This window comes from Pseudomonas sp. IT-P294, assembly GCF_949767865.1.
GTDB lineage: Bacteria > Pseudomonadota > Gammaproteobacteria > Pseudomonadales > Pseudomonadaceae > Aquipseudomonas.
The window spans coordinates 115344-227138 of record NZ_CATKQW010000056.1; the positions used below are offsets into that span (position 1 = coordinate 115344).

At 59.7% G+C, this 111795-nt stretch carries 109 protein-coding genes and 1 pseudogene (1 of these 110 cut by a window edge); 49 read left to right on the top strand and 61 right to left on the bottom strand.

The genetic code is table 11. The features are described from left to right. Positions 1-67 precede the first annotated feature (67 nt). From ACM6I0_RS26580 to ACM6I0_RS26595, 4 genes are all read left to right on the top strand, one after another. Positions 68-634 (top strand): hypothetical protein, encoded by a 567-nt coding sequence (locus ACM6I0_RS26580; RefSeq protein ID WP_285432534.1) that lies wholly within the window; start codon positions 68-70, stop codon positions 632-634. Between the two features lie 357 nt (positions 635-991). Next, positions 992-2305, top strand: coding sequence for a C4-dicarboxylate transporter DctA (locus ACM6I0_RS26585; protein WP_285432533.1), 1314 nt, complete (start codon positions 992-994; stop codon positions 2303-2305). Positions 2306-2372: 67 nt separating this feature from the next. Next, the gene (locus tag ACM6I0_RS26590) at positions 2373-3077 is read left to right on the top strand and encodes a FadR/GntR family transcriptional regulator (protein WP_090179689.1); all 705 of its coding nucleotides are present in this window, start codon (positions 2373-2375) and stop codon (positions 3075-3077) included. Between the two features lie 25 nt (positions 3078-3102). Beyond that, complete coding sequence (locus ACM6I0_RS26595; protein ID WP_414923655.1) at positions 3103-3786, top strand: GntR family transcriptional regulator; 684 nt, start codon at positions 3103-3105, stop codon at positions 3784-3786. A gap of 86 nt (positions 3787-3872) precedes the next feature. On the opposite strand, the gene yjiA is transcribed toward ACM6I0_RS26595, so the two are convergent. From yjiA to ACM6I0_RS26610, 3 genes are all read right to left on the bottom strand, one after another. Beyond that, complete coding sequence (gene yjiA / locus ACM6I0_RS26600; protein ID WP_285432531.1) at positions 3873-4844, bottom strand: GTPase; 972 nt, start codon at positions 4842-4844, stop codon at positions 3873-3875. A 170-nt stretch (positions 4845-5014) separates the two neighbouring features. After that, complete coding sequence (locus ACM6I0_RS26605; protein ID WP_007895266.1) at positions 5015-5212, bottom strand: YbdD/YjiX family protein; 198 nt, start codon at positions 5210-5212, stop codon at positions 5015-5017. A 15-nt stretch (positions 5213-5227) separates the two neighbouring features. After that, positions 5228-7294, bottom strand: coding sequence for a carbon starvation CstA family protein (locus tag ACM6I0_RS26610; protein ID WP_285432530.1), 2067 nt, complete (start codon positions 7292-7294; stop codon positions 5228-5230). 158 nt (positions 7295-7452) lie between these two features. Here ACM6I0_RS26610 and ACM6I0_RS26615 point away from each other — a divergent pair, with 158 nt between their 5' ends. Continuing rightward, complete coding sequence (locus ACM6I0_RS26615) at positions 7453-7821, top strand: PilZ domain-containing protein (protein WP_414923656.1); 369 nt, start codon at positions 7453-7455, stop codon at positions 7819-7821. A 131-nt stretch (positions 7822-7952) separates the two neighbouring features. Here the strand turns inward: ACM6I0_RS26615 and radA are convergent, their stop codons facing one another. After that, a complete protein-coding gene (gene radA / locus ACM6I0_RS26620; RefSeq protein ID WP_010467488.1) occupies positions 7953-9320 on the bottom strand; it encodes a DNA repair protein RadA in 1368 nt (455 codons plus the stop codon). A gap of 589 nt (positions 9321-9909) precedes the next feature. Here radA and mscL point away from each other — a divergent pair. Beyond that, on the top strand, positions 9910-10323 hold the full coding sequence (gene mscL, locus ACM6I0_RS26625) for a large-conductance mechanosensitive channel protein MscL (RefSeq protein ID WP_285432528.1): 414 nt from the start codon (positions 9910-9912) through the stop codon (positions 10321-10323). 44 nt (positions 10324-10367) lie between these two features. On the opposite strand, the gene ACM6I0_RS26630 is transcribed toward mscL, so the two are convergent. After that, a complete protein-coding gene (locus ACM6I0_RS26630) occupies positions 10368-11144 on the bottom strand; it encodes a ferredoxin--NADP reductase (RefSeq protein ID WP_414923657.1) in 777 nt (258 codons plus the stop codon). Positions 11145-11492: 348 nt separating this feature from the next. Between ACM6I0_RS26630 and ACM6I0_RS26635 the strand changes: the two genes are divergently transcribed. Together ACM6I0_RS26635 and ACM6I0_RS26640 are read left to right on the top strand one after the other, a co-directional pair. Continuing rightward, positions 11493-12203, top strand: coding sequence for a LuxR family transcriptional regulator (locus tag ACM6I0_RS26635; RefSeq protein ID WP_285432526.1), 711 nt, complete (start codon positions 11493-11495; stop codon positions 12201-12203). Positions 12204-12391: 188 nt separating this feature from the next. Further along, positions 12392-13516 (top strand): methyltransferase, encoded by a 1125-nt coding sequence (locus tag ACM6I0_RS26640; RefSeq protein WP_414923658.1) that lies wholly within the window; start codon positions 12392-12394, stop codon positions 13514-13516. A 78-nt stretch (positions 13517-13594) separates the two neighbouring features. On the opposite strand, the gene ACM6I0_RS26645 is transcribed toward ACM6I0_RS26640, so the two are convergent. Genes ACM6I0_RS26645 through ACM6I0_RS26655 form a run of 3 tightly spaced genes read right to left on the bottom strand, consistent with a single transcriptional unit; the run spans position 13595 to position 16270 of the window. Next, positions 13595-13762 (bottom strand): DUF2474 domain-containing protein, encoded by a 168-nt coding sequence (locus tag ACM6I0_RS26645; protein WP_222590291.1) that lies wholly within the window; start codon positions 13760-13762, stop codon positions 13595-13597. A gap of 57 nt (positions 13763-13819) precedes the next feature. Further along, the gene (gene cydB, locus ACM6I0_RS26650; RefSeq protein ID WP_285432524.1) at positions 13820-14827 is read right to left on the bottom strand and encodes a cytochrome d ubiquinol oxidase subunit II; all 1008 of its coding nucleotides are present in this window, start codon (positions 14825-14827) and stop codon (positions 13820-13822) included. A 3-nt stretch (positions 14828-14830) separates the two neighbouring features. After that, entirely contained in the window at positions 14831-16270 is a 1440-nt protein-coding gene (locus ACM6I0_RS26655) for a cytochrome ubiquinol oxidase subunit I (protein ID WP_285432523.1), read from the bottom strand. A gap of 485 nt (positions 16271-16755) precedes the next feature. On the opposite strand from ACM6I0_RS26655, the gene ACM6I0_RS26660 reads away from it, so the two are divergent. After that, on the top strand, positions 16756-17994 hold the full coding sequence (locus ACM6I0_RS26660) for an MFS transporter (protein WP_285432522.1): 1239 nt from the start codon (positions 16756-16758) through the stop codon (positions 17992-17994). Here ACM6I0_RS26660 and ACM6I0_RS26665 read toward each other — a convergent pair. Genes ACM6I0_RS26665 through ACM6I0_RS26675 form a run of 3 tightly spaced genes read right to left on the bottom strand, consistent with a single transcriptional unit; the run spans position 17991 to position 21705 of the window. Further along, positions 17991-20192, bottom strand: a complete 2202-nt coding sequence (locus ACM6I0_RS26665) for a xanthine dehydrogenase family protein molybdopterin-binding subunit (protein ID WP_414923659.1) — start codon at positions 20190-20192, stop codon at positions 17991-17993. The genes ACM6I0_RS26660 and ACM6I0_RS26665 overlap by 4 nt on opposite strands. After that, positions 20189-21178, bottom strand: coding sequence for an FAD binding domain-containing protein (locus tag ACM6I0_RS26670; protein ID WP_414923660.1), 990 nt, complete (start codon positions 21176-21178; stop codon positions 20189-20191). The genes ACM6I0_RS26665 and ACM6I0_RS26670 overlap by 4 nt, the downstream gene beginning before the upstream one ends. After that, a complete protein-coding gene (locus tag ACM6I0_RS26675) occupies positions 21175-21705 on the bottom strand; it encodes a (2Fe-2S)-binding protein (RefSeq protein ID WP_414923661.1) in 531 nt (176 codons plus the stop codon). The genes ACM6I0_RS26670 and ACM6I0_RS26675 overlap by 4 nt, the downstream gene beginning before the upstream one ends. 224 nt (positions 21706-21929) lie before the next feature. Between ACM6I0_RS26675 and ACM6I0_RS26680 the strand changes: the two genes are divergently transcribed. Continuing rightward, entirely contained in the window at positions 21930-22217 is a 288-nt protein-coding gene (locus ACM6I0_RS26680) for a HigA family addiction module antitoxin (RefSeq protein WP_414923662.1), read from the top strand. A gap of 6 nt (positions 22218-22223) precedes the next feature. Here ACM6I0_RS26680 and ACM6I0_RS26685 read toward each other — a convergent pair whose 3' ends face one another. After that, entirely contained in the window at positions 22224-22775 is a 552-nt protein-coding gene (locus ACM6I0_RS26685) for a DJ-1 family glyoxalase III (RefSeq protein ID WP_414923663.1), read from the bottom strand. A 67-nt stretch (positions 22776-22842) separates the two neighbouring features. Further along, positions 22843-23301, bottom strand: coding sequence for a DUF4879 domain-containing protein (locus ACM6I0_RS26690; RefSeq protein WP_414923664.1), 459 nt, complete (start codon positions 23299-23301; stop codon positions 22843-22845). Positions 23302-23507: 206 nt separating this feature from the next. On the opposite strand from ACM6I0_RS26690, the gene ACM6I0_RS26695 reads away from it, so the two are divergent. Together ACM6I0_RS26695 and trmA are read left to right on the top strand one after the other, a co-directional pair. Then, positions 23508-24803 carry an NCS2 family permease gene (locus ACM6I0_RS26695; protein WP_222588552.1) on the top strand — a complete coding sequence of 432 codons (1296 nt, stop codon included), beginning with the start codon at positions 23508-23510 and terminating at the stop codon, positions 24801-24803. Next, positions 24800-25879 (top strand): tRNA (uridine(54)-C5)-methyltransferase TrmA, encoded by a 1080-nt coding sequence (gene trmA, locus ACM6I0_RS26700; protein WP_414923665.1) that lies wholly within the window; start codon positions 24800-24802, stop codon positions 25877-25879. The genes ACM6I0_RS26695 and trmA overlap by 4 nt, the downstream gene beginning before the upstream one ends. Before the next feature lie 54 nt (positions 25880-25933). On the opposite strand, the gene ACM6I0_RS26705 is transcribed toward trmA, so the two are convergent. From ACM6I0_RS26705 to ACM6I0_RS26715, 3 genes are all read right to left on the bottom strand, one after another. After that, positions 25934-26380, bottom strand: a complete 447-nt coding sequence (locus ACM6I0_RS26705) for a DUF2442 domain-containing protein (protein WP_414923666.1) — start codon at positions 26378-26380, stop codon at positions 25934-25936. Continuing rightward, positions 26377-26805, bottom strand: coding sequence for a DUF4160 domain-containing protein (locus tag ACM6I0_RS26710; RefSeq protein ID WP_414923667.1), 429 nt, complete (start codon positions 26803-26805; stop codon positions 26377-26379). Before ACM6I0_RS26710 ends, ACM6I0_RS26705 begins: the two co-directional genes overlap by 4 nt. Before the next feature lie 212 nt (positions 26806-27017). After that, complete coding sequence (locus ACM6I0_RS26715; protein WP_414923668.1) at positions 27018-27224, bottom strand: tautomerase family protein; 207 nt, start codon at positions 27222-27224, stop codon at positions 27018-27020. A 116-nt stretch (positions 27225-27340) separates the two neighbouring features. Between ACM6I0_RS26715 and ACM6I0_RS26720 the strand changes: the two genes are divergently transcribed. From ACM6I0_RS26720 to ACM6I0_RS26730, 3 genes are all read left to right on the top strand, one after another. After that, positions 27341-28252: a LysR family transcriptional regulator gene (locus ACM6I0_RS26720; RefSeq protein ID WP_414923669.1), complete on the top strand. Its 912-nt coding sequence runs from the start codon at positions 27341-27343 to the stop codon at positions 28250-28252. Between the two features lie 139 nt (positions 28253-28391). Then, complete coding sequence (gene aroQ / locus ACM6I0_RS26725; RefSeq protein ID WP_414923670.1) at positions 28392-28832, top strand: type II 3-dehydroquinate dehydratase; 441 nt, start codon at positions 28392-28394, stop codon at positions 28830-28832. A 5-nt stretch (positions 28833-28837) separates the two neighbouring features. Then, positions 28838-29692, top strand: coding sequence for a shikimate dehydrogenase (locus ACM6I0_RS26730; RefSeq protein ID WP_414923671.1), 855 nt, complete (start codon positions 28838-28840; stop codon positions 29690-29692). Between the two features lie 37 nt (positions 29693-29729). Here the strand turns inward: ACM6I0_RS26730 and ACM6I0_RS26735 are convergent, their stop codons facing one another. After that, entirely contained in the window at positions 29730-30407 is a 678-nt protein-coding gene (locus tag ACM6I0_RS26735) for a TetR/AcrR family transcriptional regulator (protein WP_414923672.1), read from the bottom strand. Positions 30408-30509: 102 nt separating this feature from the next. Beyond that, positions 30510-32411 (bottom strand): 3-dehydroshikimate dehydratase QuiC, encoded by a 1902-nt coding sequence (quiC, locus tag ACM6I0_RS26740; protein ID WP_414923673.1) that lies wholly within the window; start codon positions 32409-32411, stop codon positions 30510-30512. 306 nt (positions 32412-32717) lie between these two features. On the opposite strand from quiC, the gene ACM6I0_RS26745 reads away from it, so the two are divergent. Continuing rightward, positions 32718-34019 carry an MFS transporter gene (locus ACM6I0_RS26745; protein ID WP_414923674.1) on the top strand — a complete coding sequence of 434 codons (1302 nt, stop codon included), beginning with the start codon at positions 32718-32720 and terminating at the stop codon, positions 34017-34019. Positions 34020-34072: 53 nt separating this feature from the next. Here ACM6I0_RS26745 and ACM6I0_RS26750 read toward each other — a convergent pair whose 3' ends face one another. From ACM6I0_RS26750 to ACM6I0_RS26765, 4 genes and pseudogenes are all read right to left on the bottom strand, one after another. After that, on the bottom strand, positions 34073-34951 hold the full coding sequence (locus ACM6I0_RS26750) for a DMT family transporter (RefSeq protein ID WP_208671350.1): 879 nt from the start codon (positions 34949-34951) through the stop codon (positions 34073-34075). A gap of 9 nt (positions 34952-34960) precedes the next feature. Further along, positions 34961-35803 carry a sugar phosphate isomerase/epimerase family protein gene (locus ACM6I0_RS26755; protein WP_414923675.1) on the bottom strand — a complete coding sequence of 281 codons (843 nt, stop codon included), beginning with the start codon at positions 35801-35803 and terminating at the stop codon, positions 34961-34963. A 40-nt stretch (positions 35804-35843) separates the two neighbouring features. Beyond that, positions 35844-35954, bottom strand: a pseudogene (locus ACM6I0_RS26760) (gfo/Idh/MocA family oxidoreductase); the annotation flags it as partial. 114 nt (positions 35955-36068) lie between these two features. Then, positions 36069-36845 carry an IclR family transcriptional regulator gene (locus tag ACM6I0_RS26765; protein WP_414923676.1) on the bottom strand — a complete coding sequence of 259 codons (777 nt, stop codon included), beginning with the start codon at positions 36843-36845 and terminating at the stop codon, positions 36069-36071. A gap of 178 nt (positions 36846-37023) precedes the next feature. On the opposite strand from ACM6I0_RS26765, the gene ACM6I0_RS26770 reads away from it, so the two are divergent. The 4 genes from ACM6I0_RS26770 (at position 37024) to ACM6I0_RS26785 (ending at position 41656) form a co-directional block, all read left to right on the top strand. Beyond that, complete coding sequence (locus ACM6I0_RS26770) at positions 37024-38772, top strand: FAD-dependent oxidoreductase (RefSeq protein ID WP_414923677.1); 1749 nt, start codon at positions 37024-37026, stop codon at positions 38770-38772. Next, a complete protein-coding gene (locus tag ACM6I0_RS26775; protein WP_414923678.1) occupies positions 38756-39589 on the top strand; it encodes an aldo/keto reductase in 834 nt (277 codons plus the stop codon). Before ACM6I0_RS26770 ends, ACM6I0_RS26775 begins: the two co-directional genes overlap by 17 nt. A gap of 213 nt (positions 39590-39802) precedes the next feature. Next, positions 39803-40696, top strand: a complete 894-nt coding sequence (locus ACM6I0_RS26780) for a neutral zinc metallopeptidase (RefSeq protein ID WP_414923679.1) — start codon at positions 39803-39805, stop codon at positions 40694-40696. Continuing rightward, positions 40697-41656 carry an alpha/beta hydrolase gene (locus ACM6I0_RS26785; RefSeq protein WP_414923680.1) on the top strand — a complete coding sequence of 320 codons (960 nt, stop codon included), beginning with the start codon at positions 40697-40699 and terminating at the stop codon, positions 41654-41656. A gap of 139 nt (positions 41657-41795) precedes the next feature. Here the strand turns inward: ACM6I0_RS26785 and ACM6I0_RS26790 are convergent, their stop codons facing one another. The 3 genes from ACM6I0_RS26790 to ACM6I0_RS26800 form a co-directional block, all read right to left on the bottom strand. Beyond that, positions 41796-42389 carry an HAD family hydrolase gene (locus tag ACM6I0_RS26790; protein ID WP_414923681.1) on the bottom strand — a complete coding sequence of 198 codons (594 nt, stop codon included), beginning with the start codon at positions 42387-42389 and terminating at the stop codon, positions 41796-41798. After that, entirely contained in the window at positions 42386-43255 is an 870-nt protein-coding gene (gene tesB / locus ACM6I0_RS26795) for an acyl-CoA thioesterase II (protein WP_090179593.1), read from the bottom strand. The genes ACM6I0_RS26790 and tesB overlap by 4 nt, the downstream gene beginning before the upstream one ends. Before the next feature lie 105 nt (positions 43256-43360). Next, complete coding sequence (locus tag ACM6I0_RS26800; RefSeq protein ID WP_285432580.1) at positions 43361-43930, bottom strand: GNAT family N-acetyltransferase; 570 nt, start codon at positions 43928-43930, stop codon at positions 43361-43363. 88 nt (positions 43931-44018) lie between these two features. Between ACM6I0_RS26800 and ACM6I0_RS26805 the strand changes: the two genes are divergently transcribed. Together ACM6I0_RS26805 and ACM6I0_RS26810 are read left to right on the top strand one after the other, a co-directional pair. Further along, complete coding sequence (locus ACM6I0_RS26805) at positions 44019-44939, top strand: histone deacetylase (RefSeq protein WP_414923682.1); 921 nt, start codon at positions 44019-44021, stop codon at positions 44937-44939. A 284-nt stretch (positions 44940-45223) separates the two neighbouring features. Beyond that, positions 45224-46465 carry a TIGR03862 family flavoprotein gene (locus tag ACM6I0_RS26810; protein ID WP_414923750.1) on the top strand — a complete coding sequence of 414 codons (1242 nt, stop codon included), beginning with the start codon at positions 45224-45226 and terminating at the stop codon, positions 46463-46465. A gap of 125 nt (positions 46466-46590) precedes the next feature. On the opposite strand, the gene ACM6I0_RS26815 is transcribed toward ACM6I0_RS26810, so the two are convergent. Next, positions 46591-47925, bottom strand: coding sequence for a DEAD/DEAH box helicase (locus ACM6I0_RS26815; protein WP_414923683.1), 1335 nt, complete (start codon positions 47923-47925; stop codon positions 46591-46593). 78 nt (positions 47926-48003) lie between these two features. Beyond that, positions 48004-48930, bottom strand: coding sequence for a drug/metabolite exporter YedA (yedA, locus tag ACM6I0_RS26820; RefSeq protein WP_414923684.1), 927 nt, complete (start codon positions 48928-48930; stop codon positions 48004-48006). A 162-nt stretch (positions 48931-49092) separates the two neighbouring features. Here yedA and ACM6I0_RS26825 point away from each other — a divergent pair, with 162 nt between their 5' ends. Next, complete coding sequence (locus ACM6I0_RS26825) at positions 49093-49548, top strand: Lrp/AsnC family transcriptional regulator (RefSeq protein ID WP_222588574.1); 456 nt, start codon at positions 49093-49095, stop codon at positions 49546-49548. Between the two features lie 203 nt (positions 49549-49751). Here ACM6I0_RS26825 and ACM6I0_RS26830 read toward each other — a convergent pair whose 3' ends face one another. From ACM6I0_RS26830 to ACM6I0_RS26845, 4 genes are all read right to left on the bottom strand, one after another. After that, complete coding sequence (locus ACM6I0_RS26830) at positions 49752-50267, bottom strand: Bro-N domain-containing protein (protein WP_285432498.1); 516 nt, start codon at positions 50265-50267, stop codon at positions 49752-49754. Positions 50268-50730: 463 nt separating this feature from the next. Further along, positions 50731-51342 (bottom strand): PolC-type DNA polymerase III, encoded by a 612-nt coding sequence (locus ACM6I0_RS26835; RefSeq protein ID WP_414923685.1) that lies wholly within the window; start codon positions 51340-51342, stop codon positions 50731-50733. Positions 51343-51364: 22 nt separating this feature from the next. Continuing rightward, positions 51365-51844 (bottom strand): NYN domain-containing protein, encoded by a 480-nt coding sequence (locus ACM6I0_RS26840; RefSeq protein WP_090179562.1) that lies wholly within the window; start codon positions 51842-51844, stop codon positions 51365-51367. Positions 51845-51981: 137 nt separating this feature from the next. Next, complete coding sequence (locus tag ACM6I0_RS26845; protein ID WP_285432496.1) at positions 51982-52737, bottom strand: DUF2076 domain-containing protein; 756 nt, start codon at positions 52735-52737, stop codon at positions 51982-51984. 179 nt (positions 52738-52916) lie between these two features. Here ACM6I0_RS26845 and ACM6I0_RS26850 point away from each other — a divergent pair, with 179 nt between their 5' ends. Beyond that, positions 52917-53591, top strand: coding sequence for a YciC family protein (locus ACM6I0_RS26850; RefSeq protein WP_285432495.1), 675 nt, complete (start codon positions 52917-52919; stop codon positions 53589-53591). 66 nt (positions 53592-53657) lie between these two features. Then, entirely contained in the window at positions 53658-54737 is a 1080-nt protein-coding gene (locus ACM6I0_RS26855; RefSeq protein WP_414923686.1) for an endonuclease/exonuclease/phosphatase family protein, read from the top strand. 7 nt (positions 54738-54744) lie between these two features. Here the strand turns inward: ACM6I0_RS26855 and ACM6I0_RS26860 are convergent, their stop codons facing one another. From ACM6I0_RS26860 to ACM6I0_RS26880, 5 genes are all read right to left on the bottom strand, one after another. After that, complete coding sequence (locus ACM6I0_RS26860; RefSeq protein ID WP_414923687.1) at positions 54745-55581, bottom strand: ABC transporter ATP-binding protein; 837 nt, start codon at positions 55579-55581, stop codon at positions 54745-54747. Beyond that, entirely contained in the window at positions 55569-56372 is an 804-nt protein-coding gene (locus tag ACM6I0_RS26865) for an ABC transporter permease (RefSeq protein ID WP_208671336.1), read from the bottom strand. The genes ACM6I0_RS26860 and ACM6I0_RS26865 overlap by 13 nt, the downstream gene beginning before the upstream one ends. A 9-nt stretch (positions 56373-56381) precedes the next feature. Next, positions 56382-57368, bottom strand: a complete 987-nt coding sequence (locus ACM6I0_RS26870; RefSeq protein WP_414923688.1) for an ABC transporter substrate-binding protein — start codon at positions 57366-57368, stop codon at positions 56382-56384. Between the two features lie 397 nt (positions 57369-57765). Next, entirely contained in the window at positions 57766-59136 is a 1371-nt protein-coding gene (locus ACM6I0_RS26875) for an aspartate aminotransferase family protein (protein ID WP_414923689.1), read from the bottom strand. A gap of 36 nt (positions 59137-59172) precedes the next feature. After that, the gene (locus ACM6I0_RS26880) at positions 59173-60663 is read right to left on the bottom strand and encodes an aldehyde dehydrogenase (RefSeq protein ID WP_414923751.1); all 1491 of its coding nucleotides are present in this window, start codon (positions 60661-60663) and stop codon (positions 59173-59175) included. A gap of 226 nt (positions 60664-60889) precedes the next feature. On the opposite strand from ACM6I0_RS26880, the gene ACM6I0_RS26885 reads away from it, so the two are divergent. Then, entirely contained in the window at positions 60890-61804 is a 915-nt protein-coding gene (locus ACM6I0_RS26885) for a LysR substrate-binding domain-containing protein (protein ID WP_090179538.1), read from the top strand. 151 nt (positions 61805-61955) lie between these two features. Here ACM6I0_RS26885 and hrpB read toward each other — a convergent pair whose 3' ends face one another. Further along, complete coding sequence (gene hrpB, locus ACM6I0_RS26890) at positions 61956-64475, bottom strand: ATP-dependent helicase HrpB (RefSeq protein WP_414923690.1); 2520 nt, start codon at positions 64473-64475, stop codon at positions 61956-61958. A 110-nt stretch (positions 64476-64585) separates the two neighbouring features. Between hrpB and ACM6I0_RS26895 the strand changes: the two genes are divergently transcribed. Together ACM6I0_RS26895 and ACM6I0_RS26900 are read left to right on the top strand one after the other, a co-directional pair. After that, a complete protein-coding gene (locus ACM6I0_RS26895) occupies positions 64586-65005 on the top strand; it encodes a polyribonucleotide nucleotidyltransferase (protein WP_259156072.1) in 420 nt (139 codons plus the stop codon). Between the two features lie 29 nt (positions 65006-65034). Further along, entirely contained in the window at positions 65035-65931 is an 897-nt protein-coding gene (locus ACM6I0_RS26900) for a cation diffusion facilitator family transporter (RefSeq protein WP_414923691.1), read from the top strand. Here ACM6I0_RS26900 and ACM6I0_RS26905 read toward each other — a convergent pair. Next, entirely contained in the window at positions 65925-66980 is a 1056-nt protein-coding gene (locus ACM6I0_RS26905) for a DUF6515 family protein (protein WP_414923692.1), read from the bottom strand. The genes ACM6I0_RS26900 and ACM6I0_RS26905 overlap by 7 nt on opposite strands. 436 nt (positions 66981-67416) lie before the next feature. Between ACM6I0_RS26905 and ACM6I0_RS26910 the strand changes: the two genes are divergently transcribed. After that, positions 67417-67896 carry an Lrp/AsnC family transcriptional regulator gene (locus ACM6I0_RS26910; protein WP_007937367.1) on the top strand — a complete coding sequence of 160 codons (480 nt, stop codon included), beginning with the start codon at positions 67417-67419 and terminating at the stop codon, positions 67894-67896. A gap of 198 nt (positions 67897-68094) precedes the next feature. Then, complete coding sequence (locus ACM6I0_RS26915; protein ID WP_007937369.1) at positions 68095-68304, top strand: DUF2788 domain-containing protein; 210 nt, start codon at positions 68095-68097, stop codon at positions 68302-68304. On the opposite strand, the gene ACM6I0_RS26920 is transcribed toward ACM6I0_RS26915, so the two are convergent. From ACM6I0_RS26920 to ACM6I0_RS26935, 4 genes are all read right to left on the bottom strand, one after another. Then, a complete protein-coding gene (locus ACM6I0_RS26920; protein ID WP_414923693.1) occupies positions 68299-68934 on the bottom strand; it encodes a pseudouridine synthase in 636 nt (211 codons plus the stop codon). The genes ACM6I0_RS26915 and ACM6I0_RS26920 overlap by 6 nt on opposite strands. Before the next feature lie 72 nt (positions 68935-69006). Next, positions 69007-70506 (bottom strand): AMP nucleosidase, encoded by a 1500-nt coding sequence (gene amn / locus ACM6I0_RS26925; protein ID WP_222588585.1) that lies wholly within the window; start codon positions 70504-70506, stop codon positions 69007-69009. A gap of 104 nt (positions 70507-70610) precedes the next feature. After that, positions 70611-72260: an acyl-CoA dehydrogenase family protein gene (locus ACM6I0_RS26930; RefSeq protein ID WP_414923694.1), complete on the bottom strand. Its 1650-nt coding sequence runs from the start codon at positions 72258-72260 to the stop codon at positions 70611-70613. Positions 72261-72333: 73 nt separating this feature from the next. Continuing rightward, positions 72334-74718 (bottom strand): 7TM diverse intracellular signaling domain-containing protein, encoded by a 2385-nt coding sequence (locus tag ACM6I0_RS26935; protein WP_414923695.1) that lies wholly within the window; start codon positions 74716-74718, stop codon positions 72334-72336. A gap of 314 nt (positions 74719-75032) precedes the next feature. Between ACM6I0_RS26935 and ACM6I0_RS26940 the strand changes: the two genes are divergently transcribed. The 4 genes from ACM6I0_RS26940 (at position 75033) to ACM6I0_RS26955 (ending at position 78567) form a co-directional block, all read left to right on the top strand. Then, positions 75033-75830, top strand: coding sequence for a hydroxymethylpyrimidine/phosphomethylpyrimidine kinase (locus ACM6I0_RS26940; RefSeq protein ID WP_208671319.1), 798 nt, complete (start codon positions 75033-75035; stop codon positions 75828-75830). Positions 75831-75862: 32 nt separating this feature from the next. Continuing rightward, positions 75863-76486 carry a thiamine phosphate synthase gene (gene thiE / locus ACM6I0_RS26945; protein WP_285432482.1) on the top strand — a complete coding sequence of 208 codons (624 nt, stop codon included), beginning with the start codon at positions 75863-75865 and terminating at the stop codon, positions 76484-76486. Positions 76487-76503: 17 nt separating this feature from the next. Beyond that, positions 76504-77787 (top strand): glutamate-1-semialdehyde 2,1-aminomutase, encoded by a 1284-nt coding sequence (gene hemL / locus ACM6I0_RS26950; protein ID WP_414923696.1) that lies wholly within the window; start codon positions 76504-76506, stop codon positions 77785-77787. 225 nt (positions 77788-78012) lie between these two features. Then, positions 78013-78567: a tetratricopeptide repeat protein gene (locus ACM6I0_RS26955; RefSeq protein WP_222588591.1), complete on the top strand. Its 555-nt coding sequence runs from the start codon at positions 78013-78015 to the stop codon at positions 78565-78567. Positions 78568-78695: 128 nt separating this feature from the next. On the opposite strand, the gene ACM6I0_RS26960 is transcribed toward ACM6I0_RS26955, so the two are convergent. Continuing rightward, the gene (locus tag ACM6I0_RS26960) at positions 78696-79025 is read right to left on the bottom strand and encodes a DUF1820 family protein (RefSeq protein WP_007894425.1); all 330 of its coding nucleotides are present in this window, start codon (positions 79023-79025) and stop codon (positions 78696-78698) included. 135 nt (positions 79026-79160) lie between these two features. On the opposite strand from ACM6I0_RS26960, the gene miaB reads away from it, so the two are divergent. From miaB to lnt, 5 genes are all read left to right on the top strand, one after another. After that, positions 79161-80489, top strand: a complete 1329-nt coding sequence (gene miaB, locus ACM6I0_RS26965) for a tRNA (N6-isopentenyl adenosine(37)-C2)-methylthiotransferase MiaB (protein ID WP_222588592.1) — start codon at positions 79161-79163, stop codon at positions 80487-80489. Positions 80490-80694: 205 nt separating this feature from the next. Then, complete coding sequence (locus tag ACM6I0_RS26970; RefSeq protein ID WP_090179503.1) at positions 80695-81711, top strand: PhoH family protein; 1017 nt, start codon at positions 80695-80697, stop codon at positions 81709-81711. Further along, positions 81704-82198 (top strand): rRNA maturation RNase YbeY, encoded by a 495-nt coding sequence (gene ybeY, locus ACM6I0_RS26975; protein ID WP_285432478.1) that lies wholly within the window; start codon positions 81704-81706, stop codon positions 82196-82198. Before ACM6I0_RS26970 ends, ybeY begins: the two co-directional genes overlap by 8 nt. Positions 82199-82203: 5 nt before the next feature. Beyond that, positions 82204-83043, top strand: a complete 840-nt coding sequence (locus ACM6I0_RS26980) for an HlyC/CorC family transporter (protein WP_045062079.1) — start codon at positions 82204-82206, stop codon at positions 83041-83043. An 8-nt stretch (positions 83044-83051) separates the two neighbouring features. Further along, positions 83052-84575, top strand: a complete 1524-nt coding sequence (gene lnt / locus ACM6I0_RS26985) for an apolipoprotein N-acyltransferase (RefSeq protein WP_285432476.1) — start codon at positions 83052-83054, stop codon at positions 84573-84575. Between the two features lie 39 nt (positions 84576-84614). Here the strand turns inward: lnt and ACM6I0_RS26990 are convergent, their stop codons facing one another. Both ACM6I0_RS26990 and ACM6I0_RS26995 read right to left on the bottom strand, forming a co-directional pair. Beyond that, the gene (locus tag ACM6I0_RS26990) at positions 84615-85376 is read right to left on the bottom strand and encodes a YdcF family protein (protein WP_285432475.1); all 762 of its coding nucleotides are present in this window, start codon (positions 85374-85376) and stop codon (positions 84615-84617) included. Positions 85377-85481: 105 nt separating this feature from the next. Next, the gene (locus ACM6I0_RS26995) at positions 85482-85802 is read right to left on the bottom strand and encodes a hypothetical protein (protein ID WP_285432474.1); all 321 of its coding nucleotides are present in this window, start codon (positions 85800-85802) and stop codon (positions 85482-85484) included. A 279-nt stretch (positions 85803-86081) separates the two neighbouring features. Here ACM6I0_RS26995 and leuS point away from each other — a divergent pair, with 279 nt between their 5' ends. The 5 genes from leuS to ACM6I0_RS27020 all read left to right on the top strand — a co-directional run bounded on the left by leuS (position 86082) and on the right by ACM6I0_RS27020 (position 92132). Beyond that, positions 86082-88688, top strand: coding sequence for a leucine--tRNA ligase (gene leuS / locus ACM6I0_RS27000; RefSeq protein ID WP_414923697.1), 2607 nt, complete (start codon positions 86082-86084; stop codon positions 88686-88688). A gap of 88 nt (positions 88689-88776) precedes the next feature. Further along, positions 88777-89382, top strand: coding sequence for an LPS assembly lipoprotein LptE (gene lptE / locus ACM6I0_RS27005; protein WP_285432472.1), 606 nt, complete (start codon positions 88777-88779; stop codon positions 89380-89382). 39 nt (positions 89383-89421) lie between these two features. Further along, entirely contained in the window at positions 89422-90459 is a 1038-nt protein-coding gene (gene holA, locus ACM6I0_RS27010) for a DNA polymerase III subunit delta (protein WP_414923698.1), read from the top strand. A 126-nt stretch (positions 90460-90585) separates the two neighbouring features. Continuing rightward, positions 90586-90750: an alternative ribosome rescue factor ArfA gene (gene arfA, locus ACM6I0_RS27015; RefSeq protein ID WP_090179482.1), complete on the top strand. Its 165-nt coding sequence runs from the start codon at positions 90586-90588 to the stop codon at positions 90748-90750. 62 nt (positions 90751-90812) lie between these two features. Then, entirely contained in the window at positions 90813-92132 is a 1320-nt protein-coding gene (locus tag ACM6I0_RS27020) for a lytic murein transglycosylase (RefSeq protein ID WP_414923699.1), read from the top strand. Positions 92133-92261: 129 nt separating this feature from the next. On the opposite strand, the gene ACM6I0_RS27025 is transcribed toward ACM6I0_RS27020, so the two are convergent. The 13 genes from ACM6I0_RS27025 to ACM6I0_RS27085 all read right to left on the bottom strand — a co-directional run bounded on the left by ACM6I0_RS27025 (position 92262) and on the right by ACM6I0_RS27085 (position 104813). Further along, on the bottom strand, positions 92262-93212 hold the full coding sequence (locus ACM6I0_RS27025) for a S66 peptidase family protein (protein ID WP_285432469.1): 951 nt from the start codon (positions 93210-93212) through the stop codon (positions 92262-92264). Positions 93213-93356: 144 nt separating this feature from the next. Next, the gene (gene lipA / locus ACM6I0_RS27030) at positions 93357-94379 is read right to left on the bottom strand and encodes a lipoyl synthase (RefSeq protein WP_090179476.1); all 1023 of its coding nucleotides are present in this window, start codon (positions 94377-94379) and stop codon (positions 93357-93359) included. A 1-nt stretch (position 94380) separates the two neighbouring features. Continuing rightward, positions 94381-95028: a lipoyl(octanoyl) transferase LipB gene (gene lipB, locus ACM6I0_RS27035; RefSeq protein WP_285432468.1), complete on the bottom strand. Its 648-nt coding sequence runs from the start codon at positions 95026-95028 to the stop codon at positions 94381-94383. Beyond that, positions 95028-95303: a DUF493 domain-containing protein gene (locus tag ACM6I0_RS27040; protein ID WP_285432467.1), complete on the bottom strand. Its 276-nt coding sequence runs from the start codon at positions 95301-95303 to the stop codon at positions 95028-95030. The genes lipB and ACM6I0_RS27040 overlap by 1 nt, the downstream gene beginning before the upstream one ends. Positions 95304-95387: 84 nt before the next feature. Further along, positions 95388-96545, bottom strand: coding sequence for a D-alanyl-D-alanine carboxypeptidase family protein (locus ACM6I0_RS27045; protein ID WP_090179469.1), 1158 nt, complete (start codon positions 96543-96545; stop codon positions 95388-95390). Positions 96546-96727: 182 nt separating this feature from the next. After that, complete coding sequence (locus ACM6I0_RS27050; RefSeq protein WP_222588605.1) at positions 96728-97738, bottom strand: septal ring lytic transglycosylase RlpA family protein; 1011 nt, start codon at positions 97736-97738, stop codon at positions 96728-96730. Continuing rightward, on the bottom strand, positions 97738-98748 hold the full coding sequence (gene mltB / locus ACM6I0_RS27055; RefSeq protein ID WP_285432465.1) for a lytic murein transglycosylase B: 1011 nt from the start codon (positions 98746-98748) through the stop codon (positions 97738-97740). Before mltB ends, ACM6I0_RS27050 begins: the two co-directional genes overlap by 1 nt. A gap of 17 nt (positions 98749-98765) precedes the next feature. Then, positions 98766-99869 carry a rod shape-determining protein RodA gene (gene rodA, locus ACM6I0_RS27060; RefSeq protein WP_222590297.1) on the bottom strand — a complete coding sequence of 368 codons (1104 nt, stop codon included), beginning with the start codon at positions 99867-99869 and terminating at the stop codon, positions 98766-98768. A 31-nt stretch (positions 99870-99900) separates the two neighbouring features. Next, positions 99901-101796, bottom strand: coding sequence for a penicillin-binding protein 2 (gene mrdA / locus ACM6I0_RS27065; RefSeq protein ID WP_208671306.1), 1896 nt, complete (start codon positions 101794-101796; stop codon positions 99901-99903). Between the two features lie 10 nt (positions 101797-101806). Next, positions 101807-102274 carry a 23S rRNA (pseudouridine(1915)-N(3))-methyltransferase RlmH gene (rlmH, locus tag ACM6I0_RS27070; protein ID WP_007937439.1) on the bottom strand — a complete coding sequence of 156 codons (468 nt, stop codon included), beginning with the start codon at positions 102272-102274 and terminating at the stop codon, positions 101807-101809. Between the two features lie 9 nt (positions 102275-102283). After that, the gene (gene rsfS, locus ACM6I0_RS27075) at positions 102284-102778 is read right to left on the bottom strand and encodes a ribosome silencing factor (protein ID WP_090179458.1); all 495 of its coding nucleotides are present in this window, start codon (positions 102776-102778) and stop codon (positions 102284-102286) included. 72 nt (positions 102779-102850) lie between these two features. Beyond that, positions 102851-103540: a nicotinate-nucleotide adenylyltransferase gene (gene nadD / locus ACM6I0_RS27080; RefSeq protein WP_285432461.1), complete on the bottom strand. Its 690-nt coding sequence runs from the start codon at positions 103538-103540 to the stop codon at positions 102851-102853. Between the two features lies 1 nt (position 103541). Continuing rightward, on the bottom strand, positions 103542-104813 hold the full coding sequence (locus ACM6I0_RS27085; RefSeq protein ID WP_414923700.1) for a glutamate-5-semialdehyde dehydrogenase: 1272 nt from the start codon (positions 104811-104813) through the stop codon (positions 103542-103544). Between the two features lie 189 nt (positions 104814-105002). Here ACM6I0_RS27085 and ACM6I0_RS27090 point away from each other — a divergent pair, with 189 nt between their 5' ends. Continuing rightward, positions 105003-105701 carry a DNA-3-methyladenine glycosylase gene (locus ACM6I0_RS27090; RefSeq protein WP_414923701.1) on the top strand — a complete coding sequence of 233 codons (699 nt, stop codon included), beginning with the start codon at positions 105003-105005 and terminating at the stop codon, positions 105699-105701. A 187-nt stretch (positions 105702-105888) separates the two neighbouring features. Then, complete coding sequence (locus ACM6I0_RS27095; RefSeq protein ID WP_414923702.1) at positions 105889-107205, top strand: bifunctional DedA family/phosphatase PAP2 family protein; 1317 nt, start codon at positions 105889-105891, stop codon at positions 107203-107205. On the opposite strand, the gene ACM6I0_RS27100 is transcribed toward ACM6I0_RS27095, so the two are convergent. The 3 genes from ACM6I0_RS27100 to ACM6I0_RS27110 are packed head-to-tail and all read right to left on the bottom strand — an operon-like array spanning position 107206 to position 108882. Then, entirely contained in the window at positions 107206-107796 is a 591-nt protein-coding gene (locus ACM6I0_RS27100; RefSeq protein WP_090179434.1) for an LON peptidase substrate-binding domain-containing protein, read from the bottom strand. A gap of 10 nt (positions 107797-107806) precedes the next feature. After that, positions 107807-108523, bottom strand: a complete 717-nt coding sequence (locus ACM6I0_RS27105; protein ID WP_285432455.1) for an LrgB family protein — start codon at positions 108521-108523, stop codon at positions 107807-107809. Further along, positions 108520-108882, bottom strand: a complete 363-nt coding sequence (locus ACM6I0_RS27110) for a CidA/LrgA family protein (protein WP_285432454.1) — start codon at positions 108880-108882, stop codon at positions 108520-108522. The genes ACM6I0_RS27105 and ACM6I0_RS27110 overlap by 4 nt, the downstream gene beginning before the upstream one ends. A 196-nt stretch (positions 108883-109078) precedes the next feature. Here ACM6I0_RS27110 and ACM6I0_RS27115 point away from each other — a divergent pair, with 196 nt between their 5' ends. The 3 genes from ACM6I0_RS27115 to ACM6I0_RS27125 form a co-directional block, all read left to right on the top strand. Then, positions 109079-109534, top strand: a complete 456-nt coding sequence (locus tag ACM6I0_RS27115; RefSeq protein WP_208671299.1) for a MaoC family dehydratase — start codon at positions 109079-109081, stop codon at positions 109532-109534. 104 nt (positions 109535-109638) lie between these two features. Continuing rightward, entirely contained in the window at positions 109639-111357 is a 1719-nt protein-coding gene (locus ACM6I0_RS27120; protein ID WP_285432452.1) for a C13 family peptidase, read from the top strand. A 27-nt stretch (positions 111358-111384) separates the two neighbouring features. Beyond that, positions 111385-111795 carry the 5' portion of an oxidoreductase gene (locus tag ACM6I0_RS27125; protein WP_208671297.1) on the top strand. 231 nt of this gene lie beyond the right edge of the window, so 411 of the gene's 642 nt are visible here — the first part of the coding sequence; it begins with the start codon at positions 111385-111387; the stop codon falls past the right edge of the window.

The following is a 111795-nucleotide window of genomic DNA, read 5'->3' on the forward strand; positions in this document are numbered from 1 at the left end:
ACTTCTAGCGAGACTTCTTGTTTCCAATAACGGAAGAACGCTAACCCCACGAATAGAGAGACTGATCATGAGTTCTAATCAACAAAAATCCTTTACGGCGACCCTTGGCACCCACGATACACTTTTGCACTTCCTCAACTTGCTGCATGCACCTCGGGCCCTTGTCACGTATTCATTTGGCAGTGGCGGGTTCTTTACCGGAAAACGGCAACAGCGAGACGACTCGCATTTTTTAGGTCTGCGCCCCGAGGTCCCGGTAAACGCCAAACCCCGCCTCCTCCTGTACTTCAGGTACACCGGCAGCGATTACAGGCTCTACATCCGCACGCCGGGACCGTATTTCGGCCAGTGCCTGAGTATCAGTGAGACGGGGCTTATTGGTGCATATCCTGCCGCAGGTTCAACAACTTTCAATCTGGTCGACCGGCGTCACAATATTCTGACGCTGGATAATATCAAACAAGACCACCCGGAAATTTATATTCAAGCCAAAGGCTCTGGCCTTCTCCACAAACACAAACTTCATGACTCCAAGTATATTTATATCGGCGACAGGGGTGGAGCACCGATGCTTTTCAACTTAATCATTGAAGAAAGAAATGCACCCGACCTCAGCACTCCGAATGAAGATTAAATGTTTGATAAGCGCAGGCGCACTTAAATATAGAAACTAATCAAAGCAAGTCGTTGGGACTACAGAGACGACGGCAGGCATTTGCCTGACGCTCAGTCAATGCAAGATCGCCGAACCCAAAGAAAACCGGACAGTGATGACCGGTTTTTTTTCACCTGTAGAACCGCTCAAGCACGGGCCTTGACGCTTAACTGGTAAGACCGGTCATGCCAATTTTGCTTTTTCCACTTGCGAACGCCTAAAACCTGCGTCTAGACTGCGCCTGCACTGGACATACCGGTAAGACCACAATAATTAAGTCCTGAATCTGATGCGTTCAAGCGCACGGCAGCCAGGACACCGACCAGGATTCCTCCCATGCTCAGATGGTGCTCGCGTTCAATCTTCCTCCAAGTGGTTCTCGGACTGGTGCTCGGCATCGTCTGCGGGCTGACCCTTCCTGAATACTCTGCCCAGCTCAAACCGCTCGGCGACGGCTTCATCAAACTGATCAAGATGCTCATCGGCCTGATTGTATTTTGTGTGGTGGTCAGCGGCATCAGTGGTGCGGGCGACTTGAAGAAGGTCGGACGCATCGGCCTGAAATCAGTGATCTACTTCGAAATCCTGACCACCATCGCACTGGTGATTGGCTTGGTGTTCGCCTTCAGTACCGGGATCGGCAGTGGCGCGAACATTCATCTGGATCAGCTCTCGACCGCCGACATCGGCGACATCGCCCAGCGCGGCCAGCACATGCACACCACCACGCAGTTTCTGATGGACCTGATCCCGACCTCGGTGATCGGCGCATTCGCGGACAACAACATTCTGCAAGTGCTGCTGTTTTCAGTGCTGTTCGGCAGCGCGCTGAACCTGGTGGGTGAAGCGGCCTCCGGTATTTCCCGGCTGATCAACGAACTTAGCCACGTGATCTTCCGCATCATGGGCATGATTGTGCGTCTGGCGCCGATTGGCGTGTTCGGCGCCATCGCTTTTACCACCAGCAAATATGGCCTGGACTCGCTGCAGCATCTGGGCAGCCTGGTCGGCCTGTTTTACCTGACCTGCGTGGCGTTCGTGTCGCTGATTCTCGGCCTGGTGATGCGCCTGTCCGGCCTGCGGATGTGGCCACTGCTCAAATACCTGCGCGAAGAACTGTTGATCGTCATGGGTACCGCTTCCTCCGACGCAGTGCTGCCACAGATCATGCGCAAGCTTGAGCATCTGGGCATCGGCAGTTCCACCGTGGGGTTGGTGATTCCTACGGGTTACTCCTTCAACCTCGATGGGTTCTCGATCTACCTGACGCTCGCCATCGTCTTCATCGCCAACGCCACCGGTACGCCGCTGGCGATGACCGACTTGCTGACCATTCTGCTGGTGTCGCTGATCACCTCCAAAGGCGCCCACGGGATTCCCGGCTCGGCGCTGGTGATTCTGGCGGCGACCCTGACGGCGATCCCGGCGATTCCGGTGGTCGGCCTGGTGCTGGTGCTGGCGGTGGACTGGTTCATGGGGATCGGGCGGGCGATGACCAACCTGATCGGCAACTGCGTCGCCACCGTGGCCATCGCCCGCTGGGAAAAAGACATCGATATTCAGCGAGCGAACAAGGTGCTTTCCGGTCAGGTGGGTTATACCTTCCAGCCGAGAAAACCGGCGGCCCCGGCGCATCAGCAGGAATTTTGAATAATCGCCGTGTCTGCCCGCGGGCAGGCACGGCCATCAACCGTTTTGGATGCTCATGGAGCGAACAGTGATTACCTCGTCGACCGTTGTGAATTCAGTCGTGGAAAAACTCCGGGCCGCTTTGGCCCGTGGTCAGTGGCGTTCCGGCGACATGTTGCCAGGGCAACGTGAACTCGCCGAACAACTGGGCATCAGCCGTCCGAGCCTGCGTGAAGCGGTGATCGTGCTGGAAACCCTCGGCCTGGTGCGCTCCATGCCAGGCAAAGGCGTGGTGGTGCTGGAAGCCAATCTCAGCGACAGCCAAAGCCACGACAGCGCGGTGGCTGGTGCCAGCCTGGAAGACGTGCTGCAACTGCGCTACACCCTGGAGCCGTTCATTGTCGGCCTGGTCGCGCAGTCGATCAGCAGCAAGGAAGTCGGGCAATTGCGCTTGACCCTGATGGACATGCGCGAGGCGTTGGAGGCCAACGACAGCGAGGCAGGGGTCAACGCTTATATCGCGTTCCACGAGGAGCTGTTCACCCTGACCTCGAACCCGATCTTCCAGAGCGTGGTGCAGCAAACCAGTAACGCCCTCAAGCAAAGCGCCGAAGTGCTGCGCAATTCGCCGGAGCATCTGGCAGAACGCCTGGAAGAAAACGAAGCCGTGGTGCGCGCCATCCGCAGCAAGAACAGCGCCCAGGCCAGTGCCGAAATGCGTCGACACATCCTTCGCGAAGGCCAACGCATGGGCATTGAATTGAACATCCCGGACGACAACCTCGGCAGTTGAACCCTCTTCGAACTGGAGACAGGCCATGAACAGCTTCGCCTCATCGCAGACGCTTGCCGCCCTGCCCTTCCCCTCGCCAGCGGATAATCTTTATTCGCGGGTTTTCGATGCCATTCTCGAACAGCGAATCGATACCACCAGTCGTTTTACCGAAGAAAGTCTGGCGCAGATGTTCGGCGCTCGACGCAGTGACATTCGGGGCGTACTGACCCGCCTGTCCCATCAGCACGTCATCGTTCTTCGCACGAACCACCGTCCCCGCGTCGCCGCGCTCGACCATGAGCAGACCCGGCAGATGCTCCATGCCCGGCGACTGACCGAGATTACGTTGGTGCGCCTGGCTTGCCGGCAACCCCGTATGGTGGACTTGAATCGCCTGCGTGCCCTGATCGAGAGCGAGCGTAGTTGTACGGCGCGTGGCCCGGCCATTCGGTTGTCAGGCGAGTTTCATTTGCAGTTGGCGGAAATGGCGGGGAATGCACCGTTGGCGCATTTTCTAGGCAGTCTGGTGCCGCTGACTTCACTGGCGATTGCGTATTTTGATGTGCACTTGGAGAGTTATTGCGAGAGGCATGAGGAGATTGTCAATGCGGTGGAATGTGGGAATGCGGTGGCTGCCGAGGCATTGCTGAGCCAGCATCTGGATTTTCTTGAAGAGGCATTGCTGCACTCTGGGACGAGATCAGGCCAGAATCGTGTTGCCGGTTAGATCGCCATCGTCGGATCGCCGCCCCGGAGCCGGCTCCGGGCGGTGATCTGACGATGACGGCATCAGGCCCGTTGAAATGTCAGGCTTTAGTCCGCCGCTACCCGCGCGAAACCTTCCCGAATCTTCTCTTCCGGCAAATCATCGGCAATGAACACAATCACGCTTTCGCGCGCCTCGTCGTCAGCCCATTCCGTGTCCCAATCGAAACCGTACAACTTCAGCACACCCTGGAACACCATCCGCCGCGGCTCGCCCAGAATGCTCAACACTCCTTTGTAACGCAGCAATTGCTTGCCATGTTCTTCCAGCAGCTCATTCATGAACTCGCTGAGCTTGTCGATATCCAGCGGCTTGTCAGTGCGTAGCACCAGGCTGGAAATCCGGTCGATGGACGGCGCTTTGCTCACCGGGCGCAGGCTCACGCCACCACCGAGATCGGCGTTGAGATTGAAACCGCGCACGTCGAGCAGTTCGGCCAGATCGATCTTGCCGTGGTCGACCACGCGGATCGGCGCACGACGGTTGATGCGAGTGAGGCGTTCGCTGAGGGCCGTGAACGTCGCCTCGTCCACCAGGTCCCGTTTGCTCACCAGCAGGCGGTCGGCAAATCCGATCTGTGCCTGGGCGATGGTCTGGGTCAGGTGAGTATCGGCGTGCGCCGCGTCCACCAGCGTGATGATGCCGTCGAGGATGTAGCGCTCGCGCAGTTCTTCATCGATAAAAAAGGTTTGAGCGACCGGTGCCGGATCGGCCAGACCGGTGCATTCGATCACCAGGCGATCGAAGGCGATTTCGCCGCTGTCGAGGCGTTCGAGCAACAGGTACAGGGCTTTGGTCAGGTCGGTGTGGATGGTGCAGCACACGCAACCATTGGACAGTGTCATCACTTGCACCGGCTCTTCACCCAGCAATTGGGTGTCGATACCGGCGTCACTGAATTCGTTCTCGATCACGGCGATTTTCAGGCCGTGCTCGGCTTTGAGCAGGTGGCGCAACAACGTGGTTTTACCGGCGCCGAGGAAGCCGCTGAGGATCGTGACGGGGATGGGAGAGGACAAACTGGATCTCCTTCTACTACTCAAAAAAAGGGAGCGGTCCTGTGGGAGCGAGCTTGCTCGCGATGGCATCACCTCGGTGTTGACGATATACCGAGTTGTCTGCATCGCGAGCAAGCTCGCTCCCACAAAAGCCCGCTCCACATTACATCTGATAACTCGCTGCTAGTAGATCAACAGCATTTCGGCCCACCCTTGCCGCCGTAACGAGCCTCTTGGCGTTCCCGGAAGAACATCTCGTAGCTCATCACCGGTTTGTCCGGGTGTTTGGTTTGCATATGCTCGACGTAGTTGTCGTAGTCGGGCATGCCGACCATCAGGCGCGCGGCCTGACCGAGGTATTTACCGAGGCGACTCAGGTCATTGAACATGTTTGCAATCCTCGATTACGCGTCTGGAATAGCCTGGAATGGCGCTTCTTTATCCGTACGCTCTTTGCTGCCCCAGGCGGAAATACCGACCTTGAGCGCATAGAACAGGATACTGAAGACCACGAACAGGAACAGCGCCGTCAGCGTGGCGTTGGTGTAGGCGTTGAAGATCACGTGCTGCATCTGCGTAATGTCCTTGGCCGGGGCGAGGATCTGACCGTTGGCCAGCGCATCGCTGTATTTTTTCGCCAGTGACAGGAAGCCGATCGCCGGGTTGGCGTCAAACAGCTTGATGAAGCCGGCGGTAACGGTGCAGATCAGCAGCCACGCGGCGGGCAGCATGGTCACCCACACGTAGCGTTGGCGTTTCATTTTGATCAGTACAACAGTGGCCAACATCAGCGCGATACCGGCCAGCATCTGGTTGGAGATACCGAACAGCGGCCACAAGGTGTTGATGCCGCCCAATGGATCGATCACACCCTGGTACAGCAACCAACCCCACATCGCCACACAACCGGCGGTGGCGATCAGATTGGCAGTCCAGGATTCGGTGCGTTTGAGCGACGGCACGAAGGAGCCGAGCAAGTCCTGCAGCATGAAGCGCCCGGCACGCGTGCCGGCGTCCACGGCGGTCAGGATAAACAGCGCTTCGAACAGGATCGCGAAGTGGTACCAGAACGCCATGGTGTTTTCACCTGGCAAGACACTGTGCAGGATCTGCGCGATACCGACCGCCAGGGTCGGCGCACCGCCGGCACGGGCCAGGACAGTGGTTTCACCGATGTCCTTGGCCACCGCTAGCAGCGCTTCCGGGGTAATCGCAAAGCCCCAACTGCTGACGGTTTGCGCCACAGCCACCACGTCACCGCCGACGACCGCCGCCGGGCTGTTCATGGCGAAATACACGCCAGGCTCGATCACCGACGCGGCAACCATGGCCATGATGGCGACGAAGGATTCCATCAGCATCGCGCCGTAGCCGATGTAACGGGAATTGACTTCGTTATCCAGCAGCTTCGGTGTCGTGCCGGAAGAAATCAGCGCGTGGAAACCCGACACCGCGCCACAGGCAATGGTGATGAACAGGAACGGAAACAAACCGCCCTTCCACACCGGCCCGGTGCCGTCGATGAACTGGGTCAAGGCCGGCATTTTCAGCTCGGGCATGGTGACCAGAATGCCAATCGCCAGCGCCACGATGGTGCCGATTTTGAGGAAGGTCGACAGGTAGTCGCGCGGGGCCAGAATCAGCCAGACCGGTAACGAGGCGGCCACAAAACCGTAGCCGACCAGCATCCAGGTGATCTGAATCCCGGTGAAGCTGAAGGCCTTGGCCCAGAACGGATCGGCAGCGATTTGCCCGCCCAGCCAGATCGAACCCAGCAGCAACAGCACGCCGACCACGGAGATTTCACCGATGCGACCCGGGCGGATGTAGCGCATGTAGATGCCCATGAACATCGCAATCGGGATGGTCGCCATCACCGTGAAAATGCCCCATGGGCTTTCGGCCAGGGCCTTGACCACGATCAGCGCCAGCACCGCGAGGATGATGATCATGATGAGGAAGCAGCCAAACAGCGCGATGGTCCCGGGGATGCGGCCCATTTCTTCACGGACCATGTCGCCCAGGGAGCGGCCGTTGCGGCGGGTGGACATGAACAGGACCATGAAGTCCTGAACCGCACCGGCCAGCACTACGCCGGCAATCAGCCATAGCGTGCCAGGCAAATAGCCCATCTGTGCAGCCAATACCGGACCCACCAGCGGGCCGGCGCCGGCAATGGCCGCGAAGTGGTGACCGAAAAGGATGTGTTTGTTGGTCGGCACATAGTCCAGACCATCATTGTTGAGCACGGCGGGGGTCGCCCGTCGCGGGTCGAGTTGCATCACATTGGTAGCGATGAACAGACTGTAATAGCGGTATGCAACCAGATAAATGGCCACGGCGGCGACCACGATCCACAAGGCGTTGATCGCCTCGCCTCGGCGCAATGCCACGACACCTAGGGCGCACGCTCCCACGATTGCCAGCAGAAGCCAGGGTAAATGGCGTAGCAGGCTATTATTATTTTTCATTTTATATTCCAGCCAGGGTGGACAAGAAAGACAGCCACCCCGAGTTTAGCTCTCCTGACGGCAAAGGCCATACCCCGACATTGGTCTAGCGGCATGCGTGTGCTGGCGGGCTTTATCAATGCGGGTCTATAGTCAGCGCACATCCAGAGGATTGCGCCATGAGCGAGCACCCTACCGATCGCCGTCGCTTCAAACGTATTGCGTTCGATGCCCGAACCGAGCTGCGCCAGGACAAATACATCTGGCAGGTGGAGCTAATTGATTTGTCGCTCAAGGGGTTGTTGGTCAAGAAGCCCGAGCCATGGCTGGGCAATCGGGAACATCACTTTTGCGTCGATATACATCTGACGCCTGAAATCGCGATCAAGATGGATGTGCTACTGACCCACGATGATCATGGGCAACTCGGCTTCGTCTGCAAGCACATCAGCCTGGAGTCTATCGAGCGCCTGCGGCGATTGATCGAGTTCAACCTGGGCGACCCTGAGGAGCTGGAGCGCGAATTGGGCGCCCTGATCGAAACCTAAAGACAAGCATTGTTCAAATGTGGGAGCGAGCTTGCTCGCGATAGCGGTTTAGCACTCAACGATGATGCTGACTGATCGTCCGTCATCGCGAGCAAGCCCGCTCCCACAGGGTAAGCGGTGTACCTGAAAGATTATTCGAAAAGCGCGTCAAGGGCCTGTTCCAGGCGAGTCACGGCAATAATCTGCAGACCCGGCGGCGCTTCTTTCGGCGCATTGCCCTTGGGCACAATGGCGCGCTTGAACCCGTGCTTGGCCGCTTCTTTCAAGCGTTCCTGACCACTTGGCACCGGTCGAACTTCCCCGGACAAGCCGACTTCGCCAAACACCAACAAATCATGGGGCAGCGGCCGGTTGCGCAAACTGGACATGACTGCGGCCATCAACGCCAGGTCGGATGCGGTCTCCAACACCTTCACACCACCGACCACGTTGAGAAACACGTCCTGATCGTGGGTCGGAATGCCGCCATGACGGTGCAACACTGCCAGCAACATCGCCAGGCGATTCTGATCCAGCCCCAGCGTTACCCGACGTGGGTTCGCCAGGTGGCTGTCATCCACCAGCGCCTGGACTTCCACCAACATCGGCCGCGTCCCTTCCCACGTCGCCATGACCACGCTGCCCGGCACTTCTTCCTGAGCGCGGGTGAGGAAAATCGCAGACGGATTGGACACTTCTTTCAGGCCTTTGTCGGTCATGCCGAACACACCCAACTCGTTGACGGCACCAAAACGGTTTTTCACCGCACGCAGCAGGCGCAAACGCCCGTCGGACTCGCCTTCGAAATACAACACCGTATCGACCATGTGCTCCAGTACGCGCGGCCCGGCCAATGCGCCTTCTTTAGTCACGTGGCCAACCAGGAAAATCGCGGTTCCGCTCTGTTTGGCGTACCGCACCAACAGCGCTGCGCTTTCCCGCACCTGCGACACGCCGCCCGGAGCCGACTGTAACTGCTCGGTGAAAATCGTCTGGATCGAGTCGATCACCATCACCTTCGGCTTCTCGACCCGGGCGGTGGCGATGATGGTTTCGATGCAGGTTTCGGTCATGACCCGCAGTTGATCCTGAGGCAAGCCCAGGCGACGGGCGCGCATGGCCACTTGCTGCTGGGATTCTTCGCCGGTGACGTACAGCGCTGGCATGACTTTGGCGAGGTTGCACAAGGTTTGCAGCAGGATGGTCGATTTGCCGATGCCGGGGTCGCCGCCAATCAGCACCACCGAACCATCGACCAGACCACCGCCCAATACCCGATCCAGTTCACTGGACGCGGTGGAAAAACGCGGGATTTCTTCGACGCTGACTTCGGCCAGGGTCTTGATCTGCGCCTGTTGACCGGTCCAGCCGGTACGACCGCTCGGGGCTGCGGCGCCACCGCTTTCCACCATGGTTTCCGTCAGGGTGTTCCAGGCCCCGCACTCGCCGCACTGGCCGGCCCACTTGGGGAAGGTTGAGCCGCACTCGGTGCAGCCGTACATGCGCTTGGCCTTGGCCATCTGAACTCCCGGCAAAAAACGCGATGATAGCTCAGCTGAGATGAATGCGCAGCGAAGTTACCCAGTACTCCCTGCGCAGTAACTTTCCAAGGCGGTAACACACTAGTCATAGTGCAGAGGGTAAAGACCTGTACAACTGCGTCTAACAATAAATGACACCACATTCAATATATCGCTACAAAAACTGTACACACCCTTAATAACTCAAACTCAGATGTACAACTTCGTTGTTAAACTTAATTTTTCAATACCGACTTTCAAGCGACAGACCTCAGCCATGAATAACGACTGACATCTATTCTCAATCACGCTTTGGCTCACTGCTAAAAGCGCATTCTCATAACCCCCCTCTTATCAGCAGTTAGTGACAGCAAGACTAATAACGCAAAAGAAATAAACAACCCATCGATAGCAAAAAAACGGGTTCACAGAGCCCGCCGTTTTTTTCAGCAATGATGACGTTTCGTAAACTTTTCTCCATGGGCCGGGCCAATCGCGGGCAGGCAACAAAACCGGGTGTTTCAAGCAGAATGCGCCTCGCTGATTTACACTGCGTTCACCAACCTCATCTGTAACAAGGAAATAACCTATGGGCGTGATAAGTGAGTTCAAGGCCTTCGCGGTCAAAGGGAACGTGGTCGACATGGCTGTCGGTATCATCATTGGCGCGGCGTTCGGCAAGATCGTTTCGTCGTTTGTCGGCGATGTGGTGATGCCGCCCATTGGCTTGTTGATCGGCGGGGTGGACTTCAGTGACCTGGCCATTACGCTCAAGGCTGCCAACGGCAATGTCCCGGCAGTGGTGCTGGCGTACGGCAAGTTCATCCAGAGTATGATCGACTTCGTCATTGTCGCTTTCGCGATCTTCATGGGTGTCAAAGCGATCAACCGCCTGAAACGCGAGGAGGCTGTCGCGCCGACCCTGCCGCCGGTTCCGACCAAGGAGGAAGAGCTATTGAGCGAAATCCGCGACCTGCTCAAGGCCCAGAACAATCGGCCCTGATAGCAGATTGCAACAAGAAACGGCGCCTTGCAGGCGCCGTTTTTTTACCAGAAATTCTCCACCGCCACCTGGCCTGGACGACGGCTGAGGCTCAAGTGCATGTCTCGCTGCTTGAGCAACTTGCGCGTGTCATCGATCATCTGGGGATTGCCGCAAAGCATTACCCGCGAATGTTCCGGCGTCAGCGCCACACCGGCCACCCGCTCCAGTTCGCCATTTTCTATCAGCGTGGTGATTCGCCCGTTCAATGCCCCGGGGTGCTGCTCGCGGGTGACCGTGGCGATAAACTGCAGCTTATGGGCATACTCAGTCAGATAATCGCGCTGCGCCAACCCTGCGATCAGGTCCTGATACGCCAGTTCACGGGCTTCGCGCACACTGTAGACAAGGATGATTCGCTCAAACTTCTCCCACACCTCGAAGTCCTGCAGGATCGACAGGAACGGCGCTACGCCTGTGCCGGTGGACAGCAACCACATATCCCGGCCATCGATGAAGCGGTCCAGTGTCAGGTAACCAAAGGCCTGACGGTCCACCAGCAGCGTATCGCCAACCTCCAGGCGACTCAGTTCGCTGGTGAACTCCCCACCTGGCACGACAATAGAGAAGAATTCAAGAAACTCGTCAAAGGGTGACGAAACCATTGAATAGGCGCGCCATACCGTGCTGCCGTCGGCCCGGGACACACCCAATCGAGCGAATTGCCCCGCCCGAAATCGAAACCCGGGATCCCTGGTGACCCGCAAGGTGAACAGGTTGGGGGTCAATGGCTGAACGTCGGTCAGGGTCTGGCGAGTGAATTTTTCTGCACTGGCGGTCATGAGGCGCTCCCTTCAACAGATGCCCCAGTGTCCCGCAAAGCAGGCGATGTAAACACCGGTTATTTGTAGTGTCTTTAGAAAGCGCCATTATTTCGCCTGCATTCACGTATCTAAAAATAGATCTTCCCTACCCCTTTTAACCAGATCGTACATCACCATTTTTCTAATTATATTATTGTACAAATCCTATAAAGTTTATTTACCAGTTAAGAACCAGATATAAAGTTTTAGACTTTTTCAAGAGCAAAAAAATTGCAGCATATGTGTGGGAATAGTCCTACACTTCGCCTCGTGCTGGATTTCGGATCCAATCTGCACCCCCCAAGATTCACCTATGGAGTTACCGCTATGGAAAGGTGGAAGGAGTCACAATTAAGACAGATATCCAATGCCAGGGATGTTGAGTCTGCATACGCAACGTCACTCGGTCTGGTTCAAAACCTTGGCTTTAATTTCTGTGCCTTTTCAATTACATCACACCCACGAGGTCCGCACTTCAAGAGATTGAGTCTCAACAACTACCCAAGCGACTGGATTGCCAAATATGAAGAGGGCCAATTTAGCGAAGTAGATCCAGTGCTAGCACATTGCAATCAATCTACCTTCCCCATAGTCTGGGACGAAAAGCTCTACTCGAATAGCCAAAACCTGTGGCAAGCGCAAAAAGAACAAGGCCTGGAACACGGCTGGTCGCACTCGCTGCACGATGACAAAGGTCTTCATAGCATGTTGAGTGTGGCCGGAAGCAGTCATCCCATCACGCCTTATGAATTGTACGAAAACCTTGGATACGCGCTGTTTATCAGCCACCACCTGCATGGGCTGGTCGCTCAAAATTTGCCTGAGCCCGTTCCTCATTCGTGCAAGCCTCGACTGTCGATACGGGAAATTGAGGTCCTGAGACTGTCGGCAGATGGCAAGACGGCCGGTGAAGCTGCCGTGATTCTCAGCGTCACTGAACGCACCATAAACTTCCATGTGCACAGTGCTATCCAGAAGCTGGGGGTCAACAACAAGATCGCGGCAGTCATAGCGGCGGCCAGGGCCTGCATGATCTGAGCAGTGCGTGCAAATATCCGAGGCTGAAAAACCTGCGGGTATTGCGAAAGAAAAAAACGTACCATTTGCGGTTCCTCCAGAGTGATGGCGTGCGAAACTTCACGACGCAGTGCACTCGGACGGCCCCGCCCGCTAGGCGCCTCAAGCAGCGGGATACTACCCGTTGACTACCCAGAGCCCCCTGCCTCATGCCCCTGCTCGATACGCCCTTCGCCCAACTCGATTTGATCCGCCAGCCAGAACAGCAGAACGAACCGCTGCAAGCTTTCGATGCGGCGGACGAATACCTGCTCACTCATTTAGCCGAGCAGCAACCGGCAGTTCAGACCCGGGTGCTGGTGCTGAACGACAGCTTTGGCGCGATAGCCGCCAGCCTTGCGGGCAAGGTTCAGGTGACCAGCAGCGGCGATTCGTTTCTGGCCTTTCAGGGACTGGAAAAGAACCTGATCCGCAACGGCCAGGCATTTGACGCGGTGCCGGTTGTTCCGGCGAATGAGCCGTTCACCGGCCCGTTTGACCGTGTATTGATCCGGGTGCCAAAAACCCTGGCGCTGCTGGAAGAACAACTGATTCGCTTGCAAGGCCAGCTGGCACCAGGCGCTCAGGTGATTGCGGCAGCGATGGTCAAGCACCTCCCCCGCGCTGCAGGCGATCTGCTGGAACGTTACATCGGCCCGGTGCAGGCGTCGCTGGCAGTAAAGAAAGCGCGGTTGCTGATCTCAACGCCTGAAGCCAAAAACCCAGTCGTGTCTCCCTACCCTTCACGCTATCAACTCGACATTCCGGCAATCGAACTGCTGAACCACGCCAACGTGTTCTGCCGCGAAGGGCTCGACATTGGCACACGGGCATTTTTGCCGCACTTGCCAAAGAGCCTCGGTTCAGCGCGCGTTGCCGACCTCGGTTGCGGTAACGGCGTGTTGGCAATCGCCAGCGCCCTGCAAAACCCTGAAGCCCACTACACCTTGGTCGACGAGTCGTTCATGGCGGTGCAGTCGGCAACCGAGAACTGGCGCGCGGCACTGGGTGATCGCGATGTGATCGTGCGTGCCGGCGATGGCCTGGCCGGGCAAGAACCGCAATCGCTGGACGTGGTGCTGTGCAACCCGCCATTTCATCAACAACAGGTCGTCGGCGATTTTCTCGCTTGGCGGATGTTTCAGCAGGCACGCGAAGCCCTGGTGGTAGGCGGTGCGCTGTACATCGTCGGCAATCGTCATCTGGGGTATCACAGCAAGCTGGCGCGGTTGTTCCGTGGCGTGGAACAAGTGGCGGCCACGCCCAAGTTCGTGATTCTCAAAGCTCGTAAATAATCGCGGGCAAAAAAAACCCTCCGTTCTGGAGGGTTGATAAATCCGTGCCGCGAGGCGACGGGATGGGATTTTGCGAATTCAGTGCGTGGTCAGACCGGCAGCGTTCATGAACATGCGCATCAGGCTCGCTACGATAAACAGAGCCCCGACACTACCGACCCAGATCAGTGCCAGCCAGCCGAGACGCTGCCACAGCGGTTTGCTCTCCGCCGCTTTGATTTCCTGCAGGGAATGTTTGCCAGCCATCATCGTAACCTCCTCTGAAACGGCGCAGTCATTGACCCTGCGCCATTGTCGTGTGCTCTAGTGATAACCATCTTCATGGGTCACCTTGCCGCGGAACACGTAGTAGCTCCAGAAGGTATAACCCAGGATGAACGGGATGATGAACAGTGTGCCGACCAGCATGAAACCCTGACTCTGCGGCGGTGCGGCGGCGTCCCAGATCGAGATCGACGGCGGTACTATGTTCGGCCACAGGCTGATGCCCAGGCCGCTGTAACCGAGGAAGATCAGCACCAGCGTCAGCAGGAACGGCGTGTAGTGTGCGTTGCGGGCCACCGCGCGGATCAGACCATACATGGTCACCAACACCAGGATCGGCACCGGCAGGAACCAGAACAGGTTCGGCAAGGTGAACCAGCGAGCCGCAATCTCGGCGTGGGCCAGCGGGGTCCAGATGCTGACGATGCCAATCACCGCCAACACTACGAACGCCAATGGCCGCGCCAGATCATGCATCTGTTGCTGCAACTTGCCTTCGGTTTTCATGATCAGCCAGGTGCAACCGAGCAGCGCATACGCCACCACCAACGCCACACCGCAGAACAGGGTGAACGGCGTCAGCCAGTCGAGTGAACCACCGGCAAACTGCCGATTCACCACCGGCAATCCATCGATGAACGCGCCCAATGCCACACCCTGAAAGAACGTCGCGGCAACCGAACCACCGATGAACGCCTTGTCCCACAGGTGTCGCTTGGCGTCCTTGGCCTTGAAGCGGAACTCGAACGCCACGCCGCGAAAAATCAGCCCGATCAGCATGAAAATCAGCGGCAGGTACAAGGCCGAGAGCACTACCGAATAGGCCAGAGGGAACGCGCCGAACAACGCCGCGCCGCCCAGTACCAGCCAGGTTTCGTTGCCGTCCCAGACCGGGGCGACGGTGTTCATCATCACGTCACGGTCGGTCTTGCCGGGGATGAACGGGAAAAGAATCCCGATTCCCAGATCAAAACCGTCCATGACCACGTACATCATGATGCCGAAGATGATGATCACGGCCCAGATCAGCGGAAGATCAATACCCATGACTCAAATCTCCTTGGTCAGGCTGGGGCTGTGGTTGTCATCGCCAGTGTCATCAGCGGCGGACAGCGGACGGGCCGGCGTGCGTTTCTGGCCAGGGCCACCTTCGTTGGTTTCCTTGCCCTCGTCGATTTTCGGCCCTTTGCGCACCAGGCGCATCATGTAGCCCAGACCGGCACCGAACAGCGCGAAATACACCACCACGAACATGATCAACGTGATGCTCATCTGCATGAAACTGTGGTTGGAGGAGGCATCCGCCGTGCGCATCAGCCCATAGACCACCCACGGTTGACGGCCGATTTCAGTGGTAAACCAGCCCGCCAGGATCGCGATCAGGCCGGACGGCCCCATCCACAACGCCAGGTACAGGAACGGTCGCGAGGTGTACAGCTTGTCGCGTTTGCGCAGCCACAGGCTCCACAATCCGGTGAAAATCATCAGGAAACCCAGGCCGACCATGACTCGGAACGACCAGAAAACAATGGTCGAGTTAGGCCGGTCTTCGGGCGGGAACTCTTTGAGCGCCGGGACCTGTTTGTCCAGGGAGTGGGTCAGGATCAGGCTGCCGAGGTAGGGGATTTCCACCGCGAATTTGGTCTTTTCGGCTTTCATGTCCGGCCAGCCGAACAGGATCAGCGGAGTTGGTTCATCGCCCACGTTTTCCCAGTGACCTTCGATCGCGGCGATTTTTGCCGGTTGATGCTCAAGGGTGTTCAACCCGTGGAAGTCACCGATGACCGCCTGAATCGGCGCCACGATCAACGCCATCCACATGGCCATCGAGAGCATGGTGCGGATGGCCGGATTGTCCTTGCCGCGCAGCAAGTGCCAGGCTGCGGAGGATCCGACGAAGAATGCCGTCGCCACAAACGCGGCCGTCGCCATGTGCATCAAGCGGTACGGGAACGATGGGTTGAAGATCACCGCCAGCCAGTCCACCGGAATGACTTGGCCATTGACGATTTCATAACCCTGCGGCGTCTGCATCCAGCTGTTGGAGGCGAGAATCCAGAAGGTCGAAATGAGCGTGCCGATGGCGACCATGACCGTGGAGAAGAAGTGCAGATTGCGCCCGACCTTGTTCCAGCCGAACAGCATCACGCCGAGGAAACCGGCTTCCAGGAAGAATGCGGTCAGCACTTCATAGGTCAATAGCGGCCCGGTTACTGAACCGGCAAAGTCCGAGAAGCGGCTCCAGTTGGTGCCGAACTGATAGGCCATGACCAAACCGGACACCACCCCCATGCCGAAGTTGACGGCAAAAATCTTCGACCAGAAATGGTACAGATCTCGGTAGGTGTCGTTATGCGTTTTCAGCCACAACCCTTCGAGCACCGCAAGGTAACTCGCCAGGCCGATGGTGATGGCCGGGAACAGGATGTGGAATGAGATGGTGAACGCAAACTGCATCCGGGCGAGATCAAGCGCCTCCAAACCGAACATAAGTCTTCCTCTGTCAGTAATACCGGCTGAAGGCTTGCGGCCTGCACCCACTGCCCCCACGGATATGGAGTGTGGCGAATTTCAATTCGTTCTTTTTTTACAAACATCACAACGTAGGGAGTCTGGCCATGTGGCCGCCGGATCAATTCCATGAAAGGTCTTGATCTGGATCAAGCAATGGTTAAAAGAGTAGTCCCATTTTTGACGATGGACGGTGTGGTCTTTTGCCGCGTGACAGGTTGCCTCATCGCTTTGGCAATCAGTCGCAACACATCCCTTGTGGGAGCTCGCTTGCTCGCGAATGCGATCTGCCTGTCACCTTCATGCTGGATGTGCCGGCGCCATCGCGAACAGGCTCGCTCCCATAAGGGGATTTCGGTGATTTGGAGATCGGTGTTTAGCTAACTAAATTTTCCAGACCTGCAACTTCTGGTTACAGCTTGGTGATAATCTCGAGCCTTCCCTCGCCCAAGACCTGCCTTCAGATGCCCAGCCAAGCGCCTTTGCTGTTACGTCACCATCGCCCCTTTATCGCGTTCTGGCTGGCTCGGGTGTTTACCGCCAGCGGCTTTCAGATGCTGACCGTGGCCATCGGCTGGAACCTGTATCAGCTGACGGGCAACGTGTTGGACCTGGGTTTGGTGGGGTTGGTGGAGTTCGCCCCTCGGGTGCTGTTCATGTTGCACACCGGGCATGTCGCGGACCGCTATGACCGGCGCAAGGTCGCGGCAATCTGTCAGTCCCTGCAAGCATTGATCGCCCTGTCGCTGGCCATCGGCAGTGCGACCGACCATGTCACACGGGAAATGATCTTCATCCTCGCGTTCCTGCTCGGTGCCGCGCGCTCCTTCGAGATGCCGACCACCCAGGCCTTGCTGCCGAGCATCGTACCCAGCGCGCTGTTCCCTCGCGCCGTTGCCGCCGCACAGTCGGCGCAACAATCAGCAACCATCGTTGCTCCGGCCCTGGGCGGTTTGCTCTATGCGTTTGGCAGCGTCTGGGTCTACGGTCCGACGGTGATCCTGTACATCATTGCCTGCCTGCTGATGCTCAACCTGCCCGCCCGGCAAACGCCACTGAACAAGGGCAAGGCAACCCTGGATTCGCTGCTGGCCGGTATCCGTTTCATTCGCAGTCGCCCAGACATTCTCGGGGCCATTTCCCTGGATCTGTTTGCGGTATTGCTCGGTGGCGCGACGGCGCTGCTGCCGGTGTTTGCCAAAGACATTCTGTTGACCGGGCCGTGGGGCCTGGGACTGCTGCGCTCGGCGCCGGCCGTCGGTGCGTTGCTGATGTCGCTGTTCCTGGCGCGATTTGCCGTGGAGCGCAACGTCGGGCGGGTGATGTTCACCGCCGTCGGTGTGTTCGGCGTTGCGACCATTGCGTTCGGCCTCTCCACCTCGTTCTGGTTTTCCCTTGCCGTATTGGTCGTACTGGGCGCGGCGGACATGATCAGCATGGTGATCCGCGCCTCGTTCGTGCAACTGGAAACCCCGGATGAGATGCGCGGACGGGTCAGCGCCGTGAACGGTCTGTTCATCGGCGCTTCGAACCAGTTGGGCGAATTCGAATCCGGCCTCACCGCCCACTGGTTCGGCACTGTGCCGGCGGTGGTGATGGGCGGCATCGGCACACTGCTGGTAACCGGGGCATGGATCAAACTGTTCCCGACTTTGGCCAATCGCGACCGCATGCATATGCCGGTCGAAGAAGCCAAAGTCTAGAGAAGCTTGTCGAGGGTGATGGGGAAGTCCCGCACCCGCTTGCCCGTGGCGTGGTAGATGGCATTGGCCACCGCCGCCGCGACTCCGACGATACCGATTTCCCCCACGCCCTTGGAACCCAAGGCATTGACGATCTCGTCCTGTTCTTCGACGAACAGCACATCAATGTCGCCGATATCGGCGTTTACCGGGATGTGGTATTCGGCCAGGCTGTGGTTCATGTGACGTCCCAGCGCATGATCGGTTTGCGTTTCCTCGTGCAGCGCCATGCCGATGCCCCAGACCACGCCACCGAGAATCTGGCTGCGGGCCATTTTCGGGTTGATCACCCGGCCGGCGGCGATAGCGCTGACCACCCGGCTCACTTTCACCGAGCCCAAATCCTCATCCACCAGGACTTCGACAAACACCGCTGAGTGGGTGGCGGTAGCATAGGCTTCGCGTTTCTTGTCCGGCGCGGCGTCGACCTGAACTTCGAGGGTGTCTTCGCCGCTGTCACGGACCAGATCGGACAGCTTTATACGTGCCTCACCGTAAGACAGCTGCCCGTCTTCGAACACCGCTTGCTGCGAGGTCACGCCACTGAATGCAGGAGACGTTTGCCGTGCTACAGCCAGTAGTTTTTCCTGCAGGGCTTCACAGGCTTGTTGCACCGCAGTGCCGACTGACGAAACGGTGAACGATCCGCCCTGCAACGGCGCAGTCGGTAAGGAAGAATCGCCAAGGACAAACGTGACGTCCTTGAGCGCAACGCCTACCGACTGCGCGGCGATTTGCGTCATCACTGTGTAGGTTCCGGTACCGATGTCAGTCGTCGCGCTGCTGACCGTCAGCTTGCCGTGTTGATCAAGGCAAGCCTTGGCGCTGGCTTTCTGCTGCATTGCCTCCCAGACGCCGCCAGCCATGCCCCAACCGACCAATTGCCGGTCCCGGCGCATGCTGCGCGGTTCGGGGTTGCGTTGATCCCAACCAAAACGTTGGGCGCCCTGGGCGTAGCATTCACGCAGTTCTTTGCTGGAATAAGGCTTGCCTTCGTTCTGATTGCGCTCGGAAAAGTTGCTCAGGCGCAGTTGCACCGGATCAATCGCCAGCGCGCAGGCCAGTTCATCCATCGCGCATTCCAGGCCGATCAATCCCAGCGCCGCGCCCGGTGCGCGCATGTCCAACGGAGTGAACACGTCCAGCGGCACCAGTTTGTAGGTCAGTTGCACGTTGTCGCAGTGATAGAGCATGCCGCTCCATTCCACGACGTGCTCGGTGAAATCCTCGAACCGTGAAGTCTGGCCAATGGCAGTGTGCGCGACCGCGAGCAAGCGACCATTGGCCGCCGCGCCCAATTGCAGGCGCTGCAAGGTGCGGGGGCGGTAGCCGAAGGTGAACATCTGCTGACGTGTGAGGGTGACGCGCACTGAACGCTTGAGGTGCAACGCCGCCATCACCGCCAGTGGCAGCTGATATTGCGGACGCAAGCCCGACCCAAATGCGCCGCCGACAAAGGCCGCGAAAATTCTGACCTGTTCTTTCTCAAGTCCGAAGACCTTTTGCACATAGGATTGGCAGTTCTGCGGCCCCTGGTTCTTGTCATGGATATGCAAGCTGCCGTCGGCTTGATACAGCACCGTGCTGGCGTGCGGTTCCATGGGATTGTGGTGTTCGATAGGCGTGCTGTAGTTCAGGTCCAGGCTCATGGCCGCGCCAGCGAATTCGGCCTGAAAATTCCCACGAGGCTTGGGCAGTTCGGCGGGCGCCGGATGCGCCTCGTGTTGCAGGCTTAACAGATCGGTCTGATGGCTATCGGTGGCGTATTCAATCTTTATCAACGAGCCGGCATGGCGCGCCAGCTCAAGGTTGTCCGCGACCACCAGCGCCAGCGGTTGACCGCTGTACAGAACACGGTCGTTGTATAACGGACGAAACGGCGAACCTTCGGCCGAGTCGGCGTCTTCGTAGTCATCGTCGTAACTGGCGATTTTCGGTCGGTTTGTATGATCAATGACCGCTATGACGCCGGGCAGCGCCAGCGCTCTGGATGCATCAATGCTGACCACACGCCCGCTGGCAATGCTGCTTGAAACAACGCTGCCGTGCAGCAAGCCGTCCTCGGGAAACTCTGCGGCATAGCGCGCCTGGCCAGTGACTTTGAGCAGACCATCGACCCGGTCCAGCGGTTGCCCCATAGGTTTGGTAATCGTATTCATCGGGTTTGCCCTCCCTGCGCTGCATCGCCAAGGGCGCGGACAATGGCCCGGTGCGCCAGTTTGACTTTAAAGGCGTTGTGTTCGAGTGGTTTCGCGTCCTGCAAGAGCGCATCGGCGGCAGCGCTGAAGGTTTCACGGCTCGGCGCTTTGCCCACCAGCCATTCTTCAACGCCCTGATCACGCCAGGGTTTGTGCGCCACACCACCGAGCACCAGCCGCGCCTGGCGAATGACTGGCCCGTTCATGTCGAGCGCCGTCGCCACCGAGACCAGCGCAAAGGCATAGGAAGCACGATCCCGAACCTTCAGGTAATGGCTGTGGTTGGCGAAACCGGCGGCTGGCAATTCGACGGCAGTGATCAGTTCATCGTCGGCCAATTGGTTATCACGTTCGGGAGTCTCCCCCGGCAGCCGGTGAAAATCAGCGAACTCAATGGTCCGCGCACCGTCGCGACCTTGCACGTGGACCACGGCTTCCAGCGCGGCCAAGGCGACGCACATGTCGGACGGATGGGTGGCCACACACTGGGCGCTGGCGCCGAGGATCGCGTGGATGCGATTCAGCCCCTCCCGCGCTGGGCAACCGCTCCCGGGTTCGCGTTTGTTGCACGGCACGCTGGCATCGTAAAAGTAATAACAGCGCGTGCGTTGCAGCAGATTGCCGCCGGTGCTGGCCATGTTGCGCAACTGCGGTGATGCACCGGCCAGTATGGCTTGCGATAACAATGGGTAGCGCTGCTCGATCAACGGGTGCCAGGCCAGATCGGCATTGCTGACCAGCGCGCCGATCAACAATCCACCGTCTGCCGTTTCGGTGACCTCACGCAAAGGCAGACCGGTGATGTCGATCAGGTGCTCGGGGCGAGTGACATTTTCTTTCATCAAATCCAGCAGGTTCGTCCCCCCGGCGATAAAACGCGATGCCGGCCCGGCGAGATGAACAGCGTCTTGCACCGAATCGGGTTTGCTGTACTGGAAAGGATTCATCGGCCACCTCCTTGCCCGAGCTGGAGGCAGGCCGGAAGCGCCTCTTCGATGGCATCGCGAATGTTGCTGTACGCGCCGCAGCGGCACAGATTGCCGCTCATCAACTCGCGGATCTCGTCCGGGGTGTGTGCCCGACCTTCGTTGACCAAACCCACCGCCGAGCAGATCTGCCCTGGCGTGCAATAGCCGCATTGGAAGGCGTCGTGCTTGATGAAGGCTTGCTGCATCGGATGCAGTTCGTCACCGGTTGCCAACCCTTCGATGGTGATCAATTCACCGCCGTCGCACATCACCGCCAGCGTCAGGCAGGCGTTCACCCGCTTGCCGTTGAGCAGCACCGTACAGGCACCACACTGCCCGTGATCGCAGCCTTTTTTGGTGCCGATCAGGTCCAGTTGCTCGCGCAGCAAATCCAGCAACGTGGTCCAGGGCAAAACCTCAAACTGACGATCCTGAGCGTTCAGGGTCAGGCGTAACGGATGACGTGCAAAGGTCGGCTGCGCCGCCTCGGGAGTGGTCGCGCTCATAAACACCTCACGGTTGGTCGTACGTTCGCGGCGCTTTGTAAACCGCCGTCTTAAGGGGTACGACTTCGGGGTGGGATGAGTGTTCAAGGGAATTGATGGGCGTGAAAAAAGGCTGAAATAAAGGACAACGCATACATTTGCCGACCACGTGCAATACATAGATAGCGCACAAGGTGTAATGTATCGCCTTACACTCGTCCCATGCCACTGACAGGAGGCAGGATATGCCCTTGCACAACCCGCCACACCCTGGCGAAACACTGTTGAAGGATGTTTTGCCTGAGCTTGGCATCAGTGTCGCTGAGTTGGCTCGCCACCTTGGGTTTGCACGCCCGCATCTCTCGCGAGTCCTGCATGGTCATGCGCCAATCAGCCCTGACCTGGCGGTACGCCTGGAGCGGGCCGGGATTGGTAAAGCCCGGATGTGGCTCGGTGTACAGACCGACTACGATCTTTGGCAAGCTGAGCATCGTGAGCAACCGGCGATCGAACCTATTGCTGCCCACGCCTGACATTCGTCAAACCATCAACGCCCCCGCCACCGCCGTTCGCGTGGCTTTACCACAGAGTTGTTCGACCAGCGTCAACGCAAACTCCAATGCCCCACCCGATCCCTGGGCGGTAATGCAGTTGCCGTCCACCACCACCGGCTGGTCAACAAAGGTGCAGCCCGACAGTTGGTGGCTGGCTGATGGAAGGCAGGTCATGCGCCGCTGACGCAAAACGCCAAAGGCTTGCAGCGCCAGTGCCGGAGATTCGGCGATGCCTGCGAACAGGCGCCCGGCAGCGGCCTGGTCCTTGATCAGTTGTTGCAGGGGTTGATGCGCGGCGAGGTGTTGCGAGCCCACCTCACCGCCAGGCAGAGCGATCAGGTCAAACGGCTGGGCCAGCAAATCCACCAGCATTGCATCGGCGGTCAAGCGAGTGCCACGGGCGCAGGTGAGCATGCGCCGTCCCTCGATACTGGCGACCACGACTTCAACCTTGGCGCGGCGCAGCACATCGATCAGGGTCACGGTTTGCAAATCATCGATGCCCTCGGCGAGGGTAATCAGAGCTCTAAAGGTCATGGGCACAGTCCACTGGGTGATCTTTAAAGCGTAGTCAGCTTTCCTGACCCTTGTTCGAGCGCAGGCGTTACTTGATGTAAAGCTGCGTCGACATTGTGTTGCCCGGCGCGTTGATCGAGCGGTTACTGAAGCTGAAGGTCCCTTCCTGTTTGCCGCCCAGGTCAAAGATGTACAGCGTGCCGACAATCTTTGTTGAAGCGCCGGTGCATTCGGTCAAGTTGCCGTTATCGTAGGCACAGACTTTGGTCTGCACTCCGTCAAGGTTGAAACCGTCGAGCTGCACGGTCGGCGTTCGGCCGTAGCCTATCTCCAGCACATAGACCTTGATATTCACGCCGCCGTGATCGCAGGTCGTGCGCTCCTGCCCCGCCGAGATATTTTCAATTCCGCACGCCGCCGACTGGACCTTGAGCACCTGGACGTTGCTCAACGGTGGTGCCGACGCCGCCATGACGGCGGGCACACTGGCCAGCAATGCAAAAAACAGCCCCGACGCCCGAACGATATTGCGCTTGATGCCCACCATGACCACTCCCCCAAAACAGGCGCGCAGTATGGCTCAGTTCAGCGAACCGCAAAACATCGCCGACGATCGCAGCCATTACCCCACGCTGCTGGTATGATGCGCGGCTTTTTCCGACCCACAGAAAATTACCAGGCGCGATCAGCGGTCTGTGCTTTGCTGTTGAGGTCGATACATTCACGGCGCACTGCGCGCCACGGGGAGCAGACATGCTGGAAAGGCTGTTTCAACTCAAGGCACACAACACCAACGTGCGCACCGAGATTCTTGCGGGCGTCACGACCTTCCTGGCCATGGCCTACATTCTGTTCGTCAACCCGAGCATCCTCGGCGAGACCGGCATGGACAAGGGTGCGGTGTTTGTCGCGACCTGTCTGGCGGCGGCAATCGGCTCCACGGTGATGGGCCTGATCGCCAACTACCCGATCGCACTCGCGCCGGGCATGGGCTTGAACGCTTTCTTTACCTACACCGTGGTCCTGCACATGGGGCATACCTGGCAAGTGGCGCTGGGGGCAGTGTTTATCTCCGCCGTGTGCTTCTTCCTGCTGTCGATCTTCCGCATCCGTGAATGGATCATCAACAGCATCCCCCTGCCTCTGCGTTCGGCGATTGCCGCCGGTATCGGCCTGTTCCTGGCGCTGATCGCCCTGCACAACGCCGGTATCGTGGTCAGCAACCCGGCCACCATGGTCGGCCTCGGTGACTTGAAGCAACCGGCACCGATCCTCGCCACCCTCGGCTTTGCCCTGATCGTTGCACTGGAAGCGCTCGCCGTGCGCGGCGCGGTGCTGATCGGCATTCTGGTGGTGACCATCGCCTCCATTGCCTTGGGCTTTACCCCGTTCGGCGGCGTGATGTCGATGCCACCATCGCTGGCCCCGACCTTCCTGCAACTGGACATTAAAGGTGCGCTGGACATTGGTCTGGTCAGCGTGATTTTTGCCTTCCTGTTCGTCGACCTGTTCGACAACTCTGGCACCCTGATCGGCGTCGCCAAGCGCGCTGGCCTCATGGGCAAGGACGGTCACATGCCGAAAATGGGCCGCGCCCTGATCGCTGACAGCACCGCCGCCATGGCCGGTTCCTTGCTGGGCACCTCGACCACCACCAGCTACATCGAATCCGCTGCGGGTGTGAGTGCCGGTGGCCGCACCGGCCTTACGGCCGTGGTCGTGGCCATTCTGTTCCTGCTGGCGCTGTTCTTCTCGCCACTGGCCGCCAGCGTTCCGCCGTTTGCTACCGCGCCTGCGCTGCTGTTCGTCGCGGTATTGATGACATCCGGGCTGGCCGAAATAGACTGGGACGACATCACCGTTGCCGCACCGGTCGTGGTCACCGCCCTGGCCATGCCATTCACTTATTCCATCGCCAACGGCATCGCCTTCGGCTTCATCTCCTGGACGGCAATCAAACTGCTGTCCGGTCGCGGCCGTGAGCTGAACCCGGCGCTGGTGATTCTGTCGATTCTGTTCGTGATCAAGTTGGGTTGGTTCAACGCATGACTTTTGATTCCCAGGCCTACGCCGTTCAGCTCGAAGAAAAGGTCACGCGCCTGCGTGACCTGCTGGCCCCGTTCGATGCACCCGAGCCGACTGTGTTCGACTCACCGCTGCAGAACTTCCGCCTGCGTGCCGAATTCCGCTTGTGGCGCGAAGGCGGCGAGCGTCACTACGCAATGTTTTCCCAGGAAGACAAACGCACGCCGATCCTGATCGAAGAGTTCCCGATCGCCAGCCTGCGCATCAATCAGTTGATGCCGCAGCTCAAGGCGGCGTGGAAAGCCAGTGCGGCGCTGAGCCACAAGTTGTTTCAGGTGGAGTTCCTGACCACCCTGTCCGGCGATGCGATGATCACGCTGTGCTATCACCGTCCGCTGGATGAACATTGGCACGCGGCGGCGTCGAAACTGGCCGCCGATCTGAACGTCAGCGTAATCGGCCGCTCCAAGGGCAAACGCGAAGTGATTGGCCACGACTATGTGGTCGAACAACTGGAAGTCGGCGGTCGCACGTTCAGCTACCGTCAACCGGAAGGCGCGTTTACCCAGCCCAATGGCACCGTGAACCAGAAGATGCTCAACTGGGCTTACGAGGCCCTCGGTGATCGTTCCGATGATCTGCTGGAGCTGTATTGCGGCAACGGCAACTTCACCCTGCCGCTCGCGACCCGCGTACGTAAAGTGTTGGCCACTGAAATCAGCAAGACGTCGGTCAACGCAGCGCTGAGCAACCTCAGCGAAAACGCTGTGGATAACGTCACGTTGGTGCGCTTGTCTGCCGAAGAACTGACCGAAGCGCTGAACGAAGTTCGCCCATTCCGTCGCCTGCACGGCATCGACCTCAAGAGCTATGAGTTCGGCAGCGTCTTCGTCGACCCGCCCCGCGCCGGCATGGACCCGGACACCTGCGAGCTGACCCGGCGCTTCGACAACATCCTCTACATCTCCTGCAACCCGGAAACCCTGGCGGCCAACATCGCCCAGTTGCACGACACCCATCGCATCACCCAGTGCGCGATGTTCGACCAGTTTCCATGGACGCATCACATGGAATCCGGAGTGTTGTTGACGCGCCGTTGAGTCGTTGCTGCGCATTCAAATCAGCCGTCATCACGACGGCTTTTTTGTGCGTGCTCAATCGGTGACATCAGCCTTGCGCGGACGCCCGCCTTTACGGCCATTAGCCCGCGCGGCCTCGGCTTTGGCTGCGCTGCTCTGACGTCCATTGCGCGAGGCGACGACCGAGGCAGCCATGTCCATCAACGGTTTGCTCGCCGAAATCATCCCCGAGATGGACACATGTAGATCCTTACCTTCATGGCACAGGGCAGTTCCGGAAAAGCCGACTTCCAGGTTCGCGAAATCCTTGATGTCAAAATCATCGAATTCCGGATAGTGCTGCACGGGCAGCAGCACGCCACTACCATCCATGAAACTGACCGCCAGACAAGGTTCCACAAACTTCACCGAAATTGCATGTAATCCGTTTTTCTGGCGAACTTGTCCGCGTTGAATGGCTTCATCCAGCACTGTCTCGGTTACGGGCCGATCGGCCAGCATTCCTGCCTGTATCGTCTTCATAGTTGGATCTCCACACTCTCCGCACTGCCGATCACCGCCAGCAGGGTCTTGTTCGTCTCGGGTTCAAAGCAAGCCGAACCAATCATCCAGGTCGTACTCGCAATCCTTTTCATCACCACGACTTCGCTGGTCTGCCAATCCCATATCTGATGATCAAGACAGACCGTGTGCAGCTTGTCCCACCAGATGGCCCGGGCGCGGCGCAAGTGAGCGGGTTGTCCGAGCGCGTGACGCAATCCTTCCAGGACTGCCACTGGTGGCCGTTTTGAATGAGGGACCACATCCCACAGCTCGACACTGTTGTACCAAAAGCAGAATTTAAAGCGTGCACTCCAGCTGCCGGCGTCCACATGCGCGTGCGGCGGGCAGTGTTCATCGCGCAACATGATCGCCATTGAAAATCCTTTGTAGCTGAATACTCGCATGCTAACCCATCGGTTAGGTTAACGAGTCCAAAGACCCGACATTCCATGGAAAATCTGACCATTGGCTCTACGCCAAATCGCCTTTACACCTCTGAGCCTAGCGCCAAGACATGCCTTGGACCGGTGAATAGCTGCGCTGAATCGTAAGCAATCCTTTCCTCGCGCTCACAAAAAAGCCGTCACGCAGACGGCTGTCTTTTCGGCTCAAAAAATCATCCCGGCTGATTTTTTCGATACTCGGTGGTGGTCATACCGGCATAACCCCAGTTATCGGTGTCGACTTCTTCAATCACGATGTGGGTCAGTGTTGGGTCCTTGCCGAGGACTCGTTGCAAGGTGTCGGTGATTTCGGCAATGACCTGGGCTTTCTGCTCTCGGGTGACGCCATCACGGGTAATACGCACGCTGACGAAAGGCATGATGCTGCTCCTGTCTGGTAATCGAAGAAGATGCCGGGCAAGTAAAGCACCGCAGAGTCGATTTCATCTACAGTGGCGAAATCCAGCTCCTTATTCGATCCCCGGTGTAATAAATCATGCAGCGACTCTTCGACGATCTTCAGCTGGGCAGCATCGAACTGTTTTGCCTGGCCGCCGAGGCCGGCAGCTTTACTGCCGCCGCACTGGTGGCAGGCGTAACGCCTGCGGCGGTGAGCCGCTCGGTGTCGCGCATGGAAGAACGCCTCGGTGTGCGCCTGTTTGCGCGTACCACCCGTAGCGTCAAGTTGACCGACAGTGGTCGTCGTTATTACGAGGAATGCCGTCAGGCACTGGCGCAACTGGTCGAGGCTCAGCGCGAAGTCATGGGCCAGCAACAGCAACCGGCCGGCACGCTGCGCATCAGTATTCCCACAACGTATGCGCACCATCGAATTTTGCCGTTATTACCGGCGTTTCGGGCGCGCTTTCCAGACGTGAAAGTCGAGTCGCACATCAGTAATCGCAATATCGACTTCGTCGGTGAAGGCTATGACATGGCCATTCGCGTGCGCGCGATTCCGGATTCCGGCCTGATTGCCCGGCACCTCGAAGACGCCGAACTGGTGATGATTGCCAGTCCCGATTACCTGAAGCGCGTCGGCATCCCGCAAACCCTGGACGACCTGGCACAACACGAATGCATTCAGTACGAGTTGCCCAGCAGCGGTCGGCGCATTGCCTGGTTGTTCACGGATAACGGCGTCCAGCGGGAGATTCTCGCCGAGGGCAGCCTCAGTTGTTCCGATGACGTGCTCGGTGGCGTGACCTTGGCCAAACACGGGGCCGGTCTGTTTCAGACCTATCGGTTTATCGTCGAGAACGAACTGGCCGATGGCTCCCTGGTGGAAGTGCTCAAGCCTTACGGTGGGCGTTCGCGACCGTTCACTCTGCTCTACCCGCAAAGCCGTCATGTGCCCCTGAAGTTGCGGGCCTTTATCGATTTCCTGGTGGAGCATCTGCCTCGATAAACATCGAAATTGTCCGATCACCGCACACAAACGCCCTAGGAAACGTCTGTTCAATTGACCAAATTAACCAGCTAGTACAATTTATCTCCACAGGCTGAGACCCCAGCCGATTCCAAAAATAATAAGTGGAGAGACCCCGATGTCCCCTATCGTTCTGGTGCTCAACGGCCCGAATCTGAACCTGCTTGGCACCCGCGAACCGGCCACCTACGGCCATGAAACCCTGGCCGATATCTCCGCCTTGTGCGCCCGTTCTGCCGAAGAATTCGGCCTGGCGGTGGAGTTTCGCCAGACCAACCATGAAGGCGAACTGCTTGACTGGATTCACGGCGCTCGCGGTCGCTGCGCCGGGATCGTCATCAATCCGGCGGCCTGGACTCATACCTCGGTCGCGATCCGCGATGCATTGATCGCCAGTGAACTGCCGGTGATCGAAGTCCACTTGTCCAACGTTCACGCCCGCGAACCCTTCCGGCACCACTCCTTCGTCTCCGCCATTGCCACTGCGGTGATGGCCGGTTTCGGCAGCCACGGGTATCGCCTGGCACTGGATTTTCTCAGCCAACGCTTGAAAGGGTGAGCGCCATGACACAAAACACCGTGGTATTGGCCGGCCTGATCGGCGCCGGTATTCAGGCCTCGCGCACCCCTGCGCTGCACGAATTTGAAGGCTATGCGCAAGGCATGCGCTACGTGTATCGCCTGATCGATCTGGACTATTTAAAGCTCGACAGCAGTGCCCTGCCCGACTTGTTGACGGCCGCCGAACGCATGAACTTCACCGGCCTGAATATTACCTTCCCGTGCAAGCAGGCGATCATCCCGCTGCTCGACGAGTTATCGCCGGAAGCCCGTGGCATCGGCGCGGTCAACACGGTGGTGTTCAAAGACGGCAAACGCATCGGCCACAACACCGATTGCCTGGGCTTTGCCGAAGGTTTTCGCCGTGGCCTGAAGGACGTTGCCCGTGAGCGTGTAGTTCAAATGGGCGCCGGTGGCGCAGGCGCAGCCGTGGCCCACGCGCTATTGAGCGAAGGCGTACAGCTTCTGAGCATTTTCGATGTCGAGATCAACCGCGCGCAGGCCCTGGCGGACAATCTCAATCAACATTTCGGCGCGGGCCGGGCGGTGGCTGGCCATGATCTGCCAAGCACGCTGGCCCAGGCCGACGGCTTAGTGAATACCACGCCAATGGGCATGAAAAAACTGCCAGGCATGCCGGTGCCGGTGGAGTTGCTCCGATCTGCGTTGTGGGTGGCGGAAATCGTTTACTTCCCGCTGGAAACCGAACTGCTGCGCAACGCCCGCGCCTTGGGTTGCCGAACGCTGGATGGCGGCAACATGGCAGTGTTTCAGGCGGTGAAAGCGTTTGAACTGTTCAGTGGCGTGGTGCCGGATGCGCAGCGAATGCTGGCGCATTTTCAAAGCATGAATGACTGAAAATCCTCGCGGGCGATCTGGATTGCCCGCGAAGGCATCAGGCTTGCAAATACCGCAGAACCGACTCGCAAATCATCTCCCGATGACGCTGCTTGATGCTCTCGTCAGGCAAGTCGATCTGGAAGATCTCGCCGAAGGTATGGCGGTTCGACACACGATAGAAGCAGAACGAGCTGATCAGCAAATGCACATCCAGCGGCTCCAGCCCGGAACGAAACACACCTTCCTCGGCACCGCGACGCAAAATCTCGCCCAGTGAATCAAGGATGGTGTTGTTCATCGCCTTGATCGCATCGGAACGCTTTACGTATTCGGCGTTGTGAATGTTTTCGATGCTGACGATGCGCACGAAATCGACGTTGCGATCATGGTGATCGAAGGTGAATTCCACCAGCCGCCGAATCGCCTCGACGGGCGCCAGCTCGGTCAGGTGCAGACGGTTTTCAGTGCTGCGGATATCGCCGTAGAGTTTCTCCAGCACCTCAATGTAGAGCTGTTCCTTACTGCCGAAGTAGTAATAGATCATGCGTTTGGAGGTGTGGATGCGCTCGGCAATTGCATCGACGCGGGCCCCGGAAAGCCCTTGCTGAACGAACTCGACAATCGCCTCTTGAAGGATGTTCTCGCGGGTTTTTTCAGGGTTGTTCTTGCGACTCTTGCGCGGCTCGGCAACGGGTTCGTCGGCTGCTGCGGAAAGTTCTGAAATTATCGTCATTGCGGGCTCACGGCCATCACTGCACAGGTGGGCGATTATGGGCCGCGCCGCACAGTGAAGGAAGCCGCGCGGCAACGGTTTGTCTCCGTCTTTACGATTTTCCTACAACTTTGCCTGTCGTACAGCCCCACTTCGTGACTTGGCCATCGCCGCCAGTCGGACCGCGACATTGGCCGCACCGTAACCGGCATAGCCGTTCTTGCGCTGGATGATCTCGAAGAAAAAGCGCCCCTCGAACGGTTCGGTGTAGACGTGGAACAGCTCGCCGCCCTGGGCATCGCGGTCATACAGCACGTTGAAGTAGGCCAGCTCACTGAGAAACTCATCGTCGAAATCAAACCGCGCCGCCAGGTCATCGTAGTAGTTGAGCGGAATATCGAGCAGCGGCACACCCGCTTCTTTCGCACGGCTGACTTCGGCAAAGATGTCATCGCAATCAAACGCAATGTGATGCACACCGGAACCGCGATAACTCGACAACGCGTGTGAGATTGCGGTGTTGCGGTTCTCGGAAATGTTCAGCGGCAAGCGGATCGAACTGTCACGACTGCGCAAGGCACGGCTCTTTACCAGGCCATACGGATCGGGCAGCACCACTTCATCGTCGGCTTCAAAATCCAACAGGCTTTTGTAGAACAGCACCCAACTGTCGAGGCTGTCGGCCGGCAACGCCATGGCCATGTGGTCGATGCGTTTGAGGCCGCCACTGGCCACCGCAGCGGGTTGCAGATTGAAGTCAGTGCCGTAGACATCGGCCTCCTGATCCACCAGATAAATCAGGCTGCCATCCGGCGCACGCACCGCCGCCAGCTCCAGCTCGTTTGGCCCGACCAGTCCGCGATACGGCTGGCCTTTATAGGCCACGGCCCGGGCCAGCGCACTGGCGCTGTCCTTGACCCGCACGGCCGTGGCGCACAGCGATGGACCGTGTGCCTCGAAAAAACTGTGGGCGAAGGAATAAGGTTCGGAGTTGAGGATCAGGTTGATATCGCCCTGACGCAGCAAGCTCACGTTCTTGGAACGATGTTGCCCGGCCTTGACGAAACCCAGCCGCTCCAGCCAATGGGACAGCTTGGCGCCAAGGCTCTCATCCACCGCAAACTCGAGAAATTCGATGCCGTTGTATTCGCTGGCCTTGGGCGTCTCGAACAGAATATCGAGGTGGGTCGCAGGCATGGCTTCCTGCGCCAGGCGCTGGCGGGTTTTCTCTTCGAGGTACAGCAACGAACGCAAACCGTCCGCCGCGTTAGCCCGAGGTGGCGCGGCGCGGAAGCCATCGTTGAAGATTTCCAGCGACAGCGGCCCGGTGTAACCACTCTTGATGATCGGTGCGAGGAACCCCGGCAAATCGAATTCACCCTGGCCCGGGAAGCAGCGGAAATGCCGGCTCCACTCCAGCACGTCCATGGCCAGGATCGGCGCGTCGGCCATTTGCACGAAAAAAATCTTGTCCCCGGGAATCTCGGCAATCGCACTCGGATCACCCTTGAGCGACAACGTGTGAAAACTGTCCAGCAACACCCCAAGGCTTGGGTGATCCGCCTGGCGCACGATGTTCCACACCTGTTGATAAGTGTTCACATGCCGGCCCCAGGCCAGCGCTTCGTAGCCGATTCGCAGGCCTCGGGCGCCCGCGTGTTCGGCCAGCAAGCGCAAGTCATCTATAAGGATTTGCTCATCACCGACGGAGTCGGCAGACGCGTTACTGCACACCAGCACCAGGTCGGTGCCCAGCTCCTGCATCAGGTCGAACTTGCGCTCGGCCCGCTCCAGGTTGCGGTGCAAACGGTCGCGGCGGCAGCCTTCGAAGTCGCGGAACGGTTGAAACAGGGTTATCGCGATCCCGAGATCGGCGCACATCTGTTTGATTTCCCGAGGGCTGCCGTCGTAGTAGAGAAGGTCATTTTCGAAAATCTCCACCCCGTCAAAGCCGGCGGCGGCAATGGCTTCGAGTTTTTCCGGCAGGGTACCGCTCAAGGACACGGTGGCAATGGAACGCTGCATGTTTTCGACTCCCGGTGGAGGCTTCGGCTACAGGGAATTTGCGCCGCTTTTAAAAGAGTGAGCGGATTATTGAGCTGACGGCCTTCTTGAGCAATTCAAAGTGTACTACCCGGTTAGTTTTCCGTTCGATAATCGAACACAATGGCCCTTGGCGAATTGACGATTTTTCGTCCACTGCCCAACATCGACTCCACATTGAGTCCGGTCACCCATCGGTCTCGGTGACCAAAGACCCAGAACACCACATAAAAATAATCGGTGGCCTAAATGACTCCTTCTCAAAGCTCTCCCGTAGAGCGTTCCTCCATGATTTCTGCCACCGGCGGCGTCGGTGCCAAGATCCGCGGTGCCATGGCGGTGGGCAAAACCCGCTGGGGCATGCTGGCGCTGGTATTTTTCGCCACCACGCTCAACTACATCGACCGCGCCGCGCTAGGCGTCATGCAGCCGATCCTCGCCAAGGAAATGAGCTGGACGGCGATGGACTACGCCAACATCAACTTCTGGTTTCAGGTCGGCTACGCCATCGGTTTCGTGCTGCAAGGGCGGTTGATCGATCGGGTCGGCGTCAAGCGCGTGTTCTTCTGCGCGGTGCTGCTCTGGAGCATCGCCACCGGCGCTCACGGCTTGGCCACGTCGGCAGTCGGCTTCATGGTTTGTCGCTTCATTCTCGGTCTGACCGAAGCCGCCAACTACCCGGCCTGCGTGAAAACCACGCGGTTGTGGTTCCCGGCCGGTGAGCGGGCCGTGGCCACCGGCATCTTCAATGCCGGGACCAACGTCGGTGCGATGTTCACGCCGATGCTGTTGCCGCTGATTCTGCACGTGTGGGGCTGGCAAGCCGCGTTCCTGTGCATGTCGGCACTGGGCGGTATCTGGTTGCTGTTCTGGGGCTTGAAGTACTTCAACCCGGAAGATCACCCAAGCGTCAAACAATCGGAACTGGACTACATCCAGAAAGAAGTCGAACCGGAACAGGCCCGCGTGCCGTTCTCGAAAATCCTGCGCATGCGTGGCACCTGGGCCTTCGCCCTGGCTTACTCGATGACCGCGCCGGTGTTCTGGTTCTACCTCTATTGGCTACCACCGTTCCTCAATCAGCAATACAACCTGGGGATCAACGTGACCCAGATGGGTATCCCGCTGATCATCATCTACCTGACGGCAGACTTCGGCAGCGTCGGCGGCGGCATCCTCTCTTCGTTCCTGATCGGTCGCGGGATCAACCCGATCAAGGCGCGCTTGATGTCCATGTTGCTGTTCGCCTGCTGCATCGTCGGCGTGATCATGGCGGCAGGTTCAAGCAGTCTGTGGGTCGCTGTGTTCGCCATCTCCCTGGCCATCGGCGCGCACCAGGCCTGGACTGCGAACATCTGGAGCCTGGTGATGGACTACACGCCCAAACACATGATGAGTACGGTGTTCGGCTTCGGCGGCATGTGCGCGGCCATCGGCGGGATGTTCATGACCCAGTTGGTCGGGCACATTCTGACGGTGACCAACAACAACTACACCGTGCTGTTTACCCTGATTCCGGCGATGTATTTCATCGCGCTGATCTGGATGTACTTCATGGCGCCGCGCAAGATTCCTAGCGTCACCGAGTAACAATCCCCTCCCCCCCGGCAGGCCTGATTCCAGGCCTGCCTTTTTTGTTTCTTCTACCGACGACTCTGTTGCCACGCCGCGGCCAGCCCGCTGCAGCAAATCACCGCGATCCCGACCACGGTGGTCAGGGTCGGCGTGTGGGAAAACAGTAGCCAGCCCAACAACCCGGCAAACACAATCTGGCAGTAGCCAAAGGGCGCGAGCAGCGCAGGGGCCGCGTAGCGAAAAGCCTGAGTCAGAAACAAATGCGCCGTCATCCCGCAGGCGCCCAGCGCCACCATCATGAAGCCATGCCCCAGGGTCGGTACTTGCCAGAAGAACGGCACCAGCGCGCTCATCACCAGGGTGTTGCACAGACCGGCGAAGAAGTTGCTGGTGGTTGGGCTGTCGATGCTGCTGAGCTTGCGGGTGAGCAATTGATAAAAGCAGAAAAACAGCGCCGAGCAGAGCGGCAACAGCACGGCCGGAGTGAACAATTCACCGCCGGGGTGGACGATGATCAACACACCGACAAATCCGCAAATCACCGCGATCCATTGGCCCCGGGTGACACGTTCACCCAGCAGTGGCACCGACAGCGCGGTCACCAGCACCGGCGCAAGAAAGTTGACCGCCGTGGCTTCGGCCAACGGGATGTATTGCAAACCCGTGGTAAAAAACAGGCTGGTGCCCAACAGGCACAACGCTCTCGCCAACTGCAGCAACGGCCGTTTGGTACGCAGGACGCGCAACCCGGATTGCGGCAGGAAGATCCCGGCCATCAGTAACGTGTGAACCACATAACGGGCCCAGACCACCATGACGATCGGGTAAAACCCCGACAGATACTTGGAAAAGGCGTCATGGCTGGAGAAGAGAAAGGTGGCAACAACAATCAGCAAGATCCCCTTGAAGGGTTGGTTAACGCCAGAAAGCGGGGTGCTGACAGTCATGGGCATTCCTTAAGGCTTGAAATCAAAAACATCACGGGCAAGCCGTGCCAACAATTCCCGGGTTTTATCCAGCGCCATCTGCGCTCGCTGTAACCCGCTCACGCCCTGCTCCAGCAACTGCACGGTGGGAATCTCGAGGCTCAGCGCAATATCGCTCGGCAAACATCGCAACAACCCTGCCAGGTCACACTCGCCATCGCCGGGAAAACGCCGCTCGTTACGGGCCTGACGCAAAATTTCCGCCATGTCCGTCGGCCTCGGTCCTGCGACATCACACAACTGTGCATACCGTAACCGCGACGGCGCCACCCTGGCCAGATCTTCCAGCCGTGAAGCTGAACGGTCGAAGTGAAAAGCGTCGACCAACACCGCACCATTTTCGCGGCTCGCATTTTCGACGATGCGCACCGCTTGCTGCAGGTTGCAGGCATCGGTCCACGGCATGAACTCCAGATGCGGATGAAGCCCGTACGGTGCCGCCAGGTCACACAGCCGCGCAAAGTTCTCGGTAAGCCGTTGTTCGTCAGAATCGTTACCGGCCACCAGCAATTCACTGGCACCGAATTCGGCACCGACCGCCAGAATCTTCTCGAAACCGGCGACCACCGTGTCCGGTTTGAGCCGCAGGATTTCAACATCCAGTACCCGCATGCCGGTATCGCGCAGTCGCACCAAGGTCTTGCGCCGCAAGCCGGCATCGGCGACCAACGCAAAGTGATGCTCCTCAGGTGTCGCCGGTTCGAGGCGCAATCCGACATGGCTGTAACCGGCGCGAGCAGCGACTTCGACCATCTGCGGCGGTGACAGCTCCAGTACCGTCAGACTGGCCAGGGAAAAGATCCGTTCACTCATGTTTATTCCCGCATCCGACGGCAGTCGGCGAAAAAACCCACGGATCGACGACGGCGCACGGCTTCACGTGCGTCAGGGATTTGAGAGGGTGGTAATGCTGCCGGCCCATATTGCCAGCGCCGATCAACGCGATACGAAGGGACAAACTCATCGTACGGTCCTCTTGCGATTATTGTTGGAAGGGGTCATTCCAACAATCTAGAACCTGGTTCCAGTTTCTTACACAAGAAAATTGAAAAAGTGTGCGAACAGCGCACACCTTCACTTATATGAACAGTTCTGACGCCAGGCTTGCCGCCGACAGCTCTTCAGTAAATTTCAACAACAGCGGGGCCAATTCATGCAGCCGCGCCCCCGGCATCCGCGCGCTGGGCCCGGCAATACTCAGCACGCCGATCACTCGCCCATCACTCGGATGACGCACCACCGCCGCTATCGCTGAGGTGCCCACCGCCGAACTCTCCTCGACCCAGGCATAACCTTGCTCGCGCGCCAGGCGCAGGCGCTCAAGCAATTCGATATTGGAACGCGGTGCATTCGGCCCCAGTTCCTTGGGGCGCTCTCCACCTTGGCGCTCCACCAATGACAAGGCTTCCGCATCACTCATGCACGCCAGCCACGCATGGCCAGACGCGGTATAGAACAACGGCGCATCGCGGCCCATGTCCGGGTCGTAACGCAGCCCGGACCGAGCGCCTTGCGACTTGGCAATCCAGACCTGCCGCTCACCTTCGATCACACCAAGCCGTACCAACTCGCCAGTCTCCTGAGCCAGGCGATCAAGCACCGGCTGAACGATATCGGCGCCGCTGCTCGACAGGTAACGAAAGCCCATCGCCACCAATTTGGTCGACAAGTGATAGCGCAAAGTCTCCGGGTTCTGGCGCACGTAACCGAGCCGTATCAGCTCGGCGAGCAGGCGGTGGGTCGCGCTTTTGGGGATGTCCAGTTGCTCCGCCAGCGTCTGCATCGGCAGGCCGCGAGGGTCACTGGTGAGGCTTTCCAGCACGCTGAAAACACGTTCGATCTGACTGCCAGCCATGGGGAGTTCCACGCAAATTTTGGCCGATTCTAGAAGACAATCGGTGGAATGCGAAATCTGGAACCCACTGTCCGATAACCGCCCGTTTTGCGCCTCTCGCGGTTGCCGAGCAGGAACCACCTCCTATATTTTCTGGAATCAAATTCCAAAAACATACAAACCGCTGGAGTGCCACACCATGCCTGCCGAACCCCGTTCACTCCCGGACATCGATTGCGATGTGCTGATTGTCGGCTCTGGGGCTGCCGGATTATCGGCAGCCGTCACGGCGGCGTGGCACGGGTTGAAGGTGATCGTGGTCGAGAAAGACCCGGTGTTCGGTGGCGCCACGGCGTGGTCCGGCGGTTGGGCCTGGGTGCCGTGCAATCCTTTGGCGCGACGCGCCGGTATTGTCGAAGATGTCGAGCAACCCCGCACTTACCTGAAACACGAATTGGGCGAGCATTACCAACCGGCAATCATCGACGCATTCCTGGAGGCCGGCCCACGGATGGTGGCGTTCTTCGAGCAACACACCTCACTGCAATTCGCCGACGGCAACGCGATTGCCGACATCCACGGCGACACACCAGGCGCCGGCACCGGCGGGCGATCAGTGATCGCCGCGCCGTATGACGGGCGAAAAGTCGGCAAGCTGCTCAAGCGTCTGCGCCGAACCCTGCGGGAAACGTCGTTCATGGGCATGCCGATCATGGCGGGCGCGGACCTGGCGGCGTTTCTCAATCTGACGCGTTCACTGAAATCCGCCTGGCACGTGACCCGACGCTTTACCCGGCACCTGCTGGACCTCGCCATTCATGGTCGGGCGATGCAATTGGTCAACGGCGTGGCGCTGGTCGCTCGCCTGGCAAAATCCGCCGAAGACCTGGGTGTGTTGCTCTGGGAGTCAGCGCCAGTCACCGAATTGCTGCGCGATAACGAACAGGTCCGAGGCGCGCAGGTCAGCACGGCCAAGGGCAACATCCGCATCCATGCGCGCAAGGCTGTGGTACTGGCCGCCGGTGGTTTTGCCCATGACATCGAACGGCGTAAATCCTTGTTCCCGCGCACCCCGACCGGCCATGAACACTTGGCGCTGCCGCCTCTCGGAGTCTGCGGCGATGGCTTGCGCCTGGGCGAAAGCGTGGGCGCGCTAGTCAACACTGAAATGGCCTGCGCCGTGGCCTGGGCACCGGTTTCGCGGGTGCCTCACAAGGACGGCAGCGTCGGGCACTTCCCGCACATCATCGAGCGTGGCAAGCCGGGAATCATCGGCGTGCTGAGCAACGGCCAGCGGTTCGTCAATGAAGCCAACGGTTACTACGACTACGTCAGCGCCATGGTCAACGCCGCGCCTTCGGGTGAAGAAGTCGCTTCGTGGCTGATCTGCAGCCATGCTTTCCAGCGACGTTATGGCTTGGGGATCTCCCGACCGTTTCCGGTGCCGCTGTCAGGCTTTATCCGCAGCGGTTATCTGAAAACCGGCAACACGCTTGAAGAGTTGGCACGCGCCTGCGGCATCGACCCGAACGGATTACGCCACACTGTGTCGCATTACAACCAGCACGCGCGCAACGGCGAAGACCCGCAGTTCGGTCGCGGTTCGACGCCTTACAACCGCAAACAGGGTGATGCCTTGCAGCACCCCAACCCCTGCGTCGCCCCCATCGAACAGGGGCCGTTTTATGCGGTGAAGGTCCAGCCCGGTTGTTTCGGCACCTTTGCCGGGCTCAAGGTCAACCAACACGCCCAGGTGCTGGGCGAATCGGGTCAGGTCATCCCCGGGCTTTACGCGGCGGGCGGTGACATGGCCAGCATCATGGGTGGGCACTACCCCGCCGGCGGCATCAATCTGGGTCCGGCGCTGACGTTCGGCTACATCGCCGCGCGCCATATCGCCGGGATCACCGCTTACGAACAGGAGATCGATCATGCAGCGAATCGTTAACGCTCAAGGACTGAACATGCCCAAACTCGGTCTCGGCACCTGGCCGATGCTGGGTGAAGAATGCACCCGTGCGGTCGAACAGGCGTTGATCTCAGGCTATCGACACATCGACACTGCGGCGGCCTACAACAATGAAGACGCGGTCGGTCAAGCGTTGGCGAACAGTCCTACGCCTCGCGATCAGATCCACGTCACCACCAAAGTCTGGTGGGACCAACTGCAACCGGACGCCATGCGCCATTCCATGGACCGCAGCCTGAAAGCCTTGCGCAGCGATTACGTCGACCTGTTCATGATCCATTGGCCGACGACCGATTGGGACTTGCCACAGACCATCAAGACCCTGGTGTCGCTCAAGGAACAAGGTCTGGCACGCCACATCGGCGTGGCGAATTTTCCGTTGCCGCTGCTGCGCAAAGTCGTCGAAGAACTGGGCGCGCCGCTGTCCGCCATCCAGGTCGAATACCATGTGTTGCTCGGGCAACATGCGCTCCTGGACTACGCCCGTCGACATGACATGGCGCTGACGGCCTATTCACCCTTGGCCCGCAACAAGGTCTCGGACCTTGCGGCACTCCAGCAGATCGCGGCCAAACACGGGGTGCTGCCGACCCAGGTCGCGCTCAAATGGCTGCTCGACCAAGCCAATGTGGCGGCGATCCCCAAAGCCAGCAGCAAGGCCAATCAACTGACCAACCTTGCATCGCTGCAAGTGAACCTGGACGACGAAGACCGGGCATTGATTGCCGGTCTGTCCAAGCGCGAGCGTCAGGTCAATCCCGATTTCGCGCCGGTGTGGGACGCGTTCGACCAGTAATTTGCGGTACAGGCCGTCGCCTGCTCGATAAAAACCCATCACCTGACGGAATTAGATGGGTTGTCTACGTTCAATACAGACCTGAGAGGTTCCCGGCGACCGCCACTGGTTGCCGGGAATGCTGCCGTGCGCGATAAAAGCCGGACGGCCGGACTGGCGCCGCTCCCACTCACCAGCAACACTCATCCCCACGGACAATCAGAGGATTCCCACATGCTATGGAAAAAAGGCCGACGCAGCGACAACGTGGTCGATGCCCGTGGTGACGATGTCGGTGGTGGCGGCGGTGGGATGCGTTTTGGCGGTGGCAAAGGCCTGAGCCTGACCGCGATCATCCTGATCGTCGGGATCGGCTGGATCACCGGCCAGGACCCGATGCAGATCCTCGGACAACTGACCGGGCAAATGAGCGAGCAATCGGCACCGGCCACCAACCAGACCCGCAAGGCGCCGCCGGCCAATGACGAAGGCGCCGAGTTCGTGCGTTCAATCCTTGGCGACACCGAAGACACCTGGGGCCAGATTTTCCAGCAGGCCGGTCATCAGTACAAAAATCCGACGCTGGTGCTGTTCAGCAACCGCGTCAACTCGGCCTGTGGCCTGGCGACATCGGCCACCGGCCCGTTTTATTGCCCGGCAGACCAGAAGGTCTACCTGGACATGAGTTTCTTCCAGGAAATGTCGCAACGCTTTTCCGCGGCAGGTGATTTCGCGCAGGCTTACGTGATCGCTCACGAAGTCGGACACCATGTTCAGACCTTGCTCGGCGTTTCGGCGAAAATCCAGACAGCCCGTCAGCAAGGCCGGAAGATGGAAGGCGACGGAGGTTTGCTGGTGCGTCAGGAATTGCAGGCCGATTGCCTGGCTGGCGTCTGGGCCAACAATGCACAGAAGCGTCTGAACTGGCTGGAACCGGGTGACATCGAAGAAGCCTTGAATGCGGCCAACGCCATCGGCGACGACCGTTTGCAGCAACAAGGCCAAGGTCGCGTGGTCCCGGACTCCTTTACCCATGGCACGTCGGCGCAAAGGGTGCGCTGGTTTAAAACCGGATTTGCGCAAGGCCAGGTGGGCCAGTGCGATACCTTTGCGGCGAAAAACCTGTAAATGAAAAATTGGCTGTTGATGTTGCTGTTCACCTGCATGTGCACCCAGGCTGCCGAACATGCCGTCAAAGAGATCAGCCCCGGGCGCCTGTTGTTGAAAGAAGGTGAGATGGCGGTGGGCATCAGCCCGGCGCCGACGAAAATCGAACGGGTGCTGATCATCATCCATGGCCGTCTGCGAAACGCCGAAACCTACCGCCAGAGCGCCGAACGCGCGGCGCAGCTGGCCGGGCAAAGTGCCAACACCCTGGTGATTGCCCCGCAGTTTCTCAACGAAACCGACATTGCCCAACATCCGGTGGCGGACACCGTGTTGCGCTGGCAGGGCAATGACTGGATGGCCGGTGGATTATCCACCGCTCCGTTTCGGGTGAGTTCCTATGCGGCGCTGGATCAGATCATCGAGAGAATCAGCGACCGTCGGCAGTTTCCCGACGTGAAGGAAATCATCATCGCCGGTCACTCCGGTGGCGCCCAGGTCGTTCAACGCTATGCGCTGTTGGCTCACGACCTGCCGGCATTGACGGCTGCGGGTGTGAAACTTCGCTATGTGGTCGCCAACCCTTCGTCCTACGCATACTTCAATGAGCAGCGGCCCGTGGCGTTCAATCATGCCGGCTGTCCTGGGTTCAATCGCTGGAAGTATGGACTGACGGATCTGCCCATTTACGCCAGTGGGCAAACGGCTCCGCAGATTGAAGGCAATTACGTCAAACGCGACGTGACTTATCTGCTCGGGCAGCAAGACATCGACCCGCAGCATCCGGCGCTGGACAAAGGCTGCGAGGCCGAAGCCCAAGGCGCTTACCGATTGGTTCGCGGACAGAATTATTTCAACTACCTGCTGCGTCGCAACCCGCAAGGGGTGAATCAGCGACTGATAGAAGTGCCTGGGGTTGGGCATAACGGAGAGGGGATGTTTACGTCGCCGGAGGGGCAAAAGGTTTTGTTTGGGCAGTGAGTTTTGTATTGCCTGATCCGACGCTATCGCGGGCAAGCCCGCTCCCACAGGGTTGTGTGCCGGTCGGATAACTCAGGCATGGCACATAACTGTGGGAGCGGGCTTGCCCGCGATGGTTTCGGATCAGACAACAATTGCATCAAGCCGAAAGCATTTCCCGCAACACCACACAGTCAGCAGCATGCCAATCCGTCAGTTCGGGCCACGGATTATCCGGCAGGTTAACCAGCACCGTCCGCGCCCCCGCCGCCCGGCCGCAATCCAGATCAAACCGGTAATCACCGACCATCACCATCTCGCTCGCCGGCACATTCCAGGCCTTGGCCAATTTCAGCAGACCACCGGGATGCGGTTTCGGCGGCGCTTCATCACGGCCCAGCACGTCCTCCGCCGCAAAGCAGTCAGCCAGGCCGATCGCCTCCAGCGTCACATGCGCCAGCTCCCGGGCATTACGCGTGAGAATGCCCAGGCGATAACCGCGTCCGGCCAATTCCCGCACCAGCTCCACCGCGCCGGGCGCCGGTTTCGAACCCAGCGCCAGATCCCGTTCGTGCTCCAGCAGCCAGGCGTGTTTAGCAGCGGCTTCATCGGCCGGCAACGCCGCGAGGTGAGTCAGGATGTCGTCTTCGGCCGGGATCGCCAGCGCCACGCGAATGGCCGCGAAGTCATGCACAGCCACCGTCAGGGTGCCGTCCATGTCGAACACCCAGTGCCGCACCTCGACCAGATTCATGCCCAATCCTTGCGATGACGGATCAGCCCTTCCTGAGTGACCGAGGCCACCAGTTGGCCAGCACGGTTGAACACGCTGCCACGGGTGAATCCGCGCGAATTGCCGGCCCACGGGCTGTCCATCGCGTATAGCAACCAGTCATCGGCGCGCAGGTCAGCATGGAACCACAGCGCGTGATCGAGGCTGGCGACCTGCATGTCTTTCTGCCAGACCGATTTGCCGTGGGGTTGCATCGAGGTGGTCAGCAGGCCGAAGTCCGAGGCGTAGGCCAGCAGGTATTTGTGCAGCGCCGGGGAGTCGGCCAAGGCACCGTCGGCGCGAAACCAGACGTACTTGACCGGATCGGACGGTTGCGGGTTGTAGGGGTCTTTCTCGGTGATCGGTCGGAACTCGATCGGTTTGGGGCACAGCAGCTTTTCGCGCATGTGCTCGGGAATGAGGTGCGCACGCTGCTGAGCCAGTTCAAGCTCCGATGGCAGGTTTTCCGGGCCGACCACAATCGGCATCTCGGCCTGGTGCTCGAAGCCTTTTTCGTCGTACTGGAACGAGGCGCTGCAGGTGAAGATCGGGTTGCCCTTCTGGATCGCCGTCACCCGACGCGTGCTGAAACTGCCGCCGTCACGCACCCGATCAACCTGATAGACCACGGGCAACGCGGAATCGCCGGGACGCAGGAAATAACCGTGCATCGAATGCACATGGCGCGTTTCTTCGACCGTCTGACTAGCGGCCGACAGAGACTGACCGATTACCTGACCACCGAACAATTGACGAAAACCCAAGTCCTGGCTGCGGCCACGAAACAGGTTTTCTTCGATCGGTTCCAGGGTCAGCAAGTCGACCAGATCATCCAACACTTGGCTCATTCAGACTCTCCTCACACAACGCAATGCCGCGCAGTCTTGGCTGCGGCGGTCAATTCAGATTCTGGCCCGGGCCACTAGGCCGCCATTGTAAACGTCCGTGCCCGCTTATCCATGCAAGGTTTGCAGCCATTGTTCACGGGTAATGCGGTAGAGCACATGGTGACGCAGGGGATGATCGGCCGCGAGCCTGGGGTGTTCGAAATCATCGGCTGAATCATGGTGCATGCCGATGGCCTGCATGACTTTTTCAGAAGGCAGATTGTCTTTGGCGGTAAAGGACACGACCTCGTCCAGTGCCAAACGGTCAAACCCGCAGCGCAGAGCCGTCCATGCTGCTTCACTGGCATAGCCCAGGCCCCAATGCTCGCGCGCCAGGCGCCAGCCGATTTCGGTCGCCGGGGTGAAGGGCGCGTCAAAGCCAACCACGCCGAGGCCGGTAAAACCGATAAAGGCTCCGGTGTCTTTGCGCTCCAATGCCCAAAGGCCGAAACCATGCTCGGCAAAATGCCCGCGAATCCGTCCGATCAGCGAAGCACTTTCCATACGACTCAACGGCGCCGGAAAATAGCGCATCACCTGGGGGTCGGCGCACATTGCCGCAAACTCAGGCAAATCCTCATCGCGCCACTGTCGCAACAGCAGCCGCGCGCTCTCGAGTTCCAGTATCGGCTCCATCATGTCCTCCCCTTTCCATGCTGCAAGTCTACATCGCTGGTAGGATCGTTCCTTCATTCCTGCTTGCCGTACTGAATAAAAGCCCGCCATGTCCCTGCCGCTGATTTACCACGAAGACTACAGCCCCGAATTCCCGGCGGACCACCGCTTCCCCATGGACAAGTTTCGCCTGCTGCGCGATCACCTGGTTGACAGCGGCCTGACCCGGGATGCCGATCTGCTGCGACCGGAACTCTGCCCAGCGGACATTCTCGCCCTGGCCCATGACGCTGCCTATATCGAACGCTACATGAGCGGCGAGTTGTCCCGCGAGGACCAACGGCGACTCGGCCTGCCCTGGAGCGAAGCACTGGCCCGGCGCACGGTGCGAGCGGTGGGCGGCTCACTGCTGGCGGCCGAGCGGGCGCTGGAACATGGGCTGGCCTGTCACTTGGCCGGCGGTACGCATCACGCGCATTACGATTACCCGGCCGGCTTCTGCATCTTCAATGACCTGGCGGTGATCAGCCATTACCTGCTGGAAAGTGGCCGGGTGAATCGGGTGCTGATCTTCGATTGCGACGTGCACCAGGGCGACGGGACTGCACGGATTCTGCACAACACCCCGGACGCGATAACGGTTTCCCTGCACTGCGAAAAGAATTTTCCTGCACGCAAAGCCGAAAGCGACTGGGACATCCCGTTGCCCAAGGGCATGGGCGATGCGGATTACCTGAAAGTGGTGGACGATGCGCTCAACTATTTGCTGCCGCTCTATCAACCCGATCTGGTGTTGTATGACGCGGGCGTCGATGTGCATAAGGACGACGCACTCGGTTACCTGAAGCTGACCGACGAAGGCGTGGCCGCCCGCGATGAAAGCGTGATGCGCCATTGCCTGGGGCGCGATATTCCAGTGGTCGGGGTGATCGGCGGCGGCTACAGCAAGGACCGCCAGGCATTGGCACGCCGTCATGGAATCCTGCATCACAGCGCGCAACGGGTCTGGACGTCATCAGGTTGTCATTGAGCTGTGGGTGCTTTACCCACAATGCCTGTGGAACTGCCTGTGGATAACCTGAGTGAAAGGGTCTGCAGGCCAGGCTTTGTATAGCTCTCAGAATACTGGTTGTTTTTTGATCACACTTTTACAAACACCAAAAAAACCCCTGTGGGAGCGGGCTCGCTCGCGAATGCGGTGTATCAGACAACATTAATATCGACTGACCCACCCTCTTCGCGAGCAAGCCCGCTCCCACAGGGAATGGTGCTGATAGAATGCGCCGCTTATCCAGCCATACCGCAGCGCATTCCATGACCCAGCCCTCGACTCCTCTCTCCCCTCGCGTTGCCATCATCGGCGGCGGCCCCGCCGGTTTGATGGCGGCCGAAGTGTTGAGCCAGGCCGGAATCCGCGTCGACCTGTACGACGGCATGCCTTCGGTGGGACGAAAATTCCTCCTGGCCGGTGTCGGCGGCATGAACATCACTCACTCCGAAGCCTACCCGGCCTTTCTCTCGCGCTACGCCGAACGTGCGCCACAGATTGCGCCGCTGCTGCGGTCCTTCGGCGCCGACGCGCTGTGCCAATGGATTCATGACCTGGGCATCGAAACCTTTGTCGGCAGCTCCGGCCGGGTGTTTCCAACCGACATGAAAGCCGCGCCGCTGTTGCGCGCCTGGCTTAAACGCCTGCGCGATGCGGGCGTGGTTATCCACACCCGTCACCGTTGGCTCGGCTGGCATGACAGCGGTGGATTGCGCATTGACAGCCCCGAGGGCGAAAAAATCATCCAGCCGGACGCCACGATGCTGGCCCTTGGCGGCGGCAGCTGGTCGCGCCTTGGTTCGGACGGCGCGTGGATGCTGCCGCTGGAACAACGCGGCGTAGGACTGATGCCTCTGCAACCGAGCAATTGCGGTTTCGAGGTGCAGGAATGGAGTGAACTGATGGTCAGCAAATTCGCCGGAGCACCGCTGAAAAACATTGCCATCGGCCTCAATGACGACGTGCCACGACTCGGCGAATGTGTAATCACGGCAACGGGGATTGAAGGCAGTTTGATCTACGCCCTGTCAGCACCGATCCGCGAAGCGATCAACCTGCACGGTTCGGCGACAATCCATCTCGACCTGTTGCCGGGCCGACCTGTGGATAAAGTTCAGGCAGCACTGAGCAAACCCCGTGGCTCACGCTCCATGTCCAAACACCTGCACAGTCAGCTTGGAATTGATGGCGTGAAAGCAGCGCTGTTGCGAGAGCTGACGCCGGCCGACTGCTTCACCGATCCGGCACTGCTGGCCAAAGCAATCAAGTCGTTACCACTGACCCTGGTAAAAACCCGCCCACTGGACGAGGCCATCAGCAGCGCGGGTGGCGTGATGTTCGAGGCGATGGATGAACGCTTGATGCTCAAGCAACTGCCCGGCGTGTTCTGCGCAGGGGAAATGCTCGATTGGGAAGCGCCGACAGGCGGCTATCTGCTGACCGCGTGTTTCGCCAGTGGGCGCGCGGCGGGGTTGGGGATGATCGAATGGTTGAAACACCGAACCTGATCGACTGATCGTTCCCACGCTCTGCGTGGGAATGCCTCTTCGGACGCTCCGCGTTCGGCTTTGAAGGGACGCGGAGCGTCCCGGGCTGCATTCCCACGCAGAGCGTGGGAACGATCCTTAAGCGATCAAGGCTTCTTTTTACGCGGCCCGGTATTGAACACCGGCACTTTGCGCACTGGTTTGATCGAAGGTTCCGGCGCCGAAGCATCGCCACTCTCGACCCACTTGCCCAGATTGCGTTTACCGCCACTGGACGTCTTTGGCTTCTTCGGTTTTTTCGGCTTCTTGACCACCTGGCCGCTGGCATCGGTGTCCGGTACCCGGTGCTCAGGTTCGAAGTCGTGTTCCATCTGCCGAGGCAGCGTCTGACGCGTCAACGTCTCGATGGCCGACAGCAGATTCACTTCATCGGCGCAGACCAGCGAAATCGCCTGCCCGGTTGCACCCGCACGGCCGGTGCGACCGATGCGGTGGATGTAATCTTCAGCCACGATCGGCAGGTCGAAGTTGACCACCAACGGCAAATCTTCGATATCCAGACCACGGGCGGCAACGTCGGTAGCCACCAGAATCTGCACTTCACTGGCCTTGAAACGGTCCAGCGCACGCTGACGGGTTGCCTGCGGTTTGTCGCCGTGGATGCCGTCGGCGTTGATGCCCAGCCCCTGGAGTTTTTCCACCAGCGCATCCACACCGTTGCGGGTCTTGGCGAACACCAGCACCTGCTTCCACTTGCCCTTGCGCATCAAGTGGACGAACAGCTCCGGCTTGCGCTTCTTGTCCACCGTCACCACCCACTGCTTGACGGTGTTGGCCGCCACGTTGCGCGGGCTGACTTCAACGCTCAGCGGGTCGTTGAGCATTTGTCCGGCCAGGGTACGGATTGCGTCGGAGAAGGTCGCCGAGAACAACAGCGTCTGGCGTTTCTTCGGCAGCGCCTTGTAAATGTTCCCCAGCTCTTCGGAGAAGCCCAGATCGAGCATGCGATCCGCTTCATCCAGCACCAGGGTTTGCAATTGGTTGAACTTCAGCGCGTTCTGACGGAACAAGTCGAGCAAGCGGCCCGGGGTCGCCACCAGCAGATCGACGCCTTTGCGCAGCTTCATCATTTGCGGGTTGATGCTGACGCCGCCGTACACCGCGTAAGTGCTTAGCGGCAGGTTCTCGGCGTATTGACGCACGGCTTCGTGAACCTGTTCAGCCAGCTCGCGGGTTGGCACGAGGATCAGCGCGCGTACCGAGTTGGCGGTGACTTTCGGACCTTCCATGGCCAGCAATTGCAGCAGCGGCAACGCGAAACCGGCGGTCTTGCCGGTGCCGGTCTGGGCGGCGGCCATCAGGTCGCGACCGGCCAGCACCGCCGGAATGGCTTGCGCCTGAACCGGCGTCGGGGTCTGGTAGCCGAGCGTCTCGAGAGAGCGCAGCAAGGGTTCGATCAGGCCAAGGGAGGCGAAAGTCATGGGAGTACCGTAGGAAAATTCAGCGCGGGTTTTTCAAAACAAGTGTGCAAAACAAGATGCAATGGCGCGCAGTTTACCCTAATTCACACGGGATTCTGTCGGCACCGCTACGGCCGGCTGAACAGGCGCCCTGCGCCACTGCGGCAATCCGATCAACACCACGGCACTGATGATCACCAGCATCGCCAGCCCCTCTTCAATACCGATGGTCTCACCGACAAACACGATACCCAGCAACACCGCCACCGCCGGATTGACGTAGGCATAACTGGTGGCTGCCGCCGGACGCACGTTTTTCAACAGGTACATGTAAGCGTTGAAGGCGATGATAGAACCGAAGAAAACCAGGTAGGCCAAGGCTGCCCACCCTTCTATTGGTGGCATGGCTTGCAGATGCTCGCCGCTCAGCGCACTGCCGATCAGCAACACCACGCCGCCGACCAGCATTTCCACGGCACTGGCCATCGCCCCTTGGGGCAACGGCAAGTGTTTGCTCCAGACCGAACCGAACGCCCAGGACGCCGCCGCGAACACCAGCAACAGCGCACCCAACGGGCTCGATTGCAGGTTCGAACCCAGATTGAGCATGGCGATGCCGATCAGCCCCAGCACAATCCCGGCCCATTCGAGGCGGGTATTGCGCGCGCCCCAGAAATACCCGCAGAGCAAGGTAAACAGCGGCACCGTCGCCACCGCCAAAGCCGCAACACCCGAAGCGACGCCCATGTGTTCCGCCACACTCACCCCGCCGTTGCCGCAAGCCAGCAGCAAGATCCCGATGATTCCGGCAGCCTTCCACTGCGCCCAGGTCGGTGCCGGCGCCCCGCGCCAGCGCAGGAACGCATACATCAACGTCCCGGCGATCACAAAGCGGATACCTGCGAGCAGCAGCGGCGGCCAATATTCGACGCCAATGCGAATCACCAGGTAAGTCGAGCCCCAAATCACGTACAACGCGAAAAAGGCAGCGATCAGCGGTAAGGGAAAACGACGTAAGCCAGGCATGGGCAGCTCGATGACAAGACAATGTGAACGGCTATTCTAGAAAGGCTAACGTCGAAAAATAAGTTACAAAACCTGTTTATAGCGTCGGTACACTTTTCAAAACACGGAGATCAGCGCTATAAACCGTGTTTTCGAAAGTCAGGCATTTTCAGGAATACGATGATGGACAAATACGACCGCATGCTGCTCGGCGCCCTGCTGGAAAACGGTCGTGCGTCCTACGCCGACCTTGCGCGCAAAGTGAATCTCTCCGCCCCGGCCGTGGCCGAGCGTGTGGCCAAGCTCGAAGCCAGCGGGGTGATCACCGGATACCAGGCGAAAGTCGACATGGCCAAGCTGGGATTGCCGATTCAGTGCGTGATCGAACTGCGCCTGAACCAACATGGCAACCAAAAGGCCTACGACGACCTGATCAAAATCCCGCAACTGACGGAATGTCACCGGGTGACCGGCGACCCGTGCGTGATCATGCAAGCGGCAGTGGGTTCGATGCCGGAGCTGGAAGAGTTGATTAACCGGATCGCCAAATTCGGCTTCAGCAAGACGTCAATCGTACTGTCGAGCGCCATCGAAAAACGCGTGCCGCTGGGGCAGTTGGAAGGAAATGGAAAGCTCTGATACGCCACATCCGATCGTTCCCACGCTCTGCGTGGGAATGCCTCAATGGACGCTCTGCGTCCGCTCTTGGGACGCGGAGCGTCCCTGGCTGCATTCCCACGCAGAGCGTGGGAACGATCACTAAAACCCGCGATGGCGCTTGAGATGCTCGTTGATCTTCGCCGCGGCGGTGCGACGATTCGACTTGCCCGCGAAGCGATCCGTTAAACGCCGCTGTAACTTGCAGGCAACAATCCCGGCATATCCCGCAGGCGCACCCAAGGTTCCTTGCGCCAATGCAGCAGCCGCAGCGTTCCGCCCGCCCATTCCATCGCCCGCATGTGCGGCGCTTGATTCGAAATGGTCCCCGCTTCCTCCCGCAACATCGGCACCACGTCGTGTGTCAGCCAACGCCGTAAATGGCGGTTTTCCGGGCAATAGTGATACACCAGCATCGCGTATACGCCTGATTCACTCAGCATCAAGGTCTCTCGGAGACCATCATTTCCGGACAGACACATCAGTTGCTTCTGATCCGCATCAAGCTTGAGCACTTGCCTTCCATTTATGTCCACACCCATCAATCGACCTATATCGTGAGCGCAGAACCAGGGCTCTGCATGCAGCAACAGTGCGCGCAGCTGGATGTGGTGACGGATGAATGTTTTGGGGGTGAAGTGAGCTGCGCTCATAATCGATTGCGCAGAATCTTCAGGAGGGTTGGGGGTAACTTTGATCATGGCGAATTTCCTACTGAAAGTTGGAGCCGCCAGCATCACTTGCAGATGATGGGAGGCAGCTATGTGCGGGTCTGCAAGACCGAGTCAGTAGACAACCCCGGCAGACCCGAAGGTCTCCCGCACACAGCTACCATAAATCGATGGTCGCAAATAAAGCGACGCGATTATAGGTGTGCCGTTAGGCGTCTACCAAACTATCGGCGGGCTTGCAGTCCCGGTCGCTGAATTGGCAGCGACAGCAAAAGGTTATCGATGCCACAGATAAGGGGCAAGACAGACATTCCCTAAAATTCGGTAGGACCGATCATCGAATCGGAGGCGTCGTTAAACACGAATCTAACGGCGCAGGAGATCCAATGTGGGAGCGAGCTTGCTCGCGATAGCGGAGTGTCAGTCGACATCAATACTGAATGATGAATCGCTTTCGCGGGCAAGCCCGCTCCCACAGGTTTTTGCAGTGTTTTTAGAACCCGCGATGGCGCTTGAGATGTTCATTGATCTTCGCCGCCGGCACTTTCTGCAAACTCACCAGCAGATCATGGGACAACTCGCGCAAGCCATGCTTTTGCCGCAGCTCTTGCGCCAGGTGCGCAGTCAGGTTGGCCGCCATCTCGGCATCGGCCATGGCCCGGTGAGCCTTGCCGGTGTCGGGCAGGTTGGCGAAGGTGGTGAGGGTGCCGAGTTTGTGGTTCGGTGCGGCGGGCATCAGGCGGCGGGCGAGCAGCAGCGAGCAGGCAAAGTTCTGCAAGCGGGTGCGTTTAATCCGTCCCAGTTCGAAGTCCCAGAACTTCTGGTCGAATGCCGCGTTGTGCGCCAGCAGTGGTGTGATGCCAACGAACTCGTTGACCTCGTTCATCACCTGCTCGGCCGACGGCGCGGTGCGCAGCATGGCGTTGCTGATGCCGGTGAGTTGTTCGATGAAGCCCGGCACGCGCACGCCAGCGTTCATCAGGCTTTGGTAACGGTCGACGATGCGCCCCTGCTCAAGGATCACCACGGCAATTTCCGTGGCCCGGCAACTGCTGCTCGGGGAGATCCCGGTGGTTTCAAAGTCGATGACTGCTATGCGTTCCAAACCTGTTTCAGCTCCGTAAAAATCAATTCTTGAGCAGCAACGCGCCTTCGATCGGCACGTAGCGGCTGGCGGCGCGGATCAGCGAGTTGGCGGTCAGGCCCGGTACGCCGTAGGCCACCGCTTGCACGCCGTGCTTGTTGATGATGCGCTCCAGCAGCATGTCGAAATCGCCGTCGCCGGATGCCAGGACCACTTCATCGACGTGATCGGCCGCGTCCATGATGTCGAGGGTGATGCCCACGTCCCAGTCGCCCTTGGCCGAACCGTCACTGCGCTGGATGTAGGGTTTGAGTTTCACAATGAAACCGAGGTTGCGCAGGATCTGCTGGAATTGCTGTTGTTTGCTGTCGCCACGATCGATGGCGTAGGCATACGCCTCGACGATCTCGCCCTGTTTGCTGATATCGGCCCACAAAGCGGCGTAGTTGAAGTGGCAACCATAGGCCTGGCGCACGGTGTAATAGAGGTTTTGAACATCGGCGAACACTGCGATTTTTTTCACCGGTCATCCTCATTTGCGCGCCAAAGCGCGGGCAGGATCGGGCGCAAGGCCCGAAAAGTTGCCCAGTATGCCAGCCTGAAGGATTGTTCCGCGAATAATCGGCCCGAAGCGCCGTAGCGCTCCGGACGAATGGCACATCAGACGAAGGAATCGTCGTCGTTGTCAAAGAACGATGAGCTGTCATCGCTGTAGTCGGCGTCGCTGAAGCCGCCCTGGTCGTTGCCGTTGTCGGCCACGCGCTGGTCGTCGCCCCAGCCGTTGTCACCGCTTTTATCGGCAACCTGGGCCGGTTCTTCCTTGATGACTTCAACCACTTCCGGTTGCTGGTTGTGGTGAAACAGGCTGCTGATGCCTTCTGCCAGCATGACACCACCGGCCACACCGGCCGCGGTTTTCAACGCGCCGCCGAGGAAACCGCTGCCAATCGGTTGTTGCGGTTGTGCGTAGTTCTGCTGTGGCGGTGCGGCACCGTAGTTCTGCTGTGGCGGCTGCGAATTGAATGACGGCCGCGCGGGTTCACGCCATCCGCCCGTGGAAGGCGGCGCACTCTGGGTCGGCGCGGGTTGTGGCTCGCGGGAGCTTCCACCAAAGATGCTCGATAAAAAGCCACCGCTGGCCGGTGCTGGCGCCGGTGCCTGCGCCTTGGCCGCTTGCAGTTCGGCCTGCAATTGCTGCACTTGCTGGGTCAATTGCTTGTTCTGTTCGTCGAGGCTTTTGATGGCGGCCTCTTGAACCAGAATCGCCTGGGTCATGAAATAGCCTGCCGCGGGTTGGCGAGTCAGGTGTTCCTTGATCCGCGCCTCAGCCTGGGCGTCGCGCGGGGCTGAGTCCGTTTCGGCCTGTTGCAGCCGGGAAAACAGTCCATCGATCAGGGTTTGTTCTTCGCTGTTCATGGCGACCTCGTAGATTGCCGGAGAAATCGTTGCTCTTTTCCAAAGAGGATAAGGTGCCCAACCTTAATGGAGGCTGAAACAAGTTGTTTCAATAGTCTTTACCGAACGTTTACGTTTGCTTGCGACAGCGCATCATCGGTTAAAGTGGGCCATTGCTTTCCAACCTGCGATACCGACTGATGAATCCGTTCGACGTACTGCGTGACTCTTTGTATTTCTTCAAGCGCAATCTGGGCCAGATTGTGCAGCTGTGCCTGCCGCTGGTGATCATCGAGGCATTGCTGCAACAAGTGGTCGACCACTCCACCCAGCCGGACGGCTTCCCCGGTATGAGCGTGCTGGTCGGCCTGCTGGTGTATCCGCTGTACACCGCCGCGCTGATCCTGTTTCTCGATGCCCGCAGTCGTGGCGAATCGCCGACCACCCGCGAGCTGCTGTCGAGGTCGGCCTACCTGTGGCCGCGTTTTGCCCTGCTCACGGGCCTCAATACGTTGCTGATCCTGGTGGGCCTGTCGCTGTATTTCCTGCCGGGTATCTGGCTGATGGTGACGCTGGCCTTCGGCGAATACCTGCTGGTACTCAGAGGCCTGTCCCCGCTGGCCGCGATGAAAGAAAGCCTGCGCCTGACCCGCGGCCATTTCATGCGGATCCTGGTGTGCATATTGTGTGTGATGGGCCCGTTGTGGGTGCTCAAGGGCGCAACCCTGGCGGTCTATCCCGACCCGCAGAACCCGGTGATTTCACTGCTGATCGACAGCGCTCACAGCTTCCTGCAATTGTTCACCAGCGTGGTGCTGTTTCGTCTGTTCATGCTCATCGGCGATGTGCCCGAGAAAATTGACGGACCGCGCTGACCGTGGGCTTAAACCCGACGGTCGGTTATGCTCGGGCCCATCTTTTGTAACGCTATAAGCCGAGCCATGACCCGTCTACTGCGCTACACCCTGCTGGCCCTGTTGATCGTGACCGGCCTGATTGCCCTGCTGATCTACAGCCTGACCTGGCGCCCACAGGCCAGGGAAGTTTTGCCGGTGAGCTGCAACACTCAGGCACCGACGCTGGTGCCCGGGCAGGCATTGAAAGTGATGACCTGGAACGTCCAGTACCTGGCGGGTAAACGCTATGTTTTCTGGAATGACCTGGCCGCTGGCGACGACGAAAAACCTACTCTAGAAGACATGGCGTTCAGCCTCGATGAAGTGGCGCGGGTGATTCGCGACGAGCAACCCGATGTCGTCCTGTTGCAGGAACTGGATGACGGCGCCAAGGCCAGCGATTACCAGAATCAGTTCAAGTTGCTCCAGGAACGCCTCGCCGACCTCTATCCCTGCAGCGCCCGCGCCTTCGACTGGAAAGCCGACTTCGTACCTGAGCCGCACATCTTCGGCAGCGTCGGCCGGCAACTCGCCACCCTCAGCCGCTTCCAGATCGAACACGCCGAACGCCTGCAGTTGCCGGTCGCGCCGGCTAACTTCATCAGTCGTCAGTTCAAACCGAAAAACGCTTTGCTGGTGGCTTATATGCCGTTGAGCGACGGCGGGCAGATGGCGCTGCTCAACACTCATCTGGACCGCGTCGTCCAGCCCGACGACACCTTGCAAGCGCAAGTGACCGCCGTGGCCAAGGTGCTCGACAAGTACGAAAGCCGCGGCACGCCGTGGTTGATCGGTGGTGATTTCAACCTGTTGCCGCTGGGCCAGTATCTACGTCTGCCCGATGACCAACGCACGCCCTACTCCGCCGACAGCGCCTTGCATGTGCTGTGGGACAAATACCCGATGATCCCGACCAACAACGAAGCCAGTGGTGTCGACCGGGCGCACTGGCTGACCCATTACCCGAATGATCCGGGCTTGAACGGCCCCGACCGTACGGTCGACTACCTGTTCTACAGTCCGCGGATCAAACGGGTCGAGGCGATGGTGAGGCAGGACGATACGTTGCGCATCTCCGATCATTTGCCGGTGATTGCGCGGTTCCTGTTGCCGCCGGCCCCGTAGAACCGGATCAATGCACCTCCTCCAAATCGTCATGCAGCAGCCCGAAAATCCTGCGCTTCATGTCGATGAACGAGCGCTCCATGACCATATCCAGCGTTCGTGGGCGTTCGATCGGCACGTCCAGAATCTGCTTGATCCGCCCAGGCCTGGCACCCATCACGTAGACCCGATCGCCCAACAGAATCGCCTCGTCGATGTCGTGGGTCACGAACAGGACGGTCTTTTTGCTGTTGCCCCAGACCCGTAGCAGCAGCTGTTGCATTTGCAGGCGCGTCTGGCTGTCGAGCGCACCGAACGGTTCGTCCATCAGCAGGATTTGCGGGTCGTTGGCCAGCGCCCTGGCAATCGCCACACGCTGCATCATGCCGCCGGACAACTGCTTGGCGTAGTTGTCGGCGAATCCCGTCAGGCCCACTTCATTGACGTAATAGTCGACGATTTCCTTGCGCTGGGCCGATGCCATGCCGCGCCGCTTGAGACCGAACTCGACGTTCTGGCGCACGGTCAGCCACGGGAACAGCGTGTAGCTCTGGAACACCATGCCACGATCCGCACCCGGACCTTGCACCTGCTGGCCACCGACGTAGATCTCGCCTTCGGTCGGCTCATTCAGGCCCGCCGTGAGGTACAGCAAACTCGACTTGCCACAGCCCGACGGCCCAACCAGCACGGCGAACTGTTGATCCGGCACTTCAAACGACACCTGTTCCAGCGCAGTGAACATGCCGCCGTCAGGTTTCTGATAACGCAGGCTGACCTTGTCCACTTGCAGTCGTGACGCCGCCTGCACCGGGGCGGCCGTCGGTGTGACGAAACGTGGGTTTACGGCGCTTACTGAGCCCATGCGGCGATCCTCAGACGAAGGAAACGGAACAGTTGATCGGTGACCAGGCCCAGCAGGCCGATGATCGCGATAGCCAGGAAAATCACATCCACTTGAAAGCCGCGCATGGCTTTAAGGCTCAGGTAGCCCAGACCGCTGGAGGCTGCGACCAGCTCGGCGACCACCAGGTACGTCCAGGCCCAGCCCATGGTCACGCGCAAGGTGTCGAGCACGCCCGGCAACGACGCCGGGGCGATCACATGCAGCACCGCATCGCGACGATTCGAACCCAGAGTGTATGAGGCGTTGATCAAGTCCTTGGAGATGCCCTTGGACACGTCCGCGATCATCACCAGTTGCTGGAAGAACACGCCGAAAATAATCACCGAGACCCTCTGCTCCAGACCGATGCCGATCCACAGGATGAACAGCGGCACAAACGAGGTCACCGGCAGGTAGCGGATGAAATTGACCATCGGTTCGAGGAACGCCTGGACGATCCGAAAGCTGCCCATCAACAGTCCCAGCGGCACCGCCACCAGGGATGAGACGATGAAACCGACCATCACCACTTCGACGCTGGCCCACACGTGCTGGCCGAGCGTGCCGTCTCGGCTCAGGCGCACGGCCGCCTCGACCACCGCGCCCGGTGTCGGCAAGAACATGCCCGGCACCACGCCGCCGTAAGACAACCCGGCCCACAGACCGATCAACAACACCCAGGCCAGACCGCTCGCGCTCCAGATCACCTGCACCGGCAAGCCGGTCTTGGGTGTGATGCAGCGGCTCAGCCATGAATTGCGCTTGAACATGCGAACCTCCTACAGCGGGCTGACGAAACGGTTGTCGATCAGGTCGTCATTGCTGACGTTGTAGGGTTTGCCCTGCAATTCGCTGGCGGTCTCGTTGGCCAGTTTGATCAGCGGTTCGCTGTCGCCCGGTTTGCCTGGCGAGCCCAGGAGTTTCTCGCTCATGGCCTGATCGTAGAAGCGCACGCCATGCGCGGCGGCTTCCAGTTCCTTAGGATCGGCAAGGTAACCGCCAACGCCTTTGGCCATGATTTTGTAGGCTTCCTGCGGATGTTCCTGGGTGTATTTCACGGCTTTGTAGAGGCCGGCAACCAGCGCCTTGACGTCTTCCGGCTGCTTTTCAATAACCGCGCAGTTGAGAGCAACCACGTCGACAATCACACCCGGCGTGCTGCTGCTGTCGATCAGCACCTTGCCTTGCTGTTTGCTGCGCACCATCGACAGGTGCGGCTCCCACGTCACGGCGGCGGGTACACGACCGGCGATGAACGCGGTGGCGGCATCGTCCGCCGTCATGTTCTGCACGGTGATGTCACTCATGCTCATGCCGTGTTTTTTCAGCAAGTAGGACAGCCAGAACTGCGAGGTCGACCCTTCGTTGACCGCAACGGCTTTGCCTTTGAGCTCCTGCAGACTCTTGACGTCCTTGCCCACCAGCACGCCGTCGCCACCATGGCTGTCATCCAGTGCGGCTACCGCCTTGAAGCAGAATTGCGGACGGTATTTGAGCACCTCGTCGATGGTCGACGCCGAGCCCGACAACTCGCCCGAGGCTTGGGCGGCCATGTACATCGATGCCTCCTCGACGACAGGCAATTCGACGGTCAATCCGTTTTCCTTGAAGTAGCCCAGGTCCTGAGCCAGGTAGAGCGTGCCGTAGCCGACCCACGTGGTATGGCCGATGGACAGGGTGCCGGCCTGGGCGCTGGTGGCGACCGTCGCGGCGATGGCGGTGACCGCCAGTGGATGAGCGAAACGGGTAAGCAAGGACTTGATCATGGAGCACTCCCAAAGCTGTTGATTTAGTTTTGTCATGGGCAGTACGGCCAGGAGCCTCGGGTGAGCTGTCACTTGTGGTCTCTGGTGGACCTCTGGGTGCGCAGCGTTCGGCTGACTGGCGAAGTCGATGTTGGACCAAGGCCGGGAATAGGAAAATCAGGAAATATGTCGTTGGGAGTGATGAAAAAACTGGGTAGTGCGCACTGCAAATGAGCACGGTTTGCGGGGGTGCACGGGGTGGGTGCAAAAGCTGAGAATTGTGTTGAGTGGGCGAAAGCAATCGCGAGCAGGCTCACTCCCACAGGGGTTCCGTGTTGCCCTCTCTACCGAGGCCAACACAGTTCCAATGTGGGAGTGAGCCTGCTCGCGATAAGGTCCGAAGGACCTTCCCGCAATCTTAGAGACGGCCGTATTCCTGCGCCGTACGATCAACCGCTTTCAGGGTTTTGCCGACCAGTTCATCAACCTCTTCACGACTGGCAATCAACGCCGGCGCCATGATCATTCGTCCCAAGGTCGAGCGAATGATCACGCCTTCCTCAAAGCCAATCGTGCGGCAGCGCCAAGCAATATCATTCTCGTTGGCAAAGCGCTTGCGACTGCTCTTGTCCTCGGCCAACTGCAACGCCGCGACCATGCCGACACCCTGGATATCGCCCACCAATGGGTGATTGCCGAACACCTCGCGCAAGCACTGTTGCAGGTACGGTCCGATGTCATCCTTGACCCGCGTCACCACGCCTTCATCGCGCAACGCCGTGAGGTTGGCAATCGCCACCGCCGCCGCCACCGGGTGACCGGAGTAGGTCAACCCGTGGGCAAACACCCCGCCCTGCTCCACCAGCACCTGGGCCATTTTCTTCGACAGAATCAGCCCGCCCATGGGGATGTAGCCAGAGGTCAAACCCTTGGCGATCGACAACGTGTCCGGCTCAAAACCGAAGTGCTCGTGGGCGAACCATTCGCCGGTGCGACCGAAGCCGCCGATCACTTCGTCGGCGCACAACAGCACGTCGTACTTGCGGCAGATCCGCTGGATTTCCGGCCAGTAACTCTCGGGCGGAAAGATCATCCCGCCTGCGCCCTGGAACGGTTCGGCGATAAACCCGGCGACCTTGTCCGCACCCAGTTCGAGAATCTTCGCTTCCAGTTGCTGCGCCGCCCGCAGACCGAATTCGGCTGGGGTCAGGTTGCCCTCGTGAGCAAAGAAGTACGGCTCGTCGATGTGTTCGATGTCAGGAAGCATGCCGCCCATTTCGTGCATGAACTTCATGCCCCCGAGCGCCGTCGCGGCCAGGGTCGAGCCGTGGTAACCGTTCCAGCGACCGATCATAATTTTCTTCTCGGGCTTGCCGAGAATCGTCCAGTAACGCCGCACCGTGCGGATCAGCACCTCGTTGGCTTCGGAGCCGGAGTTGGTGTAGATCGCGTGGCTGTAGTGCCCCGGCAACAGGCTGAACAGCAGCTCCGAGAGCTCGATGACCTGCGGGTGGGTGGTGTGGAAAAACATGTTGTAGTACGGCAATTGCTCAAGCTGTCTGGTCGCAGCGGCAGCCAGGTCCTTGCGTCCATAACCGAGGTTGGTGCACCACAGCCCGGACATGCCGTCGAGGTAACGCCGCCCATCGTTGTCCCACAGGTGCAGGCGCTCACCCCGGACCATCACCCGTGGCCCTTCGTCGTTGAGCGCTTTTTGATCGACGAATGCGTGGATGTGGTGCGCAGCGTCGGCGGCCTGGTAGTCGCGGGTTTCACGTGGTGTGGTCATCGCCAGTTCTCCGTTTCTTGTTGTTAGCGGCTGTTGTTAGCGCAATTGAAACCAGGTGGTCTTCAACTGGGTGTATTTATCGAATGAGTGCAGCGACAGGTCACGGCCGAAACCGGACTGCTTGCCGCCGCCGAACGGCACGGTCACGTCCAGCGCATCGACGCTGTTGACCGACACGGTGCCCGCGCGCAATTGTCGCGCCACGCGGTGGGCGCGATTGAGGTCGTCGGTCCACAGCGAGGCAGCCAGACCGTAAACGCTGTCGTTGGCCAGTTGCAAGGCGTGTGCCTCGTCCTCGAACGCCGTGACGGCCAGAACCGGGCCGAACACTTCATCGCGAAACAGCGGCATGTCCGGGGTTACGTGGGTGAAAATCGTTGGCTGAATGAAGTTGTCGGAGCCATTGAATATCGACTGCCGACCGCCACACACCCTGGACGCGCCTAGGCGCTCTGCCTGCTCGATGAACGTCATGATGCGCGCGGTCTGGCGGCTATCGACAATCGCCCCGGCGCTGCTCGACGGGTCCAGCGGATCACCCGGCTGCCAGCGTTGGGCCTGTGCCTTGAGGCGCTCGACAAACTCATCATGAATCGAACGCTGCACCAGCAACCGCGAGTTGGCCGAGCAGACTTCACCCTGATTGAAGAAAATCCCGAACGCGGCTTTCTCGGCGGCAAGGTCCAGGTCCTGGCAATCGGCGAACACCAGATTGGCGCTCTTGCCGCCGCACTCCAGCCACACCTGTTTGAGGTTCGACTGCGCGGAATACTGCATGAAATATTTGCCGACTTCGGTGGACCCGGTGAACACCAGGCAATCGATGTCCGGGTGCAAACCAAGCGCTTTGCCGGTTTGCTCGCCCAGGCCCGGCAACACGTTCAGCACACCCGCTGGCAGGCCGGCTTCCAGCGCCAGCTCAGCCAGACGCAGGGCGGAAAACGGTGATTGCTCGGCGGGTTTGAGGATCACCGAATTGCCCGCCGCCAGAGCTGGCGCGAGTTTCCACGCCGCCATGTCCAGCGGGAAATTCCATGGTACCACGGCAGCGACCACGCCCAGCGCTTCACGCGTGATGGTCGCCAGCACGTTCTGCGCGCTCGGGGCGATCTGGTCGTAGAGTTTGTCGAGGCTTTCGGCGTACCAGCGAAACACCCCGGCCGCACCCGGCACGTCGATGTTGTAGGCATCCATCACCGGTTTGCCCATGTTCAGCGAATCGAGCAGCGCCAGTTCTTCACGGTGAGCCATGATCAGATCAGCCAGACGCAGCAGCACTTGCTTGCGCTCAGCCGGCGAGCGCGCCGACCAGGTGCAAGCCTCGAACACCTGCCGCGCATTGCGCACCGCCACATCCACGTCTTCTTCACCGCACGCGGTGACGTTGGCCAGGCATTGGCCGGTGGCGGGATTGATCACCGCGAAGGTTTGCCCCGACAGCGCCGAACGGGATTTACCGTCGATCACAGCCAGGTCGGGAAACCGCAGTGCAGCGGCCTTGTTTTGCCAGTATGCAAGCTCGAACACGTTCAGATGCTCCATGGGCTTTTCTTGTGAATTGGATGGTCGCTCAGGCCCCTGTCCAGGAAAAATAGTAAAAATGTCTTCGCAGACCATGAAAAAACTGGGCAGCCAATCTCCCCCGTCGCGCGGGATGTGGTTATTGTTCAGGCACAACAACACCGTCGAACGAACGGATGCGGGCGGCTCGCAATTTGCTTGGATGTCGAGATCATCCACCCCGAGGTTTGCCGTGGCTGCCTACAACCTGCGTCAACTGAAATACTTCATCACCACCGTCGAATGCGGCAGCGTCGCCGAGGCGTCGCGCAAGCTGTACATCGCGCAACCGGCCATCTCCACGGCAATCAAAGGCCTGGAAGACAGCTTTGGCGTGCAACTGCTGATCCGCCATCACGCGCAAGGCGTGTCCCTGACACCCAGTGGCGCACGCTTTTACCGCAAGGCCCAGGAACTGCTGCGCATGGCCAAGGAGTTCGAACAGAATGCCCTGGCCGACAACGATGTGGTGTCCGGGCAAATCGATATCGGCTGTTTCGAGACGGTCGCGCCGCTGTACCTGCCGCAATTGATTGCCGGGTTCTCGGCGTTATATCCGGGCGTAAAAATCCGCATCCGTGACGGCGAGCAGCAAGAGTTGGTGCAAGGCCTGACCTCGGGCACCTTCGATCTGGCGATCCTCTATGAGCATGACCTCGACGCCACCATCCAGACCGAACCTTTGATGCCCGCGCAGCGACCGTACGCGTTGCTGCCGGCGGACCATCGTTTCGCCCAGCTCAAGCAAGTATCGCTGCGAGACCTGTGCCTGGAACCGATGATTCTGCTGGACGTGCAACCGAGCCGGACCTACTTCGTCAGCCTGTTCGAAGAATTGGGCTTGTCGCCGAACATTGCCTTCAGCTCGCCGTCGATTGAAATGGTCCGGGGCATGGTCGGGCAAGGTTTCGGCTTTTCGATCCTGGTCACCCGTCCGCATTCGGAATGCACCTATGACGGCCAGAAAGTGGTGTGCGTGGACATCGTCGAAGACGTCACCGGCTCGGGGCTGGTGGCGGCGTGGCTCAAGCGCGGGCAACTGACCAAGCCGGCGCAGTTGTTTGCCGACTATTGTCGGGAGCAGCTCACCGCGAAGGCTGCCTCTTGAACTGATCGTTCCCACGCTCCGCGTGGGAATGCATCCTGTGACGCTCCGCGTCACTTCGGTGCCAGGCCCGACGCCAGCGATGCTGCCGGAACGCGGAGCGTCCCTTGAGGCATTCCCACGCGGAGCGTGGGAACGATCAGAATCAGTATCCTCAGCTTTTGCGGGGCTTGATTCGCGCGGTTGCCTCGGCCACCAGCGGATCATCAGGCCAATAATGCTTCGGATACCGCCCCTTCAAATCCTTCTTCACCTCGGCGTACGTACTGCGCCAGAAGTTCGCCAGATCCTGGGTCACCTGCACCGGCCTCCGAGCCGGAGACAACAGATGCAGCTTCACCACCTGCCGGCCACCGGCAATGCGAGGGGTTTCGGCCAGGCCGAACAACTCCTGCAAGCGCACCGCCAGAATCGGTGGTTGCTCGCTGTAGTCCAGACGAATCGAGGAGCCTGACGGCACGCTCAGATGATGCGGCGCCAGCTCATCGAGCCGTTGCGGCAATGGCCAGGGCAGCAGGTTGTGGACGATGCTCGACAGGTCCAGGTTAGCGAAGTGACTCAACCGCGAGACTTTCCCCAGATACGGCATCAACCAATGCTCAAGGTTTTTGAGTAACGCGGCGTCGCTGACATCCGGCCACTCACTGTCGCTTTTACTGCCAAGGTCCAGCTGCCGCAACAAGGCCACCCGCGCCTGCCACTGGCGCAGCTCCGGGGTCCACGGCAGCAGCTCCAAGCCTTTGCGCCGCACCAGGTTCACCAGCGCTTGGCTGCGGGCGGTTTCATCGAGACCGGTCAGCGGTTCACGGCTGAGGATCAGTTCGCCAACCTTGCGCTGACGCTCGGCGCGCAACACGCCTTCGCGCTCATCCCAATCCAGTTGATCGACCACGCGCACTTGCTCGGCCAGCACGGAATCGAACAGCGCCGGATCGAAATCCGCCGCCAGATAAATCCGTTCTTCACGCTGGCCCTGACGACTGCCGAGGTCGGCGATCACCAGCCAGGGTTGTTTCATCAAACTGTCGGCTTCGGCGAACAACGCCGCGCGGCCGTTGGCCAAGCGATATTCCGCGCCACCGGCACGCCGTTGTTGAGCCACGCGGTCGGGATACGCCAACGCCAGCAGCGCGCCGAGCCAGCGCGGATGATCCGGGTCGCTGACCGGCTCCGATGCTTTGCCGCGCAGATAACCGCGATATTGCCGCGCCAGTTGCCGGGCCCGCTGAACGCCGCCCTGGGCACCGCGCGCGGCCCGCTCTTCACCGGACAACAGCGTCAATCGGCTGTGCAGATCGGCGCCCGCACCGCGCAAGATGTCCCGTTCGCCGAGCAAGGCCGCGACATCGCACGCCATGTCGGCCAGGCCGAGCGCCTGCCCGCGCAACAGCAAATGGGCGATGCGCGGATGCGCCGGCAGTTCGGCCATGGCCTGACCGTGACGGGTCAGCGCTTCGCCGTCCAACGCACCCAGGCGATCAAGCAGATCCTGAGCCTGTGCATAAGCGGCGGCGGGCGGCACGTCAAGCCACACCAGTTGAGTCGGCGTCACGCCCCAACGACCCAGCTGCAACGCCAAGCCGGCAAGGTCTGCCGAGAGAATCTCGGCACTGGCATACGCCGCCAGTTGCTCGTGCTGATCCTGCGACCACAAGCGATAACACACGCCCGGCTCCAGACGCCCGGCCCGACCCGCACGCTGCGTGGCGCTGGCTTTGGAAATCCGCTGAGTGTCGAGACGAGTCATGCCGCTCCCCGGATCGAATCGCGGCACCCGCGCAAGCCCCGCGTCGATCACCACGCGCACGCCGTCGATGGTCAGACTGGTCTCGGCGATGTTGGTCGCCAGCACCACTTTGCGCTTGCCGGCAGGCGCTGGATCGATGGCGGCACGCTGTGCGGCGAGGTCCAGCTCACCGTGCAACGGGCAGAGCAGAACCTGTGGGTTGTCGCCCAGCGCATCGGCCAATTGTTGATGAACACGACGGATTTCCGCCTGCCCCGGCAGGAACACCAACACGCTGCCGGTTTCATCGTTCAACGCTTCGAGGATGGTCTGCACCAGCCGCGGCTCGATGAATTCACCAGGCTGAAACGGCCGCCCCCAGCGCATCGCCACCGGGTACATGCGACCTTCACTGCGCAGGATCGGTGCGTCGTCGAGCAACCCGGCCAGGCGTTCGCCTTCGAGCGTTGCCGACATCAAGAGGATTTTCAGCGGCTGGTCCTCACGAAACAGCTCCCGGCCATTCAGGCTCAGGGCCAACGCCAAGTCAGCATCGAGACTGCGTTCATGGAATTCATCGAAGATCAGCAGGCCCACGCCTTCCAGCGCCGGGTCGTCCTGCAAGCGCCGGGTGAGAATGCCTTCGGTGACCACTTCGATACGGGTCCTGGGCCCGACTTTGCTGTCCAGCCGAATCCGGTAGCCAACAGTTTCACCGACCTTCTCGCCCAGCTCACTGGCCAGACGCTCCGCCGCCGCACGCGCGGCCAAACGGCGCGGTTCAAGCATCAGAATGGTCTGCCCGGCCAGCCAGCGCTCATTGAGCAAGGCCAGCGGAACACGGGTAGTTTTACCGGCACCGGGCGGTGCTTCGAGCACAGCTTCATGGCGTGTCGCCAAGGCTTCACGCAGGGCGGGTAAAACTTCATCAATCGGCAAAGAAATCATGCTGGCTCCAAAACAGAGCGGCGAGTATAACGGCGAACTGCTGATTGCTCGTTGCTGTCCTAATTCATATCGACGACGCTTCGTTTTCCAAATGACTCAGGAGATTTCATATGCGTGTTCCCTTTCGCTTGATTGGCGGTGTATTGGTCGCGACCTTGCTGACCCAAGTGACCGCTTGCGGATCGATTTTCTACCCCGACCGTCGTGGGCAGATCGACGGCAAGATCGACCCGGCCATCGCGGCGCTCGATGCCGTGGGGCTGCTGTTTTACATCATCCCGGGCCTGATCGCTTTTGCAGTGGACTTTGCCACTGGCGCGATTTATTTCGAGCCAGGCCACACCGCTCAGGTGGCGCCGGAAAAACTCAAGGAAGCCATCGGCGCCGACGGCAAGGTCGATAACCACAAGTTGCAGACTATTCTGGAAACTGAACTGGGCCGCAGCTTCCCGCTGGATGACCCACGCCTGATCCAGCACAAGGGCAGCGCCCAGCAACTGGCTATGTTCGGCCTGCAACCTGCTGCGTAATTCGAGCATCTAAAGGAACCGCCGCACTTATGATTTCCAGCTCCGAACACGCCCGCCTGTTGCGGCTGGCGACTCGTGCCTCAGTGGCGGTCGCCTGTACGCTGATCGTCGCCAAAGCCATCGCATGGTGGATGAGCGGTTCGGTGAGCATGCTTGCCGGGTTGACCGACTCGACACTCGACGGCGTCACCTCGTTGCTCAACCTGCTGGCGGTGCATTACGCCTTGCGCCCCGCCGACGATGACCACCGTTACGGGCACGGCAAGGCTGAGTCCCTGGCCGGCATGGCTCAGGCGCTGTTCATTGGCGGCAGTGCGGTATTGATTGCCTTGCAGGCAATCGATCGGCTGAAACACCCGGAACCAGTGGGCGCGCCGTGGATCAGCATCGGGGTGATCTTGTTCTCCCTGGCGCTGACCCTGGCGTTGCTGATACTTCAACATCGGGTCGTCAAGGCCACCGGTTCCAATGCCGTGCGCGCCGACTCCCTGCATTACCGCTCGGACATGATGCTCAATGGCAGCATTCTGGTTGCGCTGATTCTGGCGGGGTTCGGCTGGCATCAGGTCGACCCGTGGTTCGGGCTGGCAATCGCTGCGTACATTTTCTGGAGCGCCATCCAGATCGCCAAGGAAAGCTTCATGGTGCTGATGGATGAAGAACTGCCGCCCGATGTCAGCCAGCACATGCTTGAGCTCGCCTGCAGCGTACCTGGGGTATTGGGCGCGCACGACTTGCGCACGCGGATTTCCGGTAACCAGTGGTTTGTGCAGTTGCATCTGGAATTGCCGGGAGACCTGACGCTCTCAGTCGCCCACGGCATCAGCGATCAGGCGGCCGACGCGATTCATGCCGCTTACCCGCGAGCCGAAGTGCTGGTGCACGCCGACCCGCAGGAAGTGGTGATGGCCGCCAGGACTCAGTAGGAAACCTGGTAGCCGCGACTGCTCAGGCAATTGCCCTGGGCCTGGCGGTAGGCTTGCACCACCGACGGGTCTGGCTGGTAAGTGGCCGTGCGCGGATTGAAACCACTCTGCTGCACCGCGTATTGATAGCACTCATAACCGTCCTGCTGGACCTGCTCCGGCGACTGGCCGTTGGCCGGGTACGCCACCACGTCATAGCCATTGCTGGCCGGTTGCGGTTGCGGTGGCTGCTGCACCGGAGGCTCGACCACGACGTAATCCTGAGTGCTTTCCTGATAGGCGTAATACGAACCGGCTGCCAGGAATAACAACGCACCGCCGATCCACACTTCACGGGCGTAATCGGGCAAGTAGCCGACTCGAATTCCGCGAGGCGGTTGGACCACGACGTAACGTGGGCCTTGCGGGCGATACCAGTAGCCGCCGGAATAGAAGTAATCGCGGCCGCCATAAGGCACGCGGTATTCACGGTCCGGGAAGCGATCGATCACTTGGCCGGGACGATACTGCGGGCCTGCACCCCATCCATTACCATGTCCGTCCGGACGACCGGCCCAGCGATGATCATCGGGACGCGGACCGTTGTTCTGCCAATGCGGGTTGTTATCGTAGCGCCGCGGAACATCCTCATAGTAACCACGCTGTGGCTGCTGGGTCTGGCGCACGGTGTCAGGTCGCCCCTGGATCGGCAGGTCATTGGCCGGCAATTGAGGCGGTGGTGGCGCCGATCGAACAGGGTTGTTGTAGTTGGGCTGTTGACGGTTCTGCCATTGGCCGTTGTTTTGGTTCTGCCCGTTGTGCTCGAACTGGCGACTGTTGTCGCCACGAATGATGTCGTTGTTCTGCGGACGCGGCTGATTTTGCTGCGGCTGATTTTGCGGACGCGGCTGATTTTCGCCGCCATGGCCCCTATTGTTGCCCTCGTGGCCATCCGATCCACGTTGCCCGCCTTCGGGGCCACGGTTCTGCTGATCATCGGCCAGCGATTGCGCAGTGACACTGATACACAGCAAACCAACACCGGCCAAACGCCAGATGCGCGACTTCATGCTTTTCCTCACTGCGAGTTAGGGCCTGTATGTAAGACTGAAAAAGCACAGACCGGTTCTGCAACAGGTTATCAGTCGCGCAACTTATTTATTGAGCGCCGTCGTCAAATTCCGGGCAAAAGAAAAGGGAGACCCGTCGGCCTCCCTTTAGAGAACTTCGTCCGTGCTCGACGCTTGTGGCGCCGGCTCACCTCACGCCGTCTTCTGGACAGTGTGTAGCTCGGGGGCCGACACATCCCCTGTGGGGGTGGCGACCGCGACTGGCCTGATTGGGCGAGCCGCTGTGGACTGTTTGTCCGAGCAGTGATTCTGGTGATAAGAATAGGCCGGAGGCGCCGACAGAGGATTGCGAAGATTGCTCAAATAAACATCACTTGCGCAATTTTTAACCCTGGATAGATAATCTGCCGCAATAGTTATGACAAAGGCCTGATTGATGAGCAAACTCGACCGATACGACTTGAGCATTTTGGCGGAATTGCAGCGTGACGCGCGCATCTCCAACCAGGAGCTGGCCGAACGCATCGGCCTGTCGCCTTCGCCGTGCTCGCGCCGGGTCAAGCAGCTGGAAGACGACGGCTACATCTCCCGCCAGGTCGCCTTGCTGGACCGCAAAATGCTCGGCTTGAGCCTGACGGCTTATGTGCTGATCGGCATGGACCGCCATACGCCTGAGCGTTTCGAGAACTTCGAAGCGGCGATTCGTACATTACCGCAGGTGCTGGAATGCAGCCTGGTGACCGGGATGGATGCGGATTATCAGCTCAAGGTGGTGGTGCCGGACATGGATCACTATCAGAAACTGCTTCTGGGGCACCTGACCCGGATTGAAGGGGTGACGAGTGTGCGGTCGAGTTTTGTGTTGAACCAGGTGCTCAATAGTACGGAGTTACCGCTGACCCATCTGCGTAGCTGATGACGCCATCGCGAGCAGGCTCGCTCCCACAAGGGATCTCCTGAACATCGAAGATCTTCTGTGGGAGCGGGCTTGCCCGCGATGGGGCCGGCCCAAGCGACGAATAGCTGCGACACGCTGCCGCAGGTCAATACTTCGCCAATCCCCCATGCCGTATACTTCAGCGCCTTTTAGCCACGCCCGCGCTGGAGATGTCCGATGGATCCTGCAGTATTCGAAGAGTGGATGATGACTGGACTGGTCAGCATCCTGATCATTTTCATGGGTTTCATCGTCTGGGATCTGGCGAAGAAATCCAAAGCCGGACGCTTCGGTTCTTTCATCCTGTTCTTCGTTCTGGGCTTGGGTGTGGCTGCATTCGTGATCAAAAGCGTGGTCATCGGCCTGATCGAATCCGGCACGTTATAAACGCGCCGGCACTTCCTTCCACTGGCCCTGATCGAGCCCTTCGATCGTCCAGTCGCCGATTCTGACCCGCACCAGACGCAAGGTCGGCAAGCCGACCGCCGCCGTCATGCGCCGTACCTGACGGTTGCGCCCTTCGCGAATTACCAGTTCCAGCCAGCTCGTCGGCACGCTTTTACGAAAGCGTACCGGCGGGTTGCGTGGCCACAACTCGGGTTCATCCAGTTGTCGCGCTTCGGCCGGCAAGGTCATGCCGTCGTTCAACTCGACACCCTCGCGCAGGCGCTGCAATTGCTCGGCGTTCGGTTCGCCTTCCACTTGCACCCAATACGTCTTGGCCAGTTTGTGTTTCGGATCAGCGATCCGCGCCTGGAGTTGACCGTCGTTGGTCAGCAGCAGCAAACCTTCGCTGTCGCGGTCCAGCCGTCCTGCCGGGTAAATCCCTGGAATGTCGATGTAGTCCTTGAGTGTCGCGCGCCCTTCACCGTCGCTGAACTGCGTCAGCACATCGAACGGTTTGTTGAACAGAATCAGTTTCGGCTCGGCCGGCGGCGCCTTGGCGACACGGCGTGGGGCTGAAGAAGCTGGCTTCGCACCTGGACGGCGGGAAGCGGGAGGTTGAGGACGGGACATGGCGAGGAGAACATCTAACGGTCAGGGCTGCTAATGCTAGTGCCCTGACCGCCAAATGACCACGACAAACCGTTAACGGAACGGCGGTTCGTCGAAGCTGCGCAGTTTGCGCGAGTGCAGCGAGTTGAGCTCAGTGCGCAACAGGTCCACGGCCTCAATGCCGATCTTCAAGTGCTGGCTGACCGCGCGCTCATAAAAGGCGTTGGCCGAACCCGGCAGCTTGATTTCGCTGTGCAGGGGTTTGTCCGACACGCAGAGCAACGTGCCGTACGGCACCCGCAAGCGATAACCCTGGGCCGCGATGGTGCCGCTTTCCATGTCCACTGCCACGGCGCGGGAGAGGTTGATCAGCGGACGTTCCTGCGCCCAGCGCAGTTCCCAGTTACGGTCGTCGTAGGTCAGCACGGTGCCGGTGCGCAGGCGTTTTTTCAGCTCGTCGCCCTTCTCGCCGGTGATGTTGGCCGCGGCTTGCTGCAACGCCATCTGCACTTCGGCAAGCGCTGGGATCGGAATATTGGGTGGCACCACCCGGTCGAGAATGCCGTCGCGACGCATATAAGCGTGAGCCAGCACGTAGTCGCCAATGGTCTGCGACTGACGCAAACCGCCGCAGTGGCCGATCATCAACCAGCAATGCGGACGCAGCACTGCCAAGTGGTCAGTGATGTTCTTGGCATTGGACGGGCCGACGCCGATGTTGACCAACGTCACGCCATGACCGTCGCTGGCAATCAGGTGATAGGCCGGCATTTGGTAACGGTGCCAAACCACGCCCGCGGCAATCGCCGAAGCTTCGCCGTGGTCCATGGTCTTTTCGATGATCACGTTGCCCGGCAAGACCATGCGCACAAAACGCGGGTCGCTGCGCAACTGCTCCAGGCCATGCACGATGAACTGGTCGACATAGCGATGGTAGTTGGTCAGCAGAATCCACGGCTGCACATGGCGCCAGTCGCTGCCGGTGTAATGCACCAGCCGGCGCAGGGAAAAGTCCACCCGCGCAGCGTCGAACAGCGCCAATGGCAGCGGATCGGTGTTTTCCCAATCGTACAAGCCGTCGGCAATGCCGTCGGTGGCGGCCGACAAATCCGTACTCGGGAACACCCGCGCCAATACGGCGGCGGTAACGCCGGAGCCGGCCAGTTCATCACCCTGCTCGACCACGTACGGATACGGAATGTTTTGCTGGCTGACGCCGACTTCCACAGTCACGGTGAAGTCGTGCATCAACGGCACGAGTTGTTCCAGCAAGTATTTTCGGAAAGCCGCCGGATGGGTGACGGTTACGCTGTAGGTCCCAGGCAACTGAACCTTCGCATAGGCGCGGGTGGTCTGTGGGACCTCACCCTGGCAGTGATAGGTCAGACGCAGCTCGGGATAACGAAACATCGCACGCTGCTCGGCGTCGGGCTCGACACGATCCTTGAGGTAACGCTTGAGCGCCTGGTTCAGCGCGGTGGTTGCACGATTGTGCAAGAGCGCAAGCCGGTCCACGGCTTGCTCGGCGGTTTGAACGACAATAAAAGCTTCGGTCACGATCAGCATCCTGTGTTCTGACTTGCAGTGCTTCATCTTGCCTGCATCATCGCTTCACGGGAACAGTGGAATGTTGCCAGCACACCAATTCTCAGACACCACTGAACCTGTGGAAGCAGGCTCAGTGGTGTTTATCCTGCTCAGAAACCTTGCGGGGTCGAGCGGGCAACAATCGCCTCCACTTCCAGTCCTCGCGGCAACGCGCCATATACCCGCCCGGCCGAACCCAGTCGACTGGCAATAAACGCATCACTGACCGCCGAGTTGCCGGCCTCCAGCAACAGTTTGGCCTGGAGCCCCAATGCAATGTCTTCGGTGAGTTGCCGCGCGCGGTATTGAATGTCGCTGGTGTCCTTGAACGCTGCCTGCAATTGGTTGATGTGTGCGGCCAGGCGTTTATCGCCATGACCATCGCCCAGTTCGCCGAACAACACGTCCAGCACGCCCGGCTCTTTCGACAACGCCCGCAACACGTCAAGGCATTGCACGTTGCCGGAACCTTCCCACGTCGAGTTGACCGGTGCCTCGCGGTAAAGGCGCGGCAGGATACTTTCTTCGACATACCCGGCACCGCCCATGCATTCAGCGGCTTCATTGATCATTGCCGGCGCACGCTTGCAGATCCAGTACTTGCCCACCGCCGTCACCAGGCGGGCGAATTTGGCTTCATGGCTGTCATCCAGATGATCCAGCGCCTTGCCCATGCGCAGGCTCAACGCCAAAGCCGCTTCGCTTTCCAGTGCCAGATCGGCCAGGACGTTCTGCATCAGCGGTTGTTCGCTCAGCAACTTGCCGCCGACCATACGGTGCGCGCAGTGATGACTGGCCTGCGTCAGCGCCTGGCGCATCAGTGAACTGGAACCGACCATGCAATCGAAGCGGGTCATGGCAACCATCTCGATGATGGTCGGAACGCCACGCCCTTCTTCGCCGACCATCCACGCCAGCGCGCCCCGGAACTCGACTTCGCTGGACGCATTGGAGCAATTGCCCAGTTTGTTTTTCAGGCGCTGGATATAGAACTGATTGCGCGTATCGTCCGGGCGGTGGCGCGGCAGCAGGAAGCAGGTCAGCCCCTTGTCGGTCTGCGCCAGGGTCAGGAAGGCATCGCACATCGGCGCAGAACAGAACCACTTGTGCCCCACCAGTTCATAGGCCTGGCCAGGACCGCTCGCGCCCACCGGATAGGCCTTGGTGGTGTTGGCCCGAACGTCGGTGCCACCTTGTTTTTCGGTCATCGCCATGCCGATGGTGACGCCGGCCTTGTGGGCCATGCCGACATTTCGCGGGTCGTATTCGGTAGACAGGATTTTCGGCAGCCACTGCTCGGCCAGGTCCGGCTGCAATCGCATCGCCGGCACGCTGGCGAAGGTCATGGTCAAGGGGCAACCGCTACCCGCTTCGGCCTGGCTGTGCAGATACGACATCGACGCGCGCGCGACATGCGCGCCAGACTGGGGATGCGTCCAGGGCAACGAGGTCAACCCGTGCTCGACCGCCGTGCGCATCAGCTGGTGATACGCGGGATGAAACTCCACCAGATCGATGCGATGGCCATTACGGTCATGGCTGACGAACACCGGTTTGTTTTGATTGGCCAGGAACCCGGCTTCCATCAGTGGCCCGCCGGCCAATGCGCCATAAGCATCAATCCGCGACTCGGCCCACCCGGCACCGAAACGCCGCGACCACTCTTGCAACGGCAGGTCGATGCGATAGAGGTTGGTGCCGTCCAGTGACGGTGGCTGGTTGGTGACTTCGTGGGTTTCGGCGAACTGATGCAGGTTCATGACGGGGCTCCTTTGATCAGCCAAGGGATTCAGTTAAGCACCGCCCCCTGACCGATCAAAGTGTCATATTTGCCTAAATGTCGGCGCTTTCGCCTTGTTTAGGACAGAGCACGCGCCGATAGAGCGCCGCTTGCAAATCCTCGAATTTAACCGGCTTGCTCAGATAGTCGATCAAAGCGCCGGTCGGACAGCGTTCCCGCTCACCGCTCATGGCAACCACGAACACCGGCAACTCGGCACACCCCGGCAAGGCGCGGATCTGGCAGCCAAGGGAGATGCCGTCCAGCGTGGGCATCTGGCAATCGAGCAACACCGCATCGAAATGTTCACGCTGCAATTCATCGAGTGCAGCCGCGCCGCTGTCGGTAGCACGCACCCGGAACCCGAGTTTGAGCAGCATGCCGCGCATCACCAATTGGTTGATGCTGTTGTCATCCACCAACAGCACCGAGCAGTCCTGGGGCAGGCGCAAACGCGGAAACTCCCGGGTCATCAAGGGCACAGGAGGCCGCTCCACCACTGGCAGCTCGAACTCGACGTCCAGCTGGAAGCGGCTGCCGCTGCCGGGTTCGGATCGGTGGGTCAGGCGCCCGCCGAGCAGTTCGACCAGTTGCCGACAGATCGCCAGGCCCACGCCCAGTCCACCGTATTCACGGGTCATGGAACCGTCTAGCTGGAAGAAGTGTTGGTACAGCGTCGCCTCCCCCAGATCAGTGAAACCGATGCCGGTGTCGATCACCGCAAACGACAACGACTGTCGACCGTTGCCCACCGGCTTGCCCGTCACCCGTAGCGCCAGCCCTCCGACCCGAGTGAACTTGATCGCATTATCGAGCAGGCATTCCAGGCATTGCGACAGCTTGGCGCTGTCGCCATTCAAGCGATCCGGCAGGCCCGGTGTCACGTCGACCTTGAAGTCCAGCGACTTGCTCAGGGCATTGCCTTCGAACTGCATCCGCAAGGCCTCGACCACACCGCGCAAACTGAATGTTGCCGAATTGGCCTTGAGTTTGCCCGCCTGCAACTCAGTCAGGGTAAGGATGCCGTTGACCATGCGCATCATGTCTCGCGCCGAGCTGGCGGCGGTTTGCTGGTATTGCTCAAGCTCCGGGTCCATCTCCACGGTCTGCATCAATTCCAGCGAACCGATCACACCGTTCATGGGCGTGCGCAGTTCATGGGTCAGGGTCGCGAGGAATTCGTCCTTGAGTTTGTTGCTGTGGGCCAGTTGCTGGTTCAGCACTTCGAGCTTTTGACCGGCATCGAACAGCGTCTGCGCCTGCTGTTCGCGCATGGCGTTGATTCGATCGGCCAGCGCCAGGGACAACAATGCGACTTCGATGGCCGAACCGATCTGGCTGGAATACATGGTCAGGAACACGTTGGGCAAATAACCCAACACCATCATCGTGTTGACGATGCCGCCAAGCAGGAAGGCCGACCAGGCAATGATGAAATACCGCGCCACGCGCAGCCCTCGCAACCAGGCGCACAGCCCGGCGACGAAAATCACCACGGTGAAAACCAAAGCCAGGGCCGTCGCCAGACGCAAGGCCAAGGCGTAGCTGGTCATCAATGACAAACCGACCACCACCGCACTGAACGCCACCAGTGCCAGCAGCAAACGGTCTAGCCAGCGACTGTGACTGGCCGTCTGCAAGAAGCTGCGGGCGAACTGGCTGCCGAACAACCCTGCGCACCCAATGAAAAACGGCGTCGCGGCATTGGCCCACCAGGGATTGTCCGGCCAGAAATACTGCACTGCCGCGCCATTCACCGACAGCTGATACAGGCCGAACGAGGCGATGTAGAAAATGTAATAGAGGTAACTGGTGTCACGCACGCTGAGGTAAATGAACAGGTTGTAGACCAGCATTCCAAGCAGCACGCCGTAGATCAGGCCCAACACGTAGAGGCGCACTGGTTGGTCTTCAAGGTAAGCCGTGCTTGACCATAAGGTCACAGGCGCCTGGACCGACCCTTCACTTTGCAGGCGCAGGTAAACGGTTTGCGCCTGGTCAGGGGCGAAGTTCAGATCGAAGAGGTAGTTGTTCTGGCGGATCTCGCGAGTGGCGAAGGGCAATGCATCGCCGGTTTGCCGGACCAATTGATAGTCCCCGCCAGCATCGGGCAGATAAAGATCAAGGTGATCGAGGGGCGGATAAGCAAGTTCCAGCAGCCAGGTGCGTTGTGCCGCGGGGTTGGTCGGTCGGTAATGCAGGTCGATTTTCAGCCAGAACGCTGAGCGCGAATAACCGGCGTTAAGGGTGTCTTTATCGTGGGCCTTGAAGTTTCCGGCAGCGGCTTGCGCACGAACATCGGCGATGGTCGCTTGACCACCCGCGTCTTCATACACCTGCAGGGCTCGGCCCAAGGGAAGGCTTTGGGTGAATTCATCAAATTCAACGGCACTTGCCATGAGGGGCAAGCACAACAGCAACATCAACAAATAGCGCATTTAAGCCCCAGTGTGGCCTGTCCGGTTATCTCAGGAAGCCCCTCATTCCTTTTGAGTAGACGTAAAACCGGTATTACCTGTCATTGGTTTGGATCCACTCTAGCATAGCCGTTGATGGCCATTGAACACCATTGAAATTTTTCCTACAAAGGCTCTAGGACGGGCGTTCCAGCGCTGCGCATTGAGCTAGAGCCGTTAGCCTCATCTGAAGCTGAAAATGAATCGACGATTGGCACATTCCGGCGGCATCCAGGCGAGGGCCGCCACAGGGAGCGTCATGACTCGCTGGTCGACTGGTGGTAAGCTCGCGCACCATGAATATCTACAGCTCTCGCCCCGTTGTCCTCTGTCTCTCCGGCCACGACCCAAGTGGTGGCGCCGGCTTGCAGGCAGATATCGAAGCCCTGCTCGCTCAGGGTTGTCATGCGGCTCCGGCCGTCACCGCCCTGACCGTGCAAGACACGGTCAATGTCACTGACTTCCGCGTCCTCGATCGCGAGTGGGTGTTGGCCCAAGCCAATGCCGTGCTCAACGATTCCGAAGTCGCCGCCGTCAAACTGGGCATGCTCGGTTCCCTGGAAATGGTCGACACCGTCGTCGAACTGCTCTCGGCGCACCCGCATTTGCCGGTGGTCTGCGACCCGGTGCTGCGCGCCGGTGGCGGCGGACGACTGGGCAAGGACGAAGTCGGCTATGCCATGCGCGAACGCCTTTTGCCGCTGTCCATCATCGCCACCCCCAACCTTCCTGAAGCCCGCATCCTCGCCGAACTGCCCGAAGGCACCGCGGACGAATGCGCTGAAAAACTCCTGCCGTTCGTCAAACACCTGCTGATCACTGGCGGTCATGGCGACGAACACGAAATCCATAATCGCTTGTACAGCCGCGACGGTCACCGCCAGACGTTTACCTGCCAACGCCTGCCCGGCAGTTATCACGGCTCCGGTTGCACCTTGGCCAGTGCGCTGGCCGGTCGCCTGGCCTTGGGGGAACACCTCGCTAGCGCCGTGCAGACCGCGCTTGACTACACTTGGCGTACCCTGCGCGATGCGGAGCAGTTGGGCAAAGGCCAGTTCGTGCCGCGCCGCCTGCCGCTGGATTTCTGTTCGTAACTTTTGATGCGTAAAGCGCAGAGGCTTGTCCGATGAAACTACGTGGCCTGTACGCCATTACCGATAGCCAGTTGCTGGCCGGTAAATTTCTTTCGTACGTGGAGGCGGCGCTCGAAGGCGGCGTCACCTTGCTGCAATACCGCGACAAGAGCAGCGACGAGGCAAGGCGTCTACGCGAAGCCCAAGCCCTGCGCGATCTGTGCGAGCGCTACAAAACCAAGCTGATCATCAACGACGACGCCGAGCTGGCTGCGCGCCTGAACGTCGGCGTGCACCTGGGCCAGACCGACGGCCCGCTGACCCCAGCCCGAGCGTTGCTCGGTCGTCAGGCGATCATCGGTTCAACCTGTCACGCGCAACTCGAACTCGCGGAACAAGCCGCCAAGGAAGGCGCCAGTTACGTCGCCTTCGGTCGCTTCTTCAACTCTAATACCAAACCCGGCGCACCGACCTGCAGCCTTGAGTTACTCGACCAGGCGCGCAGCAAACTGCACCTGCCGATCTGCGCGATTGGCGGCATCACCCTGGAAAACGCCGCGCCACTGGTGGCCCACGGGGTCGATCTGCTGGCGGTTGTCCACGGCCTGTTTGGCGCCGAGAGCACGGCTGAAGTCACCCGCCGCGCCCGCGCTTTTAACGAATTGTTCAAATCCTGATTTTTGAGAGCCCGATCATGTCTCGTTCCGAAACCCTGTTTGCCAATGCCCAGAAACACATTCCCGGGGGCGTTAACTCGCCTGTTCGCGCATTCAAAAGCGTTGGCGGCACGCCGCTGTTCTTCAAACACGCTGAAGGTGCCTACGTCACCGACGAAGACGACAAGCGCTACGTTGACTACGTCGGCTCCTGGGGTCCGATGATTCTCGGCCACAGCCACCCGGACGTGCTGGACGCGGTGCGTAAACAGCTGGAACACGGTCTGTCCTACGGCGCCCCGACCGCGATGGAAACCGAGATGGCCGACCTGGTCTGCTCGATCGTGCCGTCGATGGAAATGGTGCGCATGGTCAGTTCCGGCACCGAAGCGACCATGAGTGCCATACGCCTTGCGCGTGGATTCACCGGTCGCGACAACATCATCAAGTTCGAAGGCTGCTACCACGGCCACTCCGACAGCCTGCTGGTCAAGGCCGGTTCCGGCGCGTTGACCCAAGGCGTACCAAGCTCGGCCGGTGTGCCGGCGGACTTCGCCAAGCACACCCTGACCCTGCCATTCAATGACATCGACGCGGTGGAAACCATGCTCGCCGAAGTCAGTCAGGACGTGGCCTGCATCATCGTCGAGCCGGTGGCCGGCAACATGAACTGCGTACCGCCGGCGCCAGGTTTTCTCGAAGGCCTGCGCACCCTGTGCGACAAACATGGCGTGGTGCTGATTTTCGACGAAGTGATGACTGGTTTCCGCGTCGCGCTCGGCGGTGCCCAAGCCCACTTCGGCGTGACACCGGACCTGAGCACGTTCGGCAAGATCATCGGTGGCGGCATGCCGGTGGGCTGCTTCGGCGGCAAGCGCGAAATCATGTCGTGCATCGCACCATTGGGTCCGGTCTATCAGGCCGGCACCTTGTCGGGTAACCCGCTGGCGATGGCCGCCGGCCTGACCACCTTGCGTTTGATCAGCCGTCCTGGTTTCCACGACGAGCTGAGCGACTACACCAGCCGTCTGCTCGATGGTCTGCAACAGCGTGCCGATGCCGCTGGCATTCCATTCGTGACCACCCAGGCCGGCGGCATGTTCGGCCTGTACTTCAGCGGTGCCGATGACATCGTGACCTTCGATGACGTGATGGCCAGCGACGCAGCCTTGTTCGGCCGCTTCTTCCACTTGATGCTCGAAGGCGGCGTGTACCTGGCGCCGAGCGCATTCGAAGCAGGCTTCACCTCGATCGCTCACGGCGAAACCGAGTTGAAACTGACACTGGATGCCGCCGAACGAGCTTTCGCCGCATTGAAATAACCTGGTGTCGCTGACGTCGGCCAATGCCGGCGTCAGCTTTCGCCTGCATTTACACCCTTATTCCGACGCTCGTGCCAAGAATTCCCCGCAAATTGGGCGATATATTCCCCGCGCAGCAGAAAAACGAGTAAAGACTTTGTAAGGTTGGCCCTGCTTATTTCATAATGCGCGCTTATTGGATCCCCTCGATGGGTCCGCGCGCCCTTCAGAGGTAAGTCGATTCCCATGAACCGCACCGGCCGCGCCCTTGCACTGGGCTGCCTGTTGCTCCTTCAGCCCCTGCTCGCGCTCGCACAAGCAGGCGGCAACTCGTTGTTAATCCCAGCGATGGGTCGTTGCACCCTCAATACTCAGCCGCAAGACCTGACGCAAGCGCTGGCCGCCTGTCAGAAAGCGTCGGATGAAGGGGATGCACAAGCGCAATACGAGTTGGGTGCGTTCTACTACGACGGCAAAAACACGCCGCGTGACCTCAAAAAAGCCCTGGACTACTTCGAGAAGGCCTCATTGCAGGGCCACGCCCAGGCGCAGTTCAAACTCGGCACCATGTTTTTCCACGGCGAAGGCGTACCGGCCAATAACGTTCAGGCGTATATCGTGCTGAAAATGGCTGCGGTCAATGGCGCTGAAGATGCGCTCGATACGGCGGACGAAGTGGCCGAGAAAATGCCTCGAGAAGAACTTGAAGTGGCAACCCAGGTGCTGGGGCAAATCTTTCGTAAATACCTGATGGAATTGCAGAGCGCCGATGGGCGTACGCCGTTTTCTCCACTGCCTTGAATTCTGTTTCTATCTTTCTGGCCCCATCGCGGGCAAGCCCGCTCCCACATGTGATCGCATTCTAATTAAAGAACACATTCCCTGTGGGAGCGGGCTTGCCCGCGATGGGAGCTACTCGGTCTTGAGGCCTACTTCTCAGGCATCGGCATCGGGAACGGCATCACATTGCCGACCGCGCCGCGGGCTTCGCTGATTTTTGGCGTGCCCAGACGCTCGACTTCATCGATGCGCACGATCGAATGCATTGGCACAAAACTGCGCACAACCCCTTCAAATTGAGCCTTGAGCTTCTCTTCGCTCGGGTCGACGACCACTTGTGTGCGCTCGCCAAAGACGAACTCTTCCACTTCCAGGAAGCCCCACAGATCACTTTGATAGATCTGCTTGGCATACATTTCGTACACCTGGCCCTGATTGAGGAAAATCACCTTGTAGATTGGAGCTTCACGTTTGGTCATGGCGGGCGAGCAACACATCGGGGGATAAAAATGAGGGCGCGAACTATAGCATAGCCGCCGGACGCACAGCGGTAGGAACCTTGGGACATGTTCCCTATAATGCGCGGTTCTTTGAATCACGTGATGACTGTATCCATGGCCAAGAAGCTTTACATCGAAACCCACGGTTGCCAGATGAACGAGTACGACAGCTCGCGCATGGTCGATCTGCTGGGTGAACATCAGGCCCTGGAAGTGACCGCCCGCGCTGAAGACGCCGACGTGATCCTGCTCAACACCTGCTCCATTCGGGAACGCGCCCAGGACCGGGTGTATTCCCAGCTCGGCCGCTGGCGCGAACTGAAACTGGCCAATCCGGACATGGTGATCGCCGTCGGCGGTTGCGTAGCCAGCCAGGAAGGCGCGGCCATCCGTGATCGCGCACCGTACGTCGATGTGGTTTTCGGCCCGCAAACCTTGCATCGCCTGCCGGAAATGATCGACGCCGCACGCGCCACCAAGCTGCCGCAAGTCGACGTCTCGTTCCCGGAAATCGAAAAATTCGACCACCTGCCAGAGCCACGCATCGATGGTCCGAGCGCGTATGTGTCGGTCATGGAAGGTTGCAGCAAGTACTGCACATTCTGCGTGGTGCCTTATACACGCGGTGAAGAGGTCAGCCGTCCGTTCGACGACGTGATTGCCGAGATCATGCATCTGGCGGAAAACGGCGTGCGGGAAGTCACCCTGCTGGGTCAGAACGTCAACGGCTACCGTGGCACCACGCATGACGGACGCCTGGCGGATCTCGCCGAGCTGATCCGCGTTGTGGCCGCCGTCGATGGCATCGACCGGATTCGTTACACCACCTCGCACCCGCTGGAGTTTTCCGACAGCCTGATCCAGGCCCACGCCGATGTGCCGGAGTTGGTCAAACACCTGCACTTGCCGGTGCAATCGGGGTCGGACCGGATCCTCGCGGCGATGAAGCGCAACCACACCGCCCTGGAATACAAATCCAAATTGCGCAAGCTGCGGGCCGCGGTGCCAGGCATCTGCATCAGCTCGGACTTCATCGTTGGCTTCCCGGGTGAGACCGAAAAAGATTTCGAGCAGACCATGAAGCTGATCGAAGACGTCGGGTTCGACTTCTCGTACTCGTTCGTTTACAGCCAGCGCCCGGGTACTCCGGCCGCAGACCTGGCCGACGAAACACCAGAAGCGCTGAAAAAAGAACGCCTGAACGCCCTGCAACATCGCCTGAACCAGCAGGGTTTCGAGATCAGCCGACAAATGGTCGGGTCGATCCAGCGGATCCTGGTCACCGATTATTCGAAAAAGGACCCCGGCGAGCTGCAGGGTCGGACCGAGAATAACCGGATCGTCAACTTCCGCTGCGACAATCCCACGCTGATCGGCCAGTTCGCCGACGTGCACATCGACGCCGCGCAGCCGCACTCGCTGAGGGGCTCGCTGATTCAGTGACACCGCATTTCCCTGTGGGAGCGAGCTTGCTCGCGATAGCGGCAGATCAGACAACTCACATGCTGAATGTCAGACCGCCATCGCGAGCAAGCTCGCTCCCACAGGGACGGTGATCAACCTTGGATTATTTAAGAGCTTTCGCACCCAGCCCTCTGGCGTTATCCTTGATTTCATCTTAATTGCCCCAGGGCGGCTAAATACGACCTTGAACGCACCCATAGAACCACATCGTTTTATCCTCGAGCCCTTTGAGGCTCGCCGCTTCGCCAATCTGTGCGGGCAATTCGACGAGCATTTGCGCTTGATCGAACAACGCCTGACCATCGAGATCCGCAACCGCGGAAACCAGTTCGAACTGATCGGCGAGCCCAAACACACCACCTCCGCGGAAAACCTCCTGCGCCGCCTGTACCGGGAAACCAAGGGTACCGAGCTGTCGCCGGACATGGTTCACCTGTTCCTGCAGGAATCGGCCGTCGAAGAGCTGGACAACGTCTCCCCCGCCGAACCCTCCGTCGCCCTGCGCACCAAAAAAGGCATGATTCGCCCTCGCGGCTTGAATCAGCTGCGCTACGTGAAGGAAATCCTCGGCAACGACATCAACTTCGGCATCGGCCCGGCCGGTACCGGCAAGACCTATCTGGCCGTTGCCTGCGCGGTAGACGCGCTCGAACGCGAACAGATCCGGCGCATCCTGCTGGTGCGCCCGGCGGTTGAGGCGGGCGAAAAGCTCGGCTTCCTGCCTGGCGACCTGTCGCAGAAGATCGACCCGTACCTGCGCCCGCTGTATGACGCCCTCTACGAAATGCTTGGCTTCGAATACGTCGCCAAGCTGATCGAGCGTCAAGTCATCGAAGTTGCGCCATTGGCGTACATGCGCGGTCGTACGCTGAACAACAGTTTCATCATCCTCGACGAAAGCCAGAACACCACCGTCGAACAGATGAAGATGTTCCTGACCCGAATCGGCTTCGGCTCCACCGCGGTCATCACCGGTGACATCACCCAGGTCGACTTGCCGAAAGGCACCAAATCCGGGCTGCACCACGTGATCGAGGTGCTCAAGGACGTGCCGGGTATCAGCTTCACCCATTTCATGCCCAAAGACGTCGTGCGCCATCCGTTGGTGCAGCGGATCGTCGAAGCTTACGAGCGCTTCGAGAATCGCGTGGCTGATGAACCGGCGAAATTCTCGCCCAAGGACACTCGCCACGATGCTTGAGCTTGATCTGCAACTGGCTACCCAAACGCCGGCCCCAAGCGAAGCCGAGTTCCGCCAATGGTGCGAACTGGCTCTGCGCCAGCGCACGGCCGACTCCGAGATGACCATTCGCCTGGTCGACGAAGCCGAAGGCCGCGAGCTGAACAAGACCTGGCGGCAGAAGGACTACGCCACCAACGTCTTGTCATTTCCTGCCGATGTGCCGGATGAGTTTCTCGATATCCCGTTGCTGGGCGACCTGGTCGTCTGCGTGGCAGTGGTCGAACGTGAAGCCGCCGAACAAGGCAAGGAACTAAAAGCCCACTGGGCCCATCTGGTCATTCACGGTTGCTTGCATCTGCTGGGTTACGACCATATAGATGACGACGAAGCCGAAGAAATGGAAGCACTGGAACGAACGTTGCTTGCAGAGTTGGGCTATCCCGACCCGTACGCGGACGACGAAACCGACACATCCCCCATCGTTACAACAAAGGATTCAGAGTAATCGCTATGAGCGAAGATCGATCGAGCAACGGGCAGAAGTCTTGGCTGGGTAAACTCACCCAGGCTTTTGCCCACGAGCCGAAGAACCGCCAGGAGCTGCTGGAGCTGCTGCGCGATGCACACCAAAACAAACTGCTGGACAGCGAAGCGCTGGCCATCGTCGAAGGCGCCATCCAGGTCGCTGACCTGCAAGTGCGGGACATCATGGTCCCGCGCTCGCAGATGATCAGCATCAAGGCGACCCAGACACCTAGGGAGTTTTTGCCTGCCGTGGTCGACTCGGCCCACTCCCGTTACCCGGTCATCGGCGAAAGCCACGATGACGTGATGGGTGTGTTGCTGGCCAAGGATTTGCTGCCGTTGATCCTCAAGGAGAACGGCGACAGCTTCAACATCAAGGACCTGCTGCGCCCGGCCACCTTCGTGCCGGAGTCCAAGCGCCTGAATGTGCTGCTGCGTGAATTTCGCGCCAACCACAACCACATGGCCATCGTCATCGACGAGTACGGCGGCGTGGCCGGCCTGGTGACCATCGAAGACGTACTGGAACAGATCGTCGGCGACATCGAAGACGAGCATGACGTCGAAGAAGACAGCTACATCAAGCCATTGCCCAGCGGTGATTTCCTGATCAAGGCGCTGACGCCGATCGAGAACTTCAACGAGTTCTTCGACAGCGAGTTCTCCGACGATGAGTTCGACACGGTTGGCGGCCTGGTGATGAGCGCTTTCGGGCACTTGCCAAAACGTAACGAAATCACTGAAATCGGCCCTTATCGCTTTCGCATCCTGAACGCCGACAGCCGTCGGATTCACTTGCTGCGCCTGACTCCTATTGCACGCTAAGGACTGACATGCTCCGCGTAACCCGCCCCGGCTGGCCCGGTAATCTGCTGGCCGTGGCGGCCGGTGCACTCACCACCCTGGCGTTGGCGCCGTACGATATCTGGCCGCTGGCTTTGCTGGCGGTCGGCTTCTTCTATGCCGGCTTGCGAGAACTGAGCCCCCGTCAGGCCCTGGGCCGTGGCTGGTGTTTCGGTTTCGGCTTGTTTGGTGCCGGCACCAGCTGGATCTACTACAGCATTCACAACTTCGGTGGCGCCTCGATGCTGCTGGCCGGAATGCTGATGCTCGCCTTCACCGCAGCGATTGCCTGGTTCTTCGCCCTGCCCGCCTGGATCTGGGCGCGCTGGCTGCGTCGCAACGAAGCGCCACTGGCCGATGCCTTGGCATTCGCCGCATTGTGGGTCGCCCAGGAAGCCTTTCGTGGCTGGTTCCTCACCGGTTTTCCGTGGCTCTACTCCGGCTACAGCCAGCTCGACGGCCCGCTGGCCGGGCTCGCGCCCATCGGCGGAATGTGGCTGATTTCCTTTACCCTGGCCCTGACAGCTGCATTGATCTACAACGCCATGCGCCTGGTTCGTGCTGGTCGCAAAGGTTTCATCGCTGCGGGCGTGTTGCTGCTGTTTGGCCCTTGGGTCGCCGGCATGGCATTGAAAGAACACGCCTGGACCAGTCCGGCGGGGCCGGCGCTGAGCGTTGCCGCCATTCAGGGCAATATCGAACAAAGCATGAAGTGGGACCCGGCACAGCTCAACGCGCAGTTGGCGCTGTACCGCGACATGAGTTTCAGCTCCAAACGGGTCGACCTGCTGATCTGGCCGGAAACGGCTGTTCCTGTGCTCAAGGAGTCCGCCGAGGGCTACCTGAACATGATGGGGAATTTCGCTGCGGACCGTAAGACTGCGCTGATTACCGGTGTACCGATTCGCCAGGAAGTGCGTCACGAGAAGCGCTTCTTCAACGGCATCACCGTTGTTGGCGAAGGCGATGGCACTTACCTCAAGCAGAAACTGGTGCCGTTCGGCGAGTACGTTCCGTTGCAGGACGTGTTGCGCGGGCTGATCGCCTTCTTCGACCTGCCGATGTCCGATTTTGCCCGTGGTCCGTCTGACCAGCCGATGCTGCAGGCCAAGGGTTACCAGATTGCGCCGTTCATCTGCTACGAAGTCGTCTACCCGGAGTTCGCCGCCAGCCTCGCCGCTCGCAGTGACTTGCTGCTGACCATCAGCAACGACACCTGGTTCGGCACCTCCATCGGTCCGCTGCAACACTTGCAGATGGCGCAGATGCGCGCGCTGGAAGCGGGCCGCTGGATGATCCGCGCCACCAACAATGGCGTTACCGGCCTGATCAACCCGTTCGGTCAGATCACCGCCCGCATCCCGCAGTTCGAACGCGGCATCCTGTACGGCGAAGTAGTGCCGATGCACAACCTGACGCCTTACCTGCAATGGCGTTCGTGGCCGCTGATCATCCTTTGCGTGCTGTTGTTTGGCTGGGCACTGGTGGCGAGCCGAATGGCCAAGACCGTCTGAAACTGCTGAGCTTGATCGTTCCCACGCTCGTGGGAACGATCAGCGATAGAAAAGCGAATACCCGAGCTGTCCTACCGCCTCATTCAACAACTGCCCGCTCTGCCAGATCGATTTGAATTCCGGCATCCAGCCGCCCAGCGGCCGGGCATTGTCCACGCCTAAAAACCCCACCGGCGCAGGCACGACTTCAAATCCGGCCTGCCGAAAACTCCAGACCGATCGCGGCATGTGCCAGGCCTGCGTGACCACCACCACCCGCTTGATCCCCTCCGGCAACAGCACCTGAGCGCTGAACTGCGCGTTCTCCCACGTCGTGCGGCTGCGCCCTTCCTGCCAACGCACGGTCACGCCGAAATCATCGAGCAATGAGTCCGCCATCAGTTTTGCTTCGGTGGGCGGCGTGCCGTAATGCAACCCGCCGCTGGTAAGAACCGGTAACCCGGACGCCTTCGCCAAACGTGCGGCATAACGTTCACGCTCCAGACCGATCCCCGTCGGCTGATCGGCGCCCCAGGCGATATCGCCGCGCTCACGCCCGGACCCCAGCAGCACAATTGCATCGGCGCGCTGGCCCAGGGTTGACCATTCGTCACGCGCCAACGGCGGCTGACTCTCCAAGGCCTTCGCTCCCCACTGCACGACCACCGGCAGACTCATCAGCCAGAAACCGCCCGCCCCCAAGACAAAACACACCGCCGCAAGGCGTGGCCTTGAGCGGCGCAGCCACCACGCAAGAACCAGCAACAGCAACAGAATGCCGGGCGGTAATAGAAGTTGTTTGACGAAATAGCGAAAAGGCATCGAGCATCTCCATAAGATGCTCGAAGCCTAAGTGGGTTGACGCAATGCGACAACAAATGCGGAAGGATTATGCTTCAACAAACCATGTTTTATGACTTGGAGCCGTTATTTGAATTGCAGCGACCGGACCTTTTCCGCGCCACTGCCAGTTGCTTTGTCCTTAAGCCAGACGATTTTGGCCGAACGCGGTGCATCAAGTTGCTTCACTGCTGCTGACAGGCATCCGTGCGTCTCACGTTCACTGCGATCCAGATAGGCTTTGACCAATGCAAACTCTGCGGGACTCAATCCACGCAGTTCCAGCTCAAGGGGACGCTCATCGCGTAGCCGACCAGCGGTTTTTGCAGCGTCCAGCGCCATGCCAAGACGATCAATCAGTCTTTCGTACAGCTCCGGCTTCGTGACTTTTTGCTGTGACTCAACCATCCCTCACCTCATTGAAGATAAGACTCACTCCCCATTTAGAGCTTAGCTTCCATGAACAAACCGGCTGAGTGCCGCGACCAACGGCCCTCGCAGGGCAAATCGGGCAACGCCTGCGTGCAATCAGGGTTTCCCTCGGTAGAGCGCGGTCATGTATGCTACGGCGCTTCCTGTAACTCCACTTCCAGCTCGCCTGGGCACCGAAACGCCGATTTGGCGTCGTCACCGTCCAGCGTTGCATTGAAGAGGATTAGGCCACCCCTATTCAGTTCAAAAGTAGCCATGCACGAACAATATCAGCCCCGTGAAATCGAAGCCGCCGCCCAGTCGTTCTGGGACGAGCAAAAGTCCTTTGAAGTCAGTGAACAGCCAGGCAAGGAGACTTTCTACTGCCTGTCGATGTTCCCTTACCCCAGCGGCAAGCTACACATGGGGCACGTGCGCAACTACACCATCGGCGACGTGATCTCCCGCTACCAGCGCATGCAAGGCAAAAACGTTCTGCAACCGATGGGTTGGGACGCCTTCGGCATGCCGGCGGAAAACGCCGCAATGAAGAACAACGTGGCGCCCGCCAAGTGGACCTACGAAAACATCGCCTACATGAAAACCCAGCTGCGCAGCCTGGGCCTGGCGGTGGACTGGTCACGCGAGGTGACCACCTGCAAACCTGATTACTACCGCTGGGAACAATGGCTGTTCACTCGCCTGTTCGAAAAAGGCGTGATCTACAAAAAAAGCGGCACCGTGAACTGGGACCCGGTCGACCAGACCGTCCTGGCCAACGAACAGGTGATCGACGGTCGCGGCTGGCGTTCCGGCGCGCTGATCGAAAAACGCGAAATCCCGATGTACTACTTCAAGATCACCGCCTACGCGGATGAGTTGCTGGAGAGCCTCGACGAACTGACTGGCTGGCCTGAACAGGTCAAGACCATGCAGCGCAACTGGATCGGTAAATCCCGCGGCATGGAAGTGCAGTTTCCGTACGACGTCGATTCCATCGGCGAAACCGGCGCGCTGAAAGTCTTCACCACCCGTCCGGACACCCTGATGGGCGCGACCTACGTTGCCGTGGCCGCCGAACACCACTTGGCCGCCCTGGCCGCGCAAAACAACCCTGAGCTGCAAGCGTTCATCGCTGAATGCAAGGGCGGCAGCGTCGCTGAAGCCGACGTCGCCACCCAAGAGAAAAAAGGCCTGCCGACCTCGCTGTTCGTCGAGCACCCACTGACCGGTGAGAAGCTCCCGGTGTGGGTCGCCAACTACGTGCTGATGCACTACGGCGACGGCGCAGTCATGGCTGTACCGGCTCATGACGAACGTGATTTCGAATTCGCCACCAAGTACAACCTGCCGATCAAATCCGTGGTGCGCACCAGCGCAGGTGATACCAACCCGGCTCCATGGCAGGACGCCTACGGCGAACACGGCACGCTGATCAACTCCGGCGAGTTCGACGGCCTCGACTTCGCCGGCGCGTTCGACGCCATGGAAGTGGCACTGATCAAGAAAAGCCTCGGTGCCTCGCGCACCCAGTTCCGCCTGCGCGACTGGGGCATCAGCCGTCAGCGCTACTGGGGCTGCCCGATCCCGATCATCCACTGCACCACCTGCGGTGATGTGCCGGTCCCGGAAGATCAATTGCCCGTCGTGCTGCCGGAAGACGTGGTGCCGGATGGCGCCGGTTCGCCACTGGCGCGCATGCCTGAGTTTTACGAATGCGCTTGCCCGAAATGCGGCGCACCGGCCAAGCGTGAAACCGACACCATGGACACCTTCGTCGAGTCCTCGTGGTATTACGCCCGTTACGCCTCGCCACACTATGAAGGCGGCCTGGTGGAAAAATCGGCGGCCGACCATTGGTTGCCGGTGGATCAGTACATCGGCGGTATCGAACACGCCATTCTTCACCTGCTCTACGCGCGCTTCTTCCACAAGCTGATGCGTGACGAAGGCCTGGTGAGTTCCAACGAGCCGTTCAAGAACCTGCTGACCCAAGGCATGGTGATCGCCGAGACTTATTATCGTCGCGAAGCCAATGGTGCCTACACCTGGTTCAACCCGGCGGACGTCGAACTTGAACGCGACAGCAAGGCCAAGGTTATCAGCGCCAAGCTGATCGCAGACGGCCTGCCGGTGGAAATCGGCGGTACCGAGAAGATGGCCAAGTCGAAGAACAACGGCGTCGATCCACAGTCGATGATTGACCAGTTTGGCGCAGACACCTGCCGCCTGTTCATGATGTTCGCCTCGCCGCCCGACATGAGCGCGGAATGGTCCGATTCCGGCGTAGAAGGTTCGCACCGTTTCCTCAAGCGCGTCTGGCGCCTGGCGCAAGCACACGTTACGCAGGGCCTGCCGGGCAAACTGGACGTCGCCGGCCTGAACGACGAGCAGAAAGCCGTTCGCCGTTCGATCCACCTGGCAATCAAGCAAGCCAGCCACGACGTCGGCCAGAACCACAAATTCAACACCGCCATCGCCCAGGTGATGACGCTGATGAACGTGCTGGAAAAAGCCGCGCAAGGCACCGAACAGGATCGCGCACTGGTTCACGAAGGTCTGGAAGCCGTGACCCTGCTGCTGGCTCCGATCACCCCGCACATCAGCCACGAGCTGTGGCATCAACTGGGTCACGCCGGCCCTGTTATCGATGCTGGCTGGCCGGCGGTGGACGAAACCGCGCTGGTGCAAGACAGCCTGACGCTGGTTATCCAGGTCAACGGCAAGTTGCGTGGCCAGATTGAAATGCCGGCCACCGCATCGCGCGAAGAAGTCGAAGCCGCTGCCCGTGTCAACGAGAACGTGTTGCGCTTCGTCGACGGCCTGACTATTCGTAAAGTGATCGTAGTGCCCGGGAAACTGGTCAATATCGTCGCCAGCTAAATTGGATCAGGCGCCAGGTCAGCCTGGCGCCGCGTAAAACCTTTCGGGCCGCATGATCGGCCTACCTGGTTTCAAGGGGAGCAACAAGATGATCAAACGCAATTTGCTGGTGATGGGCCTCGCAGTCCTGTTGAGCGCCTGCGGTTTCCAGCTGCGCGGCACTGGCACCACCGAACTGGCGATCAAGGAACTCGACCTGAGCGCACGCAACGCTTACGGCGAAACCGTAACGCAACTGCGTCAAGTCCTGCAAAGCAGCGGCGTCAAGGTCTACACAGGTGCACCGTACAAACTGGTGCTGACCGATGAGCAGGAAAGCCAGCGCATCCTCAGCTACGCCGGTGCCGGTCGTACTGGCGAGTATCAAGTGAATACCGTGCTGAACTACGACATCCGTGGTGCACACGACCTGCCGTTGATGAGCGACAAACTTGAAGTGCAGAAGATCTTTATCCACGACGGCAACAACCTGGTGGGTTCCGATCAGGAAGCCGGCGCTGCCCGCGCAGAAACTCGTCGCGAACTGGTTCAACGCATGGTGCTGCGCCTGTCACAGCTGACTCCAACCCAACTGGAGCGGATGCAACAGACTGCGGACGCCAGGGCCAAGGCCGAAGCTCAGGCACTGGAAGCCGCACAGAAGGCTGAAGCGGAAACCCCGCGTCAGTCGCCCGTCGAAATTCCGCAGCAATAAGACTTACGGGGCGCTCAGGCGCCCCGTTCGCCCTTTCTTATGAAACTTGCCCCCGCCCAACTCGCTAAACACCTGCAAGGTCCCCTTGCACCCGTCTATATCATCAGCGGCGATGACCCGCTTTTGTGCCAGGAAGCCGCCGACGCCATCCGCGCCGCCGCTCGCCAGCAAGGCTTCGATGAACGCCAGGTCTTCTCCGCCGACGCCAGTTTCGACTGGGGTACGCTGCTGCAGGCCGGTGCAAGCATGTCGCTGTTTGCCGAAAAGCGTCTGTTGGAACTGCGCTTGCCATCCGGCAAACCCGGTGACAAAGGTGCCGCCGCGTTTATCGAGTACTGCGCGCGCCCGGCCGAAGACACTGTGCTGCTGATCAGCCTGCCCAAGCTGGATGGCAGCGCGCAAAAAACCAAGTGGGGCAAAGCGCTGGTCGAAGGTCAGCAGACGCAGTTCGTGCAGATCTGGCCGGTGGATGCCAACCAGTTGCCGAGCTGGATCCGTCAACGGCTGTCCCAGGCAGGGCTTTCGGCCAGCCAGGACGCGGTCGAATTGATCGCCGCGCGGGTCGAAGGCAACTTGCTGGCCGCCGCCCAGGAAATCGAAAAGCTCAAATTGATGGCCGAAGGTGGGCAGATCACCGTCGAAACCGTGCAAGCCGCGGTGGCCGACAGTGCCCGTTTCGATGTCTTCGGCCTGACCGACGCGATTCTCAATGGCGAAGCCGCCCATGCGCTGCGCATGCTCGAAGGGTTGCGCGGTGAAGGCGTGGAGCCGCCGGTGATTCTCTGGGCGCTGGCCCGCGAGCTTCGCCTGTTGGCCAACCTGTCGTTGCAATACAGCCAGGGCGTGCCGCTGGACAAGGCCTTCAGCCAGGCGCGACCGCCGATCTGGGACAAACGCAAACCGTTGATGAGCAAAGCCCTGCAACGCTACTCGGCGCAACGCTGGGCGCAACTATTGCTGGAAGCGCAGCGCATCGACGCGCAGATCAAAGGCCAGGCTGCCGGGTCGCCGTGGATGAGTTTGAGTCGGTTATCGTTGTTGATGGCCGGGCAAAGATTGTCGCTGCCTGCTGAGTAGGATCAAAAAATCGTAGATCTTTTGATCCTGCTTCCTACAAATCAAATCTGATTTCCCCCTCTAGACAGCCCCGCAACTTCAGCAGATTATTCCCCCCGCAAATCCACTCAATCGAGAGAACTCATCATGAGTAAAAAGCCATCTAAAAGTGGCCCCAACAAGGCCAAATCCATCATCGCCCAGCCACTGTTCCGCAGCCGTCAGGAACGAGCCGGCAAGGGCAAAGGCAGCTACCGCCGCGAAGCCTTCCAGTCTAATAGCTGGGAGGCTTCTTACTTTCTGGCGGCCTGAAAGGCAAGCGACCGCTCAACATGTTAAGGTCTTCACCTGATTCGTATTCCCTGGAACTGTGCATGCCCCTTCGTCTTTCCCGTCGCTGGCCTCTACGCCAACTGATCGCTGCCTCCAGCCTCATTCTACTTGTCGCCTGCGCGGAAAAACCGACCGCCGCGGACGCTCAACCGCTTCAGACCCTTCCCGTCGCGACAGCCCCTGCGGTCATTCCGCCCGTGGTGCCGGCCGATGAAAACCTCGACATCCAGCCCACCCAGACCTTCGCTGAATGGCAGGCGGGTTTTCGCAAAGAGGCCCTGGCCGCCGGGATTCGCGCCGACATATTCGACCGCGCCTTCGCCAATGTCAGCTTCGACGAGAGCGTGATCCGCGCCGACCGCAGCCAACCGGAATTCGCACGCCCCGTGTGGGAATACCTTGATGGCGCCCTGTCGCCGCTTCGGGTGCGCAAAGGTCAGTCCCTGGTCAACCAATACGCCGACATTCTGCAAAGCATCGAACAGCGCTATGGCGTCGACCGCCAGGCGCTGGTGTCTGTATGGGGCATGGAGAGCAATTTCGGACAGTTCCAGGGCACCAAGTCGGTGATCAATTCCCTGGCAACCCTGGCCTATGAAGGCCGGCGCCCAGGCTTTGCTCAGGCGCAATTGATCGCCGCCTTGCAGATCCTGCAACAGGGCGACATCACGCCGGAGAAAATGCTCGGCTCCTGGGCCGGCGCCATGGGCCAGACCCAGTTCATCCCGACCACCTACAACACCCACGCCGTGGATTTCGATGGCGACGGTCGCCGCGACATCTGGGGCAGCCCCGCCGATGCATTGGCCTCGACCGCGCATTACCTGCAAAGCTCCGGGTGGCAGAAAGGCCAGCCGTGGGGTTTTGAAGTGCAGCTGCCAGGCAGCTTCAACTATGTACTGGCCGATGGCATCCTGCGTAAGAGCGTTGCCGAATGGCTGCAACTGGGCGTCTCGCTACCCAATGGTGCCGTTCCGGCGGGCTCGGAACACCTGTCAGCCGCCCTGCTGTTGCCGGCCGGCTATCGTGGTCCGGCGTTCCTGGTGCTCGACAACTTCCGCGCAATCCTCAAGTACAACAACTCCTCGTCCTATGCGTTGGCCGTGAGCCTGTTATCCGAGCGCTTCACTGGTGGAGGTTTGATCAGCGGCACTTGGCCAAAAGATGATTTGCCGCTGAGCCGTACCGAACGGATCGAACTGCAAAGCTTGTTGAGCGCGCAGAACTACGATGCAGGCACGCCGGATGGCATCATTGGTGCCAACACCCGCAAAGCGATCCGCAGCGCACAGCAGTCATTTGGCTGGCCAGCGGATGGGTATCCGACGCACAAATTGCTGGAAGGACTGCGTAACCGATAGTCGGCCGAATGGCTGATGCCGCCTTCGCGAGCAAGCCCGCTCCCACATTCGACCGCATTCCTATGGAAGGACTAGGTCAACTGTGGGAGCGGGCTTGCTCGCGAAGACTGACTGTCAGGCGACAAATGCCTACAGCTTGACCACCACATCCTGCTCCAGCACCAATTCCTTCTTCCCCGCGTCCAATCGAACCAGTGCCCCCATCGGCAACGTCAGGTTCGGATCGCAATGCCCGCTGCGCCACCCGGACAGCACCGGAATCCGCAACGGTTCGAAGGTCTGCTTGAGCAAACGCTCCAGCGCCGCCGTATCAACCCCCGCCACATCCCCCACCAGAACGCCGCGCAACTTGCCCAAGGTGCCCGCCAGGCGCAGATGGGTCAGCAGACGGTCGATGCGATACAGCGGCTCGTTGACGTCCTCAATGAACAGAATGACGCCCTCGGCCTCTATCTCGAATGGCGTGCCCATAGTCGCGGCAAGCATCGACAGATTGCCCCCCAGCAAACGCCCGTGAGCAATGCCCGGCTCGATTGTGGTCAGCGGGTAAGCCGACGGATGCGACAGCACACTGCCAGCCTTCACCTGCCCTCTGAGCATGTTGAAAAACGAAGACTCGGTCGGTTTTTGCTTTTCTCCCAACAAGTCAGCATTGAGCAGCGGCCCGTGAAAGGTGACGAAACCGGCGTAACGGCTGATCGCGACATGCAGCGCAGTGATGTCGCTGTAGCCGATGAATGGTTTCGCGTTGTTTTGCAGCAACTCGAAATCGATACGATCGAGCAAGCGCGGCGTACCGTACCCACCGCGCAGGCAAATGATGGCGTCGACCTCGGTGTCAGCGAACGCCGCGTGCAAATCATTGAGCCGTACGTCGTCGCTTCCGGCCAGGTAGCCATCCTGCTCGTACACACCGGGAAACACCCGCAGTGCGTAACCGCGAGCGCGCATCCAGGCGATGGCTTTATCGGTGTCCAGTCCCGCGGGACCGGCAGGCGCAATCACACCGATCAGCCCTTGCGAGGGCAACGCCGGGACGGGTTTGTGAGGGTAAAGCGTGTGAGTCGGTCGAACAGTCATCCATGAATCTCCCTGCGCAAAAAGCTTCAGCACACAGTAGTCAGGAACGGGGACAAACAGAAGAGGTCAAGTTGCCGTGAACATGGCAAAAAAACGCCCGCAAGGTCAGAAACCTTGCAGGCGCTTTTGCTTACTCGCCGTGGATCAGGACGACATCAGCTCGGCCTTGACCAGCTTCGCCTGTTCGTCAGCGTGGTACGAAGAACGTACCAGCGGACCGGAAGCGACGTTCTTGAAGCCCATTTTGTAACCTTCCTCGGCGAACCAGGCGAAGGTATCCGGGTGCACGAAACGCTGGACCGGCAAGTGGCTGCGGGACGGTTGCAGGTACTGGCCCAGAGTCAGCATGTCGATGTCGTGCTCGCGCATGCGCTTCATGACTTCGATGACTTCTTCGTCGGTTTCGCCCAGGCCCAGCATCAGGCCGGATTTGGTCGGAATGTGCGGCATCATCTGCTTGAAGCGTTGCAGCAGGGTCAGCGACCACTGGTAGTCCGAACCCGGACGCGCCGCTTTGTACAGGCGAGGCACGGTTTCCAGGTTGTGGTTGAACACATCCGGCGGCTCGGCAGCGGTGATTTCCAGCGCGACGTCCATACGGCCACGGTAGTCCGGGACCAGGGTCTCGAGCTGCACATTCGGCGACAGCTTGCGGATCTCGCGGATGCAGTCGGCAAAGTGCTGGGCACCGCCGTCGCGCAGGTCGTCGCGGTCAACCGAGGTAATCACCACGTATTTGAGCTTGAGGTCGGCGATGGCGATGGCCAGGCTTTCGGGCTCGTTGACGTCCAGTGGCTTCGGACGACCGTGGCCAACGTCGCAGAACGGGCAGCGACGTGTGCAGATGTCGCCCATGATCATGAAGGTCGCGGTGCCACCGGAGAAGCACTCACCCAGGTTCGGGCAGGAAGCCTCTTCGCACACGCTGTGCAGCTTGTGTTTGCGCAGCAGCGCCTTGATGCGGTCGACTTCCGGGGAAATCGGAATCCGCACGCGAATCCAGTCAGGTTTCTTCGGCAGTTCGGTGGTCGGAATGATCTTCACCGGGATACGTGCAACCTTCTCGGCGCCGCGCAGCTTGACGCCGGCTTCAACCTTGGCACGCGGGGCCGGACGCTCGGTGACATCAAGCGTCGGGATCATGGTTTGCACTGCATCAGTAGTCATATCAGTCGATTCCGCCCGTTAGGGTCGTCTGCTCAGCATAGTCGAGGTGTTTGACGAGCTGCGCGCGCAGCCGGGCACTTACCTCGGCAAATTCAATCGATCCTGCGTGATCGCTTAGCTGGGTCATTGCCAGCCCGGCGTAACCGCAGGGATTAATCCGTCGAAACGGTTCCAGGTCCATATCCACGTTCAGGGCCAGGCCATGAAAGGAGCAACCGTGGCGGATCCGCAGGCCCAGGGAGGCGATTTTCGCTCCCTCGACGTAGACACCCGGCGCGTCTGGCTTGGCGTTGGCGGTCACGCCATAGCTGGCCAGCAACTCGATCAGGCAGTGCTCCATGCGGGTGACCAGGTCACGCACGCCGAAACCCAGCTTGCGAACGTCGAGCAACAGGTAGGCCACCAATTGGCCGGGACCGTGATAAGTCACCTGACCACCGCGATCAACCTGCACCACCGGGATATCCCCTGGCAGCAACAAGTGCTCGGCTTTGCCAGCCTGGCCTTGGGTGAACACCGCAGGGTGTTCAACCAGCCAGATCTCGTCCGCGGCATTGCTGCCGCGTTCGTTGGTGAAGCGCTGCATGGCATGCCAGACCGGCTCGTAAGCCATCTGACCCAGCTCGCGAAAGCCCAGCGTGCCGGGCATCACAACACCATGTGCACGAAGCCGGTCGCCCGCAGTTCGCTGTTGATGTTGTACAGCTGGTCCTGATCGGTGGCGACGATGTGCAACTGAATCGTGGTGTACTTGCCGTTGGTGCTTTGGCGCTCATCAACGCGTTCATCGTTGACCGTCGCGTGTTTCTTGACGATCTCGATGATCTTGTCTTTGTTGCCTACACCCGTATCGCTGATCACCTTAACCGGGTAATCAACATTGGGAAATTCGATCTTAGGCGCCTTTACTTCGGTATCGGTCATGGCGTAACGGCCTCGTAAGCGTAAGCCGTGGCGACAGGCAAAGCCCCAGGCCGGATCGGCGAGGGGCTTTGCAGGTGCACACTATCAGTTGAACAAGCCGTAGAAGAATAGACGGATGCTATCCCACATGCGACGGAAGATACCACCCTCCTCGACAGCGTCCAGGGCGATCAGGTCGGCGCTGTGCACCACCTTGTCGTCCAGTTTCACTTCGACTTTACCGATCACGTCGCCCTTGGCGATTGGCGCAACCAGTTGCGGGTTCATGGTCATGCTGGCGGCGAGCTTTTTCAGCTGGCCTTTTGGCAGGGTCATGGTCAGGTCTTCAGCCAGGCCGGCCTTGACTTGATTGGTGCTGCCCTTCCAGACAGGTGCCTGAGCCAGCTCGGCGCCTTTCTGATAGAAGGTCTGGGTTTCGAAGAAACGGAAACCGTAGGTCAGCAACTTCTGGGTTTCGGAGGCGCGAGCCACTTCGCTGTTGGTGCCGAACACCACGGCAATCAGGCGCATGCCGTCACGTACAGCCGAAGACACCATGCAATAGCCCGCTTCGTCGGTGTGACCGGTTTTCAGACCGTCGACCGTCTTGTCGCGCCACAGCAGCAGGTTGCGGTTAGGTTGCTTGATGCCGTTCCAGAAGAACTCTTTCTGCGAGTAGATCGCATAGTGAGCCGGGTCTTCGTGGATGATCGCGCGAGCCAGCACAGCCATGTCGTGAGCCGACGAGTAGTGCTCAGGGTTCGGCAGACCGGTCGGGTTCATGAAGTGGGTGTTGGTCATGCCCAGGTCGGCCACGGTTTTGTTCATCAGGTCAGCGAAGGCGTCTTCGCTGCCGGCGATGTGCTCGGAAAGCGCAACGCTGGCGTCGTTACCCGACTGAATGATGATGCCGTGCAGCAGGTCGCTGACAGTAACCTGCGAGCCGACCTTGATGAACATCCGGGAACCGCCGGTACGCCAGGCGTTTTCGCTGACAGTCACCGGATCGTTTTCGCCGATCTGGCCACGACGGATTTCCAGCGTCGCGATGTACGCGGTCATCAGCTTGGTCAGGCTGGCCGGAGGCAGACGCTGATCACCATTGTTCTCGACCAGCACGTTGCCGCTGCTGGCATCCATGAGCACATAGGCTTTAGCAGCCAATTGTGGTGGTGATGGCATCATCTCGACCGCGAAAGCGGCGGGCGAGAGGAGTAGCGGGACTAGCAGGAACAGGCGTTTGGCAAAGGTGGTGATGTTCATCCGTCTCTCGAAATCGCTAATGGAAACTGCCCAAAGGCAAAACTAATCAGATGACCTTCTAACGGGCCATCGCGTGTTCAGTTGCTCAACTCAGTAACCCTTGCCGGGCTTTTGTTCTTCACGAGCCAACAACCCGGTTCGCCCCCCAAACCGCAAGCGAACCATCAATCAAGTACTACGTCTTACTCGGCGGTGACCAGGCTCGGCGAACCGAGATTGGCCAGACGCACACTATTCTGCACCTGCTGGATTTCACCCGGCGAACCGATCGGCCCCAGACGCACCCGATGCAACGTCTGTTGATTGCGCACGATCGAGCTGATGAACACCGGAGCGCTCACCATCCCGCTTAGCTTCGATCTCAGGAGTTCTGCAGCGTCCGGGTTGGCGAACGCGCCCACCTGCAGATACTGGCCAGAGGCTGGTACAGAAGCGTTTTTTTTTGCATCAAGCTGAACGGGCACAACAGCCGCAGCGTGTTGCTGCGGCGGTGGCGTCCATTGCTCGACGGTACCGGCCGATGCGGTAATCGTCGGCGCGGCATTTTGCGCTACTTGGGGCTCGTTGAGCATCAAAGGCGCCGGACGGCCCTTCTGTGCCCACCACTGTTGCGGATCGATGCCCTCAACCTTGACCCGCGCCGTACCTATTTCGGCATAACCAAGCTTCTTGGCGGCAGCGTAGGACAAGTCGATGATCCGGTCGGAGTAGAACGGCCCACGGTCATTGACCCGCAGGATCACGCTCTTGTTGTTGTCCAGGTTGGTCACCCGAACGTAACTCGGCAGTGGCAAAGTCTTGTGCGCGGCGCTCATGCCGTACAGGTCATACACCTCGCCGTTGGCGGTGTTCTGGCCGTGAAACTTGGTGCCGTACCACGACGCCGTGCCCGAGGCGACATAGGTCTTGGAGTCTTGAAGCGGGAAGTAGGTCTTGCCCAGCACCGTATACGGGTTGGCCTTGTAAGGACCGGAGTGCAGGGTCGGTGTGGCATCCGGGATGCGCGACACGTCGACGTCCCACCACGGCGCGCCATCCTTGTGAGCCCGGTTGATGTCCAGGCCCGGCATGGCGCGGACGGCGGTCGAAGACTTTTGCGTCGGCGCGCGACTGGTCGAACAACTGGCGAGCAGCACCGCCAATGCAGCGAATGCCATCAGCTTCAGGGGTTTATTCATAGGCAATGCCCGCATTACTTGACGCCCCGTGCTTGGACAAGCTGTTCAGACAGTTGATGTACAGCCATGGCGTACATCACGCTGCGGTTATAACGCGTGATTGCGTAAAAATTCTTCAGGCCCATCCAGTATTCGGCGCCATTATCGCCTTCCAGACGGAAAGCCGTAACCGGCATATCATCACGCAGCGCATCATGACTCGACCAGCCCAAGGCTCGCAACTCCCCGACCGTTTTAGTCGGCTCGATGCCCGTCGTCAAACCTTCGTCGACCTGCTCGCCACGAACATCGGCGCGACTGACCACCGGTTCGCCGGCGACCCACCCGTGAAGCTTGAAGTAACTGGCGACGCTGCCGATGGCATCGTCCGGATTGGTCCAGATATTAATGTGCCCATCACCGTCGAAGTCCACTGCATAAGCGCGGAAGCTGCTCGGCATGAACTGCGGCAAGCCCATTGCCCCGGCGTAGGAGCCTTTGAGGGTCAATGGATCGACCTGTTCTTCCCGGGCCAGCAACAGGAACTCACGCAATTCCTTGCGGAAGAATTCGGCACGAGGAGGATAGTCGAAACCCAGGGTCGACAAGGCATCGATCACCCGGAAATTTCCGGTATTGCGACCGAAAAAGGTCTCAACGCCAATAATCGAAACGATGACCTGGGCCGGCACACCGTATTCCTTCTCGGCACGCGCCAATACGGCCTCATGTTGACGCCAGAAGTCCACGCCACGGGCGATGCGCGCGTCGGTGATGAACATCGGGCGGTATTCGTTCCACTGCTTGACGCGTTCGGCGGGTTTCGAGATCGCATCAAGAATCGACTGCTTGCGCTCGGCTTCGCGGAACACGCCCATCAGCTGTTCACCGGCAAAACCGTAGTCGCGGGTCATTTCACCGACGAATTCGGCCACCTGGGGTGAGCCTTCGTAATCGCCGGCCAGCGCGTCCTGCGCCGTGCCAAGGATGCTTACCAGGCCGACCCACGGCGCGTATCGAGTCGCCCAGCCATGCACTACTTGCATTGAAATCTTCACCTTATTCAAACCTGTGCGATCCACTTACGATGGGTATGGATCGACATCAAAACCCCAAACGCTGACAGTAGCGTCACCAGCGAAGTTCCCCCGTAGCTAATGAACGGCAACGGAACCCCCACAACCGGTAACAGGCCACTGACCATACCGATGTTGACGAAAACGTAAACAAAAAACGTCATGGTCAAGCTGCCCGCGAGCAATTTGCCGAACAATGTCTGGGCCTGGGCGGTAATGACCAGCCCACGACCGATCAACAAGAGATAAATCAGCAGCAGTGCGCAAATGCCCACCAGGCCGAACTCTTCGCCCAACACCGCAATAATGAAGTCGGTGTGGCTTTCAGGCAGGAAGTCCAGGTGCGACTGGGTGCCGAGCAGCCAGCCCTTGCCGAATACACCGCCGGAGCCGATGGCGGCCTTGGACTGAATGATGTTCCAGCCAGTGCCCAACGGATCACTTTCCGGGTCGAGGAACGTCAGGATTCGCTGCTTCTGGTAGTCGTGCATGATGAAAAACCACATCGCCACGGCTACCGGCACCGCAGCGGCAATCACGCTGAGGATCCAGCGCCAGCGCAAACCACCCATGAACAGGACGAAAGCGCCGCCGGCCAGGATCAGCAGCGAGGTGCCGAGGTCGGGCTGACGCACGATGAGAATAAAGGGCAGGCCGATCAGAAACAGACTGACGGCAACATGCTTGAGCTGCGGCGGCAGCGTGCGCTTGGACAGGTACCAGGCGATGGTTGCCGGCATCAGGATCTTCATGAATTCCGAAGGCTGAAAGCGGATCACCCCCGGGATGTTGATCCAGCGCGTGGCGCCCATGGCGTTGTGGCCCATGACATCCACCACCACCAGCAACAGCACGCCGAGTACATAGCCGATCGGCACCCAGCGAGCCATGAAACGCGGTTCGAACTGAGCGATAACGATCATCGACACCAGCCCGATGCCGAACGAGGTGGCTTGCTTGGCCAGCAAATCCCAGCTCTTGCCACTGGCCGAATACAGCACGAACAGGCTGCCGGCCGCGAGGGTCAGCAGCAGAATCAACAACGGGCCATCGATGTGCAGACGCTGCAACAGCGTGGCACGGCGACGCATCACATCCTCACTGGAGAGCATGCGATCAAAATTATTCATCACTGGCTGTAGCCTCCGCACTGATAGGGCTGGCGTATTCGGCTTTCAGTCGGCCGTCCTGGTCCAGGAGCCAGGCGTCCATGACTTGACGCACCACAGGTGCCGCGACGCCGGAACCGGACTCGCCGTTCTCGACCATCACTGACACCACGATTTGCGGGTTGTCGGCTGGCGCGAAACCGACGAACAAGGCGTGGTCGCGGTGGCGCTCCTGAACCTTGGAACGGTCGTACTTCTCACCCTGCTTGATCGCGACCACCTGGGCCGTACCACTTTTACCGGCGATGCGGTATTGCGCGCCGATCGATGCCTTGCGCGCGGTCCCCCGGGCGCCATGCATCACTTGCTGCATGCCGTGGTTGACCTTGGTCCAGTCGGACGGGTCACGCAAAATGATGTCCGGCATCGGATTTTCATCCTTGGGCTTCACGCCTTCGACGGTCTTGGCCAGGTGCGGACGGTTCCAGACACCTTTGTTGGCGACCAGCGCCGTCGCCTGGGCCAGTTGCAGCGGCGTCGACTGCATGTAGCCCTGACCAATCCCCAGAATCAGCGTTTCGCCCGGGAACCAGGCTTGACGGCGGGTCGCGCGTTTCCACTCGCGAGACGGCATCAACCCCGGCGATTCTTCGAACATGTCCAAAGACACCTTCTGGCCGATACCGAACTTACCCAGGTACGCCGACAATCGATCGATCCCCAGCTTGTGGGCCAGGTCATAGAAGTAGGTGTCGTTGGAACGCATGATGGCCGTGTCCAGGTCGACGTAGCCGTCACCGGTACGGTTCCAGTTGCGGTATTTGTGATCGTAGTTGGGCAGCATGTAGTAACCGGGATCGAAAACCCGGGTCGATGCCGTCACCACACCCGAATCCAGACCGGCGATGGCCACCGCTGGCTTGATGGTCGAACCCGGCGGGTACAGACCACGCAACACGCGGTTGAATAGCGGGCGGTCGATGGAATCGCGCAGCTCGGAATAGGCTTTGAAGCTGATGCCGGTAACAAACAGGTTCGGATCGAAGCTCGGCTGGCTGACCATCGCCAACACTTCGCCGGTTTTCGGGTCCAGCGCAACGACAGCGCCACGGCGCCCGCCGAGCGCGGCTTCGGCGGCTTCCTGCAATTTGATGTCCAGGCTCAGGACAATGTCCTTGCCGGGAATCGGATCGGTACGCTTGAGCACGCGCAATACGCGGCCCCGAGCGTTGGTTTCGACTTCTTCGTAACCCACCTGACCGTGCAGCTCGGGCTCGTAGAAGCGCTCGATGCCGGTTTTACCAATTTGATGGGTGCCGCTGTAACTCACCGGATCGAGCGACTTCAGCTCTTTCTCGTTGATCCGGCCCATGTACCCCACCGAGTGCGCAAAGTGCGCGCCCTGCGGATAGTGCCGAACCAGTTGCGCAACCACTTCCACGCCAGGCAGACGGAACTGATTGACCGCAATCCGGGCGATCTGCTCTTCGGTCAGCTCGAACAGGATCGGCACTGGCTCGAACGGCCGACGCCCCTGACGCATGCGCTTCTCGAAGATCACCCGGTCCTCGGGCGTCAGTTCCAGCACTTCGACAATCACATCGAGCACTTGCTGCCAGTCGCCGGAACGCTCGCGGGTCATGCTCAGGCTGAAGCTGGGCCGGTTGTCGGCCACCACTACACCATTGCGGTCGAAAATCAGCCCGCGCGTCGGCGGAATCGGCTGCACATGGACACGGTTGTTTTCCGACAGAGTCGAGTGGTATTCGTACTGAATTACCTGGAGGAAATACAGTCGCGCGATCAGCACACAGATCAGCGTCACCACCGCAATTGCCCCGAACACGACGCGGCCACGCACCAGACGGGCGTCTTTTTCGTGGTCCTTGATGCGGATCGGCTGGGACATGAGGGCAGAACTACTTGTGGTAAGGGTGGCCGGACAGCACTGTCCAGGCACGATACAGCTGTTCGCCGATCAGAATCCGCACCAGCGGGTGCGGCAACGTCAACGGCGATAACGACCAGCGCTGATCAGCTCGCGCACAGACTTCCGGCGCCAGCCCTTCGGGGCCGCCGACCATGAAGTTGACCGTGCGCGAATCCAGCCGCCAGCGATCGAGTTCGACCGCCAGTTGCTCGGTGCTCCAGGGCTTGCCGTGGACTTCGAGGGTCACAACGCGCTCGTTCGGCCCGACCTTGGCCAGCATGGCTTCGCCTTCCTGACGGATAAAGCGCGCCACGTCGGCGTTCTTGCCACGGGTATTGAGCGGTATTTCCACCAGTTCCAGCGCCAGCTCGGACGGAAGGCGCTTGGCATACTCATGCCAGCCTTCTTCCACCCATTTGGGCATGCGGGAACCGACGGCGATCAGTCGCAGTCGCACAGCGATCCCTTATTGCTGGTCTTTGTTGAGCTTGATGAAGTGCTCATGGGTGTTTTCCGGGCTGTGGTGAGCAGCGTTCAGAGCGCGGCTCTGTTCAGCACCGGACCACAGGCGCTCCAGGTCGTAAAACTGACGGGCCGAAGCGGTCATCATGTGCACGATGACATCGTCCATATCCAGCAGGACCCAGTCGCTGTCGCCCTTGCCTTCTTCACCCAGCGGCTTGACGCCTTGGGCTTTGACGGCTTCGCGAACCTTGTCCAGCATCGCGCCGATCTGGCGGTTGGAGGTACCGGTAGCGATGATCATGAAGTCAGTGATGCTCTGCTTTTCACGAACGTCGATGACCTGGATGTCCTGGGCCTTGACGTCTTCCAGGGCAGCCACGGCAACCTTGACCAGTTCTTCACCGCGCAGCTCCGGCCCGGTTGGAGCCTCTACTGGCAGCGGAGCGCTCTTGAATGTGCCTTTGCGCTTTACTTTAGTTACGTCTTTGTCAGTCATATAAAACTCGTTTTGCTCGTATGTTCGGGCGCTTCACTGCACGTCATTGCGTGCCTGGAAGCATGCCTCTTTTCAGTTCGACGCACGGTAGAGACCGTGCGCATCGATGTAGGCCAGGACCGCGTCGGGCACCAGGAAACGTACCGACTTACCGCTGGCCAGCAGTTGACGGATCTGGGTGGCGGATACCGCGAGCGGTGTCTGCCAGACGAATGCAATCTGTCCGCTCGGCCCTTTGAGGGCCAGCGGGTCGCTCACCGAGCGTGCCGCCAACAGATTGCGCAAGGCATCCGGCGGTTCGCTGTCGGCATCCGGGCGTTGCAGCACCAGGATGTGGCAATGCTGGAGCAACTCTTCCCAGCGATGCCAAGTGGGCAGGCCGCAAAATGCGTCCCAGCCCAAAAGTAGAAAAACCTGGTCAGAGGCGGCCATTTCGGCACGCATCAGTTCCAGGGTATCGATAGTGTAGGACGGTTTGTCGCGCTGTAACTCCCGCGCGTCCACCACCAACGGCGCCACACCGGCCACCGCGCACTCGACCATTGCCAGCCGGTCCTGCGCCGACACCTGTGGCGTACCGCGGTGAGGCGGCCTGGCACTCGGCGTCAGGCGTAATTCATCCAGCGCCAGCGATTCGGCGACTTCCAGCGCACCGCGCAAATGGCCGATGTGCACCGGGTCGAAAGTCCCGCCCAGTACGCCAATGCGGCGAGGTTGTGGCTCGCCGGCGGTCACTTGGGCTGTCGGGTCAAGGTCGGCCAACTCAGACCGACGCCTGACCGCGTAACTGACCATCACCGACCACGATGTACTTCTCGCAGGTCAGCCCCTCGAGGCCCACCGGGCCGCGGGCGTGCAGCTTATCAGTAGAAATGCCAATCTCGGCACCCAATCCGTATTCAAAGCCATCGGCGAAACAGGTCGGCGTATTGATCATCACCGACGAGGAATCGACTTGCGCCACAAAACGCCGGGTGTCTGCGAGGTTTTCGCTGACGATAGAGTCGGTGTGATGGGAGCCGTACTTGTTAATGTGCTCGATGGCCTGGTCCAGTCCGTCGACCACGCGGATCGACAGAATCGGCGCCAGGTATTCGGTGGTCCAGTCTTCTTCAGTGGCCACCGCTGCGTCGATGATCGCTCGCGTGCGTTCGCAACCGCGCAGCTCAACGCCTTTTTCGCGGAACTGTGCAGCCATCGACGGCAGGAAATCCTTGGCAACGGCCTGATCCACCAGCAGCGTTTCCATCGCGCCGCAGATGCCATAACGGTAAGTCTTGGCGTTGAAGGCGATGCGTTGGGCTTTGGGCAGATCGGCGTGGGCACTGACATACACATGGCAAATGCCGTCCAGGTGCTTGATCACCGGCACGCGGGCATCGCGACTGACCCGCTCGATCAGGCCTCGGCCACCACGGGGCACGATCACGTCGACGTATTCGGGCATGGTGATCAGCGCGCCAACGGCGGCGCGATCAGTGGTTTCGACCACTTGCACCACGGCGGCCGGAAGCTCGGCCTCGGCCAGGCCACGCTGGATGCAGGCGGCGATGGCACGGTTGGAATGAATGGCCTCGGAACCGCCGCGCAGAATGGTTGCGTTACCGGACTTCAGGCACAGGCTGGCAGCGTCGATCGTCACATTCGGCCGGGATTCATAGATGATCCCGATCACGCCCAACGGCACGCGCATCTTGCCGACCTGAATGCCCGACGGACGGAAGCTCATGTCGCGGATCGCACCGACCGGGTCCGGCAATGCCGCCACCTGACGCAAGCCGACGATCATGCCGTCGATGCGCTCCGGGGTCAGCGCCAGACGCTCAAGCAATGCCGGCTCAAGACCACTGGCACGACCAGCGGCCAAATCCAGCTCATTGGCAGCCGTCAGCTCGGCGCGTGCAGCATCCAGCGCATTGGCAGCTGCCTGCAGCGCGCGGTTCTTTTGCGCAGTGCTGGCACAGCCAATGACGCGAGAGGCCTCGCGGGCAGCGCGACCCAGGCGGGTCATGTAGTCAAGAACGGACTCAGTCATGGTCTGGAGTGGTCTTTGCTAAGGTCTTGGTAAAGAGTAAAGCGGCAGATTATAGCTGTCGCGTCCCTCGACTAACAGCGGTGACGGGCGGATGGTCGAAATGGAGGGCAATTTGCCGACGTTCAGCCGTGATTAAGCCGCAAATTGTTATCATCGCCGCTCAATCAGCCCTGAATAATGCCGTTCATTATGTCAAACCTGACTGTTAGCACGTCCGTCGCGCCCCTTCCCACAGGGCTCCCGGACGCCTTTTTCGACAGAGACGCCCAAACGCTGGCCCGGGATTTACTGGGCAAAATCATCCGCCACCGGGTCGGCGACCTGTGGCTCAGTGCTCGCATCATCGAGACCGAAGCCTATTACTGCGAAGAAAAAGGCAGCCACGCGTCCCTTGGCTACACAGAAAAGCGTAAGGCTTTGTTTCTGGATGGCGGCCACATCTATATGTATTACGCCCGTGGTGGCGACTCCCTGAACTTCAGCGCCAAAGGTCCCGGCAACGCGGTATTGATCAAATCCGCCTATCCATGGGTCGATGAATTGAGCGGGCCGGCGAGTCTGGCGCAGATGCTGCTGAACAATCCTGATGCACAAGGAAGGCCTCGCCCCTCGCAAAAGCTGTGCGCCGGACAGACATTGCTTTGCAAATCGCTAGGCCTGAAGGTGCCGGTCTGGGACGCCAAACGCTTCGATCATGAAGTGCTGCTGGTGGAAAATGTCGGCCCGGCACCGGCTCACATCATCCAGACCACGCGCCTGGGCATCCCCCAAGGACGCGATGAGCATTTGATGTATCGCTTCATCGATGCGGCTTACGCGCCGTATTGCACGCGCAACCCGCTGCGACGGGGACAGGTTGAAGGTCGCGATTATTTTTTTCTGACTTAACGGGCCCGGCCCCTAGGTAAACCGGAATCCCTGTGGGAGCGGGCCTGCCCGCGATGGGGTCGCATGGGTCGATATTGATATCGACCGTCCTGACTCCATCGCGGCAAGCCCGCTCCCACAGGGATTCGTGACATTTTGAAGATTCGTCCTTTTCGGGGCCAACTGAACATTCAATGGAGTTGTTTTTATGGGCCCATGGCTCGATAGCGTGACCGGTTGGTTGGCGGCTAACCCGCAATGGCTGGCCGCGGCAGTGTTCATAGTGGCCTTTGTGGAGTGCCTGGCGATTGCCGGGTTGATCGTGCCTGGCACGGTCTTGCTGTTTGCCGTAGCGGTACTAGCCGGCAGCGGAGCACTGTCATTGAGCGAAACGCTATTGCTCGGGTTCGTCGCCGGGGTGCTGGGCGATGTCGTCTCGTACTTCATCGGTCGACATTTCCACCAGAACATCCGGCGCCTGCCAGGGTTGCGTCATCACCCGGAATGGATCGCCGGCGCCGAGTCGTATTTCCAGCGCTACGGTATTGCCAGTCTGCTGGTCGGCCGCTTCATCGGACCGCTACGGCCGATGCTGCCAATGGTCGCCGGGATGTTCGACATGCCCTTCCCGCGCTTCGCCGCCGTCAGTCTGCTGGCCGCCGCGGGCTGGAGCGTTGCCTACCTGCTGCCCGGCTGGGCCACGGGCGCGGCCATCCGCCTGCCATTGCCGGACGGATTCTGGCCCGAGGCCGGGATCGTCGCGGGCAGCATCGCCGTCATGGTGGGCTTGAGCATTACCAGCAGCATGCGTCGCCATCGCAAGGCAACGCTGCTGATTAGCGGCATGAGCTTTCTGATTCTGCTGGGACTGTTCATCGGCTACCCGCACCTTACTGCGCTCGATCAAGGCGTGATGACCCTGGTGCAGGAACACCGAAGCCCGATGCTCGATGAAGTGGCAGTCACCTTCACGCTGATCGGCGAGTTCCGCAACATGCTGGTGTTCAGCGCCCTGCTGACCGGTTTGCTGCTGCTCACACGGCAATGGCGCCAGGCAATCTTCGCTGGCGGCACCCTGCTCTTCACCGCCCTGGGCAATACGTTCACCAAACAGTTTTTCGCCCGCATCCGCCCGGAAGTGCTAAGCGATCCGCTCACCAGCTACAGCATGCCCAGCGGTCACGCCTCGGGGTCATTCGCCTTGTTCCTGACCCTCGCCGTGCTGGCCGGTCGCGGCCAACCGCCGCGCATGCGCCTGACGTGGTTGCTGCTCGGCTGCTTGCCGGCGCTGGCGATTTCCCTTTCCCGAGTGTATCTGGGGGCGCATTGGCCAACGGATGTGCTGGCCGGCGCAATGCTGGCGGCGTGCGTATGCGCGGCGAGTCTGTGGCTGAGCCAGCGCCAGACGCCGCTCAACCCGATGCCATCCAAAGTCTGGTGGCTTGTATTGCCTCCAATGGTGGCACTGTTCGGGTTCTTTGCGTTGCGGCATTTGCCGACTGCGATGTTGCGGTATGCCTACTGATCAGGCGAACAACTCACCCTGCAACTCATCGAGCAGCGCCTGGATCGCATCCAGTCGCTGCTGTGGGTCATCGAGTTGCAGCAGGTCGATCTTGTCCACTTCGGCGAACGGCAGCAGATACGCCAGTTGATTGGCCAACGACTGTTGTCCGGTCGCTTCAGTCCCCATGTTCAGCGCCTCGACCATTGGGTGTTCGGCGAGCGCCTTGAGTAGCGCCACCAGGTCGGCATCTTCGTCCTGCAACGGTTGCTCGGGTTCATCTTCCAGCCACTCGACGTCAGCGACGGTCAAATGATCGCGCTGCACCTCGGAGCGCAACACGTGAAAACGCCGTCCGCCTTGCACCCGGATGCCCAGCAGGCCATTGTCCTGTTGCTTGAAATCGGTGATCAACGCTTCGCATCCCACCAACGCGTAACCCGCCGGCGCAATGCCGACTTCTTCGCCGTCGAGGATGCACACCACACCGAAGCCACTGCCCTGTTTCATGCAGCGACTAATCATGTCCAGGTAGCGCGCCTCGAAGATCTGCAAGTCGAGGATGCAACCAGGAAACAACACCGTGTTCAGCGGAAAAAGCGGCAAGCTCATAGACAATTCCTTACACCACCATCGACACCGCCAACGGCAGGAACACCGCCGTGGCCACGCCCATCAGACTCATCGCCAGCGCCGCGAAGGCGCCGCATTCTTCACTTTCCTGCAAAGCCACCGACGTGCCGACGGCGTGGGCGGTCATGCCCAGTGCCATGCCGCGCGCCTCAGGGCTGAGCACACCGAGCCGGGTCAACAGGCTCGGGCCGAAGATCGCACCGATCACGCCGGTGATCAACACGAACACCGCCGCCAACGCCGCGACGCCACCAATCTGCTCGGCCACCAGCATCGCAATGGGCGAGGTCACTGACTTGGGCGCCATGGTCATGAGGATCATGTGTTCGGCGCCAAACCACCAGCCCAGCAACACTCCCATGCCCGTGGCGACCACGCCGCCTATCACCAGCGTAGTAAATATCGGCCAGAACAACTGCCGAATCCGCCGCAGATTAAGGTAAAGCGGCACCGCGAGCGCCACCGTCGCCGGCCCGAGCAGGATGCTGAGGATCTCGGTGCTCTTGCGGTACTCAACGAAGGTGATGCCAGACACCGTCAGCACGCCAATCACCAACAGCATGGACACCAGCACCGGCTGCAGAAAAATCCAGCGGGTTTTCTCGAACGCCGCCAGCACCACCTGATAAGCGCCCAATGTAATACCAATGCCGAACAACGGATGATGAATCACCGAGTCCAGGGCACCGTGCCAGTCGAGGATCATGAATTATCTCCACGATGGGCATGACGCTTGACCATGCGCTGCATCAGCACCCCGGCAAACGCCATGGACAGCACCAGCGACAACACCAGTGCGCCGACGATGGCCCAGAAGTCCGCGGCGATGTCCTTGGCGTACACCATGACGCCCACGGCGGGTGGCACCAGCAGCAACGGCAAATAGCGCAGCAGACTGCTGGCTGCCAGGTTCAAAGGCTCACCGACTTGCCCGCGTGAAATCAGGTACACCAGCAACAGCAGCAGGCCGATAATCGGCCCGGGCAGCACCGGTAAAAACAAATGATTGAGGGCTGTCCCCATCAATTGGAACAACACCAGCCAGGTCAGGCCACGTAACAACATCCCGCATCTCCACACGCTTTCCCCACAAAAAAGGGGCCGGGCATTATAAGCACGTCAACGCTATGGATCGGCATTCGCCAAAAGCATGGTCAGTTGACCGGAGCAAATTGCCATGTTGATCTAAAGTGGTTCGCAGGGAGGTCAAATCCCCCCACCCGAAAAACTAAAAAACCGATGAAACACAAGGAGAGTCTCAATGCCCTATGTTCCCGTTGCAGAGCTCAAAGATTATGTCGGCAAGGAACTTGGACGTTCCGAATGGCTCACCATCGATCAGGAGCGCATCAACCTGTTCGCAGAAGCCACAGGCGATTATCAGTTCATCCACGTCGACCCGGTCAAAGCCGCGCAAACGCCATTTGGCAGCACGATCGCCCACGGATTCCTGTCGCTGTCGCTGATTCCGAAACTGATGGAAGACATCCTGGTCCTGCCTGAAGGGGTCAAGATGGTGGTCAACTATGGCCTGGACAGCGTACGTTTCATCCAGCCGGTGAAGGTCAACTCCAGGGTTCGGCTCAAAGTCGACATGAACGAGGTCACCGAGAAAAAACCCGGCCAATGGCTGCTCAAAGCCACCGCCACGCTTGAGATCGAAGGGTCGGACAAACCGGCGTATATTGCCGAGCCGCTGTCCCTCTGTTTCGTCTGATACATGCCTGATTGCGAAACAGCTAACGCTGTTTCGCGCCGCGTCTCTATATATACGACACATAGCTGCGGCATACTCGGTCGCCTAATTGCCCGGATCCCGCTATGCGCTCACTCGCCCTCCTTGCTTTGACCCTGTTGCTTACCGCTTGCGGAGATGGCGAATCGCTGTTGCCCCCTGATGCCCGCTTGCCGGACGGTGGGCGCTATCGCGGCGATCTGGTCAATGGCTTGCTGCAAGGCCAGGGCCGCGTCGACTACCCGAACGGCAGCTGGTATGCAGGCGAATTCGACAAAGGCCAATGGCATGGCCAAGGCGAATGGCATGGCAGCAACGGCGAGGTTTATCGCGGGCAATTCAACCAGGGGCTATTCGACGGCCAAGGCACGCTGACCACCAACGGCAGCAGTTACTCCGGGGGATTCAAACTCGGGCGCCGCGACGGTGAAGGCACGCTCAAAGAAAACGGCATGACCTATCGCGGTGAATTCAAGGCCGATCAGTATTCAGGGCTCGGTCGTCTCGAACTCGAAGACGGCAGCTCCTACCAGGGCCAATTCGCCAACGGCAAACCCAACGGTGAAGGCCAGCGTGGCGATGCCAGCGGTAATCAGTTCACCGGACACTTCGTCAACGGGCAACTGGAAGGCAACGGCACCTTCAATAGCGCTGACGGTGACATCTACGTCGGCGGTTTCAAGAACAATCAACTGAACGGCAAGGGCCGCTACGAAAATGCCGACGGCGATGTCTGGCTGGGTCAGTTCAAGGAAGGCTCGCTGAACGGCAAGGGCGAGCTGATCGGCGCCGATGCCAGTCATTACGTCGGCCAGTTCAGCGACTGGCGCTTCAGCGGCGAGGGCCGTTTGAACCTCCCCGACGGCAGCTTCTACATCGGCCAGTTCGATACAGATGCCTATTCGGGTCGCGGCACGCTGGTGCTGACAGATGGCACGGTACAAAGCGGTACGTGGGCCAATGGTCAACGTGTGCGCGATGCCGATGGCAAATTGTTGCCCGACAGCCTGGAGCTCGGCTTGCTGGCCCAGGGCCGCTTGCTCGACGATGCACTGACCAAAGTGCCGGCTTCCACGCCAGCCGTCGAGCTGTACACCTTGACCGTGGGCGGTGACGGCAAGCAGAGCGTTTTCCTGCGCGAGTCCGATTACGTCAGCAACATGCTAAACAGCCGCTTCGGCGCTTTCGGCCAGATCCGCCTGGTCAACCATCGCGATCACCTTGTAGACCGGCCGATGGCCACCCGGGAAAACCTGCGGCGCGCGGCACTGACCCTCGCCGAACGCAGCGGTCCGGAAGATTTGATCTTCATCTACCTGACCAGCCACGGCACCAGCGAACATGAGCTGGTACTCGACCAGCCGCGTATGGAGCTGGCCGATTTGCCGGCCGACGAACTGGCCGCGGTGCTTGCCCCCCTGAAGAATCGCGACAAGATCATCGTCATCTCGGCCTGCTACTCCGGCGGCTTCCTCCCTGCCCTCAAGGACGAACGTACGCTGATCATGACCGCCTCGCGGGCCGACCGCGTGTCCTTCGGCTGCTCGGAAGAAGCCAACTTCACCTACTTCGGCGACGCGCTGTTCGCCCAGGCGTTGAACCAGACCGACGACCTCGAGCAAGCCTTCAAACTGGCCAAGGCCACGGTGGCCGAGCGCGAACTGGCTGACAACTTCGAAGCCTCTGAACCGCAGATCTGGGCACCGAAAACCGTCCTCTCCCACTGGCAGCTCTTGCGCAAGCAGCAGGCACGAAAAGCTTTGCAAAGTGTCTCTATAAGCAGCAGGGATGCAAACAGCAACTAAGCTGAACAGTATCAAGGGGGAAACACTATGTACTTGACGCCTCAGCATGTATTGCTTGCCGGTGCTACCGGGCTGACCGGTGAACATTTGCTTGATCGCTTGCTCAATGAGCCAACGATATCAAGGGTACTGGCCCCCTCACGCAGGCCATTGGCCGAGCATCCTCATCTGGAAAACCCGGTCGGCGACCCGGCGGTGTTTTTGCCGCAACTCAACGGTCGCGTCGACATTGCCTACTGCTGCCTTGGCACCACGATCAAGCAGGCCGGCTCCGAACAAGCCTTCCGCGCGGTCGATCTGGACATGGTGGTAGCGTTCGCCAAGCGTGCGCGGGAAATGGGCGCACGGCACCTGATCGTGATCAGTGCCTTGGGGGCCGATCGCAGGTCGCCTGTTTTCTACAATCGGGTCAAAGGCGAGATGGAATACGCGTTGATC

What these genes read in the sequence shown, in the direction of transcription:
- ACM6I0_RS26580 (WP_285432534.1), top strand. Translation starts at nt 68, where the DNA reads ATGAGTTCTAATCAACAAAAATCCTTTACGGCGACCCTTGGCACCCAC.
- ACM6I0_RS26585 (WP_285432533.1), top strand. Translation starts at nt 992, where the DNA reads ATGCTCAGATGGTGCTCGCGTTCAATCTTCCTCCAAGTGGTTCTCGGA.
- ACM6I0_RS26595 (WP_414923655.1), top strand. Translation starts at nt 3,103, where the DNA reads ATGAACAGCTTCGCCTCATCGCAGACGCTTGCCGCCCTGCCCTTCCCC.
- ACM6I0_RS26605 (WP_007895266.1), bottom strand. Translation starts at nt 5,212, where the DNA reads ATGTTCAATGACCTGAGTCGCCTCGGTAAATACCTCGGTCAGGCCGCG.
- ACM6I0_RS26610 (WP_285432530.1), bottom strand. Translation starts at nt 7,294, where the DNA reads ATGAAAAATAATAATAGCCTGCTACGCCATTTACCCTGGCTTCTGCTG.
- ACM6I0_RS26615 (WP_414923656.1), top strand. Translation starts at nt 7,453, where the DNA reads ATGAGCGAGCACCCTACCGATCGCCGTCGCTTCAAACGTATTGCGTTC.
- radA (WP_010467488.1), bottom strand. Translation starts at nt 9,320, where the DNA reads ATGGCCAAGGCCAAGCGCATGTACGGCTGCACCGAGTGCGGCTCAACC.
- mscL (WP_285432528.1), top strand. Translation starts at nt 9,910, where the DNA reads ATGGGCGTGATAAGTGAGTTCAAGGCCTTCGCGGTCAAAGGGAACGTG.
- ACM6I0_RS26630 (WP_414923657.1), bottom strand. Translation starts at nt 11,144, where the DNA reads ATGACCGCCAGTGCAGAAAAATTCACTCGCCAGACCCTGACCGACGTT.
- ACM6I0_RS26635 (WP_285432526.1), top strand. Translation starts at nt 11,493, where the DNA reads ATGGAAAGGTGGAAGGAGTCACAATTAAGACAGATATCCAATGCCAGG.
- ACM6I0_RS26640 (WP_414923658.1), top strand. Translation starts at nt 12,392, where the DNA reads ATGCCCCTGCTCGATACGCCCTTCGCCCAACTCGATTTGATCCGCCAG.
- ACM6I0_RS26645 (WP_222590291.1), bottom strand. Translation starts at nt 13,762, where the DNA reads ATGGCTGGCAAACATTCCCTGCAGGAAATCAAAGCGGCGGAGAGCAAA.
- cydB (WP_285432524.1), bottom strand. Translation starts at nt 14,827, where the DNA reads ATGGGTATTGATCTTCCGCTGATCTGGGCCGTGATCATCATCTTCGGC.
- ACM6I0_RS26655 (WP_285432523.1), bottom strand. Translation starts at nt 16,270, where the DNA reads ATGTTCGGTTTGGAGGCGCTTGATCTCGCCCGGATGCAGTTTGCGTTC.
- ACM6I0_RS26660 (WP_285432522.1), top strand. Translation starts at nt 16,756, where the DNA reads ATGCCCAGCCAAGCGCCTTTGCTGTTACGTCACCATCGCCCCTTTATC.
- ACM6I0_RS26665 (WP_414923659.1), bottom strand. Translation starts at nt 20,192, where the DNA reads ATGAATACGATTACCAAACCTATGGGGCAACCGCTGGACCGGGTCGAT.
- ACM6I0_RS26670 (WP_414923660.1), bottom strand. Translation starts at nt 21,178, where the DNA reads ATGAATCCTTTCCAGTACAGCAAACCCGATTCGGTGCAAGACGCTGTT.
- ACM6I0_RS26675 (WP_414923661.1), bottom strand. Translation starts at nt 21,705, where the DNA reads ATGAGCGCGACCACTCCCGAGGCGGCGCAGCCGACCTTTGCACGTCAT.
- ACM6I0_RS26680 (WP_414923662.1), top strand. Translation starts at nt 21,930, where the DNA reads ATGCCCTTGCACAACCCGCCACACCCTGGCGAAACACTGTTGAAGGAT.
- ACM6I0_RS26685 (WP_414923663.1), bottom strand. Translation starts at nt 22,775, where the DNA reads ATGACCTTTAGAGCTCTGATTACCCTCGCCGAGGGCATCGATGATTTG.
- ACM6I0_RS26690 (WP_414923664.1), bottom strand. Translation starts at nt 23,301, where the DNA reads ATGGTGGGCATCAAGCGCAATATCGTTCGGGCGTCGGGGCTGTTTTTT.
- ACM6I0_RS26695 (WP_222588552.1), top strand. Translation starts at nt 23,508, where the DNA reads ATGCTGGAAAGGCTGTTTCAACTCAAGGCACACAACACCAACGTGCGC.
- trmA (WP_414923665.1), top strand. Translation starts at nt 24,800, where the DNA reads ATGACTTTTGATTCCCAGGCCTACGCCGTTCAGCTCGAAGAAAAGGTC.
- ACM6I0_RS26705 (WP_414923666.1), bottom strand. Translation starts at nt 26,380, where the DNA reads ATGAAGACGATACAGGCAGGAATGCTGGCCGATCGGCCCGTAACCGAG.
- ACM6I0_RS26710 (WP_414923667.1), bottom strand. Translation starts at nt 26,805, where the DNA reads ATGCGAGTATTCAGCTACAAAGGATTTTCAATGGCGATCATGTTGCGC.
- ACM6I0_RS26715 (WP_414923668.1), bottom strand. Translation starts at nt 27,224, where the DNA reads ATGCCTTTCGTCAGCGTGCGTATTACCCGTGATGGCGTCACCCGAGAG.
- ACM6I0_RS26720 (WP_414923669.1), top strand. Translation starts at nt 27,341, where the DNA reads ATGCAGCGACTCTTCGACGATCTTCAGCTGGGCAGCATCGAACTGTTT.
- aroQ (WP_414923670.1), top strand. Translation starts at nt 28,392, where the DNA reads ATGTCCCCTATCGTTCTGGTGCTCAACGGCCCGAATCTGAACCTGCTT.
- ACM6I0_RS26730 (WP_414923671.1), top strand. Translation starts at nt 28,838, where the DNA reads ATGACACAAAACACCGTGGTATTGGCCGGCCTGATCGGCGCCGGTATT.
- ACM6I0_RS26735 (WP_414923672.1), bottom strand. Translation starts at nt 30,407, where the DNA reads ATGACGATAATTTCAGAACTTTCCGCAGCAGCCGACGAACCCGTTGCC.
- quiC (WP_414923673.1), bottom strand. Translation starts at nt 32,411, where the DNA reads ATGCAGCGTTCCATTGCCACCGTGTCCTTGAGCGGTACCCTGCCGGAA.
- ACM6I0_RS26745 (WP_414923674.1), top strand. Translation starts at nt 32,718, where the DNA reads ATGATTTCTGCCACCGGCGGCGTCGGTGCCAAGATCCGCGGTGCCATG.
- ACM6I0_RS26750 (WP_208671350.1), bottom strand. Translation starts at nt 34,951, where the DNA reads ATGACTGTCAGCACCCCGCTTTCTGGCGTTAACCAACCCTTCAAGGGG.
- ACM6I0_RS26755 (WP_414923675.1), bottom strand. Translation starts at nt 35,803, where the DNA reads ATGAGTGAACGGATCTTTTCCCTGGCCAGTCTGACGGTACTGGAGCTG.
- ACM6I0_RS26765 (WP_414923676.1), bottom strand. Translation starts at nt 36,845, where the DNA reads ATGGCTGGCAGTCAGATCGAACGTGTTTTCAGCGTGCTGGAAAGCCTC.
- ACM6I0_RS26770 (WP_414923677.1), top strand. Translation starts at nt 37,024, where the DNA reads ATGCCTGCCGAACCCCGTTCACTCCCGGACATCGATTGCGATGTGCTG.
- ACM6I0_RS26775 (WP_414923678.1), top strand. Translation starts at nt 38,756, where the DNA reads ATGCAGCGAATCGTTAACGCTCAAGGACTGAACATGCCCAAACTCGGT.
- ACM6I0_RS26780 (WP_414923679.1), top strand. Translation starts at nt 39,803, where the DNA reads ATGCTATGGAAAAAAGGCCGACGCAGCGACAACGTGGTCGATGCCCGT.
- ACM6I0_RS26785 (WP_414923680.1), top strand. Translation starts at nt 40,697, where the DNA reads ATGAAAAATTGGCTGTTGATGTTGCTGTTCACCTGCATGTGCACCCAG.
- ACM6I0_RS26790 (WP_414923681.1), bottom strand. Translation starts at nt 42,389, where the DNA reads ATGAATCTGGTCGAGGTGCGGCACTGGGTGTTCGACATGGACGGCACC.
- tesB (WP_090179593.1), bottom strand. Translation starts at nt 43,255, where the DNA reads ATGAGCCAAGTGTTGGATGATCTGGTCGACTTGCTGACCCTGGAACCG.
- ACM6I0_RS26800 (WP_285432580.1), bottom strand. Translation starts at nt 43,930, where the DNA reads ATGGAGCCGATACTGGAACTCGAGAGCGCGCGGCTGCTGTTGCGACAG.
- ACM6I0_RS26805 (WP_414923682.1), top strand. Translation starts at nt 44,019, where the DNA reads ATGTCCCTGCCGCTGATTTACCACGAAGACTACAGCCCCGAATTCCCG.
- ACM6I0_RS26810 (WP_414923750.1), top strand. Translation starts at nt 45,224, where the DNA reads ATGACCCAGCCCTCGACTCCTCTCTCCCCTCGCGTTGCCATCATCGGC.
- ACM6I0_RS26815 (WP_414923683.1), bottom strand. Translation starts at nt 47,925, where the DNA reads ATGACTTTCGCCTCCCTTGGCCTGATCGAACCCTTGCTGCGCTCTCTC.
- yedA (WP_414923684.1), bottom strand. Translation starts at nt 48,930, where the DNA reads ATGCCTGGCTTACGTCGTTTTCCCTTACCGCTGATCGCTGCCTTTTTC.
- ACM6I0_RS26825 (WP_222588574.1), top strand. Translation starts at nt 49,093, where the DNA reads ATGGACAAATACGACCGCATGCTGCTCGGCGCCCTGCTGGAAAACGGT.
- ACM6I0_RS26830 (WP_285432498.1), bottom strand. Translation starts at nt 50,267, where the DNA reads ATGATCAAAGTTACCCCCAACCCTCCTGAAGATTCTGCGCAATCGATT.
- ACM6I0_RS26845 (WP_285432496.1), bottom strand. Translation starts at nt 52,737, where the DNA reads ATGAACAGCGAAGAACAAACCCTGATCGATGGACTGTTTTCCCGGCTG.
- ACM6I0_RS26850 (WP_285432495.1), top strand. Translation starts at nt 52,917, where the DNA reads ATGAATCCGTTCGACGTACTGCGTGACTCTTTGTATTTCTTCAAGCGC.
- ACM6I0_RS26855 (WP_414923686.1), top strand. Translation starts at nt 53,658, where the DNA reads ATGACCCGTCTACTGCGCTACACCCTGCTGGCCCTGTTGATCGTGACC.
- ACM6I0_RS26860 (WP_414923687.1), bottom strand. Translation starts at nt 55,581, where the DNA reads ATGGGCTCAGTAAGCGCCGTAAACCCACGTTTCGTCACACCGACGGCC.
- ACM6I0_RS26865 (WP_208671336.1), bottom strand. Translation starts at nt 56,372, where the DNA reads ATGTTCAAGCGCAATTCATGGCTGAGCCGCTGCATCACACCCAAGACC.
- ACM6I0_RS26870 (WP_414923688.1), bottom strand. Translation starts at nt 57,368, where the DNA reads ATGATCAAGTCCTTGCTTACCCGTTTCGCTCATCCACTGGCGGTCACC.
- ACM6I0_RS26875 (WP_414923689.1), bottom strand. Translation starts at nt 59,136, where the DNA reads ATGACCACACCACGTGAAACCCGCGACTACCAGGCCGCCGACGCTGCG.
- hrpB (WP_414923690.1), bottom strand. Translation starts at nt 64,475, where the DNA reads ATGATTTCTTTGCCGATTGATGAAGTTTTACCCGCCCTGCGTGAAGCC.
- ACM6I0_RS26895 (WP_259156072.1), top strand. Translation starts at nt 64,586, where the DNA reads ATGCGTGTTCCCTTTCGCTTGATTGGCGGTGTATTGGTCGCGACCTTG.
- ACM6I0_RS26900 (WP_414923691.1), top strand. Translation starts at nt 65,035, where the DNA reads ATGATTTCCAGCTCCGAACACGCCCGCCTGTTGCGGCTGGCGACTCGT.
- ACM6I0_RS26905 (WP_414923692.1), bottom strand. Translation starts at nt 66,980, where the DNA reads ATGAAGTCGCGCATCTGGCGTTTGGCCGGTGTTGGTTTGCTGTGTATC.
- ACM6I0_RS26910 (WP_007937367.1), top strand. Translation starts at nt 67,417, where the DNA reads ATGAGCAAACTCGACCGATACGACTTGAGCATTTTGGCGGAATTGCAG.
- ACM6I0_RS26915 (WP_007937369.1), top strand. Translation starts at nt 68,095, where the DNA reads ATGGATCCTGCAGTATTCGAAGAGTGGATGATGACTGGACTGGTCAGC.
- ACM6I0_RS26920 (WP_414923693.1), bottom strand. Translation starts at nt 68,934, where the DNA reads ATGTCCCGTCCTCAACCTCCCGCTTCCCGCCGTCCAGGTGCGAAGCCA.
- amn (WP_222588585.1), bottom strand. Translation starts at nt 70,506, where the DNA reads ATGAAGCACTGCAAGTCAGAACACAGGATGCTGATCGTGACCGAAGCT.
- ACM6I0_RS26930 (WP_414923694.1), bottom strand. Translation starts at nt 72,260, where the DNA reads ATGAACCTGCATCAGTTCGCCGAAACCCACGAAGTCACCAACCAGCCA.
- ACM6I0_RS26935 (WP_414923695.1), bottom strand. Translation starts at nt 74,718, where the DNA reads ATGCGCTATTTGTTGATGTTGCTGTTGTGCTTGCCCCTCATGGCAAGT.
- ACM6I0_RS26940 (WP_208671319.1), top strand. Translation starts at nt 75,033, where the DNA reads ATGAATATCTACAGCTCTCGCCCCGTTGTCCTCTGTCTCTCCGGCCAC.
- thiE (WP_285432482.1), top strand. Translation starts at nt 75,863, where the DNA reads ATGAAACTACGTGGCCTGTACGCCATTACCGATAGCCAGTTGCTGGCC.
- hemL (WP_414923696.1), top strand. Translation starts at nt 76,504, where the DNA reads ATGTCTCGTTCCGAAACCCTGTTTGCCAATGCCCAGAAACACATTCCC.
- ACM6I0_RS26955 (WP_222588591.1), top strand. Translation starts at nt 78,013, where the DNA reads ATGAACCGCACCGGCCGCGCCCTTGCACTGGGCTGCCTGTTGCTCCTT.
- ACM6I0_RS26960 (WP_007894425.1), bottom strand. Translation starts at nt 79,025, where the DNA reads ATGACCAAACGTGAAGCTCCAATCTACAAGGTGATTTTCCTCAATCAG.
- miaB (WP_222588592.1), top strand. Translation starts at nt 79,161, where the DNA reads ATGGCCAAGAAGCTTTACATCGAAACCCACGGTTGCCAGATGAACGAG.
- ybeY (WP_285432478.1), top strand. Translation starts at nt 81,704, where the DNA reads ATGCTTGAGCTTGATCTGCAACTGGCTACCCAAACGCCGGCCCCAAGC.
- ACM6I0_RS26980 (WP_045062079.1), top strand. Translation starts at nt 82,204, where the DNA reads ATGAGCGAAGATCGATCGAGCAACGGGCAGAAGTCTTGGCTGGGTAAA.
- lnt (WP_285432476.1), top strand. Translation starts at nt 83,052, where the DNA reads ATGCTCCGCGTAACCCGCCCCGGCTGGCCCGGTAATCTGCTGGCCGTG.
- ACM6I0_RS26990 (WP_285432475.1), bottom strand. Translation starts at nt 85,376, where the DNA reads ATGCCTTTTCGCTATTTCGTCAAACAACTTCTATTACCGCCCGGCATT.
- ACM6I0_RS26995 (WP_285432474.1), bottom strand. Translation starts at nt 85,802, where the DNA reads ATGGTTGAGTCACAGCAAAAAGTCACGAAGCCGGAGCTGTACGAAAGA.
- leuS (WP_414923697.1), top strand. Translation starts at nt 86,082, where the DNA reads ATGCACGAACAATATCAGCCCCGTGAAATCGAAGCCGCCGCCCAGTCG.
- lptE (WP_285432472.1), top strand. Translation starts at nt 88,777, where the DNA reads ATGATCAAACGCAATTTGCTGGTGATGGGCCTCGCAGTCCTGTTGAGC.
- holA (WP_414923698.1), top strand. Translation starts at nt 89,422, where the DNA reads ATGAAACTTGCCCCCGCCCAACTCGCTAAACACCTGCAAGGTCCCCTT.
- arfA (WP_090179482.1), top strand. Translation starts at nt 90,586, where the DNA reads ATGAGTAAAAAGCCATCTAAAAGTGGCCCCAACAAGGCCAAATCCATC.
- ACM6I0_RS27020 (WP_414923699.1), top strand. Translation starts at nt 90,813, where the DNA reads ATGCCCCTTCGTCTTTCCCGTCGCTGGCCTCTACGCCAACTGATCGCT.
- ACM6I0_RS27025 (WP_285432469.1), bottom strand. Translation starts at nt 93,212, where the DNA reads ATGACTGTTCGACCGACTCACACGCTTTACCCTCACAAACCCGTCCCG.
- lipA (WP_090179476.1), bottom strand. Translation starts at nt 94,379, where the DNA reads ATGACTACTGATGCAGTGCAAACCATGATCCCGACGCTTGATGTCACC.
- lipB (WP_285432468.1), bottom strand. Translation starts at nt 95,028, where the DNA reads ATGCCCGGCACGCTGGGCTTTCGCGAGCTGGGTCAGATGGCTTACGAG.
- ACM6I0_RS27040 (WP_285432467.1), bottom strand. Translation starts at nt 95,303, where the DNA reads ATGACCGATACCGAAGTAAAGGCGCCTAAGATCGAATTTCCCAATGTT.
- ACM6I0_RS27045 (WP_090179469.1), bottom strand. Translation starts at nt 96,545, where the DNA reads ATGAACATCACCACCTTTGCCAAACGCCTGTTCCTGCTAGTCCCGCTA.
- ACM6I0_RS27050 (WP_222588605.1), bottom strand. Translation starts at nt 97,738, where the DNA reads ATGCGGGCATTGCCTATGAATAAACCCCTGAAGCTGATGGCATTCGCT.
- mltB (WP_285432465.1), bottom strand. Translation starts at nt 98,748, where the DNA reads ATGCAAGTAGTGCATGGCTGGGCGACTCGATACGCGCCGTGGGTCGGC.
- rodA (WP_222590297.1), bottom strand. Translation starts at nt 99,869, where the DNA reads ATGCGTCGCCGTGCCACGCTGTTGCAGCGTCTGCACATCGATGGCCCG.
- mrdA (WP_208671306.1), bottom strand. Translation starts at nt 101,796, where the DNA reads ATGTCCCAGCCGATCCGCATCAAGGACCACGAAAAAGACGCCCGTCTG.
- rsfS (WP_090179458.1), bottom strand. Translation starts at nt 102,778, where the DNA reads ATGACTGACAAAGACGTAACTAAAGTAAAGCGCAAAGGCACATTCAAG.
- ACM6I0_RS27085 (WP_414923700.1), bottom strand. Translation starts at nt 104,813, where the DNA reads ATGACTGAGTCCGTTCTTGACTACATGACCCGCCTGGGTCGCGCTGCC.
- ACM6I0_RS27090 (WP_414923701.1), top strand. Translation starts at nt 105,003, where the DNA reads ATGTCAAACCTGACTGTTAGCACGTCCGTCGCGCCCCTTCCCACAGGG.
- ACM6I0_RS27095 (WP_414923702.1), top strand. Translation starts at nt 105,889, where the DNA reads ATGGGCCCATGGCTCGATAGCGTGACCGGTTGGTTGGCGGCTAACCCG.
- ACM6I0_RS27100 (WP_090179434.1), bottom strand. Translation starts at nt 107,796, where the DNA reads ATGAGCTTGCCGCTTTTTCCGCTGAACACGGTGTTGTTTCCTGGTTGC.
- ACM6I0_RS27105 (WP_285432455.1), bottom strand. Translation starts at nt 108,523, where the DNA reads ATGATCCTCGACTGGCACGGTGCCCTGGACTCGGTGATTCATCATCCG.
- ACM6I0_RS27110 (WP_285432454.1), bottom strand. Translation starts at nt 108,882, where the DNA reads ATGTTGTTACGTGGCCTGACCTGGCTGGTGTTGTTCCAATTGATGGGG.
- ACM6I0_RS27115 (WP_208671299.1), top strand. Translation starts at nt 109,079, where the DNA reads ATGCCCTATGTTCCCGTTGCAGAGCTCAAAGATTATGTCGGCAAGGAA.
- ACM6I0_RS27120 (WP_285432452.1), top strand. Translation starts at nt 109,639, where the DNA reads ATGCGCTCACTCGCCCTCCTTGCTTTGACCCTGTTGCTTACCGCTTGC.